This window comes from Pseudomonas indica NBRC 103045 (assembly GCF_002091635.1).
Classification (GTDB): domain Bacteria; phylum Pseudomonadota; class Gammaproteobacteria; order Pseudomonadales; family Pseudomonadaceae; genus Pseudomonas_M; species Pseudomonas_M indica.
In genome coordinates, this window is record NZ_BDAC01000013.1 from 1 (window position 1) to 108,902 (window position 108,902).

At 64.3% G+C, this 108,902-nt stretch carries 121 protein-coding genes and 5 pseudogenes; 80 read left to right on the forward strand and 46 right to left on the reverse strand.

Going from position 1 to position 108,902, the window contains the following annotated elements; translation table 11 throughout:
• Positions 1-98: 98 nt before the first annotated feature.
• On the reverse strand, positions 99-779 hold the full coding sequence (locus PIN01S_RS15815; RefSeq protein ID WP_084336735.1) for a cyclic di-GMP-binding domain-containing protein, MshE-related: 681 nt from the start codon (positions 777-779) through the stop codon (positions 99-101).
• A gap of 213 nt (positions 780-992) precedes the next feature.
• Here PIN01S_RS15815 and xerD point away from each other — a divergent pair, with 213 nt between their 5' ends.
• From xerD to thrC, 5 genes are all read left to right on the forward strand, one after another.
• Positions 993-1,889 (forward strand): site-specific tyrosine recombinase XerD, encoded by an 897-nt coding sequence (gene xerD / locus PIN01S_RS15820; protein WP_084336737.1) that lies wholly within the window; start codon positions 993-995, stop codon positions 1,887-1,889.
• A 109-nt stretch (positions 1,890-1,998) separates the two neighbouring features.
• Complete coding sequence (locus tag PIN01S_RS15825; protein WP_084336739.1) at positions 1,999-2,724, forward strand: DsbC family protein; 726 nt, start codon at positions 1,999-2,001, stop codon at positions 2,722-2,724.
• Between the two features lie 106 nt (positions 2,725-2,830).
• Positions 2,831-3,319 (forward strand): GFA family protein, encoded by a 489-nt coding sequence (locus PIN01S_RS15830; RefSeq protein ID WP_084336740.1) that lies wholly within the window; start codon positions 2,831-2,833, stop codon positions 3,317-3,319.
• A gap of 114 nt (positions 3,320-3,433) precedes the next feature.
• Positions 3,434-4,738, forward strand: coding sequence for a homoserine dehydrogenase (locus PIN01S_RS15835; RefSeq protein ID WP_084336742.1), 1,305 nt, complete (start codon positions 3,434-3,436; stop codon positions 4,736-4,738).
• A gap of 96 nt (positions 4,739-4,834) precedes the next feature.
• Positions 4,835-6,244, forward strand: coding sequence for a threonine synthase (thrC, locus tag PIN01S_RS15840; protein ID WP_084336744.1), 1,410 nt, complete (start codon positions 4,835-4,837; stop codon positions 6,242-6,244).
• Between the two features lie 53 nt (positions 6,245-6,297).
• On the opposite strand, the gene PIN01S_RS15845 is transcribed toward thrC, so the two are convergent.
• Both PIN01S_RS15845 and PIN01S_RS15850 read right to left on the reverse strand, forming a co-directional pair.
• Complete coding sequence (locus tag PIN01S_RS15845) at positions 6,298-6,561, reverse strand: hypothetical protein (RefSeq protein WP_084336746.1); 264 nt, start codon at positions 6,559-6,561, stop codon at positions 6,298-6,300.
• A 21-nt stretch (positions 6,562-6,582) separates the two neighbouring features.
• Positions 6,583-7,782, reverse strand: a complete 1,200-nt coding sequence (locus tag PIN01S_RS15850) for a CaiB/BaiF CoA transferase family protein (RefSeq protein ID WP_084336748.1) — start codon at positions 7,780-7,782, stop codon at positions 6,583-6,585.
• A 134-nt stretch (positions 7,783-7,916) separates the two neighbouring features.
• Here PIN01S_RS15850 and PIN01S_RS15855 point away from each other — a divergent pair, with 134 nt between their 5' ends.
• Complete coding sequence (locus PIN01S_RS15855) at positions 7,917-8,459, forward strand: YaeQ family protein (RefSeq protein WP_084336750.1); 543 nt, start codon at positions 7,917-7,919, stop codon at positions 8,457-8,459.
• A 21-nt stretch (positions 8,460-8,480) separates the two neighbouring features.
• Here PIN01S_RS15855 and PIN01S_RS15860 read toward each other — a convergent pair whose 3' ends face one another.
• The 4 genes from PIN01S_RS15860 to PIN01S_RS15875 form a co-directional block, all read right to left on the reverse strand.
• A complete protein-coding gene (locus PIN01S_RS15860; protein ID WP_084336752.1) occupies positions 8,481-9,707 on the reverse strand; it encodes an NRAMP family divalent metal transporter in 1,227 nt (408 codons plus the stop codon).
• A gap of 117 nt (positions 9,708-9,824) precedes the next feature.
• The gene (locus PIN01S_RS15865; protein WP_084336754.1) at positions 9,825-10,736 is read right to left on the reverse strand and encodes a 5-oxoprolinase subunit C family protein; all 912 of its coding nucleotides are present in this window, start codon (positions 10,734-10,736) and stop codon (positions 9,825-9,827) included.
• Complete coding sequence (locus PIN01S_RS15870; RefSeq protein WP_084336756.1) at positions 10,733-11,431, reverse strand: 5-oxoprolinase subunit B family protein; 699 nt, start codon at positions 11,429-11,431, stop codon at positions 10,733-10,735. The genes PIN01S_RS15865 and PIN01S_RS15870 overlap by 4 nt, the downstream gene beginning before the upstream one ends.
• The gene (locus PIN01S_RS15875) at positions 11,428-12,177 is read right to left on the reverse strand and encodes a 5-oxoprolinase subunit PxpA (RefSeq protein ID WP_084336758.1); all 750 of its coding nucleotides are present in this window, start codon (positions 12,175-12,177) and stop codon (positions 11,428-11,430) included. Before PIN01S_RS15875 ends, PIN01S_RS15870 begins: the two co-directional genes overlap by 4 nt.
• Positions 12,178-12,393: 216 nt before the next feature.
• On the opposite strand from PIN01S_RS15875, the gene PIN01S_RS15880 reads away from it, so the two are divergent.
• From PIN01S_RS15880 to PIN01S_RS15945, 14 genes are all read left to right on the forward strand, one after another.
• Positions 12,394-12,921, forward strand: a complete 528-nt coding sequence (locus tag PIN01S_RS15880; protein WP_084337047.1) for a winged helix DNA-binding protein — start codon at positions 12,394-12,396, stop codon at positions 12,919-12,921.
• A gap of 57 nt (positions 12,922-12,978) precedes the next feature.
• Complete coding sequence (gene recJ / locus PIN01S_RS15885) at positions 12,979-14,694, forward strand: single-stranded-DNA-specific exonuclease RecJ (RefSeq protein ID WP_084336760.1); 1,716 nt, start codon at positions 12,979-12,981, stop codon at positions 14,692-14,694.
• A gap of 91 nt (positions 14,695-14,785) precedes the next feature.
• Entirely contained in the window at positions 14,786-15,895 is a 1,110-nt protein-coding gene (locus tag PIN01S_RS15890) for an NADH:flavin oxidoreductase/NADH oxidase (protein WP_084336762.1), read from the forward strand.
• Positions 15,896-15,988: 93 nt separating this feature from the next.
• Positions 15,989-16,690 (forward strand): tellurite resistance TerB family protein, encoded by a 702-nt coding sequence (locus PIN01S_RS15895; RefSeq protein WP_084336764.1) that lies wholly within the window; start codon positions 15,989-15,991, stop codon positions 16,688-16,690.
• Between the two features lie 129 nt (positions 16,691-16,819).
• On the forward strand, positions 16,820-18,484 hold the full coding sequence (locus PIN01S_RS15900; RefSeq protein ID WP_084336766.1) for a GMC family oxidoreductase: 1,665 nt from the start codon (positions 16,820-16,822) through the stop codon (positions 18,482-18,484).
• 110 nt (positions 18,485-18,594) lie between these two features.
• A protein-coding gene (prfB, locus tag PIN01S_RS15905; RefSeq protein WP_139198530.1) for a peptide chain release factor 2 occupies positions 18,595-19,690 on the forward strand; the annotation gives its coding sequence in 2 pieces (ribosomal slippage) (positions 18,595-18,666 and positions 18,668-19,690; 1,095 coding nt in all).
• A gap of 118 nt (positions 19,691-19,808) precedes the next feature.
• Positions 19,809-21,311, forward strand: coding sequence for a lysine--tRNA ligase (lysS, locus tag PIN01S_RS15910; RefSeq protein WP_084336770.1), 1,503 nt, complete (start codon positions 19,809-19,811; stop codon positions 21,309-21,311).
• A gap of 113 nt (positions 21,312-21,424) precedes the next feature.
• A complete protein-coding gene (locus PIN01S_RS15915; protein WP_084336772.1) occupies positions 21,425-22,138 on the forward strand; it encodes a TetR/AcrR family transcriptional regulator in 714 nt (237 codons plus the stop codon).
• 98 nt (positions 22,139-22,236) lie between these two features.
• Entirely contained in the window at positions 22,237-22,788 is a 552-nt protein-coding gene (locus PIN01S_RS15920; protein WP_084336774.1) for a hypothetical protein, read from the forward strand.
• A 7-nt stretch (positions 22,789-22,795) separates the two neighbouring features.
• Positions 22,796-24,091, forward strand: a complete 1,296-nt coding sequence (locus PIN01S_RS15925; RefSeq protein ID WP_084336776.1) for a flavohemoglobin expression-modulating QEGLA motif protein — start codon at positions 22,796-22,798, stop codon at positions 24,089-24,091.
• Between the two features lie 91 nt (positions 24,092-24,182).
• Positions 24,183-24,929, forward strand: coding sequence for a TIGR00266 family protein (locus PIN01S_RS15930; RefSeq protein ID WP_084336778.1), 747 nt, complete (start codon positions 24,183-24,185; stop codon positions 24,927-24,929).
• Positions 24,929-25,810 carry an alpha/beta hydrolase gene (locus tag PIN01S_RS15935; RefSeq protein ID WP_084336780.1) on the forward strand — a complete coding sequence of 294 codons (882 nt, stop codon included), beginning with the start codon at positions 24,929-24,931 and terminating at the stop codon, positions 25,808-25,810. The genes PIN01S_RS15930 and PIN01S_RS15935 overlap by 1 nt, the downstream gene beginning before the upstream one ends.
• Positions 25,811-25,818: 8 nt before the next feature.
• Positions 25,819-26,145, forward strand: a complete 327-nt coding sequence (locus PIN01S_RS15940; protein ID WP_084336782.1) for a PA3694 family proteiin — start codon at positions 25,819-25,821, stop codon at positions 26,143-26,145.
• Positions 26,142-26,660 carry an O-acetyl-ADP-ribose deacetylase gene (locus PIN01S_RS15945; protein WP_084336784.1) on the forward strand — a complete coding sequence of 173 codons (519 nt, stop codon included), beginning with the start codon at positions 26,142-26,144 and terminating at the stop codon, positions 26,658-26,660. The genes PIN01S_RS15940 and PIN01S_RS15945 overlap by 4 nt, the downstream gene beginning before the upstream one ends.
• A gap of 23 nt (positions 26,661-26,683) precedes the next feature.
• On the opposite strand, the gene lptF is transcribed toward PIN01S_RS15945, so the two are convergent.
• From lptF to PIN01S_RS15960, 3 genes are all read right to left on the reverse strand, one after another.
• Complete coding sequence (gene lptF, locus PIN01S_RS15950) at positions 26,684-27,469, reverse strand: lipotoxin F family OmpA-related lipoprotein LptF (RefSeq protein WP_084336786.1); 786 nt, start codon at positions 27,467-27,469, stop codon at positions 26,684-26,686.
• A 44-nt stretch (positions 27,470-27,513) separates the two neighbouring features.
• Positions 27,514-27,909, reverse strand: a complete 396-nt coding sequence (locus PIN01S_RS15955; RefSeq protein ID WP_084336788.1) for a DUF4398 domain-containing protein — start codon at positions 27,907-27,909, stop codon at positions 27,514-27,516.
• Positions 27,910-28,148: 239 nt separating this feature from the next.
• On the reverse strand, positions 28,149-28,493 hold the full coding sequence (locus tag PIN01S_RS15960) for a pilin assembly protein (RefSeq protein WP_084336790.1): 345 nt from the start codon (positions 28,491-28,493) through the stop codon (positions 28,149-28,151).
• A gap of 230 nt (positions 28,494-28,723) precedes the next feature.
• On the opposite strand from PIN01S_RS15960, the gene ppc reads away from it, so the two are divergent.
• The 7 genes from ppc to PIN01S_RS15995 all read left to right on the forward strand — a co-directional run bounded on the left by ppc (position 28,724) and on the right by PIN01S_RS15995 (position 35,927).
• Positions 28,724-31,360 carry a phosphoenolpyruvate carboxylase gene (gene ppc, locus PIN01S_RS15965; RefSeq protein ID WP_084336792.1) on the forward strand — a complete coding sequence of 879 codons (2,637 nt, stop codon included), beginning with the start codon at positions 28,724-28,726 and terminating at the stop codon, positions 31,358-31,360.
• Positions 31,361-31,549: 189 nt separating this feature from the next.
• Positions 31,550-32,197, forward strand: coding sequence for an adenylate kinase (gene adk, locus PIN01S_RS15970; RefSeq protein WP_084336794.1), 648 nt, complete (start codon positions 31,550-31,552; stop codon positions 32,195-32,197).
• 123 nt (positions 32,198-32,320) lie between these two features.
• Positions 32,321-32,998, forward strand: a complete 678-nt coding sequence (tsaB, locus tag PIN01S_RS15975; RefSeq protein ID WP_084336796.1) for a tRNA (adenosine(37)-N6)-threonylcarbamoyltransferase complex dimerization subunit type 1 TsaB — start codon at positions 32,321-32,323, stop codon at positions 32,996-32,998.
• Between the two features lie 153 nt (positions 32,999-33,151).
• A complete protein-coding gene (locus tag PIN01S_RS15980) occupies positions 33,152-33,493 on the forward strand; it encodes a hypothetical protein (protein WP_084336798.1) in 342 nt (113 codons plus the stop codon).
• On the forward strand, positions 33,493-34,362 hold the full coding sequence (locus tag PIN01S_RS15985) for a DUF72 domain-containing protein (RefSeq protein ID WP_084336800.1): 870 nt from the start codon (positions 33,493-33,495) through the stop codon (positions 34,360-34,362). Before PIN01S_RS15980 ends, PIN01S_RS15985 begins: the two co-directional genes overlap by 1 nt.
• Before the next feature lie 36 nt (positions 34,363-34,398).
• Positions 34,399-35,091 carry an extensin-like domain-containing protein gene (locus PIN01S_RS15990; RefSeq protein ID WP_084336802.1) on the forward strand — a complete coding sequence of 231 codons (693 nt, stop codon included), beginning with the start codon at positions 34,399-34,401 and terminating at the stop codon, positions 35,089-35,091.
• A gap of 56 nt (positions 35,092-35,147) precedes the next feature.
• Positions 35,148-35,927 (forward strand): class I SAM-dependent methyltransferase, encoded by a 780-nt coding sequence (locus PIN01S_RS15995; protein WP_084336804.1) that lies wholly within the window; start codon positions 35,148-35,150, stop codon positions 35,925-35,927.
• A gap of 6 nt (positions 35,928-35,933) precedes the next feature.
• Here PIN01S_RS15995 and PIN01S_RS16000 read toward each other — a convergent pair whose 3' ends face one another.
• Entirely contained in the window at positions 35,934-36,569 is a 636-nt protein-coding gene (locus tag PIN01S_RS16000) for a TetR/AcrR family transcriptional regulator (RefSeq protein ID WP_084336806.1), read from the reverse strand.
• A gap of 94 nt (positions 36,570-36,663) precedes the next feature.
• Between PIN01S_RS16000 and PIN01S_RS16005 the strand changes: the two genes are divergently transcribed.
• Together PIN01S_RS16005 and PIN01S_RS16010 are read left to right on the forward strand one after the other, a co-directional pair.
• Positions 36,664-37,767 carry an efflux RND transporter periplasmic adaptor subunit gene (locus tag PIN01S_RS16005; protein ID WP_084336808.1) on the forward strand — a complete coding sequence of 368 codons (1,104 nt, stop codon included), beginning with the start codon at positions 36,664-36,666 and terminating at the stop codon, positions 37,765-37,767.
• A 5-nt stretch (positions 37,768-37,772) separates the two neighbouring features.
• Positions 37,773-40,841, forward strand: coding sequence for an efflux RND transporter permease subunit (locus tag PIN01S_RS16010; protein ID WP_084336810.1), 3,069 nt, complete (start codon positions 37,773-37,775; stop codon positions 40,839-40,841).
• A 31-nt stretch (positions 40,842-40,872) separates the two neighbouring features.
• On the opposite strand, the pseudogene PIN01S_RS16015 reads toward PIN01S_RS16010, so the two are convergent.
• The 3 genes and pseudogenes from PIN01S_RS16015 to plsB all read right to left on the reverse strand — a co-directional run bounded on the left by PIN01S_RS16015 (position 40,873) and on the right by plsB (position 44,568).
• Positions 40,873-41,297 (reverse strand): annotated as a pseudogene (locus PIN01S_RS16015) (group II truncated hemoglobin).
• A gap of 16 nt (positions 41,298-41,313) precedes the next feature.
• Positions 41,314-41,991, reverse strand: coding sequence for a DUF4197 domain-containing protein (locus PIN01S_RS16020; RefSeq protein ID WP_084336812.1), 678 nt, complete (start codon positions 41,989-41,991; stop codon positions 41,314-41,316).
• Between the two features lie 90 nt (positions 41,992-42,081).
• On the reverse strand, positions 42,082-44,568 hold the full coding sequence (gene plsB / locus PIN01S_RS16025; protein ID WP_084336814.1) for a glycerol-3-phosphate 1-O-acyltransferase PlsB: 2,487 nt from the start codon (positions 44,566-44,568) through the stop codon (positions 42,082-42,084).
• A gap of 225 nt (positions 44,569-44,793) precedes the next feature.
• Between plsB and PIN01S_RS16030 the strand changes: the two genes are divergently transcribed.
• From PIN01S_RS16030 to PIN01S_RS16050, 5 genes are all read left to right on the forward strand, one after another.
• Positions 44,794-45,717, forward strand: a complete 924-nt coding sequence (locus PIN01S_RS16030; protein ID WP_084336816.1) for an ABC transporter ATP-binding protein — start codon at positions 44,794-44,796, stop codon at positions 45,715-45,717.
• Positions 45,714-46,448, forward strand: a complete 735-nt coding sequence (locus tag PIN01S_RS16035) for an ABC transporter permease subunit (protein WP_084336817.1) — start codon at positions 45,714-45,716, stop codon at positions 46,446-46,448. Before PIN01S_RS16030 ends, PIN01S_RS16035 begins: the two co-directional genes overlap by 4 nt.
• A gap of 2 nt (positions 46,449-46,450) precedes the next feature.
• Entirely contained in the window at positions 46,451-48,286 is a 1,836-nt protein-coding gene (locus PIN01S_RS16040; protein ID WP_084336818.1) for a GldG family protein, read from the forward strand.
• Between the two features lie 10 nt (positions 48,287-48,296).
• Positions 48,297-49,283 (forward strand): DUF4340 domain-containing protein, encoded by a 987-nt coding sequence (locus PIN01S_RS16045; protein WP_084336819.1) that lies wholly within the window; start codon positions 48,297-48,299, stop codon positions 49,281-49,283.
• 233 nt (positions 49,284-49,516) lie between these two features.
• The gene (locus tag PIN01S_RS16050; RefSeq protein WP_084336820.1) at positions 49,517-49,726 is read left to right on the forward strand and encodes a cold-shock protein; all 210 of its coding nucleotides are present in this window, start codon (positions 49,517-49,519) and stop codon (positions 49,724-49,726) included.
• Between the two features lie 162 nt (positions 49,727-49,888).
• Here PIN01S_RS16050 and PIN01S_RS16055 read toward each other — a convergent pair whose 3' ends face one another.
• The 5 genes from PIN01S_RS16055 to PIN01S_RS16075 form a co-directional block, all read right to left on the reverse strand.
• On the reverse strand, positions 49,889-50,257 hold the full coding sequence (locus PIN01S_RS16055; RefSeq protein WP_084336821.1) for a hypothetical protein: 369 nt from the start codon (positions 50,255-50,257) through the stop codon (positions 49,889-49,891).
• A gap of 41 nt (positions 50,258-50,298) precedes the next feature.
• Positions 50,299-51,105 (reverse strand): putative RNA methyltransferase, encoded by an 807-nt coding sequence (locus tag PIN01S_RS16060; protein ID WP_084336822.1) that lies wholly within the window; start codon positions 51,103-51,105, stop codon positions 50,299-50,301.
• A 2-nt stretch (positions 51,106-51,107) separates the two neighbouring features.
• Positions 51,108-52,259, reverse strand: a complete 1,152-nt coding sequence (gene dapE, locus PIN01S_RS16065; RefSeq protein WP_084336823.1) for a succinyl-diaminopimelate desuccinylase — start codon at positions 52,257-52,259, stop codon at positions 51,108-51,110.
• 114 nt (positions 52,260-52,373) lie between these two features.
• A complete protein-coding gene (locus tag PIN01S_RS16070) occupies positions 52,374-54,962 on the reverse strand; it encodes a glycosyltransferase (protein WP_084336825.1) in 2,589 nt (862 codons plus the stop codon).
• Positions 54,963-55,154: 192 nt separating this feature from the next.
• On the reverse strand, positions 55,155-56,306 hold the full coding sequence (locus tag PIN01S_RS16075; RefSeq protein WP_084336827.1) for an iron-containing alcohol dehydrogenase: 1,152 nt from the start codon (positions 56,304-56,306) through the stop codon (positions 55,155-55,157).
• Positions 56,307-56,418: 112 nt separating this feature from the next.
• Between PIN01S_RS16075 and tcdA the strand changes: the two genes are divergently transcribed.
• On the forward strand, positions 56,419-57,225 hold the full coding sequence (gene tcdA / locus PIN01S_RS16080) for a tRNA cyclic N6-threonylcarbamoyladenosine(37) synthase TcdA (RefSeq protein WP_084336829.1): 807 nt from the start codon (positions 56,419-56,421) through the stop codon (positions 57,223-57,225).
• A 46-nt stretch (positions 57,226-57,271) separates the two neighbouring features.
• Here the strand turns inward: tcdA and PIN01S_RS16085 are convergent, their stop codons facing one another.
• The 4 genes and pseudogenes from PIN01S_RS16085 to PIN01S_RS16100 all read right to left on the reverse strand — a co-directional run.
• Positions 57,272-57,685, reverse strand: coding sequence for a SufE family protein (locus PIN01S_RS16085; RefSeq protein ID WP_084336831.1), 414 nt, complete (start codon positions 57,683-57,685; stop codon positions 57,272-57,274).
• Positions 57,682-58,887: an aminotransferase class V-fold PLP-dependent enzyme gene (locus tag PIN01S_RS16090; RefSeq protein WP_084336833.1), complete on the reverse strand. Its 1,206-nt coding sequence runs from the start codon at positions 58,885-58,887 to the stop codon at positions 57,682-57,684. The genes PIN01S_RS16085 and PIN01S_RS16090 overlap by 4 nt, the downstream gene beginning before the upstream one ends.
• A gap of 72 nt (positions 58,888-58,959) precedes the next feature.
• Positions 58,960-59,994: a 2,3,4,5-tetrahydropyridine-2,6-dicarboxylate N-succinyltransferase gene (gene dapD / locus PIN01S_RS16095; protein ID WP_084336835.1), complete on the reverse strand. Its 1,035-nt coding sequence runs from the start codon at positions 59,992-59,994 to the stop codon at positions 58,960-58,962.
• Positions 59,995-60,020: 26 nt separating this feature from the next.
• Positions 60,021-60,290, reverse strand: a pseudogene (locus PIN01S_RS16100) (LysE family translocator); the annotation flags it as partial.
• Positions 60,291-60,346: 56 nt separating this feature from the next.
• On the opposite strand from PIN01S_RS16100, the gene PIN01S_RS16105 reads away from it, so the two are divergent.
• Positions 60,347-61,972, forward strand: a complete 1,626-nt coding sequence (locus tag PIN01S_RS16105; protein WP_084336837.1) for a recombinase family protein — start codon at positions 60,347-60,349, stop codon at positions 61,970-61,972.
• 39 nt (positions 61,973-62,011) lie between these two features.
• On the opposite strand, the gene PIN01S_RS16110 is transcribed toward PIN01S_RS16105, so the two are convergent.
• The 20 genes from PIN01S_RS16110 to PIN01S_RS16200 all read right to left on the reverse strand — a co-directional run bounded on the left by PIN01S_RS16110 (position 62,012) and on the right by PIN01S_RS16200 (position 72,187).
• A complete protein-coding gene (locus PIN01S_RS16110) occupies positions 62,012-62,260 on the reverse strand; it encodes a hypothetical protein (RefSeq protein WP_084336839.1) in 249 nt (82 codons plus the stop codon).
• Between the two features lie 73 nt (positions 62,261-62,333).
• Positions 62,334-62,606: a hypothetical protein gene (locus PIN01S_RS16115; RefSeq protein ID WP_084336841.1), complete on the reverse strand. Its 273-nt coding sequence runs from the start codon at positions 62,604-62,606 to the stop codon at positions 62,334-62,336.
• Positions 62,603-63,457 (reverse strand): DNA adenine methylase, encoded by an 855-nt coding sequence (locus tag PIN01S_RS16120; RefSeq protein WP_084336843.1) that lies wholly within the window; start codon positions 63,455-63,457, stop codon positions 62,603-62,605. The genes PIN01S_RS16115 and PIN01S_RS16120 overlap by 4 nt, the downstream gene beginning before the upstream one ends.
• Positions 63,454-63,918, reverse strand: a complete 465-nt coding sequence (locus tag PIN01S_RS16125) for a hypothetical protein (RefSeq protein ID WP_084336845.1) — start codon at positions 63,916-63,918, stop codon at positions 63,454-63,456. Before PIN01S_RS16125 ends, PIN01S_RS16120 begins: the two co-directional genes overlap by 4 nt.
• Positions 63,915-65,705, reverse strand: a complete 1,791-nt coding sequence (locus tag PIN01S_RS16130) for a DNA cytosine methyltransferase (protein WP_084336847.1) — start codon at positions 65,703-65,705, stop codon at positions 63,915-63,917. Before PIN01S_RS16130 ends, PIN01S_RS16125 begins: the two co-directional genes overlap by 4 nt.
• Entirely contained in the window at positions 65,702-65,923 is a 222-nt protein-coding gene (locus tag PIN01S_RS16135; protein WP_084336849.1) for a hypothetical protein, read from the reverse strand. Before PIN01S_RS16135 ends, PIN01S_RS16130 begins: the two co-directional genes overlap by 4 nt.
• A 322-nt stretch (positions 65,924-66,245) precedes the next feature.
• Positions 66,246-66,434 (reverse strand): hypothetical protein, encoded by a 189-nt coding sequence (locus PIN01S_RS16140; protein ID WP_084336851.1) that lies wholly within the window; start codon positions 66,432-66,434, stop codon positions 66,246-66,248.
• The gene (locus PIN01S_RS16145; protein ID WP_084336853.1) at positions 66,431-67,117 is read right to left on the reverse strand and encodes a hypothetical protein; all 687 of its coding nucleotides are present in this window, start codon (positions 67,115-67,117) and stop codon (positions 66,431-66,433) included. The genes PIN01S_RS16140 and PIN01S_RS16145 overlap by 4 nt, the downstream gene beginning before the upstream one ends.
• Positions 67,114-67,722, reverse strand: coding sequence for a hypothetical protein (locus PIN01S_RS16150; RefSeq protein WP_084336855.1), 609 nt, complete (start codon positions 67,720-67,722; stop codon positions 67,114-67,116). Before PIN01S_RS16150 ends, PIN01S_RS16145 begins: the two co-directional genes overlap by 4 nt.
• The gene (locus PIN01S_RS16155; protein ID WP_084336857.1) at positions 67,719-67,943 is read right to left on the reverse strand and encodes a hypothetical protein; all 225 of its coding nucleotides are present in this window, start codon (positions 67,941-67,943) and stop codon (positions 67,719-67,721) included. Before PIN01S_RS16155 ends, PIN01S_RS16150 begins: the two co-directional genes overlap by 4 nt.
• 8 nt (positions 67,944-67,951) lie before the next feature.
• Positions 67,952-68,716 carry a hypothetical protein gene (locus tag PIN01S_RS16160; RefSeq protein ID WP_084336859.1) on the reverse strand — a complete coding sequence of 255 codons (765 nt, stop codon included), beginning with the start codon at positions 68,714-68,716 and terminating at the stop codon, positions 67,952-67,954.
• Between the two features lie 71 nt (positions 68,717-68,787).
• Positions 68,788-69,561 carry a DNA translocase FtsK gene (locus tag PIN01S_RS27460; protein ID WP_084336861.1) on the reverse strand — a complete coding sequence of 258 codons (774 nt, stop codon included), beginning with the start codon at positions 69,559-69,561 and terminating at the stop codon, positions 68,788-68,790.
• 3 nt (positions 69,562-69,564) lie between these two features.
• Positions 69,565-69,882, reverse strand: coding sequence for a pyocin activator PrtN family protein (locus PIN01S_RS16170; RefSeq protein ID WP_084336863.1), 318 nt, complete (start codon positions 69,880-69,882; stop codon positions 69,565-69,567).
• On the reverse strand, positions 69,879-70,151 hold the full coding sequence (locus tag PIN01S_RS16175; protein ID WP_084336865.1) for a hypothetical protein: 273 nt from the start codon (positions 70,149-70,151) through the stop codon (positions 69,879-69,881). Before PIN01S_RS16175 ends, PIN01S_RS16170 begins: the two co-directional genes overlap by 4 nt.
• Positions 70,148-70,471: a hypothetical protein gene (locus PIN01S_RS16180; protein WP_084336867.1), complete on the reverse strand. Its 324-nt coding sequence runs from the start codon at positions 70,469-70,471 to the stop codon at positions 70,148-70,150. The genes PIN01S_RS16175 and PIN01S_RS16180 overlap by 4 nt, the downstream gene beginning before the upstream one ends.
• Complete coding sequence (locus tag PIN01S_RS16185; RefSeq protein ID WP_084336869.1) at positions 70,464-70,643, reverse strand: hypothetical protein; 180 nt, start codon at positions 70,641-70,643, stop codon at positions 70,464-70,466. Before PIN01S_RS16185 ends, PIN01S_RS16180 begins: the two co-directional genes overlap by 8 nt.
• Positions 70,633-70,923 (reverse strand): phage antirepressor KilAC domain-containing protein, encoded by a 291-nt coding sequence (locus PIN01S_RS16190; RefSeq protein ID WP_084336871.1) that lies wholly within the window; start codon positions 70,921-70,923, stop codon positions 70,633-70,635. Before PIN01S_RS16190 ends, PIN01S_RS16185 begins: the two co-directional genes overlap by 11 nt.
• Before the next feature lie 7 nt (positions 70,924-70,930).
• Positions 70,931-71,236, reverse strand: coding sequence for a hypothetical protein (locus PIN01S_RS16195; protein ID WP_084336873.1), 306 nt, complete (start codon positions 71,234-71,236; stop codon positions 70,931-70,933).
• Entirely contained in the window at positions 71,236-71,409 is a 174-nt protein-coding gene (locus PIN01S_RS26770; RefSeq protein ID WP_169715840.1) for a hypothetical protein, read from the reverse strand. Before PIN01S_RS26770 ends, PIN01S_RS16195 begins: the two co-directional genes overlap by 1 nt.
• Positions 71,410-71,485: 76 nt before the next feature.
• Positions 71,486-72,187 (reverse strand): XRE family transcriptional regulator, encoded by a 702-nt coding sequence (locus PIN01S_RS16200; protein WP_084336875.1) that lies wholly within the window; start codon positions 72,185-72,187, stop codon positions 71,486-71,488.
• 106 nt (positions 72,188-72,293) lie between these two features.
• Between PIN01S_RS16200 and PIN01S_RS16205 the strand changes: the two genes are divergently transcribed.
• From PIN01S_RS16205 to PIN01S_RS16310, 22 genes are all read left to right on the forward strand, one after another.
• Positions 72,294-72,521, forward strand: a complete 228-nt coding sequence (locus PIN01S_RS16205; protein WP_084336877.1) for a helix-turn-helix transcriptional regulator — start codon at positions 72,294-72,296, stop codon at positions 72,519-72,521.
• Between the two features lie 340 nt (positions 72,522-72,861).
• Positions 72,862-73,374, forward strand: coding sequence for a phage regulatory CII family protein (locus PIN01S_RS16210; RefSeq protein WP_084336879.1), 513 nt, complete (start codon positions 72,862-72,864; stop codon positions 73,372-73,374).
• Positions 73,367-73,573, forward strand: coding sequence for a TraR/DksA C4-type zinc finger protein (locus tag PIN01S_RS16215; protein ID WP_084336881.1), 207 nt, complete (start codon positions 73,367-73,369; stop codon positions 73,571-73,573). The genes PIN01S_RS16210 and PIN01S_RS16215 overlap by 8 nt, the downstream gene beginning before the upstream one ends.
• Entirely contained in the window at positions 73,573-74,559 is a 987-nt protein-coding gene (locus PIN01S_RS16220) for a hypothetical protein (RefSeq protein ID WP_084336883.1), read from the forward strand. Before PIN01S_RS16215 ends, PIN01S_RS16220 begins: the two co-directional genes overlap by 1 nt.
• The gene (locus PIN01S_RS16225; protein WP_084336885.1) at positions 74,556-74,894 is read left to right on the forward strand and encodes a hypothetical protein; all 339 of its coding nucleotides are present in this window, start codon (positions 74,556-74,558) and stop codon (positions 74,892-74,894) included. Before PIN01S_RS16220 ends, PIN01S_RS16225 begins: the two co-directional genes overlap by 4 nt.
• Complete coding sequence (locus PIN01S_RS16230; protein WP_084336887.1) at positions 74,891-75,553, forward strand: hypothetical protein; 663 nt, start codon at positions 74,891-74,893, stop codon at positions 75,551-75,553. The genes PIN01S_RS16225 and PIN01S_RS16230 overlap by 4 nt, the downstream gene beginning before the upstream one ends.
• Positions 75,546-77,774, forward strand: coding sequence for a VapE domain-containing protein (locus PIN01S_RS16235; RefSeq protein ID WP_084336889.1), 2,229 nt, complete (start codon positions 75,546-75,548; stop codon positions 77,772-77,774). The genes PIN01S_RS16230 and PIN01S_RS16235 overlap by 8 nt, the downstream gene beginning before the upstream one ends.
• Positions 77,771-78,133 carry a PA0613 family protein gene (locus tag PIN01S_RS16240; protein WP_084336891.1) on the forward strand — a complete coding sequence of 121 codons (363 nt, stop codon included), beginning with the start codon at positions 77,771-77,773 and terminating at the stop codon, positions 78,131-78,133. The genes PIN01S_RS16235 and PIN01S_RS16240 overlap by 4 nt, the downstream gene beginning before the upstream one ends.
• Positions 78,134-78,770: 637 nt before the next feature.
• Positions 78,771-79,124: a putative holin gene (locus tag PIN01S_RS16245; RefSeq protein ID WP_084336893.1), complete on the forward strand. Its 354-nt coding sequence runs from the start codon at positions 78,771-78,773 to the stop codon at positions 79,122-79,124.
• Positions 79,117-79,443: a phage holin family protein gene (locus PIN01S_RS16250; protein WP_084336895.1), complete on the forward strand. Its 327-nt coding sequence runs from the start codon at positions 79,117-79,119 to the stop codon at positions 79,441-79,443. The genes PIN01S_RS16245 and PIN01S_RS16250 overlap by 8 nt, the downstream gene beginning before the upstream one ends.
• Positions 79,440-80,174 (forward strand): hypothetical protein, encoded by a 735-nt coding sequence (locus PIN01S_RS16255; protein ID WP_084336897.1) that lies wholly within the window; start codon positions 79,440-79,442, stop codon positions 80,172-80,174. Before PIN01S_RS16250 ends, PIN01S_RS16255 begins: the two co-directional genes overlap by 4 nt.
• Positions 80,175-80,330: 156 nt before the next feature.
• Positions 80,331-80,903, forward strand: a complete 573-nt coding sequence (locus PIN01S_RS16260) for a terminase small subunit (RefSeq protein ID WP_084336899.1) — start codon at positions 80,331-80,333, stop codon at positions 80,901-80,903.
• Between the two features lie 3 nt (positions 80,904-80,906).
• On the forward strand, positions 80,907-82,892 hold the full coding sequence (locus PIN01S_RS16265) for a phage terminase large subunit family protein (protein WP_084336901.1): 1,986 nt from the start codon (positions 80,907-80,909) through the stop codon (positions 82,890-82,892).
• A 13-nt stretch (positions 82,893-82,905) separates the two neighbouring features.
• A complete protein-coding gene (locus PIN01S_RS16270; RefSeq protein WP_084336903.1) occupies positions 82,906-83,130 on the forward strand; it encodes a hypothetical protein in 225 nt (74 codons plus the stop codon).
• A complete protein-coding gene (locus tag PIN01S_RS16275) occupies positions 83,130-84,581 on the forward strand; it encodes a phage portal protein (protein ID WP_084336905.1) in 1,452 nt (483 codons plus the stop codon). The genes PIN01S_RS16270 and PIN01S_RS16275 overlap by 1 nt, the downstream gene beginning before the upstream one ends.
• A complete protein-coding gene (locus PIN01S_RS16280) occupies positions 84,578-85,753 on the forward strand; it encodes a head maturation protease, ClpP-related (protein WP_084336907.1) in 1,176 nt (391 codons plus the stop codon). Before PIN01S_RS16275 ends, PIN01S_RS16280 begins: the two co-directional genes overlap by 4 nt.
• Positions 85,750-86,385, forward strand: a complete 636-nt coding sequence (locus PIN01S_RS16285) for a head decoration protein (RefSeq protein WP_084336909.1) — start codon at positions 85,750-85,752, stop codon at positions 86,383-86,385. Before PIN01S_RS16280 ends, PIN01S_RS16285 begins: the two co-directional genes overlap by 4 nt.
• A 65-nt stretch (positions 86,386-86,450) precedes the next feature.
• Positions 86,451-87,437 carry a major capsid protein gene (locus PIN01S_RS16290; RefSeq protein WP_084336911.1) on the forward strand — a complete coding sequence of 329 codons (987 nt, stop codon included), beginning with the start codon at positions 86,451-86,453 and terminating at the stop codon, positions 87,435-87,437.
• Positions 87,438-87,439: 2 nt separating this feature from the next.
• A complete protein-coding gene (locus tag PIN01S_RS16295; RefSeq protein ID WP_084336913.1) occupies positions 87,440-87,760 on the forward strand; it encodes a head-tail joining protein in 321 nt (106 codons plus the stop codon).
• Positions 87,757-88,233 carry a hypothetical protein gene (locus PIN01S_RS16300; protein ID WP_084336915.1) on the forward strand — a complete coding sequence of 159 codons (477 nt, stop codon included), beginning with the start codon at positions 87,757-87,759 and terminating at the stop codon, positions 88,231-88,233. The genes PIN01S_RS16295 and PIN01S_RS16300 overlap by 4 nt, the downstream gene beginning before the upstream one ends.
• An 18-nt stretch (positions 88,234-88,251) precedes the next feature.
• On the forward strand, positions 88,252-88,452 hold the full coding sequence (locus PIN01S_RS16305; RefSeq protein ID WP_084336917.1) for a DUF7210 family protein: 201 nt from the start codon (positions 88,252-88,254) through the stop codon (positions 88,450-88,452).
• A 2-nt stretch (positions 88,453-88,454) separates the two neighbouring features.
• Entirely contained in the window at positions 88,455-89,234 is a 780-nt protein-coding gene (locus PIN01S_RS16310; protein ID WP_084336919.1) for a hypothetical protein, read from the forward strand.
• A 263-nt stretch (positions 89,235-89,497) separates the two neighbouring features.
• On the opposite strand, the gene PIN01S_RS16315 is transcribed toward PIN01S_RS16310, so the two are convergent.
• Positions 89,498-89,980, reverse strand: coding sequence for a hypothetical protein (locus tag PIN01S_RS16315; RefSeq protein ID WP_084336921.1), 483 nt, complete (start codon positions 89,978-89,980; stop codon positions 89,498-89,500).
• A 311-nt stretch (positions 89,981-90,291) separates the two neighbouring features.
• On the opposite strand from PIN01S_RS16315, the gene PIN01S_RS16320 reads away from it, so the two are divergent.
• The 22 genes and pseudogenes from PIN01S_RS16320 (at position 90,292) to PIN01S_RS16415 (ending at position 108,047) form a co-directional block, all read left to right on the forward strand.
• Positions 90,292-90,576 carry a DUF3077 domain-containing protein gene (locus tag PIN01S_RS16320; protein ID WP_090257099.1) on the forward strand — a complete coding sequence of 95 codons (285 nt, stop codon included), beginning with the start codon at positions 90,292-90,294 and terminating at the stop codon, positions 90,574-90,576.
• Positions 90,573-91,376 carry a BRO-N domain-containing protein gene (locus PIN01S_RS26945; protein WP_084336925.1) on the forward strand — a complete coding sequence of 268 codons (804 nt, stop codon included), beginning with the start codon at positions 90,573-90,575 and terminating at the stop codon, positions 91,374-91,376. The genes PIN01S_RS16320 and PIN01S_RS26945 overlap by 4 nt, the downstream gene beginning before the upstream one ends.
• A gap of 480 nt (positions 91,377-91,856) precedes the next feature.
• Positions 91,857-92,204: a hypothetical protein gene (locus PIN01S_RS16330; protein WP_084336927.1), complete on the forward strand. Its 348-nt coding sequence runs from the start codon at positions 91,857-91,859 to the stop codon at positions 92,202-92,204.
• Positions 92,205-92,305: 101 nt separating this feature from the next.
• On the forward strand, positions 92,306-95,449 hold the full coding sequence (locus PIN01S_RS16335) for a tape measure protein (RefSeq protein ID WP_084336929.1): 3,144 nt from the start codon (positions 92,306-92,308) through the stop codon (positions 95,447-95,449).
• A 12-nt stretch (positions 95,450-95,461) separates the two neighbouring features.
• A complete protein-coding gene (locus PIN01S_RS16340) occupies positions 95,462-95,971 on the forward strand; it encodes a hypothetical protein (protein WP_084336931.1) in 510 nt (169 codons plus the stop codon).
• Positions 95,972-97,702, forward strand: coding sequence for a hypothetical protein (locus PIN01S_RS16345; protein WP_084336933.1), 1,731 nt, complete (start codon positions 95,972-95,974; stop codon positions 97,700-97,702).
• Between the two features lies 1 nt (position 97,703).
• A complete protein-coding gene (locus PIN01S_RS16350; RefSeq protein ID WP_084336935.1) occupies positions 97,704-98,162 on the forward strand; it encodes a hypothetical protein in 459 nt (152 codons plus the stop codon).
• Positions 98,159-99,760 carry a hypothetical protein gene (locus PIN01S_RS16355; protein ID WP_084336937.1) on the forward strand — a complete coding sequence of 534 codons (1,602 nt, stop codon included), beginning with the start codon at positions 98,159-98,161 and terminating at the stop codon, positions 99,758-99,760. The genes PIN01S_RS16350 and PIN01S_RS16355 overlap by 4 nt, the downstream gene beginning before the upstream one ends.
• Positions 99,761-99,773: 13 nt before the next feature.
• The gene (locus PIN01S_RS16360; RefSeq protein ID WP_084336939.1) at positions 99,774-100,475 is read left to right on the forward strand and encodes a hypothetical protein; all 702 of its coding nucleotides are present in this window, start codon (positions 99,774-99,776) and stop codon (positions 100,473-100,475) included.
• Positions 100,476-100,531: 56 nt separating this feature from the next.
• A complete protein-coding gene (locus PIN01S_RS16365; protein ID WP_084336941.1) occupies positions 100,532-101,080 on the forward strand; it encodes a hypothetical protein in 549 nt (182 codons plus the stop codon).
• A complete protein-coding gene (locus PIN01S_RS16370; protein ID WP_084336943.1) occupies positions 101,077-101,592 on the forward strand; it encodes a hypothetical protein in 516 nt (171 codons plus the stop codon). Before PIN01S_RS16365 ends, PIN01S_RS16370 begins: the two co-directional genes overlap by 4 nt.
• Positions 101,593-101,596: 4 nt before the next feature.
• Complete coding sequence (locus tag PIN01S_RS16375) at positions 101,597-102,115, forward strand: hypothetical protein (RefSeq protein ID WP_084336945.1); 519 nt, start codon at positions 101,597-101,599, stop codon at positions 102,113-102,115.
• Between the two features lie 2 nt (positions 102,116-102,117).
• The gene (locus PIN01S_RS16380) at positions 102,118-103,698 is read left to right on the forward strand and encodes a hypothetical protein (RefSeq protein WP_084336947.1); all 1,581 of its coding nucleotides are present in this window, start codon (positions 102,118-102,120) and stop codon (positions 103,696-103,698) included.
• Positions 103,695-104,141, forward strand: a complete 447-nt coding sequence (locus PIN01S_RS16385) for a hypothetical protein (protein ID WP_084336949.1) — start codon at positions 103,695-103,697, stop codon at positions 104,139-104,141. The genes PIN01S_RS16380 and PIN01S_RS16385 overlap by 4 nt, the downstream gene beginning before the upstream one ends.
• 48 nt (positions 104,142-104,189) lie before the next feature.
• Positions 104,190-104,696, forward strand: a complete 507-nt coding sequence (locus PIN01S_RS16390) for a hypothetical protein (RefSeq protein WP_084336951.1) — start codon at positions 104,190-104,192, stop codon at positions 104,694-104,696.
• Positions 104,693-105,178 (forward strand): PilN family protein, encoded by a 486-nt coding sequence (locus PIN01S_RS27160; protein WP_244505929.1) that lies wholly within the window; start codon positions 104,693-104,695, stop codon positions 105,176-105,178. The genes PIN01S_RS16390 and PIN01S_RS27160 overlap by 4 nt, the downstream gene beginning before the upstream one ends.
• Positions 105,090-105,281 (forward strand): annotated as a pseudogene (gene lysC / locus PIN01S_RS27465) (Rz1-like lysis system protein LysC); the annotation flags it as partial. The gene PIN01S_RS27160 and the pseudogene lysC, both read left to right, overlap by 89 nt.
• Positions 105,282-105,429: 148 nt before the next feature.
• Positions 105,430-106,224: a DNA adenine methylase gene (locus PIN01S_RS16400; RefSeq protein ID WP_084336953.1), complete on the forward strand. Its 795-nt coding sequence runs from the start codon at positions 105,430-105,432 to the stop codon at positions 106,222-106,224.
• Between the two features lie 866 nt (positions 106,225-107,090).
• Positions 107,091-107,201: pseudogene (locus tag PIN01S_RS27165) on the forward strand (DUF4113 domain-containing protein); the annotation flags it as partial.
• Between the two features lie 57 nt (positions 107,202-107,258).
• Entirely contained in the window at positions 107,259-107,465 is a 207-nt protein-coding gene (locus PIN01S_RS26780) for a carbon storage regulator (protein ID WP_169715841.1), read from the forward strand.
• A 61-nt stretch (positions 107,466-107,526) separates the two neighbouring features.
• Positions 107,527-107,787, forward strand: coding sequence for a hypothetical protein (locus PIN01S_RS16410; protein ID WP_084337051.1), 261 nt, complete (start codon positions 107,527-107,529; stop codon positions 107,785-107,787).
• Positions 107,788-107,828: 41 nt separating this feature from the next.
• Positions 107,829-108,047 carry a hypothetical protein gene (locus tag PIN01S_RS16415; RefSeq protein WP_244505930.1) on the forward strand — a complete coding sequence of 73 codons (219 nt, stop codon included), beginning with the start codon at positions 107,829-107,831 and terminating at the stop codon, positions 108,045-108,047.
• Positions 108,048-108,136: 89 nt separating this feature from the next.
• On the opposite strand, the pseudogene PIN01S_RS16420 reads toward PIN01S_RS16415, so the two are convergent.
• Both PIN01S_RS16420 and PIN01S_RS16425 read right to left on the reverse strand, forming a co-directional pair.
• A pseudogene (locus tag PIN01S_RS16420) lies at positions 108,137-108,508 on the reverse strand (LysE family translocator); the annotation flags it as partial.
• 2 nt (positions 108,509-108,510) lie between these two features.
• A complete protein-coding gene (locus PIN01S_RS16425; RefSeq protein WP_280141657.1) occupies positions 108,511-108,852 on the reverse strand; it encodes an ArsC family reductase in 342 nt (113 codons plus the stop codon).
• Positions 108,853-108,902 lie beyond the last annotated feature (50 nt).

Here is a 108,902-nt window from a genome sequence, read left to right on the forward strand (position 1 = left end):
CCTCCGGGCTGCTTTTTTGTTTCTGGGGCACTTTCTGATGGGGCGCTCCTGTCGGCCCTGTTCAGCAACCCCTGCGGTAGTCGCCGTCCTGTTGGGTTTCAGCGGCGCAGGCTGATCTTGAGCGAGGCCTGGGACAGGTCGATATCCTGCAGGTGCAGGCTGCCGAAACTCTGATTGCGAGGCGCGCCGGCGACGCGGATATTGTCGAAGCGCAGCTCGCCGATCGAGCTGGGTAGGCGAACCTCGACGGTACCGTCCGGGCTGATCGTCGAGCTCATATGCTGGGTGTCGTATTTCACGTCCTGGAAGGACGTTTCCGCTTCGAGGCTATCCAGCACTGGCATTACTAGCCTGGATAACTGCTTGATGGTGCTCAGGCCATCGACGTTCTCCGCCTGGAGGAACAACGATTGCAGAACATCGTCCAAGCCCCGGGCGCTGACGCTGCTCAATTCCTTGTCGGTCAGCGGTTTCAGGCCGCGAGGGGCTTCCTGCCGGCTGATGCTGTGCGGTGCCTGCAATCGCTGGATATCCGCGCTGGCCATCTGGAACGGGCTGAGCAGGGCGGCCACCAGTGTGGCGGCGACACGCAAGTTGCTCTGCTTCTTCAGAGCTTTCTTCAGTTGACGTTCGCTGATCAGGCCTTGCGCAATCAGGATTTCGCCCAGGCGCTGCTTCTTGGTCAGCTGAAGCGTGATGGCCTCATCCAGTTGTGAGCGGGTAATGAACCCTTTAGTGAGCAGAATCTGACCGAGGCGGGAGTTCTGTTGATGAGGCATCGGAGGGGTCCGGTTGCTTTGATAGCTATATGAAATCATGTCTTTGGGCGGGTTTCCTGTCACCCACCCAAAAGATAGGCTGACAAGCCGTTCGTCCCTTCTTCCCGCGTCATGGTCGATCGAGTGTTTCCTGCGGGATCATCTCGACCGCCCCCTGGCTGCGAGCGGTCGTGCTGTGAAAGACTAGCCGCTTCCTGAATCACCCCGACAGACATGCCAGCCATCGACCACCCACTGATCGACCGTTTCCTCGAATCCCTCTGGATGGAAAAGGGCTTGTCCGCCCATACCCTGTCTGCCTACCGCAGCGATCTTTCCCTGTTCCATGGTTGGTTGCAGGAGCGCGATATCGAACTGGCGAAGGCGGGGCGCGATGCGATTCTGGATCACTTGGGATGGCGTCTGGACAATGGTTACAAGGCGCGCTCCACGGCGCGTTTCCTTTCTGGCTTGCGCGGGTTCTATCGTTTCCTGCTGCGCGAGAGCGTGATCGAAGTCGACCCTACCTTGCAGGTAGAGCTTCCCCAACTCGGCCGTCCTTTGCCGAAGTCGTTGTCCGAGGCGGATGTGGAGGCGCTGCTGGCGGCGCCGGAGCTGGACGATCCCATCGGCCTGCGCGACCGGGCCATGCTCGAGGTTCTCTATGCCTGCGGTCTGCGGGTCACCGAGCTGGTCAGTCTGACGTTGGAGCAGGTCAATCTGCGCCAGGGGGTACTGCGAGTGTTCGGCAAGGGCAGCAAGGAGCGCCTGGTGCCGATGGGGGAGGAGGCGATCGTCTGGGTCGAGCGTTATCTGCGCGAAGCGCGGCCTTTTCTGCTGGATGGCAAGCCGAGCGATGTGCTGTTCCCCAGCCTGCGGGGCGAGCAGATGACCCGTCAGACCTTTTGGCACCGGATCAAGCACCAGGCGCGCGTTGCCGGGATCATGAAGCCCTTGTCGCCGCACACGTTACGGCACGCGTTCGCCACTCATCTGCTGAACCATGGCGCTGACCTGCGGGTGGTGCAGATGCTGCTTGGCCACAGCGACCTGTCGACTACCCAGATCTATACTCATATAGCCCGCGCCCGTTTGCAGGAGCTGCATGCTCGGCATCACCCGCGCGGTTAGAGTGTGATCCGCTGCAATGTCCGTTCGGGCCTTTGACGTCAGTCCGGCGGGGCTTCTGTGGTAGGCTCTGGACCATTCCGCAACCAGACGTCTCGCGATAGGAGTATCCATGCGCCTGACCCCCTTATTCGCCGCCGTGGCGTTCAGCCTGGCCAGCGGCACGGCCCTCTCCGCCGATCCGGATCAGGCCATTCGCCAGAATCTGACGAAGCTCCAGCCTGACCTGCCGATCGAAGCCATCGCCGAAAGCCCCATGCCTGGCTTGTATCAGATCCAGTTGAAAGGCGGCCGCATGCTGTATGCCAGCGCCGACGGCCAGTTCGTCATGCAGGGCTATCTGTTCCAGCTCAAGGACGACAAGACCATCAACCTCACCGAAGAGGCGGAAAAGGTAGGAGTTGCCAAGGAAATCAACGCCATTCCCGTCAGCGAAATGGTGGTGTTCGCTCCCAAGGAGCCGAAGACTCACATCACCGTCTTCACCGACACCGATTGCGGCTATTGCCAGAAACTGCACAGCGAAGTCCCGGAGCTGAATCGCCGTGGCGTCGAGGTGCGTTATGTCGCTTTCCCGCGCCAGGGTGTCGGCTCCCATGGTTACAACGGGCTGGTCAGCGTCTGGTGTGCCAAGGATCGCCAGGAGGCGATGAACAAGGCCAAGTCCCGCCAGGAGCTGCCCCCGGGCAACTGCGAGAATCCGGTGGCCAAGCAATTCCAGCTCGGGCAGATGGTCGGTGTACAGGGGACGCCTGCCATCGTCCTGGCCAACGGCCAGATGATCCCCGGCTACCAGCCGGCCCCTCAGTTGGCCAAGCTGGCCTTGGAAGCGAAGTGACGGGCAGGCCGCTCATCGCTTTGTCCCGAGTGGCCTGAATCCGTGCGGCTGTCGCCGATCCAAAGGGCGATGGCCGCGTTCGCGGCTTCACACGATGGAGGTCGCGATGAAACTGGAAGGCTCCTGCCACTGTGGCGCCGTCCGCTTCTCCCTGGAGTCGGCGCAACCCTATCCCTTCATGCGTTGCTACTGCTCGATCTGCCGCAAGACGGCGGGGGCGGGCGGCTTCGCCATCAACCTCGGCGGCGACTACCGCACACTGCAGGTGGACGGTCGCGAAAATCTCTCGGTTTACCGCGCCCGGATGAGCGACGAGCCGGGTGAGGCGGGGCTCAGCTCCGCCCGTCGGCATTTCTGCAAGCACTGCGGCAGTGCGCTCTGGCTGTGGGACCCGACCTGGCCGGATCTGGTCCACCCTCATGCTTCGGCGATCGATACTCAACTGCCCGTTCCTCCGGAGCATGTGCATCTGATGCTCGGTTCCAAGGCCACCTGGGTAGAGGTTCAGCGAGGCGCGCACGACAAGCTGTTCGACGAGTACCCGGACGAATCGCTCGCCCAGTGGCACGAACGCCTCGGCCTGACCGCCGACTGAGGCCCCTCGCGGCCTGCCGCCGATTGACTAAACACCTGACCCTTCGTAATGTGCGGCTCTTTTCCTCGGCCGGCGCATCCGGCCGTTCCTGGCGGTAATGATGGGGAGTTCAGCGTGAAACCGGTGAAAGTAGGCATCTGTGGGCTGGGGACCGTCGGTGGCGGCACCTTCAACGTTCTGAAACGCAACGCCGATGAAATCGCGCGCCGCGCCGGCCGTGGCATCGAAGTCGCTCAGATTGCCGCCCGTCGCCCCAACCCGAAGTGCGATACCGGTGCCACCCCCATCACCGCCGATATCTTCGAGGTCGCCAACAATCCGGAAATCGACATCGTCATCGAGCTGATCGGCGGCTACACCCTGGCCCGCGATCTGGTCATGAAGGCCATCGAGAACGGTAAGCACGTGGTCACCGCGAACAAGGCGCTGATCGCCGTGCATGGCAACGAGATTTTTGCCAAGGCCCGCGAGAAGGGCGTGATCGTCGCCTTCGAGGCGGCGGTGGCGGGCGGTATTCCGGTGATCAAGGCGATCCGCGAAGGCTTGGCCGGCAACCAGATCAACTGGCTGGCTGGCATCATCAACGGCACCGGCAACTTCATCCTGACCGAGATGCGCGAGAAGGGCCGTGCCTTCGAAGACGTGCTCAAGGAGGCTCAGGCGCTGGGCTATGCCGAGGCCGACCCGACCTTCGACGTCGAAGGCATCGACGCCGCACACAAGCTGACCATCCTCGCGTCCATCGCCTTCGGCATCCCGCTGCAGTTCGATAAGGCCTACACGGAAGGCATCACCAAACTCACCACGGCCGACGTCAACTACGCCGAAGCCCTGGGTTACCGGATCAAGCATCTCGGCGTGGCGCGCCGCACCGAGGGCGGCATCGAATTGCGTGTGCACCCGACGCTGATTCCGGCCGACCGCCTGATCGCCAACGTCAACGGCGTGATGAATGCGGTGATGGTCAATGGCGATGCCGTTGGCTCTACCCTCTACTATGGTGCCGGCGCCGGTATGGAGCCGACCGCTTCAGCGGTGGTGGCCGACGTGGTCGATGTGGTTCGCGCCCTGACCACCGACCCGGGCAACCGTGTGCCGCACCTGGCCTTCCAGCCCGATTCGCTGTCCGACCATCCGATCCTGCCGATCGAGTCCTGTGTCAGTGCCTATTACCTGCGCATCCAGGCCAAGGATCATCCGGGCGTGTTGGCCCAGGTGGCGACCATCCTTTCCGAGCGCGGCATCAACATCGAGTCGATCATGCAGAAGGAAGCCGAGGAGCATGACGGTCTGGTGCCGATGATCCTGGTCACCCATCGCGTCGAGGAGCGGCGGATCAACGAGGCCATCGCGGCACTGGAAGCGCTCAGCGACGTGGTGGGCAAGGTCGTCCGCATCCGCGTGGAACAGCTCAATTAACAGCAGCCGCGAGCGGCGAGCTGCACGCTGCAAGTCGACTGGATCGCTTGCAGCCCGGGGCTCGGAACTCGAGGCTCAAACCGAAGGTTTGCAGATATGCGTTACATCAGTACCCGCGGCCAGGCGCCTGCGCTGAATTTCGAAGACGTGCTCCTCGCTGGCCTGGCCAGCGACGGCGGTCTCTACGTTCCGGAAAACCTGCCGCGCTTCACCCAGGAAGAAATCGCCTCCTGGGCTGGTCTGCCGTACCACGAGCTGGCCTTCCGCGTGATGCGTCCGTTCGTGACCGGCAGCATTCCGGATGCGGATTTCAAGAAGATTCTGGAAGAGACCTATGGCGTCTTCGCGCACGCCGCGGTAGCGCCGCTGCGTCAGTTGAACGCGAATGAATGGGTGCTCGAACTGTTCCACGGGCCGACCCTGGCGTTCAAGGATTTCGCCCTGCAACTGCTCGGTCGTCTGCTCGACTACGTACTGGAAAAGCGTGGCGAGCGCGTGGTGATCATGGGTGCCACCTCCGGCGACACTGGCTCCGCCGCCATCGAAGGCTGCCGTCGTTGCGAGAACGTGGACATCTTCATCCTGCACCCGCACAACCGGGTATCCGAAGTGCAGCGCCGGCAGATGACCACCATCCTCGGCGAAAACATCCACAACATTGCCATCGAGGGGAACTTCGACGACTGCCAGGAGATGGTCAAGGCCAGCTTCGCCGATCAGGGTTTCCTCAAGGGCACCCGGCTGGTGGCGGTCAACTCGATCAACTGGGCGCGGATCATGGCCCAGATCGTCTACTACTTCCATGCCGCCATCCAGTTGGGTGGACCGGCGCGTTCGGTGGCGTTCTCCGTGCCCACCGGCAACTTTGGTGACATCTTCGCCGGCTATCTGGCGCGCAACATGGGCCTGCCGATCAGCCAGTTGATCGTCGCGACCAACCGCAACGACATTCTGCACCGCTTCATGAGCGGCAACCAGTACGTGAAGGATGCCCTGCATCCGACCCTGTCGCCGTCGATGGACATCATGGTGTCCTCGAACTTCGAGCGCCTGCTGTTCGACCTGCACGGGCGTAACGGCTCCGCCATCGCTGCACTGATGGATACCTTCAAGCAGGGTGGCGGTTTCAGTGTCGAGGAAGACCGCTGGACCGAGGCGCGCAAGCTGTTCGATTCCCTCGCTGTGAACGACGAACAGACCTGCGAAACCATCGCCGAGGTTTACAAGGAGTGCGGTGAGTTGCTCGATCCGCACACAGCGATTGGCGTGCGTGCCGCGCGCGAGTGCCGCCGTAGCCTGGCGATCCCGATGATCACCCTGGGCACTGCACACCCGGTGAAATTCCCCGATGCCGTGCTCAAAGCGGGTGTTGGTCAGGCCCCGGCGTTGCCGGCGCACCTCACCGATCTGTTCGAGCGCGAAGAGCGGTGCACGATCCTGGCCAATGATCTCAAGGCTGTCCAAGCCTTCGTCAGCCAGCACGGCAATCGCGGTAAGCCGCTCTGAGTGGAATGGGCCGTTCGTTCGGTACGAGCGGCCCTCATTCCGGAGCTTCAGTGCTAGCCGGCGATCAAAAGATAAACGCCGGCCATCAGCACGATGAAGATGAACCAGATCAGCCCGTTGCGCCTGTTCTGCGCAACGATCGAGGCGCCGCGCAGGCGTACCGGCGGGTTGTTCTCCAGATAGTCGTCGACCGCTTCGCGAGCACTGTCCTCATCCATGCCGCCCTGCTCGCGGAGCAATTCGATAGCCCCCTGTCGGTCGCCTTGCCGCAGAATCGCAATGACCTCGGGTGGCAGCGGTCTGTCCGGTCGATTCATGGCGACTCCCAGTTCGTTGGCTCAGACCGTACCCTGCTCACGCAAGACGGCGATCTGCTGCGCCGTATAGCCGAGCCCTTCCAGCACTTCGGCGGTGTGCTCGCCCAGTTGCGGCCCCACCCATTCCGTCGAGCCCGGGGTATCGGAGAGCTTGGGCACGATTCCCGGCATCTTGAACGCCTTGCCGTCCGGCAGGCGGGCGGAAAGGAACATTTCCCGCGCCAGGAATTGCGGGTCGGCGAACATGTCGGCGGCGGAATAGATTCGGCTTGCCGGAACCTCCGCCCTGTTCAGGATAGCCTCCACCTCGGCCAATGGCAGTGAGGCGGCCCAGCGGTCGATCACCCCGTAGAGTTCATCCCGACGCAGATCGCGGCCGGCGTTGTCGGTCAGGGTCGGGTCGTTCGCCAGGTCGTCGCGGCCGATGGCAAGCATGAAGCGCTTGAAGATGGCATCGCCGTTGGCGCCGATCTGAATGTGCCGACCGTCGACACAGGTGTGGATGGAGGAGGGCGTGATGCCCGGCATGATGTTGCCGCTGCGCTCGCGGATGAAGCCGAAGACGTCGAACTCCGGCACCAGGCTTTCCATCATGGCGAACACCGCCTCGTACAGCGCCACATCCACCACCTGGCCCTGGCCGTCGTTCATCTCGCGATGCCGCAGAGCCATGAGCGCGCCGATCACCCCCCAGAGCGCGGCGATCGAGTCGCCGATGGAAATGCCGGTGCGCACCGGTGGGCGATCCTCGAATCCGGTGATGTAGCGCAGTCCGCCCATGGATTCGCCCACGGCGCCGAAACCCGGCTGGTCTTTGTAGGGGCCGGTCTGGCCGAAGCCGGAGAGGCGCACCATGACCAGCTTCGGGTTCAGGGCATGGAGGACGTCCCAGCCCAGCCCGAGTTTCTCCAGCACGCCAGGGCGGAAATTCTCGATCAGGATATCCGCCTCGCCGAGCAGCCGCTTCAGGACGGACTGCCCCTCCGGGTGCTTGAGGTTCAGCGTCAGCGACTTCTTGTTGCGCGCCTGTACGAACCACCAGAGCGACGTGCCTTCATAGAGCTTGCGCCATTTGCGCAGCGGGTCGCCGCCGTCGGGTGATTCGATCTTGATCACATCCGCGCCGAACTCGGCGCAGATGCGCGAGGCGAACGGGCCGGCGATCAGGGTGCCGAGTTCGATGACTTTCAGACCGGCGAGGGGTTTGGCGGAGAGGCTCATGCAGGCTCCAGGACGAAAGGATGCCTAAGCCTATGCGATTGCGCGGCATGAGGGGAGGGTGGCGATAGGGTTAGGGATCGACCATGGGCAACTGGTAGACTTGCCGCCCCCCTGATCGACAGAGAAGCCCGCCCATGGCCCTGCAAGCCACGCCCTATAAAGTCGAACTGAACCTTACCGATCTGGATCGCGGGGTGTACGAGAACCTGCGTTTCACTGTGGCCCGCCATCCTTCGGAGACCGAGGAGCGGTTGGCGGTTCGGTTGATCGCTTATGCGCTGTGGTACAGCGAGTCGCTGGCGTTCGGGCGCGGGCTGTCGGATGTCGACGAGCCGGCGTTGTGGGAGAAGAGCCTGGATGATCGTGTCCTGCACTGGATCGAAGTCGGCCAGCCGGACGCCGAGCGCATCACTTGGTGCTCGCGTCGCACCGAGCGCTTCAGCCTGGTGGCCTACGGCAGCCTGCGCGTCTGGCAGGGCAAGGTACTGGATTCGGTTCGCGGGCTGAAGAACCTCAACGTGGTGGCGGTGGGGCAGGAGGCGCTGGAAGCGCTGGCAGCCGACCTGCCGCGTTCGCTGAGCTGGAGCGTGATGATCAGCGAGGGTTCGCTGTTCATTACCGATGAGCGCGGCCAGCACGAAATCCCTCTGGAGTGGCTGGCCGGCGAACGCGGCTGATGCCGTCGCCGGCCGCTTCCGTCACGACAGCCAGAACTGCAGCAGCGATTTGAACGACAGCACCACGCCGACCGCCGTGGCGATGACTGCCAGGATGCCGAACACCAACATCCAGCGCGGGTGACGGTATTCGGTGCCGACGATCTCCACCTTCCGCGAGGCCCAGAGGATGCAGCCCAGGGCCAGCGGCAGGACCAACGCATTGAGCGCGCCGGCCACCACCAGCACCTTTACCGGCTGCCCGACCAGGCTGTAGATCAGCGTCGAGCAGACGATGAAGGCGATCACCACCCGTTCGTTGTAGCGACGGATGCTGTCATGCAGCGAGTACATGAAGCTGACGCTGGTGTAGGCGGCGCCGATCACCGAGGACACCGATGCGGCCAGCAGGACGATGCCGAACATCTTGTAGCCGACGGTGCCCATGGCATGGGAGAACACCGAGGCCGCCGGATTGCCCGGGTCCAGGGCAAGTCCTTTGCTGACCACGCCGAGGGTGGCGAGGAACAGGCAGACGCGCACCACGCCGGTGGTCAGGATGCCGGTGACCGCCGCGCGGGTGACGTGGCCGACATTGTGGATGCCGACGATCCCGGCTTCGACCAGGCGATGCCCACCGGAGAACGAGATATAGCCGCCCACCGTGCCGCCGACCAGGGTGACGATGGGGAGCAGGAGAATCAGCGGATCGTCCGGGTCGATGCTGTGCGACAGCGCCTCCAGGAGCGGCGGGTTGGACTGCAGCATGGCGTAGCCGATCATGCACAACATGATCACGCCGAGCAGTTGCATCACCATGTCCATGATCCGCTTGGCGTTGCGCATCACGAAGATGGCGATCACGCCCACGGCGGCAATCAGCGAGCCGAGCACGGGTGGCACGCCGAAGATCACGTTCATCGCCAATCCGGCCCCACCGATATTGCCGATGTTGAAGGCGATCCCACCGAGCACGATGAAGGCCGAGATCAGGTGGCCGACTCCGGGCAGTACCCGGTTGGCGACATCCTGGCCGCGCAGGTTGGAGACGCTGATGATGCGCCAGATATTCAGCTGCGCGCCGATGTCGATCAGCAGCGAGATGAGGATCGCGAAGGCGAAGCTGGCCAGGTATTTCTCGGTGAACAGCGATGTCTGGGTCAGGAAGGCCGGGCCGATCGATGAGGTCGCCATGATGAAAATGGCGCCGCGCAGGACGCTGCGCTGGGATGCCGGGGGAGCGCTGTAGGGAGCGGAGATGGGTTGCATGTTGCACCTTCTATTTTTCTTGGCGTTAGGGGCAGGTATGTGTTTTGCCGGGCAGGCCCGGCGGGAATGCAACAGCTGAACGCGTGAGCGTTTCTTTCTTGTTGTTCGATTCGTTGGTCAGGTCGCTCCGAGCCAGCGGCGGTGCTGGCGTTGAGCGATATCCAGCCCGACCGGTGTCAGCCGTAGCCGGGTGCCGGGCAGGCACTGGGCCAGGCGTGCCACCGAGAGAGGCGTCAGCGCGCCGAGGCGCGGGTAGCCGCCGATGGTCTGCCGGTCGTTGAGCAGCACGATGGGCTGGCCGTCGGCCGGCACCTGGAGGGCGCCCAGCGGGACGCCTTCCGAGATCATCGACCGCCGCGTGCAGCGTAGCTCCGGCCCGAGCAGGCGGACGCCCATCCGGTCTGCCCGGGCGTCCACTTCCCAGTCGCTGTTGAAGGCGTCGAACAGGCTCTGTCCGGTGAAGTCGCCGATCTGCGCGCCCAGCACCACGGACAGCGGCGCTGGCGAACCGAAGTCGGGAATCTGCGCGGCGGGCAACTCGCGGGGCGAGGGTGAAACGCCGGGCCAGTTCAGGCGATCGCCTTCGGCCAACGGTCGGCCGTCGCCGCGCAGGCCGCCCAGCCCTTCGCGCAGGACGCTGGAACAACTGCCCAGCATAGTCGGCGCTTCGAAGCCGCCGGGTGCGGCCAGGTAGGCGCGCACACCCTGACGCGGTTGGGCGAAGCGCAGGCGCTGCCCCTTGTGCAGGCGAAAGCTGCGCCAAGGGCGCAGCGGCTCGCCGTCGATAGTGGCGTCCAGATCGGCACCGCACAGGGCGAGGCAGACATCGCTTTCCGCTACCAACGTGAGTCCACCGAAGGTGATTTCGATGGCCGCAGCCTGGCGAGGATTGCCGAGCAGCGCGTTGGCCAGTCCGTGGGAGATCCAATCCGCCGCGCCGCCCTGGGTCACGCCCAGATGACGCACGCCATGACGGCCACCGTCCTGGAGCGTGGCGAGCGTGCCGCCGTGTTCGATCAGCAGGCTCATCGCGTCACCTCGAAAGGCGTGTCATCGCCGCCGAGGCGGATGAATTCCGCGCGGTCCACCGGCATGAAGCGTACGCGGTCGCCGGGTTGGAGCAGGCTGCCGTCGGCGGGGTCGAACAGGCGCAGCGGAGAGCGGCCGATCAGGTTCCAGCCGCCGGGGGACGCTTGTGGATAAATCGCTGTCTGGCGATCGGCGATGCCCAGGCTGCCGGCCGGTACGCGTTTGCGCGGAGTGCTCAGGCGCGGCGTGGCGAGGATAGGTTCGACCAACCCCATGAAGGCGAAGCCGGGGGCGAATCCGAGGGCGAACACCTGGTAGCTCTGCCGGCAGTGGGTTTCGATCACCCCTGCGACGCTAAGACCGCTGCGTTCGGCGAGCGTCTCCAGTTCCGGGCTGACGCGGCGGTCGTACCACACCGGCACGTCATGGCAGCGGCCTGCGTCGCCCGCTTCCGGCGTCAACCCTTCCAGGGCTTCGTCGATCAGCGTACGGGCACGGCGGTCGTCCAGTTGCAGGAGGTCGTATTGCACCAGCAGCGTGGTGTAGGACGGCACCAGATCCGTCAGTGCCGCGCCGAAGGCCTGGCGCAGACGCTTCGCCGCTGCCAGCATCCAGGGCATGTGCGCCTCGTCGATGCTGTCGAACAGCCGCAGTATCAGGCTATCGATGCCCACCACTTCGATGCGCGGCGTCATGCCGGCAGGCCCTGCAGCGCTTCGCGAATGCGCTGGACCGCGGCGACCGAGCCGGCGTTGTCGCCGTGTACGCACAGGGTGTCGGCTCGCAACGGCAGCGTGCTGCCGTCGCTGGCGACCAGCGGTTCGCCACGGGCCAGGGCGAGGGCCTGGGCGGCGATGGTCTCGGCGTCGTGATGGACCGCGCCGGGTTGCGTACGCGAGACCAGTCGGCCCGCGCTGTCGTAGGCGCGGTCGGCGAACACCTCGAACCAGGGGGTGATCCCGATCTCCCTGGCCAGCGACTCGGCGACGGTGTTGTCGCGGGTGGACATCAGCATCAGCGGGAGCTGCCGGTCGTAGGCGGCGATGGCGCGCATCACGGCACGCAGCAGGTCCGGGTTGCGCATCATGTCGTTGTAGAGCGCGCCGTGGGGCTTCAGGTAGCTCACCCGGCTGCCCTCGACACGGCAGATGCCGTCCAGCGCGCCGATCTGGTAGAGCAGCATGTTTTCCACTTCTTCCGGAGAGCAGGCCATGGAACGGCGGCCGAAGCCGACCAGGTCGGGGTAGGCAGGGTGGGCGCCGATGCGTACGCCATGGGCCACCGCCAGGGCGACGGTGCGGCGCATGGTGACCGGGTCCGACGCGTGGAAGCCGCAGGCGATGTTGGCGCAATCGATGAAGGGCATTACCTCGGCATCAAGGCCCATGCGCCAGGCGCCGAAGCTTTCGCCGATGTCGCAGTTCAGGAGCAGGCGGCTCATCGCGGATCCTCTCGTTGTTATCGGTACCCCAGGAGAGGGGCGGAATCTCTATGACAAAACGATGATAAAGTATCGATAAAATATCAATATGTTTTTATCGATTCTTCCGTCCGCTCGTCGTCCGTCGTTTTCCGCTTTCCTGTATGCTTGCCGACCAAACCCATGCCGCCCGGTTCCGACGAGCCGGCATCGCCGCATACAGTCATGGATCGCAAGATGGTTGACGCCAAATCCTCCCGTCCGTTGCGCTCGCCCATCGTGGCGTCGGCGCACCTCGCCGCGCAGTCCCAGGAACTCTCCGAACTCGAATTCGGCATCATCATCGCCAGCCATGCCTTCCTGCGCTGGATGGAGCGCTGCATGAAGGCCGCCGGCGAGGTGGAAATGAACGCGCTGGACGTGATGGTGCTGCACAGCCTGACCAGCCGGGACCGCGCCAAGCGTCAGGCGGATATCTGCCTGCTGCTCAATATCGAAGACACCCACACGGTGACCTACGCGCTGAAGAAACTGGCCAAGCTCGGCTTGGTGGAAGGCGAGAAGCAGGGCAAGGAAATGTTCTACCGCACCACCGACAAAGGTCGGCAGCTTTGTCAGGAGTACGCCGACATCCGCCGCGAATGCCTGATCGCATCGTTCGAGAACCTGAATGTCGACCCGGAGGAAATCCACCGTCTGGCCGGCATGCTGCGGGCCATGTCCGGGCTGTACGACCAGGCGGCGCGTGCCGCGACGTCGCTCTGAGGCGGTCGTCCGCCGCCGCCTTTTCCGCTTTCCCGAATCCGACCGAGTTTTTTCGCGATGCGTATCGAACCCCGCCCGCTGCCCGACACCTTGCCCGACCTGGGCGATCTGCCGCCGCTGCTGACCCGCCTGTACGCAGCGCGTGGCGTGCAAACCGCCGCCGAACTGGACAAGAGCCTGGCGCGCCTGATCCCGTACCAGCAGCTCAAGGGCATCGATGCAGCGGTCGCCCTGCTGGCGCGCGCCCTGGAGGACCGTCAGCGCATCCTCTTCGTCGGCGACTTCGATGCCGACGGCGCCACCGCCAGTTGCGTCGGTGTGCTCGGCTTGCGTCAGCTCGGTGCCGCCCACGTCGATTACCTGGTGCCGAACCGTTTCGAATATGGCTACGGCCTGACGCCGGAAATCGTCGCCGTCGCCCTGGAGCGCCAGCCGAACCTGCTGGTGACCGTGGACAATGGCATCTCCAGTGTCGAGGGGGTGGCCGCGGCCAAGGCTGCCGGGCTCGCCGTGCTGGTCACCGATCACCATTTGCCGGGGCCGGAGCTGCCGGCCGCGGATGCCATCGTCAACCCGAACCAGCCGGAGTGCCAGTTCCCCAGCAAGTGCATCGCCGGGGTCGGGGTGATCTTCTACGTGCTGCTGGCGCTGCGGGCTCACTTGCGCGAGCGGGGCTGGTTCGAGCGACGAGGGATCAAGGAACCGAACCTGGGTGAACTGCTCGATCTGGTCGCCCTCGGCAGCGTGGCCGACGTGGTGCCGTTGGACGCCAACAACCGCATCCTGGTCCACCAGGGCTTGGCGCGCATCCGCGCCGGGCGGGCGCGGCCGGGGCTGCGGGCAATCCTCGAAGTGGCCGGGCGAGACCACCGGCGAATCACCTCCACCGATCTCGGCTTCATCCTCGGCCCGCGCCTCAACGCCGCGGGGCGCCTGGACGACATGTCCCTCGGCATCGAGTGCCTGCTCTGCGAGGACGAGGCCCAGGCCCGCGACATGGCGGTGCAGCTCGATCAGCTCAACCAGGACCGCAAGGCCATCGAGCAGGGCATGCAGCGCGAGGCCCTGGCCCAGCTCAAGGACCTGCCGCTGGAAGACCTGCCGTTCGGCCTGTGCCTGTTCGACCCGGATTGGCACCAGGGGGTGATCGGCATCCTCGCCTCGCGCCTGAAGGAGCGCTACCACCGGCCGACCATCGCCTTCGCCGATGCCGGCGACGGCCTGCTCAAGGGCTCCGCCCGCTCGGTGCCGGGGCTGCACATCCGCGATGCGCTGGACGCGGTGGCGGCGAAGCATCCCGGCTTGATCAGCAAGTTCGGCGGGCACGCCATGGCCGCCGGCCTGTCGTTGCCGCAGGAAAACTTCGGCGCTTTCGCCGCGGCCTTCGATGCCGAGGTGCGTCGCCAGCTCTGCGAGGACGACCTCACCGGGCGGCTGCTCTCGGATGGGCAACTGAGCGTCGAAGAATTCCACCTGGAGCTGGCCCGCGCACTGCGCAACGCCGGGCCTTGGGGACAGCATTTCCCCGAGCCGCTGTTCCATGGGGTGTTCCAACTGGTCCAGCAGCGGTTGGTCGGTGAGCGCCACTTGAAGATGGTGCTGCGCAGCGAGTGCGGCTCCACCCAGTTGGATGGCATCGCTTTCAACATCGACCGTGAGCAATGGCCCAACCCGACCGTGCGCTGGGTCGAGCTGGCCTACAAGCTGGACGTCAATGAATACCGCGGCCAGGAAAGCGTGCAGTTGCTGATCGCGCACATCGCGCCACGCTGAGCCCTGGGCTGGGGCGGCTATCCTTCGGCATGAACCGACCCGTGCCAGGCGGGTCCAGATCACATCCGTCCCGTGTTCTGCCGAGGTGACCATGACCAAGCTGTTCGAACCCTACACCCTGCGCGGGCTGACCCTGCCCAACCGCATCGCTGTCTCGCCCATGTGCCAGTACTCGGCCAAGCTCGGCATGGCCAACGACTGGCACTTGGTGCACCTGGGCAGCCGCGCGGTGGGTGGTGCCGGTCTGGTGATCGTCGAAGCCACGGCCGTGACGGCCGAGGGTCGGATCACCGCCGAGGACTTGGGTATCTGGTCCGACGAGCATGTCGAGCCGCTGCGGCGGATCACCCGCTTCATCGAGGCCCAGGGCGCGGTCGCCGGCGTCCAGTTGGCCCATGCCGGGCGCAAGGCCAGCACTTGGCAACCCTGGCTCGGCCGGCATGGCAGTGTCCCCATCGGCGCCGGCGGTTGGACCCCGGTGGGGCCATCGACCATCGCCTTCGACCCGGAGCATGCCGTGCCCACGGCCTTGGATGAGGCGGGCATCGCCCGGGTGATCCAGGCCTTTGTCGAGGCCGCCGAGCGATCCCTGGCCGCCGGCTTCAAGGTGGCCGAGGTGCACGCCGCCCACGGTTATCTGTTGCACCAGTTCCTCTCGCCCCTGTCGAACCAGCGGCGCGATGCCTATGGCGGTTCCTTCGACAACCGCATTCGCCTGTTGCTGCAGGTGACCGAGGCGGTGCGCGGTGTTTGGCCGGACGACCTGCCGTTGTTCGTGCGCCTCTCCGCCACCGACTGGGTGGAGGATGGCTGGAACCCGGACGAAACCGTCGAACTGGCGCGGCGCCTGAAAGCCTTGGGCGTCGATTTGATCGACGTGTCGTCGGGCGGGACCGCGGTCAACGCGGAGATTCCCACCGGCCCCGGTTACCAGACCCAGTTCGCCGAACGGGTACGCCGCGAGGCCGGCATCGCCAGCGGGACGGTGGGCATGATCACCGAGCCGGTGCAGGCCGAGCACATCCTGCGTACGGGCCAGGCCGACCTGATCCTGCTGGCCCGCGAACTGCTGCGCGATCCCTATTGGCCTTTGCATGCCGCCGACGAGCTGGGCGACCGCTCGGTACCCTGGCCGGCGCAGTACGCGCGGGCGGCGCACCGCGACACGCCGATCCGCAAGGTGCTAATCAGCTACGACTGAGCGTGACGCAACATCTGGAAGCACTCCCGAGAACCGCCGTATCGTCTCCGGCCTTACGCTGATGCGCTCAACCGAAAACCCTGGGAGGTGTCCATGAATACCAGCGGTCTGCTCGACCAACTGCTCAAGTCGGGCCAGGAAATGCTTCAGAAGAAAGGAAACGGCGGCGCACTCGGCAAGTCGGGTGGATTCAATACCGATGCCCTCGGCGGGCTGCTGTCCGGTGCCGGCGGCGGTGCCCTGGCGGCCGGTGCGCTGGGCTTGCTGATGGGTAACAAGCGGGCGCGCAAGATGGGCGGCAAGGTCATCACCTACGGCGGTCTGGCGGCGCTCGGTGTGCTGGCCTACAAGGCCTACAGCAACTGGCAGTCGCAGCAGGCGGCGGCACCCCAGGCTACGCCGCAGACTATCGACCGCCTGCCGGCGCCGCAGGTCGAGGCACACAGCGAGGCCATTCTCAAGGCGCTGGTGGCGGCGGCCAAATCCGACGGCCACGTGGATACCCGCGAACGCGAGCTGATCGAAGGCGAACTGGCCAAGCTGACCCAGGACCAGCAACTGCAGCAGTGGCTGGATGTGGAGCTGAACAAGCCGCTCGATCCGGCCGAAGTGGCCCGCGCCGCCCGCACCCCGGAGATGGCGGCGGAGATGTACTTGGCCAGCGTGCTGATCGTGGACGAGGAGCATTTCATGGAACGCGCCTACCTTGACGAGCTGGCCCGCCAACTGAAGCTCGACCCGGCGCTGAAGGCCGAGCTGGAAGCCCAGGTGAAGCAGGCCCAGGCTGGCGTCTGACGGCCTCGTCCGAACCCGGCGCCGGCCTTTGCCGCGTCGGGTGCCGTTCGCGGACCAAACGCAGGCCATTCCCTATTCGTTCGTCAACGGCTAGGTTTTCCCGACAAGAACAAGACAAGGGAGAGTGCGATGCCGGACATAGCCCAGGATTACGACTACGTCATCATCGGCGCCGGGCCGGCGGGCTGCCTGCTGGCCAACCGCCTGTCCGCCGATCCGTCCGTGCGGGTACTGCTGCTGGAGGCCGGCGGGCGTGACAATTACCCCTGGATTCACATTCCCGTCGGTTACCTGTATTGCATCGGCAACCCGCGTACCGACTGGTGTTTCAGCACCGAGGCCGAGCCCGGCCTGAACGGGCGGGCGTTGAAATACCCGCGCGGCAAGGTGCTTGGCGGCTGCTCCTCGATCAACGGGATGATCTATATGCGCGGGCAGGCCCGGGACTACGACGGCTGGGCCGCCGAGGGCAATCCAGGCTGGGCCTGGAAGGACGTGCTGCCGCTGTTCGTGCGGACGGAAAACCACTTTGCCGGCGCCAGCGACCTGCACGGCGGCGACGGTGAATGGCGGGTCGAGCTCCAGCGCCTGTCCTGGTCGATCCTCGATGCCTTCCGCCAAGCGGCCGCGCAGACGGGGATCGCCAGCATCGATGACTTCAACGGCGGCGACAACGAAGGCTGCAGCTACTTCCAAGTCAACCAGCGCAGCGGGGTACGTTGGAATGCCTCCAAGGCGTTCCTCCGTGGTATCCGCCAGCGCGCCAATCTCACGGTGCTGACGGGCGCAGAGGCGGAGCGGCTGCTGTTCGACGAGGGTAGGGTGGCGGGCGTGCTGGTGCGTTGGCAGGGCCAGGAGCGGTCATTCAGGGCCTCTCACGAAACCCTCCTGTGCGCGGGTTCCATCGGCTCTCCCGCCTTGTTGCAGCGTTCGGGCATAGGCCCGCGCCCGTTGCTGGAGCGTCTGGGCATCGGCATTCGTCATGAATTGCCGGGTGTCGGCGCGAATCTGCAGGATCACCTGCAGTTGCGGCTGATCTACCGGATCAGTGGCGCGACGACCCTCAACCAACTGGCCGGCAGCCTGTGGGGTAAATGCGGGATGGGTCTGCGCTATCTGCTCAGCCGCAGCGGCCCGCTGGCCATGGCGCCGAGCCAACTGGGCGCCTTCGCCCGTTCCGATCCGGGGCAGGCGTCCGCCAACCTGCAATACCACGTGCAACCGCTGTCACTGGACAAGTTCGGCGATCCGCTGCACGACTTCCCGGCTTTCACCGCCTCGGTCTGCAACCTGCGTCCGGAAAGCCGGGGACGAGTGGAGATCCGCTCCGCCGATCCGCAGACGGCGCCCCTTATCCAGCCGAACTACCTGAGCGACCCACGCGACCTGGCGGTGGCGGCCGACGCCATCCGCCTGACCCGGCGCATCGTCGCTGCGCCGGCCCTGGCGGGATATCGACCGGAGGAGTACCTGCCGGGCCCGGCCTACCAGACCGAGGAAGACTTGCGGCAGGCCGCCGGCTTGATCGGCACCACGATCTTCCATCCCTCCGGGACCTGCCGGATGGGCATCGGGCCCGATGCGGTGGTCGACGCGCGCCTGCGCGTGCATGGCATGGCCGGGCTGCGCATCGCCGACGCGTCGATCATGCCGCGCATCGTCTCCGGCAATACCTGCTCGCCGGTGCTGATGATCGCCGAGAAGGCCGCCGAGCTGATCCGCGAGGACCGGCAACGGGCGACCGCGGCGACCGAGATTCCGGCCCAGGTGCGAGAACCGGCCGGCGTGGCGTGAGCCAATGGTCAGGATTCGCTGGCGGGGGCGGGACGAGCGGGCTGCCAGGGCCGGCGGAGTGGGGTATACTCGCCGGCTTTTCAAAGTTTCGCCTGCGAGTGCTCCCAGCCATGGAAATCAATCCGATCCTGAACAGCATCAAGGACCTCTCCGAGCGCACCCAGACGATTCGGGGGTATCTTTGACTACGATCACAAGCGTGATCGCCTGACCGAAGTCGAGCGCGAGCTCGAAGACCCGAACGTCTGGAACAACCCGGAATATGCGCAGAACCTGGGCCGCGAACGCGCCCAGCTGGCGCTGATCGTCGAGACCCTCGACGAGCTTCACGGCGGCCTCGCCGATTCCCGCGACCTGCTCGACATGGCCGCCGAAGAGAACGACGAAGGTGCGGTGAACGATGTCGCCGTTGAAGTCGAGCGCCTGCGCGGCATCCTCGAGAAGCTGGAATTCCGCCGCATGTTCAGCGGCGAGATGGACGCCAACAACGCCTATCTGGACATCCAGGCCGGTTCCGGCGGCACCGAGGCCCAGGACTGGGCCAACATGCTGCTGCGCATGTACCTGCGCTGGGCCGACAAGCGTGGCTTCGACACCGAGATCGTCGAACTCTCCGAGGGCGAAGTCGCCGGCATCAAGAGCGCCACCGTCCACGTCAAGGGCGAGTACGCCTTCGGCTGGCTGCGTACCGAGATCGGCGTGCACCGCCTGGTGCGCAAGAGCCCGTTCGACTCCGGCAACCGCCGGCATACCTCGTTCTCCGCGGTATTCGCCTCGCCGGAAGTGGACGACAACGTCGAGATCGAGATCAACCCGGCCGATCTGCGCATCGACACCTACCGCTCCTCCGGGGCCGGTGGTCAGCACGTGAACACCACTGACTCCGCGGTGCGTATCACCCACCTGCCGACCAACACCGTGGTGTCCTGCCAGAACGAACGCTCCCAGCACGCCAACAAGGACCGCGCCATGAAGATGCTGCGCGCCAAGTTGTACGAACTGGAAATGATGAAGCGCAACGCCGCTGCCCAGGCCCTGGAAGATACCAAGTCGGACATCGGCTGGGGTCACCAGATCCGCTCCTACGTGCTCGACCAGTCGCGGATCAAGGACCTGCGCACCGGCATCGAGAACAGCAACTGCGACGCGGTGCTGGACGGCGATCTGGACGACTTCATCGAAGCGAGCCTCAAACAGGGGCTGTGACAGACCATTTGCAGGAGCGCTCCCGCCCGCGAACGCCGCGAGCGGGGCGCCCGGTTCGCGAGCCCGCTCGCACCTGCATTTCACTCATTACGTAACAAGCGCCAGGCAAAAGACCACCATGAGCGAACAACCGCTGAACGAGCATGCGATCCACGAGGAAGAGAACAAGCTGATTGCCCAGCGCAAGGAAAAACTTGCCGCGGAACGCGCCAAGGGCAACGCCTTCCCCAACGACTTCCGCCGCGACAGCCTGTGCGGCGACCTGCAGCAAGCCTGTGCCGATAAGAGCAAGGAAGAGCTCGAGGCCGCCGGCATCAAGGTCAAGGTCGCCGGACGCATCATGCTCAACCGCGGCGCCTTCATGGTGATTCAAGACATGAGCGGGCGCATCCAGGTCTACGTCGACCGCAAGACGCTACCGGCCGAGACCCTCGAAGCGCTCAAGCACTGGGACCTGGGCGACATCATCGCCGCCGAGGGCACCCTGGCCCGCTCCGGCAAGGGCGACCTCTACGTCTACATGGATAACGTGCGCCTGCTGACCAAGTCGCTGCGCCCGCTGCCGGACAAGTTCCATGGTCTGACCGACACCGAGCAGCGCTATCGCCAGCGCTACGTCGACCTGATCATGAACGAGGAGGTGCGCCACACCTTCCGCGTGCGTTCCAAGGTGATCGCCCACATCCGCAAGTTCCTTGCCGACCGCAATTTCCTCGAAGTGGAAACGCCGATGCTGCAGACCATCCCGGGTGGCGCGGCGGCCAAGCCGTTCGAGACGCACCACAATGCGCTGGACATGGCCATGTTCCTGCGCATTGCCCCGGAGCTGTACCTCAAGCGTCTGGTGGTGGGCGGATTCGAGAAGGTCTTCGAGATCAACCGCAACTTCCGTAACGAAGGCGTTTCGACCCGGCACAACCCCGAGTTCACCATGCTCGAGTTCTACCAGGCCTACGCCGACTACGAAGACAACATGGACCTCACCGAGGAACTGTTCCGCGAGCTGGCCCTGTCCGTTCTCGGCACCACCGACGTGCCTTACCAGGGCAAGGTGTTCCATTTCGGCGAGCCGTTCGCCCGCCTGTCCGTGTTCGATTCGATTCTCAAGTTCAACCCGGACATCAGCGAAGCCGACCTCAAGGACATCGACAAGGCCCGTGCCATCGCCAAGAAGGCCGGTGCCGATGTGAAGGGCTTCGAGGGCCTGGGCAAGCTGCAAACGATGATTTTCGAGGAGCTGGTCGAGCACAAGCTGGAGCAGCCTACCTTCATCACCCGCTACCCGTTCGAAGTCTCGCCGCTGGCCCGTCGCAGCGATGACGACCCGAGCGTTACCGACCGCTTCGAGCTGTTCATCGGCGGTCGCGAGATCGCCAACGCCTATTCCGAGCTGAACGATGCGGAAGACCAGGCCGAGCGCTTCCTCGCCCAGGTTCGCGACAAGGACGCCGGCGACGACGAAGCCATGCACTTCGACGCCGACTTCGTCCGTGCCCTGGAATACGGTATGCCGCCCACCGCTGGCGAAGGTATTGGCATCGACCGTCTGGTGATGCTGCTCACCGACTCGCCGTCGATCCGCGACGTGATCCTCTTCCCGCACATGCGTCCGGAAGTCTGAACGTCATGAAAAGAGCCGCCTTCGGGCGGCTTTTTTGTGCTCCGGCCGGGCCATCCCGGCGTCCCAAAGTTTGATTCTGCGTTCGTTCCACCGAGTTCGAGGAAATCGCCGCCGTGACCCGCCCCTCCGCTCCCGACAGTGCCTCCCGCATCGCCAACGCCGTCGCCGACAGTGTCCAGTACCAGGGCCGCAAGGCCAGCCGGCAAGGTAGCGAGCAGCGCCGCCAGGCCATCCTCGATGCCGCCATGCGCATCATTGTCCGCGAAGGCGTGCGCGCCGTGCGTCATCGCGCCGTGGCGGCCGAGGCCGAGGTGCCGCTGTCGGCCACCACCTATTACTTCAAGGACATCGACGACCTCATCACCGATACCTTCGCCCAGTTCGTCGAACGCAGCGCCGCTTACATGGCGCATTTCTGGGAAAGCACCCAGGGGCTGCTGCTGGAGGAAGTCGGCAAGCTGGACGGCACCGCCGAATCGCGCCGCAACCTGGCCGACGAGATCGCCCGGCTGGCTGTCGAGTACGTGCGTCACCAATTGCTCACCCGCCGCGATCACCTGATGGCGGAACATGCCTTCCACCAGGAGGCGCTGCTCAACCCACGCCTGCACGAACTGGTACGCTCGCACCGGCTGATCCTGCTGCAAGGCACCACGCATTTCTTCCAGGTGCTCGGCTCGCAACAGCCGAGACAGGATGCCGAGGTGCTGGCGGGCATCATCGAACGCATGGAGTACCAGGGCCTGCTCGATGGGGTGGAGAACTTGAACGTCGAAGAAATGCTGGCCATCCTCAGGCGGTATATGTATCTGGTGCTCGGGCTCTGAGTTGGCTGGAAAATTGTGCCGGTTTTGCTGGCGAGTGGGCGACGCGGCGGCCGGCTCCGTCGCATAATCCGGCGCAGACGTCTCACAAGGAGAGCGAAATGAAAGCCTGGCGTGCCCTGATCGCCGTGTCCTTCCTGCTGTTGAGCGGTTGCCTGGTTACCTTCAAGGACCCCATCCCGGCCAACGAGGCAGCGCCGATTCCGCTGCTCGGCGAGTGGACGCGCAAGAACGAGTGGGGCGAGCAGCAGTACCTGGACATCAGCCGCTCCGGCGCCAACGTCTACAAGGCGAAATCCTACGTCGAGAGTCCCGACAACCAGGAAGGCCAGGAAGAGTACAGCTTCACCGTCGCGCACCATGGCCTGCGCTGGTACGTCTCCGCCGGTCTGCCGAAGAGCCTCGGCGCCAATTTCGCTATCGCCGGCTTCGAGATCACCACCAGCAACGAGCTGGTGATCTATACCTTGGATGTCGAACGCATCCAGCAGACCCTGGACCAGGGCGAGCTGGAGGGACAGCGGGTGGAAACCGAGCGGGGCGACGGTGTGTTGATCAGCAGCGCCCTGGACAAGGTGTTCGCCTTCCTGAACGACCCGGCCAATTCCGATGTCTTCGTCGAAGTGGCCCGCTACCAGCGTTCCGGTGAATGAGGAGACGATGAACAGCCGAATGGATCTGGACGACTACCAACTGATCATCCGCGCGCTTTCCGACCGTATCGTCGAGGCGCAGACGCCGATCCGCGTGCTGGATGCGGTCAAGTGGGACGATGGCGTCCGCAAGGGCTTCTTCAAGGCCAAGGGCAAGGAGCTGCCGGCCATCGACCGCGCCTACTACGAGAGCCGCCCGCTGACCTTCGATTCGGCGGCGAAGAAGCAGGAGTTCCAGAACATTGAGCGGGACATCACCCGCCAGCTCGGCCAGTTCAACCCGGTCGGGCAGATCATGCGGCGCATGTGCAAGGAATACCGCATGGTCATCCGCATGCTCGAGGCGCGCGGCACGGCGGATTTCGGCCTGATCTCCCAGGACCTCTACGGCGCCGCGTCGGACGCCTTCCATGCCGGCGACCCGACCCTGGCCGATCTCGGCCTGATGCTGTCGGACTACCTGAACAACATCGCCGATCGCGGCGACCTCAAGGACGAGCCCAAGACGCTTTCCGCCAAGGAAGCCGTCGAGCTGCTGCAAGGCCGCTTGAACAAGGTGTTCGGCGAGAAGGACAGTACCATCCGCGTCATCGAGTCCGACGGCATCGTCGCCGACGCGGCGGCCGGTGCCGACTACATCAAGATTCGCACCGATGCGATGTTCAACGAGCGCGACGTGCGGGCGCTGGAAGTCCACGAAGGGCTGGTGCATGTCGGCACCACGCTGAACGGACTCAACCAGCCGGTCTGCACCTTCCTCTCCAAGGGCCCGCCATCCTCCACCGTGACCCAGGAAGGACTGGCGATCCTCATGGAAGTGATCGCCTTCGCCTCCTACCCGACCCGCCTGCGCAAGCTGACCAACCGCACCCGGGCCATCCACATGGCCGAGGAGGGTGCGAATTTCCTCGACATCTTCGAGTTCTTCCGCAGCGAGGGGTATGCCGAGGACGAGTGCTACGGCAACGCCAGCCGGGTATTCCGCGGCTCGACGCCGGATGGCCTGCCGTTCACCAAGGACCTGTCCTACCTCAAGGGTTTCATCCTCATCTACAACTACATCCAGCTCGCGGTGCGCAAAGGCAAGCTGGAGCAGATTCCGCTGCTGTTCTGCGGCAAGACCACCCTGGAAGACATGCGGACCCTGCGCCAACTGGTGGACGAAGGGCTGGTGGTACCGCCGAAGTACCTGCCGCCGCAGTTCAGCGACCTGAACGCGCTGTCGGCCTGGATGTGTTTCTCCAACTTCCTGAACCACCTGAGCCTGGACCGGATCGAAGCCGACTACGCCAATATCCTCTAATAAGCGGCAAGCTACGGGCCTCAAGCTGCAAGTGGTTTGCCTCTGAAAGCGCGTGCAGCTCGTTACTTGCCGCTAACCGAAGGTTACTTCCATGCCTAGCCATCAGCTTGACTACGAAATCCTCGGCGCTTCGGCGCAAAGCGTCGAAATCATCCTTGACCCCGGCGAGACGGTGATCGCCGAAGCCGGGGCGATGAACTACATGACCGACGGCGTGCGCTTCGAGACGCGTATGGGCGACGGCAGCGCCAGCGGCGTGCTGGGCAAGCTGTGGGGCATGGGCAAGCGCATGCTCACCGGCGAATCGCTGTTCATGACGCACTTTACCAACGCCGGCAAAAGCCAGGCGCGGGTCGCCTTTGCCGCGCCCTATCCGGGCACGGTGGTGCCCATCGACCTGAGCCGGATCGGCGGCAGCCTGATCTGCCAGAAGGATGCCTTCCTCTGCGCCGCTCACGGCACATCCATCGGCATCAGCTTCAACAAGCGGCTGGGTGCGGGTTTCTTCGGCGGCGAAGGCTTCATCCTGCAGAAGCTGGAAGGCGACGGCCTGGCCTTCGTGCATGCCGGCGGTACGGTGATCCGCAAGGAATTGAACAACGAGACGCTGCGCCTGGATACCGGCTGCCTGGTCGGCTTCAGCCGCGGCATCGACTATGACATCCAGCTCGCCGGCGGTCTCAAGAGCATGCTGTTCGGTGGCGAGGGGATTCTCCTGGCCACGCTCAAGGGCACCGGAACCGTGTGGATCCAGAGCCTGCCGTTCTCGCGCCTGGCCGAGCGCATCTACGAAGCGACCTTCAAGGCGCGGGAGGAAGTGCGCGCCGGAGGGCAGTGATGCCACGGCTGTTGCTGGCCGGCGTACTGTTGCTCCTGGCGGGCTGCAGCTCGCTGTTGTTCTACCCGCAGAAAGGGTTGCCGATCACCCCGGAGCGGGCCGGGCTGGCCTATCGCGATGTGTTCCTTGACGCTGCCGACGGCACCCGCCTGCACGCCTGGTGGCTACCGGCCAAGGCTGGCGTCGAAGTGAAGGGCACGGTGCTGCACCTGCACGGCAACGGCGGCAACCTGGCTTGGCATCTCGGCGGCAGCTACTGGCTGCCGGAGCAGGGCTACCAGGTCCTGCTGCTGGATTACCGGGGCTACGGCCGCTCCGAAGGCGAGCCCTCGCTCCCGGCGGTCTATCAGGACATCGACGCCGCCTTTGCCTGGCTCGATCAGGCAGAGGAGGTGCAGGGCAAGCCGCTGGTCGTGCTCGGCCAGAGCCTTGGCGGCGCTTTGGCACTGCATTACCTGGCGGAGCATCCCGAGCGCCGCGAACGGCTGCACGCGCTGGTGCTGGATGGCGTGCCGGCGAGCTATCGCGAAGTGGCGCAATACACCCTGGGCACGGCCTGGCTGACCTGGCCGCTGCAGGTGCCGCTGTCCTGGCTGGTCCCCGATGGCGACAGCGCGGTACGGGCCATCGCCCGGCTCGAAGGCGTGCCGATGCTGATCTACCACAGCCTCGACGATTCGCTGGTGCCCCTTTCCAACGGCGTGCGTCTGTATCAAGCTGCGCCGCCGCCGCGGGTGTTCCAGCCGACCCGCGGCGAGCACGTGCACACTTTTGCCCAGCCGGTCTGGCGCGAGGTGATGGTGCGCTACCTGGACGACCCGCAGGGCTTCGTCGGGTTGCGCCGGCTGGCCGAAATTCCCGATCCCGATACTCCGCAATGAAGGGCACCATGACCGAAGAACGCAGTCCCATTCCCCTGATCCTGACCGCCGTCGCCAGCGTCATCGGCACCGTCCTGGCGCTCTGGTACTACGGCTACCTGCACTTCGCCAAGGAGGAGGACGCCTTGCTGCTGGCCGACTTCACCATGCTCAAGACCGTGCCGGGCGAGGACTACAAGGTATCGCTCAAGCCCGCCCGTCAGGTCGCCCAGTGCATCGACGGTGTGCTGGTACTCTTCGATACCGAACAGAAGGGCCTCACTGGTGTGCTGGTGGACGACCGCAAGCAGGCGGTGCGCTGCATGGGCCAGGAGACGCCGCAGGAAACCCCGTGAACATCGAAATCTGGCAGGGCGACATCACCCGTCTAGCCGTCGACGCCATCGTCAACGCGGCTAATTCGTCGCTGCTCGGCGGCGGTGGGGTGGATGGCGCCATCCACCGGGCGGCCGGTCCCGAGCTGGTGGCGCATTGCCGGACCCTGGGTGGATGCCCGACCGGCGAGGCCCGGTTGACTCCTGGCTTCCGCCTGCCGGCGCGCCATGTCATCCATACCGTCGGCCCCGTCTGGCGGGGCGGTAATCATGGCGAACCCGATCTCCTGGCGGCCTGTTACCGCAACAGCCTGGCCCTGGCCGAAGCCCACGGACTGGCCAGCATTGCCTTTCCGGCGATCAGTTGCGGCATCTACGGTTATCCGCTGGAACAGGCCGCGGTCATCGCCATCGGCGAACTGCGCCGGCTGCGGCAATCCGGCAGCAGCCTGGAAAAGGCCGTGCTGGTGGCGTTCTCTCGGGACATGGCCGTGCTGTACGAACGACTGTTGAGCGGGGAGAGCCCGGCTTCCTGATGCCGGGCTCCTCCGGTAAGCCCTTAGCGAGCCATCGCCGCACGCGGGGCAACCGCCTTATCGTCATTGGAAATGGTCACTTCGACCCGGCGATTCATGGCGCGACCGGCCGACGTATCGTTGCCGGCGACCGGATACTCCTCACCATAACCTTGCGCGACGATGCGCTCCGGCGTGACCCCCATCTTGACCAGCGCCATGCGCACCGCGTTGGCGCGACGCTCCGACAGGCCCAGGTTGTAGGTATCCGAGCCGGTGCTGTCGGTATAACCCTCGACGATCACCTTGCGCTCCGGATTCTGCTGGAGGAACTCCGCCAGGGTCTGCACGTTGCGCATCCCGCCGGGCTTGAGTTCGGCGCGGTCGAGATCGAACAGCACGTCGCCGAAGGTCACCAGCGTACCGCGCTCGGTCTGCTTGGCCTGGAGCTGCTCCTGCAGCTTGCGGATCTGCTCGTCGCGGGCCTGCAGGCGCGCTTCGGCACGCTTGGCCGAGGCGTCCTGCAGTTCGCTTTCGGCGCTGCGCAGTTCGACGGTCTGCTTGGCCACGTCGACGCTGCGGTTGGCCAGGTAGGCCAACTGATCGACGTATTCCTCGTCCTGGTCGTCCATGTAGGCCTTGTCGGCCTGGTCGAGCATTTCCTTGGCTTTCTTGGTCTCCAGCGCGGCCAGTTGGTTGGCGCGGGGATCGGTCTGCAGCGTGGCATAGTTGCTGCGGGCCTGCTCCAGGGTCTGGTTGGGTTGGCTGGCGCAGGCGGCGAGGCCCACGCACAGCGCCAGGAGAGTCGGGAATCTCAGGTTGCTAGGCATGGCAATTATCCTTTTCGTTGGCGAAGTCGGAAGGGACGGCGCGCTCACTGGGCGTTCCGCAGACTTTCCTCACGCAGCTCCTGTACACCTTGCTGCGCATCCTCAACGGCCTTGCGGGCCTTGGCGGCCAGAGCCTTTCGCTCGGCTACCCGGGCGTCCCATTCGGCCTGCTCGGCGAGCTTTTTGGCCTTCTCGTAGTCCTTGTCGTGCAGGGCGAATTCGGCCTGCTTGAGCTTGTCCTGGGCGGACTTCATCTCCACGGCGGCGTATTGGGTGCCGCCGGCACTCTCGGCGTCCCGGACCACGGATTCGGTCACGGCGAATTGCTCGGTCGGTGGGTTCCCGGCACAGCCGGCCAGCAGAAGGCTGCCACCCAGCAACAGGCTGGCGAGCTTCAGGTTCCGGCACGCGGCGGGCGAAAAAGAAGCGCTGGATTTCATGGATTCACCTCCAGTGAGTCAGTTCGTTGGAACTTCATCTCTCCATCGAAAGGCTGTTTTCTCGATGCGATCGGCGAAGCAGCAGGACCGGTCGCCTATTTTTGTGACCGGTGAAAAAAACAGATCGTTCAGTCAGAAAATTTAGCGAGCCGCTCTGGAACGCGGGCTGCCGCTTCGCTGGCGGGCAGGTGGCGAGCCCCGTCCGGCACGGGCGGACGGGGCGGAAGGCAGGGAGGCGGTCAGTGATTGGCGCTGTCGTGCTGCTGGCTCAGCTCGTGCAGGTACTTGCGGGACAACGCCAGGAAACGGGGCGTCGGGCCGATGTCTTCGTAGAGCGGGTCGCCCTGCTCGTCGACGGCCACCACCTGGGTGCCCTTGACGTAGGGAAGGCTGGTTTCCAGCTCTTCCAGGGCCGCGCATACCAGCTCGCCGAGCAGTTCTTCGACGTTGCGCTTGGGGTACATCTCGGCCAGGGCCGCCAGGCGGGCGGCCGCCTCGAGGTCGAGGTGGATCTGATAGCGGCTGCGCGTCAGACGGCCCTTGGCGTTCTGCTCCCAATGGCGGACAAGCTCGCGAATCTTCATTGCACACCTTCCTTTTTCCCGCCGGGGCGGGTTGCCGATCAGTGTTCAGGCGTCTGGCTGGCCCGCGGGCCGGATCAGGGCCTACTGTTAAGCCTAGCGCGCTCTATCCCGCGCATTGGCTCATGAGTCGCGCTCTTGTAAGCCTGTGGCGCTCTGGGCACTCTTGAGTCTGACTCTGCGTTTCTGCGCTTGTTCGCAAGCGCCCAACGGTTCAACCGAAGGAGAACGGCATGGCGGAAATCGACGCGCGTCTGCGCGAGGACGTGCACCAGCTCGGCGAATTGCTCGGTAGCTGTATCCGCGACCAGCGTGGCGCGGCATTCCTGGACAAGATCGAACGTATCCGCAAGGGCGCCAAGGCGGCCCGCCGGGGGTCGGCGGAGGGCGCCCGGCAGCTCACCGCGACCCTGGACGGGCTCGGCGAAGACGAACTGCTACCGGTGGCGCGGGCCTTCAACCAGTTCCTCAACCTGGCCAACATCGCTGAGCAGTACCACCGCATCCGCCGGCGGCGGCCGGACGAGCCGGTGCTGTTCGAGGCGCGTGTCCTTCCCGAACTGCTGGCGCGCCTGAAGGCCGATGGGCACGGTGCCGACAGCCTGGCCCGGCAGATCGGCCGCCTGGATATCGAACTGGTGCTGACGGCCCACCCGACCGAGGTGGCGCGGCGCACCCTGATCCAGAAATACGACGCCATCGCCGACCAACTCGCCGCCCAGGATCACAACGACCTGCTCCCCGGCGAACGCGAACGGGTCCGCGAGCGCCTGCAACGCCTGATCGCCGAGGCCTGGCACACCGAGGAAATCCGCCGGGTGCGGCCAACCCCGGTCGACGAAGCCAAATGGGGCTTCGCCGTGATCGAGCATTCGCTGTGGTGCGCCGTGCCCAACTTCCTGCGGGGCGTCGACAGTGCCCTGCATGCCGCCACCGGCCTGCATCTCCCGCTCGACGCCGCGCCGGTGCGCTTCGCCTCCTGGATGGGCGGCGACCGCGACGGCAACCCCAACGTCACCGCTGCGGTCACCCGCGAAGTGCTGCTGCTGGCGCGCTGGATGGCGGCCGATCTCTATCTTCGCGACGTCGACCAATTGGCCGCCGAGCTGTCCATGCAGGAAGCCAGCCCGGCGCTGCGTGCCCAGGCGGGAGACAGCCCGGAACCCTACCGGACCGTGCTCAAGCGTCTCCGCGAGCGATTGCGCGCAACCCGCGCCTGGGCCGAAGCGGCCCTGCATGGAGAACTGGCGCCGCCGTCCGCGGTGTTGCAGGACAACCGCGAACTGCGCGAACCGCTGGAGCTGTGCTTCCAGTCGCTGCACGACTGCGGCATGGGGGTGATTGCCAACGGTCCGCTGCTCGACTGCCTGCGCCGGGTCGCCACCTTCGGGCTGTTCCTGGTACGCCTGGATATCCGCCAGGACGCCGCTCGCCACGCCGCGGCGCTCAGCGAGATCACCGACTACCTCGGTCTCGGCCGTTATGCCGACTGGTCGGAAGACGACCGCATCGCTTTCCTTCTGCGCGAACTGGATAATCGCCGACCGCTGTTGCCGGCGGATTTCCGGGCCTCGGCAGAAACCGCCGAAGTGCTGGCGACTTGCCGCGAAGTGGCCGCCGCCCCGGCCGCTTCCCTGGGGTCCTACGTGATTTCCATGGCCGGGTCGCCCTCCGATGTGCTGGCGGTGCAATTGCTGCTCAAGGAAGCGGGACTGCGCCGGCCGATGCGGGTGGTGCCGCTGTTCGAAACCCTGGCGGACCTGGACAACGCCGGCCCGGCCATCGACCGGCTGCTCGGCCTGCCCGGCTACCGGGCGCGTCTGCATGGCCCGCAGGAGGTGATGATCGGCTATTCCGACTCCGCCAAGGATGCCGGTACCACGGCGGCGGCCTGGGCCCAGTATCGTGCCCAGGAGACGCTGGTGGACATCTGCCGCCGGCACGACGTCGAATTGCTGCTGTTCCACGGTCGCGGCGGCACCGTGGGACGCGGCGGCGGCCCCGCTCATGCGGCGATCCTGTCGCAGCCGCCGGGTTCGGTGGCTGGGCGTTTCCGCACCACCGAGCAGGGCGAGATGATCCGCTTCAAGTTCGGCCTGCCGGACATCGCCGAACAGAACCTCAACCTCTACCTGGCCGCCGTGCTGGAAGCCACCCTGCTGCCGCCGCCGGCTCCCGAGCCGGCCTGGCGCGACCTGATGGACCGGCTCGCCGCCGAAGGCGTGGCGGCGTACCGGGCGGTGGTCCGCGAGCATCCGCAGTTCGTTCCGTACTTCCGCCAGGCCACGCCGGAGCAGGAACTCGGCCGCTTGCCGCTGGGCAGCCGGCCGGCCAAGCGCCGCGAAGGGGGCGTGGAGAGCCTGCGGGCGATTCCCTGGATTTTCGCCTGGACCCAGACCCGCCTGATGCTGCCGGCCTGGCTGGGCTGGGAAACCGCGCTGAACAACGCCATCGAGCGCGGGGAGGGCGAGCGCCTGGAGCAGATGCGCGAGCAGTGGCCGTTCTTTCGCACCCGCATCGACATGCTGGAAATGGTCCTGGCCAAGGCCGACGGAGCCATCGCCCGGCTCTACGACGAGCGACTGGTAGATGCCGGACTGCGACCGCTGGGGGATCACCTGCGCGACCTATTGTCGCAGGCGATACGCGCCGTGCTGAAACTGACCTGCCAGTCCCGGCTGCTCAGCCACAGCCCCGAGACCCTCGAGTCGATCACCGTCCGGGACACTTACCTGGACCCGCTGCACCTGCTCCAGGCCGAGCTTCTGGCCCGTTCCAGACAGCGCGAGAACGAGGCCGGCGGCGCCCTGGAACAGGCGCTGCTGGTGAGTGTGGCGGGCATCGCGGCGGGCTTGCGCAATACGGGATAAGTCCCGTTTTTCTCCGACTTTCGGTGGCTTGTGCCGCCCCGGTGCGCTGTGTATCTTGGACACCCTTTGGTCGGGCCAGGGTGTCAGCAGCGCGCAGGTCGCGCCGTACACAGGCCGCCGAAACCGAATACTGAGATTGGCCCCACGAGGCGAATCCGAGAATTTCTTTCATTCTTGAGGAGCACAACGATGCGCGTGATTCTGCTGGGGGCGCCCGGTGCCGGCAAAGGTACCCAGGCTCGCTTCATCACCGAGAAGTTCGGTATTCCGCAAATCTCCACCGGCGACATGCTGCGCGCAGCGGTCAAGGCCGGCACGCCGCTGGGCGTCCAGGTCAAAGGCGTGATGGAGAGCGGCGGCCTGGTGTCCGACGACATCATCATCGCCCTGATCAAGGAGCGCATCACCGAGGCCGACTGTGCCAACGGTTTCCTCTTCGACGGTTTCCCGCGCACCATCCCGCAGGCCGAAGCCCTGCGCCAGGCCGGCGTGACCCTCGATCACGTGATTGAGATCGCCGTGGACGACGAAGAGATCGTCGGCCGCCTGTCCGGACGCCGCGTGCACCCGGCGTCCGGTCGCGTCTACCACACCGAACACAACCCGCCGAAGGTCGCCGGCAAGGACGACCTGACCGGCGAGGATCTGATCCAGCGCGAAGACGACAAGGAAGAAACCGTGCGTCACCGCCTGTCCGTCTACCATTCCCAGACCAAGCCGCTGGTGGACTTCTACCAGAAGCTCTCCGCCGCCGAAGGCAAGCCGACGTACAGCCGTGTCGAAGGCGTCGGTTCGGTCGAGGACATCACCGCCAAGGTGCTGGCTGCGCTGAGCTGATCGCTCCCGTGTTGCACCGAACGGCCCGCTTGCGGGCCGTTCGTCTTTCCGGAGGTCGCCGAGCGATGCTCCGGCGAGGGTATAATGCCCGCCCTTTTTTTTCACCCGTCCCGGATTGTTTCGATGACCACTCTGCTGGCCCTGGATACCTCCACCGAAGCCTGCTCCGTCGCCCTCCTGCAGGGCGGGCGGGCGCTCAGTCATTACGAGGTGATCCCGCGCCTGCATGCCCAGCGCCTGCTGCCGATGGTGCAGGCGCTGCTGGCGGAGGCGGGCGTTGCGCTTTCGGCGGTCGATGCCATCGCCTTCGGTCGCGGTCCCGGCGCCTTCACCGGCGTGCGCATCGCCATCGGCGTGGTCCAGGGGCTGGCGTTCGCCCTCGAACGTCCGGTCCTGCCGGTATCCGACCTGGCGATCCTGGCCCAGCGCGCCCACCGCGAGCACGGCGTCGCGCAGGTGGCTGCCGCCATCGACGCGCGAATGGACGAGGTCTACTGGGGTTGCTACCGGTTGCAGGACGGCGAGATGCGCCTGGCCGGCGTCGAGGCGGTGCTGCCGCCCGAGCAGGTCGCACTGCCGCGCGATGCCTCCGGCGAATGGTTCGGCGCCGGCACCGGCTGGGGCTATGGGCCGCGCCTGCCGGTCGTGCCCACGGCGCAGGATGCCGGACTGCTGCCCCATGCCGAAGACCTGCTGACCCTGGCCCGCTTCGCCTGGTCTCGGGGCGAAGGCGTGCCAGCCGAACAGGCACAGCCGGTCTACCTGCGCGATAAGGTCGCCACCCCTAAGGGTGCATCCTGAACTTTCATGGCTCGCTCGAACCCTTGCCTGGGCGCCCGGTCAAGTATTGGGAGCCTGCCATTCATCCTGTCGAGCTGGGGGAGCCCGATCATGCGATTGCCAAGCCGCGTAGCTACCGCTAAATTTGCCTGCACTCACGCCGGGCAGTACTAGATGCGTATCGACGGTTTCACTTCCTCCTATCCGCTGGACCGCAGCCCCCGACCGGGCAGCGCGGTAACGCCTTATCGCGAAAGCCAGCGCGAGATCGAGGAGCGCCGCGAGCAACCGACGCCCACCTCCGCCAGCCAGGGTTTCGAACAGACGCCCCAACTGCGCCGCGTGCAGCCCGGCTCCGCCAGCGGGGAGAGCCTGCCGGTCCCGGTCAATGAGCCGACCGACCGCAGTGCGATGACCAGCCGTGCCGCCCAGGCCCTGGCCAGCTACAGCACCACTGCCAGTTTCGCCAGCGACGTGGACGCGCCGGAAGTCCTCGGCCTCGATCTGTACGCCTAGTGAGTTCGGCGCGACTTCCCTATTTCCTCGGTTGTCCCTCCTGGAGCGAGCCGGCCTGGCGCGGTGGTCTCTATCCCGCCGATGCCCGCACCGGCGATTTCCTGTCCCTGTATTCCCAGGTCTTCAATGCCGTCGAGGGCAACACCACCTTTTATGCCCAGCCTTCCGTGGAGACCGTACGTCGCTGGGTCGAGCTGATGCCGGCGGACTTCCGCTTCTGCGCCAAGCTGCCGCGTGACGTCAGCCATGCCGACGACCTGCGCGATCAACTGGCCATGGCCGTCGACTTTCGCGCCTTGCTCCGTCCGCTGGGGGAACGGGTGACTCCGTTCTGGCTGCAATTGCCGGCAGTCTTCGGCCCGTCCCGTTTGTTCGAACTGCACGCGTTCATCGAGGCCTTCGATGCGCCGCTCGCGGTCGAGGTACGCCATCTGGCGTTCTTCGCCAAAGGCGAGGAGGAGCGGGCCCTCAACCGTCTGCTGCGCGACCGGGGCGTCGAGCGACTCTGTCTCGATTCGCGGGCGCTGTTCAGTTGCGCATCGGAAGAACTGGCGGTGCTCCATGCCAAGGCGAAGAAGCCGCGTGTGCCGCCACGCCCGGCGGCCTTCACGACGTTTCCCCAGTTGCGTTTCATCGGCCATCCGGAGTTGGAGGCCAATGACCCGTTCATGGCGCCCTGGCTGGACAAGGTGGCCGGTTGGATCGAGGACGGGCTGACGCCCTACGTGTTCCTGCACACGCCGGATAACCATTGCGCGCCGGAGTTGGCTCGTCGTTTCCATGCCCGCCTGAGGGAACGCCTGCCCGGCCTGCCGGCGTTGTCCGAGGCGAAGCGGGAAGACGAAGTGGAGCAGCTCGGGCTGCTGTAACCGAACCCCCGCCGCCGGGGCGTTGCCCAAGCAGGCATGAACGCCGGACGTTTCCTTCTTCTTGTCGTGCTCCTGCTCGGAGCGGCCGCTGTGGCCGTCTGGCGCGGCTGGGTCGACCTGCCGCCGCGCTGGAACCCTTGGGCGCCGCTGGATGTGCGCGAGTCGCCCAATCCGCTGACGCCGTTCAAGCTCTGGCGCTTGCGCGATAACCGTGAACTCTGCGAGCAGGCGCTCGCCACTTCCGGGCTGCGTTATGCGGCGGTGCCGGACAGCCTGCCGGCACCGGACTGCCCGATCGAGAACAGCGTCCGCATCCAGCGTGGCGCCGTCGCGTTCAACGGCAGCTTCATCGCCACCTGCCCGCTGGCGGTCGCCTATGCACTGTTCGAGCGTCATGGCTTGCAGTCGGCCGCCCAGGAGATCTATGGACAGCCGGTGGTGCGGATTGAGCACTACGGCAGCTTCGCCTGCCGCAACATCGGACAGAGCAACCGGCGTAGCCAGCACGCCCGGGCCAATGCGCTGGATATCGCCGGTTTTCGCCTGCGCGACGGACGGCGCATTACCGTGGCGCGGGACTGGAAGGGGAGCGACCGCGACGCCCGCTTCCTGCGCCTGGTGCGCGACGCCGCCTGCCGCTCGTTCAACACCACGTTGGGGCCGGAGTACAACCGCGCCCACCACGATCATTTCCACCTAGACATGGGCTTGTACCGGATGTGCCGTTAGCCGGTGCCTCTGGCAGAATGCCGCCCTCGTCCAATGTCCGCACCGGATCATCCAGCATGAGTGAAGCGTCGCAGCCAACCCGCATTCGTATCGAACCGCTGGAGCCTGCCCTGGCCGAGCGGGCGCAGGACTGGGCCCGGCGCCTCGGTTTGCCACTCGAAGGCGAGGCGGATTTCGCGCTCCAGTTGGGAGAGCAGGGATTGCAACTGGTCGACCTGGGGCCGCAGGCGCCAGGGCCGGTGCGGGTGGATTTTGTCGAAGGAGCGGCGGCCCACCGGCGTCTCTATGGCGGCGGTAGCGGGCAGATGATCGCCAAGGCCGTGGGGGTTCAGTCAGGCGTGCGTCCAGTGGTACTCGATGCGACGGCCGGGCTGGGGCGCGATGCCTTCGTGCTGGCGACACTGGGCTGCGAGATGACGCTGATCGAGCGCCAGCCGCTGATCGCCGCGCTGCTGGAGGATGGCCTCGCCCGGGCGCGGAGCGATCTGGAGGTCGGTCTCATCGCGGCGCGGATGCGTCTGCTCGTTGGCGATGCCATCGCACTGATGAACGCCTGGGGCGGCGAGCCGCCCCAGGTGATCTACCTGGACCCGATGTTTCCGCACCGCGACAAGAGCGCCCTGGTGAAAAAGGAAATGCGCCTGTTCCGCCCGCTGGTTGGCAACGACCTGGACGCGCCGGCCCTGCTGGAAGCCGCCCTGGTCCTGGCCAGCCACCGGGTGGTGGTCAAGCGGCCGCGCAAGGCGCCGATCATCGACGGGCCGAAGCCCGGTTATGCCCTGGAAGGGAAGTCCAGTCGTTACGACATCTACCCGCTGAAGAAGCTGTCTGTCTGAGCGCGCTCAGGGCTTGTAGGCGCGCATGAACATCGCCACCACGTCCTGAACGTGACGCTCGGCTTCTTCGCCCTCCTGCGGGCCGCAACAACCGATCAGTAGCCGGAAGTTGGCGCTGCCCTTGATCAGGCTGAAGAAGTGGTCGGCGGCGCGGTGCGGCTCCTCCACGCGCAACTTGCCGGCGGCGTCGGCGCGTCGCAGCAGATTTTCCATTCCATCCAGCACCTGCTGCGGGCCGGCGGCGAAGAACATTTGCGACAGCTTGGGGTTCAACGTGGCCTGGTTGACCATGACCCGGTGCAGCTCGACGGACTCGCAACTGTTGATCAGTGCGTGGAAACCGCGACCGATGTTCAGCAGCACCGTCTCGATCGGTATGTCGTCCGGCAGCTCGAACAGCAGTTCGGGCAATTGCTCCACGCACTTGGCCTTCACCGCTGCGGAGAACAGCGTCTCCTTGTCGGTGAAGTGGCTGTACACCGTCAGCTTCGACACGCCTGCCTCGGCGGCGATGGCGTCCATGCTGCTGCCGTCGTAGCCGTAACGAAGGAAAAGAGTCTTTGCCGCCTCGAGGATGGCCTTGCGCTTGGCCGGGTCCTTGGGGCGGCCCGGGCCGCTGGGTGGTAACAGATTGTTAGACATTCCGCTCTTTTAATACTGGACTGGTGAGTTTGCTATTTTTACTATACCCGGCAGTATAAATATTCCAACCGCTCTGTGCGAAAGGTCATCTCCCATGTTTCGCCACGTCCTGTCTCTCGCTGCATCTCTCAGCCTCGCCAGTCTCCTCGTCGCCTGCGGTAACGGCGAGCCCGTCAAGCAGCCGGTCCGGCCGGCCATGGTCGTCAAGCCGAAGCCGGCGGCCGAAGCGATGGAAGCCTACCCCGGCGAGGTGCGGGCGCGCTACGAACCCGAGCTGGCCTTCCGTATCGGCGGCAAGGTGGCCAAGCGCCTGGTGGATGTCGGGGCGCGAGTGAAGAAGGATCAGCCGCTGGCCGAACTGGACCCCGAGGACGTGCGCCTGCAACTGGAGGCCACCCGTGCCCAGGTGGCGGCGGCGGAAGCCAACCTGCAACTGGCCCGCGCCGAGCGCGACCGCTACAAGACCCTGCTGGAGCGCCAGTTGGTCAGTCGCTCGCAGTACGACAATGCGGAGAACGTCTACCGCTCGAACGAGGCCCGGCTGAAGCAGATCCGCGCCGAATATAACGTCGCCAGCAACCAGGCCGCCTACACCGTGCTGCGCGCGCCGCAGGACGGCGTGATCGCCAGCCGCCAGGTGGAAGTGGGGCAGGTGGTCGCCGCTGGGCAGACGGTTTTCACCCTGGCCGCCGATGGCGAGCGCGAAGTGCTGTTCAGCGTGCCGGAGCAGGTGTTCGAGCGCTTCCGCATCGGCCAGGACGTTTCGGTGGAACTCTGGTCGCAGCCCGATCAACGCTTCCCCGGCCGCATCCGTGAGCTGGCCCCTGCTGCCGACCCGCAGTCGCGCACCTTCGCCGCGCGGGTGGCGTTCAGCGAGGGCAAGGTGCCCGCCGAGCTGGGCCAGAGTGCGCGGGTATTCGTCAAGGTGAACGGTGACGTGCCGCTATCGGTGCCGCTGTCGGCGCTGAGCGCGGAAGGCGGCAGGCCGTTCGTCTGGGTGGTCGATCCCAAGGATTCCACGCTGCAGCGGCGTGCGGTGCGAACCGGGGCGTTCGGCGAGAAACGGGTGCCGATCCTGGAAGGATTGTCGGTGGACGACTGGGTGGTGGCAGCGGGTGTCCAGTTGCTGCGGGAGGGGCAGGCGGTACGGCCGGTGGACCGGGATAACCGGGTGGTCGAACTGGCGGCGAAGGAGTGACCGCGATGGGCTTCAACCTGTCTGCCTGGGCGCTGCGCAATCGTCAGATCGTTCTTTACATCATGCTGCTGATGGGCGCGGTCGGTGCGCTGTCCTACTCCAAACTGGGGCAGAGCGAGGACCCACCGTTCACCTTCAAGGCCATGGTCATCCGCACCCTCTGGCCGGGTGCCAGCGCCGAAGAGGTCTCCCGGCAGGTCACCGAGCGCATCGAAAAGAAGCTGATGGAGACCGGCGACTACGAGCGGATCGTTTCGTTCTCTCGCCCTGGTGAATCGCAGGTGACCTTCATGGCCCGCGATTCCATGCATTCCGCTGACATCCCCGAGCTCTGGTACCAGATACGCAAGAAGGTCGGCGATATCCGCTACACCCTGCCGCCGGACATCCAGGGGCCGTTCTTCAACGATGAGTTCGGCACCACCTTCGGCAACATCTACGCGCTGACCGGCGAAGGCTTCGATTACGCCGTTCTCAAGGACTACGCCGACCGCCTGCAGATCCAGTTGCAGCGGGTCAAGGACGTGGGCAAGGTCGAGCTGGTCGGCCTGCAGGACGAAAAAATCTGGATCGAGCTTTCCAACGTCAAGCTGGCCACCCTCGGCGTGCCGCTCCAGGCGGTGCAGCAAGCGCTTGAAGAGCAGAACGCCATGGCGGCCACCGGCTTCTTCGAAACCGCCAGCGACCGGGTACAGCTACGGGTATCCGGTCGTTTTGCGTCGGTGGAGGAGATCCGCAATTTCCCCATCCGCGTCGGCGACCGTACCTTCCGCCTCGGCGACGTGGCCGATGTGCGGCGTGGCTTCAACGACCCGCCGGCGCCCCGCATGCGCTTCATGGGCGAGGACGCCATCGGTCTGGCAGTTTCGATGAAGGCGGGTGGCGACATCCTGGCCCTGGGCGAATCCCTCGAACATGAGTTCGCCCTATTGCAGGAAAACCTGCCGGTCGGCATGCAGCTGCGCAAGGTGTCTGACCAGCCGGCGGCGGTGAAGACCGGCGTGGGCGAGTTCGTCCGGGTACTGGCCGAGGCGCTGGTCATCGTCCTGCTGGTGAGCTTCTTCTCCCTCGGGCTGCGCACCGGTCTGGTGGTGGCGTTGTCGATCCCGCTGGTTCTGGCGATGACCTTCGCCATCATGAACTACTTCAATATCGGGCTGCACAAGATCTCCCTCGGCGCGCTGGTGCTCGCCCTCGGGCTGCTGGTGGACGACGCGATCATTGCGGTGGAGATGATGGCGATCAAGATGGAGCAGGGCTTCGACCGTCTCAAGGCGGCCAGCTACGCCTGGACCAGCACCGCCTTTCCCATGCTCACCGGGACCCTGATCACCGCTGCCGGCTTCCTGCCGATCGCCACGGCAGAGTCCAGTACCGGCGAATACACCCGTTCGATCTTCCAGGTAGTGGCTATCTCGCTGCTGGCCTCCTGGGTTGCCGCGGTGGTGTTCGTGCCCTATCTCGGCGAGCGCCTGCTGCCGGACCTGGCCAAACGTCATGCCGAGAAGCATGGCGGTAGCGATAAGGGCCACGACCCCTACTCCACGCCGTTCTACCAGCGTTTTCGGCGAGTAGTGGAATGGTGCGTCCGGCGGCGCAAGACGGTGCTGTTGCTCACCGTCGGCGCTTTCGTTGCGGCGGTGGTGCTGTTCCGTTTCGTGCCGCAGCAGTTCTTCCCGGCCTCCGGGCGGCTGGAGCTGATGGTCGACCTGAAACTGGCCGAGGGCGCGTCTCTGGTGGCCACCGAGGCCGAGGTCAAGCGCCTGGAGAAGCTGATCGCCGGACATGAGGGCGTCGACAACTACGTAGCTTATGTCGGTACCGGATCGCCGCGCTTCTATCTCCCGCTCGACCAGCAACTGCCAGCGGCCAGCTTCGCCCAGTTCGTCGTGCTGGCGAAGACCGTCGAGGATCGCGAGCGCATCCGTGGCTGGCTGATCAAGACCATGGACGAGGATTTCCCCACCTTGCGCAGTCGCGTTTCGCGCCTCGAGAACGGTCCGCCGGTGGGCTATCCGATCCAGTTCCGCGTGACCGGCGAGCACATCGAGGAGGTCCGTGCCCTGGCCCGCGAAGTGGAGGCCAAGGTACGCGAGAATCCCTACGTGGTGAACGTGCACCTGGACTGGGAAGAGCCGAGCAAGGTGGTGCGCCTGAATATCGATCAGGAGCGGGCCCGTGCATTGGGTGTCAGCACTGCGGATGTGTCGCGTTTCCTGCAGAGCTCCCTGACCGGATCGAGCGTCAGCCAGTACCGCGAAGACAACGAGCTGATCGAAATCCTTCTGCGCGGCACGCCGCGCGAGCGCAACGACCTCACGCTGCTGCAGAGCCTGGCGGTGCCCACCAGCAATGGCCGCAGTGTCGCGCTGTCGCAGATCGCCACCTTCGACTACAGCTTCGAGGAAGGCATCATCTGGCACCGCAACCGTCTGCCCAACGTCACCGTGCGCGCCGATATCTACGGGCCCGAGCAGCCGGCCACGCTGGTCAGCCAGATCCTGCCGACCCTGGAGCCGATTCGCGCCAAACTACCGTCCGGTTACCTGCTGGAGGTGGGCGGTACCCTGGAGGACTCGGCGCGCGGGCAGAAATCGGTAAACGCCGGCCTGCCATTGTTCGTGGTGGTGGTGTTGACGCTGCTGATGGCACAACTGAAGAGCTTCTCGCGCTCGGCGATGGTGTTCCTCACCGCGCCCCTGGGGCTGATCGGCGTGACCCTGTTCCTCCTGGTGTTCCGCCAGCCGTTCGGCTTCGTTGCGATGCTCGGCACCATCGCCCTGGCCGGCATGATCATGCGCAACTCGGTGATCCTGGTGGACCAGATCGAACAGGACATCGAGGCCGGCCTGGACCGTTGGCACGCCATCATCGAGGCGACGGTGCGCCGCTTCCGGCCCATCGTGCTGACGGCGCTGGCCTCGGTACTGGCGATGATCCCGCTGTCGCGCAGCATCTTCTTCGGCCCCATGGCCGTGGCTATCATGGGCGGCCTGGTGGTTGCCACCGCGCTGACCCTGCTGTTCCTGCCGGCGCTGTATGCCGCCTGGTTCAGGGTGAAGAAGGAAAGCTGACGAGGTCGTTCAGGGCGGGTTTCCCGCCCTGTCATGTCAGGCCATGCCGATTGCGGCTGGCCTGGACGATGCGTTGCGCCGGCACCCGCAGTTGAGCCAGCAGGTAGTCGGCGAAGTCCGGCGCATAGCCCTGCTTGCCGATGGCGCGCGCCATGCAGCCCAGCCAGGCTTCGCTTAAGGCTTCGTCGACCGGCCATTGCGCATGGAAAGAAGGAATGGCGATGGGGCCGTACTTCTCGCTGAACAGCTTCGGCCCACCGAGCCAGCCACTGAGAAAGCTGGCCAGCTTGTCGCGGCTCGGTGCCAGGTCTTCGGGATGCAGGCGCCGCAAGGCGGCGGCCTCGGGCCATTCGTCCATCTGCCGATAGAACTCGTCGACCAACCGGCGAAGTCCCTCGATACCTCCGGAGCCCGGTAGGAGGCATCGCCGACACCGTAGACGGGCTTTTCGCTCATCGCATCCAGGCTCCGGTTAGAGCAGGCCGAAGACTTTCTTCGCCAGGCTGGTGGCGGCACCAGCCGGGTTCTGGCGAATGCTCGCCTCTTGCTTGGCGATCACCTCGAAGAGCGCGTTCAGCGCCTGCTCGGTGACGTAGCCCTCGACGCTGGCGCTTTTCGCGTCGATGACACCGAAGGTGGCCGCCTGGCTGGCGAAGGCGTTGTACTGCTGGGCCAGGCCGACCTGATCGGTGGCCTTCTTCACGATTGGCAGGAAGCGCGCGCGGATCTGCTCGCGGCTGGTGCGGTTCAGGTACTGGGTGGCAGCGTCGTTGGGGCCGGACAGGATGCCCTTGGCGTCGGTCACGGTCATCTTTTTCACTGCGTCCAGCAGCAAGGCCTGGGCTTCCGGCACCGCCGCTTCGGCGGCCTTGTTCATGCTGGTTTCGAGCTGTTCGACCTGCGCCCCCATGCCCATCATCTTCATGGTGCGGGCCGCCTTGCCGAGCTTGCCCGGCAGTTCGATGCGCACCTCGGGATCGTTGCTGAACCCGCCGGGTTTGCCGAGTTGCTGCACGGCCACCTTGGCGCCCTGAGCGAGAGCATCCTTAAGACCGCCGCTGGCTTCGGACTGGCTGAGATCGGCGAGCGACAGGGCGAATGCGCTGGCGGAGAGGGTAAGGGTGGCGAGCAGGGTGGTCAGGCGAAGCATGTGGGGTTCCTCGAAAAGGCGTCGGGGCGAGCATAGCGGACGCTGGCGCCGGTGCGAACCGGCGCCAGTCTCAAGAACAGCGACAATGCCTTAGACCACGGCCTCGGCACTGTCCTCGCTACGCTCCATGGTTACCTGGCGGATCGACAGGCGGATTTCCGCCGGCAGCACGCGCTTGGCCGCGCCTTCGGCCAGTTCGCCGAGCTGCGGGTGGTAGCTGAGCTTGCCTGCTTCGTCCTGGCGCAGCACACCCTGGTCGAGCAGGCTCTGGATGAAGTGGCGGAACAGGCTCTTGTCGAAGAATTCCGGGGCGTTCAAGCCATGGAGGATCGACAGGCGCTGGGCCATCACGGTGCAGAGATTCTCCAGCTCCTCGGCAGACAGTGTGTTCTGCCCGCCGTTGATCAGCAGGGCGATGGCCATGTAGAAGCGTTGCAGGGTCTGCACGATGGCGCGGGCCAGCAGGGTCAGCAGGACGAACTGCCGCGAGCTGGGCGCCGGGCGCACGAACACGTCGTTCTCGAACTTCAGCAGGCCCTGGTCGACGAACGCAGCCAGCCAGTCGTCGATCACCGCATCCAGCTCTTCCACTTCGTAGCGAATGAACAGTTCCGACTGCAGGTAGGGGTAGAGCGCGCGGGTGTAGCGCAGGATCTGCTCGCGGCTCATCCGCGCGCTGCTCTGGAAAAAGCTGGCGAGCAACGCCGGCAGAGCGAAGACGTGGAGGATGTTGTTGCGGTAGTAAGTCATCAGGACGGCGTTCTGTTCGTCCAGATAGAGAATGCGGCCGAGGGCGTCCTTTTGTTCGGCGAGCAGGTCCATGCTGCGGACGTATTCGATCAGCGCCTGGCCATCGCCGTCCGGCAGTGTGGAGTGGACCGAGTAGGGCACCCGGCGCAGCAGCGCCAGGTAGAGGTCCAGCACCCGCGCCAGAGCCTTCTCGTCGAGCGCCAGCTTGCTGGTGGACAGCAGCGCCAGGGCGACCAGGTTGACCGGGTTGACCGCCGCCGCTTCGTTCAGGTGCTGGGCGACGCGGTCGGCGAGACGGTTGGTGGTCTCGTTGAGCCAGGCCGGGCGATATTGCGGGCCGAGTTCCTGATCACGCCAACCAGGCTGTTCGCGGTCGAGGAAGTCGGCCAGCTTGATCGGCTCGCCGAAGTTGACCCAGACCTGGCCGAAGCGCTGCTTGAGGGCGCCGATGACCTTGAAGAGGTCGAAGATCGATTCCTTCTTCTTCGCTGCGCCGCGCAGTTCGCCAAGGTAGGTACGGCCCTCCAGCACCCGCTCGTAGCCGATATAGACCGGCACGAAGACGATGGGCAGGCGCGAGGAGCGCAGGAAGCTGCGCAGGGTGATGGCGAGCATGCCGGTCTTCGGTTGCAGCATGCGGCCGGTACGCGAACGGCCGCCTTCGACGAAGTACTCCACCGGGAAGCCGCGGCTGAACAAGGTATAGAGGTATTCGTTGAACACCGCGGTATAGAGCGGGTTGCCCTTGAAGGTGCGGCGCATGAAGAAGGCGCCGCCCCGGCGCAGCAGGCCGCCGATCACCGGCATGTTCAGGTTGATCCCGGCGGCGATGTGCGGCGGGGTCAGGCCGTTGCGGAACAACAGGTAGGACAGCAGCAGGTAATCGATGTGGCTGCGGTGGCAGGGCACGTAGATCACCTCGTGGCCGTGCACCACGCTTTGCACCTGCTCGATGTGGTTGATCCGGATGCCCTCGTAGAGCTTGTTCCAGAACCACGACAGCACCACTTCGAGGAAGCGGATCGCGGTGTAGGCGAAGTCCGAAGCGATCTCGTTGCCGTAGCGCAGGGCCTGGGCTTCGGCCTTCTCCACGGAAATCTTCTCGCGCTCGGCCTCGTCGAGGATGGCCTGGCGAACCAGGGGCGCGTGTACCAGCCCTTTCACCAGATTGCGCCGGTGCGACAGGTCCGGGCCGATCACGGCGGTCTTCTGGTTGCGGAAATGCACGCGCAGGATGCGATGGACCATGCGAAGGGTGCGCTCCTCGCCCTTGTCCTGCTCGACCAGCTCGCGCAGGTGGATGGGTGTGGAGAACTGCACTCGGGTCTTGCGGCCGAGGATGAGGATGCTCACCAGCCGGCGCAGGCGCCCAGTGACCGCCCAGGTGTCGGCGAACAGCAGTTTCCAGGGGCTGGTCTCGCGATCCGGCGACTGGCCCCAGAACACGCTGACCGGGACGATCTGCACATCCTCGACGTTGTGCTGGCCGAGGGCATTGACCAGCCGCACCAGCGTCGGCGAGGCACCGCGCTTGCCCTGGCGGCCGAGCCAGCCGGGCGCCGGGGTCAAATAGAAGAAGGCCGCGGGCTCGACATGGCCACCCACCGCCACCGGCAGCACCGGACGCGGCAGGCCGGCCTTGGTGCATTCCGTATCGACCACCGCGAGGTCGCTGACCGAGGGCTGCTGCAGCACGTAGAACACCGGTTTGCTGCGGTCGAGCTGGAGGGAAAAGGCCGACTGGTTGATGGTTTCCGAGCGCACCCAGAGATACAGCAGGCGGCGCAGGGTACCGAAGGCGAGGCGGCGAAACGGGGAGCGGGTCATACGATCGGGTGACGGTGTCGAGCGAAGCTCGGGGCGGCTAGTGTGCCGTATCCGCCAGTGGGCCGCAAAAAACCTGTAAATCACTGAAAACATTCTGCAACCCGCTTCACGCCGGGCGTCTTGCAATGGCCGCGGGCGCCCCCATATAGTCCGGCGTCGTTGCAGAGGGCCCGTCCGGTGCCGTCCTGGCGAACGGAAGGGTCTTGACCGGAATGGTGAGAGGCCATGATCGAGATCAGTCATCTAAGTAAGCGTTTCGCGCAGCACACCGCGGTGGACAACCTGTCCTTCCGAGTCCAGCAGGGAGAAGTGCTGGGATTCCTCGGCCCGAACGGCGCCGGTAAATCCACCACCATGAAGATGCTCACCGGCTTCCTCGCGCCGACCTCGGGCACCGCCAGCATCCTCGGTTTCGATATCCAGACCCAGACCCTCCAGGCCCAGCGGCAGATCGGCTACCTGCCGGAAGGCGCGCCCTGCTACGGCGACATGACGGTGCGCGGCTTCCTCGCGTTCATCGCCGAGGTGCGTGGATTCCGGGGTGCCGAGAAGAAAGAACGGGTCAGCAAGGCCGTCGCCCTGGTGGAATTGGAAAACGTCCTCGAACAATCCATCGAGACGCTGTCCAAGGGCTTCAAGCGTCGCGTCGGGCTGGCCCAGGCGATCCTCCACGATCCCAAGGTGCTGATCCTCGACGAACCTACCGATGGCCTCGATCCCAACCAGAAACATCAGGTCCGCCAGCTCATCCAGAGCCTGGCGAAGGACAAGATCGTCATCATCTCCACCCATATCCTCGAGGAAGTGACCGCCGTCTGTACCCGCGCGGTGGTGATCGCCGGCGGCCGGCTGGTGGCCGACAGCACGCCCTTCGAACTGGAGAGCCGTTCGCGCTATCACCAGGCGGTGACCCTGGTGGCCGAGGATGCGCTGGACGTCGCGGCGCTGGCGGAATTGCCGGGCGTGGCGGGTATCGAGGAAAACGGCATCGCCAACAGCCTGACGGTGCTGGCCAAGCCGGGCGAGGTGATCTTCCCGCAGGTCAACGATCTGATCCGCGAGCGCGGCTGGAAAATCAAGGAATTGGACGTGGAGCGTGGGCGCCTCGATGAGGTGTTCCGCACCCTGACCCGGGGAGAAGCGGCATGAAACAGCTACTCGTCGTCTTCAAGCGCGAGCTGGCGAGCTACTTCGCGACCCCGCTGGCCTATGTGTTCATCGTCATCTTCCTGGTGCTGTCCGGGGTATTCACCTTCTACCTGGGCGGCTTCTACGAGCGCGGCCAGGCCGACCTGTCGCCGTTCTTCAATTTCCACCCTTGGCTCTACCTGTTCCTGGTGCCGGCCATCGCCATGCGCCTCTGGGCGGAGGAGCGCAAGTCCGGCTCCATCGAGTTGCTGATGACGCTGCCGATCACCCGCTTCGAGGCGGTCACCGGCAAGTTCCTCGCCGCCTGGGCGTTCGCCGGCATCGCGCTGATGCTCACCTTCCCCATGGTGATCACGGTCAACTACCTGGGCGAGCCGGACAACGGCGCCATCCTCACCGCCTACATCGGCAGTTGGCTGCTGGCCGGCTCGTACCTGGCGATCGGCTCCTGCATGTCGGCGCTGGCGAAGAACCAGGTGATCGCCTTCATCCTGGCGGTGAGCGTGTGCTTCCTGTTCATCGTCAGCGGGTTCCCGCTGGTGCTGGACGCGTTCAACGCCTGGGCGCCGCAGTGGCTGCTCGATGCGGTGTCGTCGCTGAGCTTCCTGATTCGCTTCGACGCCATCAGCAAGGGCGTGATCGACCTGCGCGACCTGCTCTATTTCGTCACCCTGATCGCCGCCTGGCTGGCTGCCACGGCGGTGGTGGTCGATCTGAAGAAGGCTGACTGAACATGAAGAGACTCCTGTATTCCGGCGCCGGGCTGTTGCTGATCGCCCTGGCCTTCCTCGCCTTCAACATGGTGTCCAGCCTGGCGTTCACCGACGCGCGGCTGGACCTGACCGAGCAGAAGCTCTATACCATTTCCGACGGCACCCGGCGCATCCTCGATGAGCTGGACGAGCCGATCAACCTGTACTTCTTCTACTCCGACAAGACCGCCAAGGACCTAGTGACCCTGCGCAACTACGCCAAGCGCGTGGAAGAGATGCTCAAGGCCTACGAGCGTGCCGCCGACGGCAAGATCAAACTGCATATCGTCGATCCCGAGCCGTTCTCGGAAGACGAAGACAAGGCGGCGGAGTTCGGTCTGCAGGCGGTACCGCTGAACCAGGGCGGCGAGCAGGTCTACTTCGGCCTGGCCGGGACCAACAGCCTGGACGGCGTGCAGATCATTCCGTTCTTCCCGATGGACCAGGAAGAGTTCCTCGAATACGAGATCAGCCGCCTGGTGCAGAGCCTGGCCAAGCCCGACCGGCCGGTGGTGGGCGTGTTGTCTGGCCTGCAGATGAACGGTGGCTTCGACATGATGAGCCGTCAGCCGACACCGCCGTGGATGCTGATGGAAGAAGTGCGCCAGTTGTTCAAGATCGAGAGCCTGAAAAACGACATCGACCAGATCCCGGAAGACGTTTCCGTGCTGTGGCTGGTGCATCCTAAGCAACTGCCGCAGCAGACCCTCTATGCCATCGACCAGTTCGTCCTGCGTGGCGGCAAGTTGCTGGTGTTCGTCGACCCGTACAGCGAAGCGGATAACGGCATGGAAATGCCGGGCGAGATGGCCGGCGACAAATCCTCCGATCTGGAGCCGCTGTTCAAGGCCTGGGGGCTGCGCCTGATGCCCGGCAAGGTGCTCGGCGACGGCTCCTATGCCATGGCCGTGAGCATGGGGCAGGGCCAGCGTCCGGTGCGCCATGCGGCTTGGCTGAGCCTGCCGCAGAAGGCCCTCGACCAGAATGACGTCAGCACCTCGGGCCTGGAAACTGTCACGGTGGCCACGGCCGGCATTCTCGAGCCGGTGGAGGGGGCCCAGACCCACTTCACGCCGCTGATCCAGAGTTCCGAATACGCCATGCCGTTCGACGCCCAGCGCTTCGCCATGCTGAGTAACCCCGAAGAGCTGATCCGCGAGCTGGAGCCCACCGGCGAGCGCTATGCCATCGCGGCGCGTATCAGCGGTCCGGCGAAGAGCGCCTTCCCGGACGGCATCGAAGGCCGCAAGGACGGACTCAAGGAAGCGGCCAACATCAACGTGATCGCGGTGGCCGACACCGACCTGCTGACCGATCGCATGTGGGTGCAGGTGCAGGACTTCTTCGGCCAGCGTATCCCGCAGCCCTGGGCGGACAACGCCGGTTTCGCCATCAACGCGCTGGATAATCTGGCCGGCTCGGACGCATTGATCAGCGTGCGTTCCCGTGGCCGTTTCACCCGGCCCTTCACCGTGGTGGAAGCCTTGCAGCGCGACGCCGAGGTCAAGTTCCGCGAGAAGGAACAGGTCCTACAACAGCGTCTCGCCGACACCGAACAGAAGCTGGCCGCCCTGCAACGCAGCGACGATCCGGCCAAGGTCCTGGAGCTGACGCCGGAACAGCAGGCCACGTTGCAGCAGTTCCTCCAGGAAAAGGTTCGTATCCGGAAGGAATTGCGCGAGGTGCGCTATCAGCTGAACGCGGATATCGAAAAGCTGGGCCGCACCCTGAAGTTCGTCAATATCGCACTGGTGCCCCTCGTGCTGACGCTTGCCGTGTTGGCCCTCTGGGTGTGGCGCCGCCGCCGTCAGGCTTGAGGAGGAATCCATGGGTCGTAGAAGTCTGTCGTTCCTGGCCTTGCTGGCCGCCGCGCTGCTGATCGCCTTCTTCTGGCTGCAGCGCGAGCCGCAGCCGGTGGCTACCGCCCAGGAACCGTTGTTGCCGATGCTGCAGGGCAAGTTCAACGAAGTCAGCGCCATCGAGATACAGCGTCCCGGCCAGCCGCTGGTGCGTCTGGCACGCAAGGACGGCGTCTGGGTGGTGCCGGCCAAGTCGGACTACCCGGCCGCCGGGCAACCGCTGGCCGAGCTGCTGCGTGCCTTGAGCGAGGCTCGCAAGGTCGAGGCGAAGACCCGCAACCCCGAGTTCCACGGTCGCCTCGGTCTGGCTGAGCAGGGCAAGGAGGGCGAGCAGGCCACTCGACTGACGTTGGAGCGCGGTACCGGTGAGCCGGTGCGCCTGCTGATCGGCAAGGCGGCTCCCCAGGGACGTGGCCAGATGGTGCGTCTGGCCGGGGACCCGCAGGTGTGGCTGGTCAACCAGAGCATCGAGATGCCGGCCAACGAGCTGGCCTGGCTCGACCGGCGGGTAACGGTGATCCCCTTTGGCGACATTCGCGAATTCGACCTGCGCCATGCCGGCGAGCAACTGACGCTGTTCCGCGAGAGCAAGGACGAGCCCAACCTCAAGGTCCGGCAGATGCCGCAGGGCCAGCGGTTGGCCTACGAGGCGGTCGCCAACGGCATGGTCATGCCGCTCTCGCGCCTGGACTTCGCCGAGGCGGCGCCCCTGGCCCAGGTGCAGTTCAAGGGCAAGCCGGAACTGGAGTTCACGCTCGCCACCTTTGCCAGCGGACGGCTCAAGGGGGCCGTTTATGCACAGGGCGGAGAGCACTGGCTGACACTGCCGGAACGCGAAGGCCTGTCCGAGGCCGAGGTACCCGCGAAGGCGGATTGGACCTACCGTCTGGAGCCTTATCAGTACCAGGCGATGGCGAAGAAGTTGAAGGATTTGTTACCCGAAAAGACCCCTTGAAATGCGTGGAAGCCCCGTGCCACGGGGCTTCCGGCTGTCCGGAAAAAATTGCTTTTCACTCGCAGGTCTTGCTTTATACTTCGGTGGCGGTCGATTTAAGAACGCGATTCGAATACCCGCTCCATGCTCTCTTCGGCCGGGGTTGGATATAACAAGAAGAACGTTTTTGCCGAACCGTCGAGGTCCTCAACTCTGGGGGCAATCAAAAAAATTGCGAGTTGGAGAATGTGGTAATGGCTGATCGTGAGGTCGGAACCGTCAAGTGGTTCAATGATGCCAAAGGCTATGGATTCATTCAGCGCGAAAGCGGCCCGGACGTGTTCGTTCACTACCGCGCCATCCGTGGCGAAGGTCACCGCTCCCTGGTCGAAGGCCAGAAGGTCGAGTTCTCGGTGATCCAAGGTCAGAAAGGCCTGCAGGCGGAAGACGTCGCCAGAATGTGAGACCTCAACAAAAGGCCCATCCTACGATGGGCCTTTTGTTTTTACAGGCATTGCCCGGTGCTTCGTTATGCGAAGCATATCGTCCAGCTCGTGCCTGTTTCCCGTGACGCCGGACCGTTCGGTACCGGTCGCAGGGTTCGTGAAGGCTTTTCAGCGTACCGTTCAGGTGCGCCAGATGATCTCTTTCTCGCCGTCGGCATTGACGCTTAGCCAGCGGTCGGCCTGCTCTTCGCCTTCTTCTTCGTTCCAGCCGCCCGGTGCGCAGCGGATTTCCACGCCCAGCGTGGCGAAGGCCGCTTTCGCGCAGGCCAGGTCATCCGCCCAGGGCGTGGCGTCGCTTTCCAAATAGAGGCTGTGCCACTTGCCCACGGCGTTGGGCAGCCAGGTCACCGGAATGCCATCGGCCTCGCATTTGAACGTCTGCCCCTTGCGCTGCCACGGCGTGCAGGGGCCGAGCGCTTCGCTCAGCCAGCGAGTGACGTCTTCTTGATCGGCATCCTTCAGGTAGATCTCGATATCCGGTTGACGCATGCGGGTTTCCTGGTGGGCTGTGGGTTCTGGCAGGCGTGGGCTCAGGCCAGTCGTTCGATCCAATCGTAGCGTATGGACACCCGTACCTCGAACGGCTCGGCGATCACCGCGGCGCGACGCTCGGCGCTGGCGCGCCAACCGTGGGGCGTCATGGCCAGGAGGTCGGCACGTACGTCCGGGGTGTCGAGCGCCAGCACAAAGTCGAGTGTCTCGCTGTGGGCCAGCCGCATGCCGTCGGGAATCTGCGACAGGTGTTTGGTGTCGTCGTAGTCGCGGACCTCGTCGTACAGGCGGGCGCGCAGCTCGAGCAGATGCTCGCCGGTCGGGCCCATGCGCAGCAGGCCGCCGCCCGGTGCCAGCAGGCGCCGGGCCTCCTGCCAGTCCAGCGGGCTGAACACGCTGGCGATCAGGTCGCAACTGGCGTCGGCCAGCGGAACGCGGGCCATGCTCGCCACCAGCCAGGAAAGTTGCGGTACCCGGCGACAGGCGCGTTTCACCGCCTCGCGGGAGATATCCAACGCGTAGCCTTCGGCCTCCGGCAGCGCCTGGGCGATTTGCGCGGTGTAGTAGCCTTCGCCGCAGCCGATATCCAGCCAGCGCCGCGGTGCGCGCTCGGCGGCCAGTTCGGTGAGGCGCGCCGCCAGCGGCGCGTAGTGCCCGCCGTCGAGGAAACGGCGCCGGGCTTCGACCATGGTGCTGTTGTCGCCCGGATCACGGCTTTTCTTGTGCTGCACCGGCAGCAGATTCAGATAACCCTGGCGGGCACGGTCGAAACGGTGGCCGGCCGGGCAGGCCACGCCGTTTTCGACCGGGCTCAGCGGCGCTTGGCAGAGAGGGCAGATGAGCATGTTCACGCCAGCAGCTTGACCAGGGTCTGGTAGTAGATTTCGGTCAGCAGGTCGAGGTCGCTGGCCAGGACGCGTTCGTTGATCTGGTGGATGGTGGCATTGACCGGGCCGAGTTCGACCACCTGGGTGCCCATGGTGGCGATGAAACGTCCGTCCGAGGTGCCGCCACTGGTGGAAGGGGTGGTGTCGCGGCCGGTGACGTCCTTGATGCTGGCGGCCACCGCATCGAGCAGCGCACCCGGCTCGGTGAGGAAGGGCAGGCCGGACAGCGCCCATTCCACGTGCCAGTCCAGGCCGTGCTTGTCGAGAATGGCGGCAACGCGATGTTGCAGGCCCTCTACCGTGGATTCGGTGGAAAAGCGGAAGTTGAACATCGCGTGGAGTTCGCCGGGAATCACGTTGCTGGCACCGGTTCCGGACTGGATATTGGAAATCTGGAAGCTGGTCGGCGGGAAGAAGGCGTTGCCGTCGTCCCAGTGCTCGGCAGCGAGCTCGGCCAGCGCCGGCGCCGCGAGATGGATCGGGTTCTTCGCCAGGTGCGGATAGGCCACGTGACCCTGGACGCCGCGAATGGTCAGCTTGGCGCCCAGCGAGCCGCGCCGGCCGTTCTTCACCACATCGCCGACCAGGGAGGTACTGGAGGGTTCGCCGACGATGCACCAGTCCAGGCGCTCGCCGCGTGCGGCCAGACGCTCGACCACGGCCTTGGTGCCGTGTTGGGCCGGGCCTTCCTCGTCGCTGGTGATGAGGAAGGCGATGGCGCCGTTGTGCTGCGGGTGATCGGCGACGAAGCGCTCCACCGCCACGATCATTGCCGCCAGGCTGCCTTTCATGTCCGCCGCGCCGCGTCCGCAGAGCATGCCCTGCTCATCGATCAGGGCTTCGAATGGCTGGTGCTGCCAGGCCTGCAGGGGGCCGGTCGGTACCACGTCGGTGTGGCCGGCGAAGCACAGCACCGGGCCGTCGCCTCCGCGCTTGGCCCAGAAGTTCTCCACCTCTTCGATGCGCATCCGTTCGGTCGTGAAACCGACGGCGGCCAGCCGGCGCATCATCAGGTCCTGGCAGCCTTCGTCCACCGGTGTGACCGATGGGCGGCGAATCAGCTCGCAGGCCAGTTCCAGGGTAGGCGACAGGGCGGGGGAGGGGGCGGTCATGGCGCGACTCCAGCAAGGCGAGGGGCGTGGAAAAGGCGCACATCTTAAAGCAAAACGATTACCGGGCGGTGGCGAGCGCCGCTGCTTTTCGGCAGCGGCGCCCGGCCGGTTCGGTCAGGCGATGGCGGGCTCGACGGCTTCCTGCGGCTTCGGCACCGAAGACAGCAGGGCCATGATCAGCGCGGCCAGGTAAGGCAGGGACTGCATCAGCAGCACGGCGACCCAGAAAATCACGTCCGGGCTGGGGAAGCCCTGGACGACGGCGATGCCGGCGGCGGCGCCCCACAGCAGCAGCATGACGAAGACCTCTTCGCGGGCTTCGCCCAGCGCGATCAGCAGGCCGCTGTTGGTTTTCATCTTCGGCGTACGGAAGAACGGGATGCTGCTGGTGAAGAAACCGTACAGGACCGCCTTGGCGATAGTATGCGACAGCGCCAGGCCGGCCACCGCAGCGTAGAAGGCGTCCCTCAGGTTGACGCCGACTTGGCGCTGGTAGAGGAACAGGATCTTGCCCAGTTTGAAGAAGAACAGCGCCAGCGGCGGAATGGCGAAGATCAGCAATGGCGGGTCGACCCGCTGCGGCACGATGATCATCGCGGCCGACCAGAGCAGCGCACCGATGGTGAAGAAGATGTTCAGACCGTCGGCGATCCACGGCAGCCAGCCGGCGACGAAGTGGTAGCGCTGGCCGCGGGTCAGGGCGGTGTCCTTGCCGAACAGCAAGCTGCGGGCGTGCCGCTTCATGATCTGAATGGCGCCGTAGGCCCAGCGGAAGCGCTGCTTCTTGAAGTCGATGAAGGTGTCGGGCATCAGTCCTTTGCCGTAGCTGTCCTCGAAATAGGCAGCGGACAGGCCCTTCTGGAACACCCGCAGGCCCAGTTCGGCGTCTTCGGTGATGCACCAGCCGGCCCATTTCAGCTCGTCGAGAACCGATTTGCGGGTCATGGTCATGGTGCCGTGCTGGATGATCGCATCGCGGTCGTTGCGGGTCACCATGCCGATGTGGAAGAAGCCCTTGTACTCGGCGTAGCAGAGCTTCTTGAACAGCGAGTCCTTGTCGTCGCGGTAGTCCTGCGGCGACTGCACCACGGCGATCTTCGGGTCGGCGAAGTGCGGCACCATGTGCTTCAGCCAATTCGGGCTGACGCAATAGTCGGAGTCGATCACCGCGACCACTTCGGCATCCGGAGCGGTGCGCTCCAGGGCGTAGTTCAGGGCGCCGCCCTTGAACCCGGCGAGCGGTGCGACATGGAAGAAGCGGAAGCGCGGGCCGAGGGTCTCGCAGTAGGCCTGCACCGGCTCCCAGACGGCCGGGTCCTTGGTGTTGTTGTCGATCACCAGGACTTCGTAGTCCGGGTAATCGAGGCGGGCCAGGGCGTCGAGGGTTTCTTTCACCATTTCCGGCGGTTCGTTGTAGCACGGCACGTGGACCGAGACCTTGGGCCGGTAGGCGTTCTCGGCGGTGACCGGTGGGAAGGGCCGGCGGCGCTTGCTGGTCCAGACGGCCTCGGCCAGTTCGTGGGCCTCGGTGAGGAGGACGATGACCACGCCCAGCGCGCCCATGGCCAGCAGGCAGCCGACGGTGAGGCTGAACCAGGTGCTGTACTGCTGGCTGTAGTCATAGCCGATCCAGACCAGGATCGAGCCCGCCGCGAAGGACACGAAGGTGAGGAAGGTCCGGCCGCGCTGGCGCAGCGAGCTGCCGTCGATCAGCAGCAGGGCCAGGGCCAGCAGGGCGAGCACCACCGAGGCGATCACCAGGATTCGCCACTGCGGGATTTCCACCACCGGGCCTTCGAAATTGAACTTGGGCTGGCGTTCGGCGTTGTACACGCCCCAGTAGGCGCCCACCGAGCCTTCGTCGCTGACTTTCCACGGCTGGTCGAAGGCTTCGACGACGAAATAGTTGTAGCCCTTGCTGTTCAACGTGTTGAGCAGGGTACGCAGGTAGATCGCCTGGTCCGCCTGGGAGGCCTCGGCGCCGCCGCGCATGCGCCCGTTGCTCGGCCAGCCGACTTCGGAGAGCAGCAGCGGCTTCTTCGGGAAGGTCTGCTTGAGGTCGCGGGCGCGGTCCAGGACGAACTGGGTGGAGTCCTCCATCGGGATGAATTCCCAGTACGGGAGGATGTGCGCGGCGATCAGATCGACGTGCTGGGCCAGTTCGGGGTACTGCTGCCAGATGTGCCACTGCTCGGAGGTGGTGACCGGCACCTTGACTGCGGCGCGGACACGGTCGAGGTATTCGATGAGCTTCTTGCGGCTGATCTCGCGGCGGAACAGCGCTTCGTTGCCCACCACCACCCGGACCACGCTGCGCGAGGCATTGGCCAGTTCGATGGCCTTGGCGATCTCGCGCTCGTTGCGTTCCTCGTCGGGGCTGATCCACACGCCGAGGGTCACGCGCAGGCCGAACTCCTCGGCGAGGCGCGGGATGTCGGCGAGGGAGTTTTCCACCGAATAGGTGCGGATGTTGTCGGTCTGCTTGCTCAGCAGCTCGAGGTCCGCACGGATCTGTTCGTCGTTGGGGTAACGGTTGTCCTGGGGATTCTGATCCAGGTGGAACGGCGAGAAGGAGTAGCCGGAAATCTGCTCCGGCCAATCCGGGGCGTTGACCGGACGATTGTACAAGGCCCAGAAGCCGGTGAACAACGCGGCGACCGCCACGACTATCACCAAGTTGATTCCAAATTTGCGCGATGACATAGAGGTTTTTCGTGTTCCAAAGGGCGGAACGAAGGAGGGGGGGAAGCAGGCGAACGCTGCTGGCGCGCATCCTACTACCGCGCCCAGTACCTGTATAGGTGCCTTCGTTTCGGCCGTCGCGATGTGCCGACGACCTCCCAGGTTGGTCCACCGAAGCGCGGGGAAGTTCGCTGGAAGTCCCCGAAATGCGAACTACAGCGCCCGCAGGAGAATCCGCTCGCTGGTCGCCAGATCGATATCGTGACGTTCGCCCAAGGCGACCATCCGATGTCGCTCCAGTTGCGCCAGCACCTGCGGGATCACCTCGGCATCGAGACCGTGCTCGGACAGCCGGGTCGGTATCCCCATGCGCTGGAAGAATTCGCGGGTGGCGTCGATTGCCGCCTCGATGCGAGCGTCTTCGTCGCTGCTGTGGATATGCCAGACCCGCTCGGCGTACTGCAGCAGCTTGGCGTGCTTGGCCTCGCGCCGCTCGGTGAGCAGCGCCGGCAGGACGACGGCCAGGGTCTGGGCGTGGTCCAGGTGATAGAGCGCGGTCAATTCGTGGCCGATCATGTGGGTCGCCCAGTCCTGCGGTACGCCGCAACCGAGCAGGCCATTCAGCGCCTGGGTGGCGCACCACATGAGATTGGCGCGGACCTTGTAGTCCTGCGGGTTCGCCAAGGCCTTGGGGCCTTCCTCGATCAGCGTCTGCAGCAGCCCTTCGGCATAGCGGTCCTGCAGCGGGGCGTCGGCCGGATAGGTCAGGTACTGCTCGACGGTGTGGACGAAGGCATCCACCACGCCATTGCCGATCTGCCGGGGCGGCAGGCTGAAGGTGGTGCGTGGGTCGAGGATGGCGAAGCGCGGGTAGAGCAGCGAACTGGAGATCGACAGCTTCTCCTGCCGCGCCACATGGGTGATCACCCCGTGCGGGTTGCTTTCCGAGCCGGTGGCCGCGAGGGTCAGGACGCAGCCCAGCGGCATGGCTGCCTGGACCCGGGTGCCGGTGAGCAGGTCGAGCGGGTCGCCGTCATAGCGGAGCGCGGCGGCGACGAACTTGCTGCCGTCGATCACCGAGCCGCCACCGACCGCCAGGATGAAGTCGCAGCCTTCCTCCCGGCCTTGTTCGATGGCACGCACCAGCGTGTCGAACTGCGGGTTGGGCTCGATGCCGCCGAAGCGCGACAGGCTGTAGCCGGGCAGGGCCGCTTCCACCTGCTCCCAGACGCCGTTGTGGAAGATGCTGCCGCCGCCGTGGATGACCAGCACCCGGCTGCCGGCGGGAATTTCCCTGGCCAGCTTGGCGATCTGGCCTTCGCCGAAATGAATGCGGGTCGGGTTATAGAAAGTGAAGTTGCGCATGACCGGCTCCCTGTATCGTCATCGCCTGACTATAGTCCTGCTCGACCCCGGGCGGACGCATGGCCGGATATTCAGCACGGCTTATAATGCCTGCCTGTTCGCGAGGTACGGCATGACTACAGACGATAGGTTCGGCGGCATCGCCCGTCTTTATGGGCGCGAGGGGTTGGAGCGGCTTGCGGCCGCGCACGTGGCGGTGGTCGGGATTGGCGGGGTCGGGTCCTGGGCCGCCGAGGCGCTGGCCCGTTCCGGTGTCGGGGAAATCTCTCTGTTCGATCTGGACGACGTCTGTGTGACCAACACTAATCGGCAGATTCATGCCCTGGAAGGCGCGGTCGGCAAGCCCAAGGTCGAGGTCATGGCCGAGCGCATCCGCGCCATCAACCCGGCCTGCGCGGTGCATGCGGTGGCCGATTTCGTCACCCGCGAGACCATGGCCGAATACATCACCGAGCAGCTCGATTGCGTGATCGACTGCATCGACAGTGTTCCGGCCAAGGCGGCGCTGATCGCCTGGTGCAAGCGGCGCAAGATCCAGATCATCACCACCGGCGGGGCGGGTGGGCAGATCGACCCGACGCAGATCCAGGTCGCCGACCTGAACAAGACCTTCAATGACCCACTGGCCGCCCGGGTGCGCTCGACGCTGCGGCGCGACTACGGTTTTTCCCGCACGCCGGGGCGCCATTACAGCGTGCCCTGCGTGTTTTCCTCTGAGCAATTGCGTTATCCCAAGCCGGACGGCGGGGTGTGCCAGCAGAAGAGTTTCGTCGGCGAAGGCGTCAAGCTGGACTGCGCCGGTGGCTTCGGCGCGGCGATGATGGTCACCGCCAGTTTCGGCCTGGTCGCCGCCGCACGGGCGGTGGACAAACTGGTGGCGGGCACACGGCGGCCGGCGGAGCGTCGCAGCGGCGCCTGATCGGTCGTAAGTGACCCGACTGGTGCACTGGTCGGGCGAGCGGCAGTTAGCCGGTCGGTCGTGCCAACTCGCGCATGCGCTGCAGCACGGCGTTCATCCCGTTGCTGCGCGAAGGCGACAAATGGCGGGCGAGGCCCAGTTGGGCGAACCAGTCGGCCAGGTCCAGCTTGACCAGTTCGTCGCCCGCGAGGCCGTTGACCCGGACCAGCAGCACGGCGAGCAAGCCACGGATCAGACGGGCATCGCTGGTTGCGCGGAACCGCCAGCCATCGGCGCCGGGTTCGCCAACCAGCCAGACCTGGCTTTCGCACCCGTGCACGCGGTTGGCTTCCTGCTTTTCCTCGTCGCTCAATGGCTCCAGCCGATCGCCCCACTGCATCAGCAGGCGTGCCCGCTGTTCCCAGCCGCCGCTCTGGCCGAAGGCGGCGAGGGCCTCGTTGGCGCTGTCCGGCAGGGTCATCGCAGCAACTCCAGGGCCCGGTCGAGGGCGGTGAAAAAGTGGTCCAGATCCGCGGTGTCGTTGTACAGGCCGAGGGAGACACGAATGGCGCCGGTCAGACCGAGCCGTTTGTACAGCGGCATGGCGCAATGCTGCCCGGCACGCACGGCGATGCCCTGCTCACCGAGCAGGTGGGCGAGGTCCGCCGTGTGTACGCCGTCCACTACGAAGCTGGCCAAGGCCGCTTGGGGTGTGCCGAGCACGCGCACACCGTCGCGCACCTTGAGGCCCGCCAGCAGCTTGCCGTGCAACACGGCTTCGTGGGCGAAGAGGGCACCGGTGTCCAGGCTGCCGAGGTAATCCAGCGCGGCACCGAGGGCAATGACGCCACCGATGGGCGGCGTACCGGCCTCGAAGCCCATGGGCGCACCGTGGAAGTCCGCCGAGTGATAGTCCGCCAAGTGCACCATCTCGCCACCGAACTGCCAATGGCGCAGACGCTGCAAGGCTTCGCTGCGGCCATAGAGCACGCCGACGCCCTCCGGTCCGTAGAGCTTGTGGCTGGAGAACACATAGAAGTCGCAGCCCAGCACCTGGACATCGTGGCGGCCATGGACCACCCCTTGGGCACCGTCGACCACCGTCAGCGCGTCGTGCACCTTGGCCAGGGCGATCAGCTCCGTCAGCGGCTGCCAGCAGCCGAGGACGTTGGATAGCTGGCTGATGGCGAGCAGGCGGGTCTGCGGACCGATCAATTCGCGAGCGGCGTCCATATCCACCACACCCTCCGCGGTCAGCGGCAGGACCAGCAGGCGCAGGCCGCGCCGCAGGGCGAGTTGTTGCCAGGGCAGCAGATTGGCGTGGTGTTCGAGGGCGCTGATGACGATCTCGTCGCCCGCCTCGAATTCCGCCTCCAGGCCGTAGGCCAGCAGATTGAACGCCTCGGTGGCGCCGCGGGTGAAGACGATTTCGGCCGGGCTATGGGCGTTCAGCCAGTGCGTTGCCTTGGTCCGGGTCGCTTCGAAAGCGCGGGTGGCGCGCTCGCCCGGCAGATGCTGGGCGCGGTGCACGTTGGCCGCGCCGCTGGTGTAGTAACCGAGCAGCGCGTCGAGCACCGCTTGCGGCTTCTGTGCCGTGGCGGCGCTGTCGAGGTAGACCTGGCCCTCGGCCTCGAACGCGGCGAGGGCAGGGAAATCGGAGCGCCAGGGAGAATCAAGAGCCATAGGTTCCAAGCCGTAAGCTGCAAGCCAAAGCAGCTTTCCTTGCTTATGGCTTGCAGCTTTCCGCTGCTCCTCTTAGTTGTGCGCGTGCAGCGCTTCGTTCAGCTCGATGGCGGACTTGTGCGTCTTGCACTCCACCGCGCCGGTCTGCGAATTGCGGCGGAACAGCAGGTCCGGCTGGCCGGCCAGTTCGCGAGCCTTGACCACCTTCACCAACTGGTTCTTGTCGTCGAGCAGTGCGACCTTGGTGCCGGCGGTGACGTAGAGGCCGGATTCCACGGTATTGCGGTCGCCCAGCGGGATGCCGATCCCGGCATTGGCGCCGATCAGGCAGCCTTCGCCGACGGAAATGACGATGTTGCCGCCGCCGGACAGGGTACCCATGGTCGAGCAGCCGCCGCCCAGATCGGAGCCCTTGCCGACGAACACGCCGGCCGAGACGCGGCCTTCGATCATGCCGGGGCCTTCGGTACCGGCATTGAAGTTGATGAAGCCCTCGTGCATGACGGTGGTGCCTTCACCTACGTAGGCGCCCAGGCGGACCCGCGCGCTGTCGGCGATACGCACGCCGGCCGGCACCACGTAGTCGGTCATTTTCGGGAACTTGTCCACCGAGAAGACTTCCAGCAGCTCGCCTTTCAGACGGGCTTCCAGTTGACGCTCGGCCAGCTCGGCAAGGTCCACCGCACCCTGGCTGGTCCAGGCGACGTTCGGCAACAGCGGGAAAATGCCGGTCAGGTTCTGCTGGTGCGGCTTGACCAGACGGTGGGAGAGCAGGTGCAGCTTGAGGTAGGCCTCGGGAGTGGAGGTCAGGGCGGCATCCTCGGCCAGCAGGCAGGCGACCAGCGGCTTCTGGCTTTCGGCCAGGCGGGTCAGCAGTTTCGCCTGGGTGGCGTCGATGCCTTTGATGGCTTCGGCCAGCTCGGCAGCCTGGGTGGTGGTAAAGGCGATGGCCTGGTTGCCGCCGCTGTAGCCCACCACCGGGGCGACTGCTGCGACCAGCTCGGCCGAAGGGGCGAGCAGCGGCTGCGCGTAGAAGACTTCCAGCCAGTTGCCCTGGCGATTCTGGGTGCCGACGCCGAAGGCCAGGCTGTAGAGGGATTGGGACATATCGATTCCTATGACGATGGCGAAGGTCAGGCCGGACGCCGGCTGAGCAGCAGGCCCAGACCGGCGCTGCCCAATAGGGCGGCGCAACCACGGTTGAACAGGCGACGGGCGCGCGGGCCGGCAAGGAGCCGGCCGAGGTGCACGCCCGCCAGGGCGTAGAGGGCGATGGCCAGCCATTCCAGAACCAGGAAGGCTGCGCCCAGTTGGGCGAACTGGGCACCCAGCGGCTGCTGCGGATCGATGAACTGCGGCAGGAAAGCGGTGAAGATCAGGATGGCTTTGGGATTCCCCAACGCCTGCGAATATATACTGTGAAGATTACACATCATCTGCGGGATGCTTGATTTTGTATATGCGATCTCAGGGCGGAAAAGTATACAGCTATTTGCGGTTCTCCGATCCCAAGCAGGCCGGAGGGCATAGTGCTGATCGGCAGATGCAGTACGCCAGGGCCTGGGCTGCTGAGCGGGGGTTGCAGCTGGATGAATCCCTTTCGTTGAGGGATGAGGGGTTGTCCGCTTTTCACCAGCGGCACGTCACCCAGGGGGCGCTTGGAGTCTTTCTGAAGGCGGTAGATGACGGGCGGATCGCGCCTGGCTCTGTGTTGGTGGTCGAGGGGCTTGACCGGCTGAGTCGGGCGGAACCGATTCAGGCCCAGGCGCAGCTGGCTCAAATCATCAACGCGGGCATCACTGTGGTGACCGCCAGCGATGGGCGTGAGTACAACCGGGAGCGCCTCAAGGCCCAGCCGATGGACCTGGTGTATAGCCTTTTGGTGATGATTCGCGCTCACGAGGAAAGCGATACCAAAAGCAAGCGCGTCAAGGCCGCGATTCGCCGGCAGTGTGAGGGCTGGCAGGCCGGCACATTCCGAGGGGTGATTCGCAATGGCGCAGACCCCTTCTGGGTGCGGTGGGATGGCAACGCCTGGGAGTTGATTCCGGAGCGGGTGGAGGCCGTTTTGTTCGCGCTCGCCCGTTACAGGGAGGGAATGGGGGCCAAACGGCTTCATGAGCTGATGGTGCACCGTGGTTTCGATTTGGAAGGGTGGGGCTTCCGTGCTGCGCAGCTCTACAGGGTTGTTCGGTTGGTTGGCCTGAAGGGGGCAAAGCGGATCTCGGTAGATGGCGTCGAATATCTGCTTGAGGGGTACTACCCGGCGCTGATGAGCGCGGATGAGTTCGATGAGCTACAGGATCTGAGCGGGCAGCGTCACCGTCGGCGCGGCAAGGGCTCGATTCCTGGGATCATTACCGGTATTGGCCTGGCGTGGTGTGGATATTGCGGCTTGAGTGTCTGCGCCATGAATCAAAAAGGAAAAGTGGATGAGGCCGGCCGGTTGCGGGATACGTACCGGCGGATGCTCTGTTCCTCGGCCCAAGTCGGCAACCCGTGTGCTGCGAATTCTACGAGCGTGGCGCCCTTGGAGCGGGCGGTCATGGCCTACTGTTCCGATCAGATGAATCTACAGCGTCTACATGAGCCGGCCGTTCAAGGCCAGGACCTGCGGCAGCGGGTGATTGGCATTCGGCGGCGAGTCGAGGACCTGGAGCGGCAGTTGGCTCGAGTCACGGATGCCTTGCTCGCCGGCGAGAGTGAGGGGGCGGCGCCGCTGGCATTCGTCAGGAAGGCGAGGGAGTTGGAGGCGCAGATTCAGGAGGGCCAGGTCGAACTCCAGCAGGCCGAGCGCGAATTAGCGGGGGCTGCGACAAGGCAGACGCCTGCAGACGCCCAGCGGTGGGCGGCTTTGGCGAGTGCGGTAGAGGCTCAGGATGTCGATGCTCGTGACCGGGTTCGGCAACTCATGATGGACACCTTCGAACGCATCGTCATTTACATGAAGGGCTTGATTCCCGCCGAGGGGCGCGCCAAGCATCTCGATGTGCTGCTGATATCCAAGGCCGGGCAGCGGCGTTGGATGAGAATAGATCGAAAGACCGGGGTGTGGACGGCTGGGACGGATAGGCTGCAAAACTGATGAATGAAAGACGCCCAGGTTTTGGCCTGGGCGTGCGGATTAGGCAGGTTTTACAGTGATGATGTTGTCCAAGTGGGCGTTTAAATCATCCCTTTTTATGGGCGCTTTGCCAGGGTAGCTCTTCATGTGTTTGATGATGATGTTGCGGTTTGCGTCGGTCAGGGCGCCGCCCCTTCTCGTAAGGTAAGTGTCGACGAACTGTTTCACCTCCCATTCTTCCGTTAGGGAAACGAACATCTGGTCGATCTTGCCGCGCTCTTGCTTGTTATCTTCCGTATTCCACGACATGCGTGAGTCTCCTTTGTGCGTGCTGGCGATGTGCTGCCAACCGCATCCTCTCATAATGAACTGCTCTTGCAAGTCAGGCTGCTTTCTTTGCTGACTTTGTTTCCCCGGGTGGACTGCTATGTACAACCAAGTGGCCCTGCCCCTGCCAGAAGTTCTCCTGCACCTCCACACACACACACCACGCGGCCCACGCAACGTCAGGCCCTGCCACAACGATGTTGCCGTCATCATCGACGATTGCCATGCGCGCCGGCTTCCCGTCCTTCGTGGCAACTTGAAATCCCGTGCTGACGTTCGCGCTGATGGTGGCGGCGTCAAGGGGTGGATTCGGGATCGCTGACTTCATGCCACTCCCTCCAGCGGCAGGCCGCGCTGCTGCAATGCAGCCATCGCTGCGGGGTTAATCCATAGGCATTCCTGGCGGGTACTGCCGCCTCGGCCGGCTGAGATGCGGGCCGAGGTGCTGTTCGTCGACCAGCCTTCAAGTGCATTGGTGTAGAGCGCGCTCGGGTAGCCGCTGAGTACGACCATGCCCTGCAGTGTGTTGAGGGTGGTCAGCAGCTCAGCGTGTTGGTTGTCGTCCAGCTCGTGGCGGTAGTAGCGACCCTTCTGGGCGCCGCGTACCCGAGTACCGTGCATGTAGGGTGGGTCTACATAGTGCAGGGCAACGGGGGAGTCGTGCGCGAGCATGGTCTCGATCGCTGGGCGGTTCTCGATCAATACGCCGGCGAGGCGGCGGCCGATGTCGGCGATCTGTTCCGGGTATCGGGCCCATATCTGTTGGGCGGTGCCATAGGCCCGGTAGCAATCGGTGCGGAAACCCGTGGTGCCCTTGCTTGCCCCGGCCGAGCCGAAGCCCATTTGGGCGCGGATGATGGTTCGCCGGGCCCTTTCTACCGGATCGTCCGTGAAGATCCAGGCCTGCTCGAACTCGGCCCTGGCGTAGGGCGTCAGGACCAGGCGCTCAGTCAATTGCTCGCGGGTCTCTGCGTCCTGCAGAACCCTGAACAGGTTGACTACATCGCCGTCCAGGTCGTTGTAGACCTCACCATGACTACGCGGTTTCTGCATAAGCACGCCGGCGGCCCCCCCGAATGGTTCAACGTACACCTGATGGGGTGGGAAGTGCTCGATGACCCATGGAGCCAGCCGAAACTTGCCGCCGTGGTAGCGGATGACGGGCGAGGTGATAGTCATGCTGCCACCTCGGCCGGTGTTTCGAAGTTGAACATCTGTTGTTGCAGCTCGGGAAGGTAGGCGCGCGGGGTATCGGGCATTTGCTCTGGCAGCTGCTCCCTGGGAGGCGCTCCGCGTACTGCGATGAAGGATGAGCTGGCGAGCAAGTTGTGAGCGTGCATGGGCTCTTCTACCCATCGCCCACGGCGATAGACCTGAACGAGGTAGCCTTCGTCATCAGGTCGGTAGAAATCACCGCTTTCTTTGCCGATATGGGTGGCACCGTCAGGTGCGGGGCCGGTGTGGATAGGCGTTGGGTGTCGCCGCTCTAGTTCGGCCCTAGCGCAATCAGCGGCCTCCAGGTAACCGCTGGTATGCCTGTGCGGGCAACGCCAGAGGATCTTGAAGCTGGGGTCGCGCAGGCAGCCTTGCCAGTGTCCTGGGGTGCCCTGGTCGGTCGAAACGATCAGAGTCTGATTCATGCTGCCACCTCGCTCCGCTGAATGTCCACCAAGTTGGCGCGCACCAGGGCGGCGGCGACTGGCGGGCAGACGCTGTTGCCGCACATGCGCACTTGGCTGGACTTGGAGAGCCTCGGGTTTGTCAGGGTGCGGTCGTGGATGTAGTCGGCCAGGAAGCCTTGGGCGGCGTAGAGTTCGTGCGGCTCCAGCATGCGCATGCCGATATCGACGATCTGGTAGGGCTCGCCCTTGACCATCACCAGCCCCATGCGGTGCTTGGTGGTGATGGTGTGTAGGGGGGCGTCCAGCGTTTGGCCGACGGCGGTTTCGTAATACTTGAGCAGGAAGGCGCGCACCTCGCCGAGGTGGTTGCCTGAAGCCGTAATGGTGTGCAGAGGCTCGCTCACTGGTTGGCCGTCGCGGCTGGTCCCGCGCAGCTTGACCAGGCTACTGGCTACCAGTGCAGACTTGCCGCCGCCGCCCGCGGTTACGGTGCCCAGTGGTTCGCCGGCAGAGTGCCCCACGCTTGCACCGAAGTCGCGCTGGATGTGCGCAAGCACCAGGGCGTTATGGTCCACCGTGGTAACCGTGGGAGCCGGAGCGTCCAGCGGCGCGCCCGGGCCGGTGTAGTTTCCGCCGTAGTGCTTGGCGAGGAAGGCGGCGACCAAGCCGATCGGTGCTGCGCCGCCTGGACGCTTGATGAAGCTGTTGGCCGTCACGGTGGGCAGGGGCTCCTCAACCGAGGTGCCACTGTCGTTGGTGCGGAATTTGGTGATCACGGGGGCGATCAGGGCGAAATGCCCTCCCTTCACCTCGGCACAGATGGTGCGCAGCGGTTCGTTGGCCGGCATGTTCCGCTGGATACTGCCGTTGGCATGCTCGGTGATGAACGGCGCCAGTTTGGGCACCACTAACCCGGTACCGAGCTTGCTGGTGATGGTTTGCAGCGGTTCGTCCAGGGGCTGGCCCCGGAAATAGTCATAGCCATGGTTGACCTTGACCAGGAAGGGATCGGCAGCGTCGATGACATAGCGCTGAATGCCCCGGGCAATGCGGCGCAGAGTGGCCTCGGCCAGTGGTCGCTTGCGGGTGAAGATGGATGGGCAGGGAAGCGACCAGTCGATAATGTCCGCCGCCAGTCGTTGGGGCTTGGCCTGTTTGGCTTTGACCTCAGGGCTGCCGGCCGGCAGGTGGCTGGCTTCCGGCCAGACGATCGGCAATCCATCGCAGCGGGCGATCAGGAACAGGCGCTTGCGGATGGTGGCGGCGCCGTACTGGTTGGCGCGCAGCTCGCGCCATTCCACTTGGTAGCCGTGGCGGCGCAAGGCGTTGATGAAGCTGTTGAAGGTGCGGCCCTTGTTCTTCGGGCAGGGGCGGCCATCGGCCAGCGGTCCCCAGGTGACGAACTCCTCGACGTTCTCCAGCATGATCACGCGCGGGCGCACGGTGGCGGCGTAGCGGATGGCGACCCAGGCCAGGCCGCGAATCGCCTTCTTTACCGGCTTGCCGCCCTTGGCTTTGCTGAAGTGCTTGCAGTCCGGGCTGAACCAGGCGAGGTCAACGGGGCGTCCGCCAGTGATTTCGCGTGGGTCCACCTCCCACACGCTTTCGCAATAGTGCTTGGTGTGCGGGTGGTTGATCTCGTGCATGGCGATGGCTTCGGGATCGTGGTTGATGGCGATATCCACCGGCCTGCCGAGTGCCATTTCAATGCCGGTGGACGCGCCGCCGCCGCCGGCGAAGTTGTCTATGACCAGCCCGGCAAAGTTGAAGCTGGGTTGGGGGTGGATGCGGTAGAGGTTGGTCATGGCGTTTCCTTACGGCGAAGCGCTTCGAGTTCGGCGTGGAGGCGGGCGATTTGGACGCGCAGCTCGGCAATGAGGGTTTGGGCGGTGGCGAGGCCTACGCTCAGGCCCTGGCGGTAACCTGCTGCACGCCAGTGCTCCCGGCGCATCACTGCGAGGTGTGCGGTGGCGGCGAGGGCAGCGGCGAAGCCCACGGTCATGGCGATGTAGGTGGTGCTCATGAGCGGTCTCCCTGGTGCCCATACCCCACGACAAGCTGCGCGGGCGGGCACACGTGTAAGCGAAGCTGGGCAGCAACGGTGGGCGCCCGGCGCACGCCTGCGGTTGGGGTATGCGCCCCTGCGGGGGCGGTGGGTTGGGTTTGAAATAGGCCTGCTGCTACGCAGCAGAGGCTGTTTATCTCGCCACCGGCGAGCCTCTGCGGGCGGCCTGCGGGGCTTTGTGCAGGTGCCAGCGCCTGGGCCAGGCCGCCGCCGCGCTTTCGCGCGGCCGGAGCTTGGGTGTGGGCGGTGGCGAGGGTGGTGTGGGCGCGGCTCATGGTGCTCACCGTCCCTGCCGGAGATCGGCGAGTTTGCGCGTCAGGTCCATCGAGGCGCGGCGCGCAAGGCCTGATTCACGCGGGAGCGACCCGAAGTCATAACCGGTTGCACGGCGAGCCGTGCGGAGCTGCTTGGCGGCCTGGATGAAGCGGGCCGCCTCGATGATGGCCTGGTCGAGGGTTTGGTCTTTCATGCGAAGGCCCTCCGGCGGTGGGAGGTGCCGAGCAGCTCCAGCAGTTGGTCATGGAAGGCTTGCCGCGCTTCGGGTGGTGTCATGCGCGGGATGCTGCAGGGCAGTGCCTGGTAGCCGGCAAGGCACTCCCATTTGCTGGGGTGATCCGGCATCAGCTCGCGCCTTTCGGTGGCCAGGGCCACCATGTCTGCCTCTTTCACACTTGAAGGCAGGTCCGGCTCGATATCGAAGCGTTCGCAGATGGCAAACCAGATGCGCTGCTCAATCTGCCGATAGGTGTCCAATAGGATGCTCAGCCCCTGGCCCTGTGAGTCGGGGAGTATCTGGATGAGCGCCGCCTTAATACCGGCGACATCGCGCGGCATTCCAGCGTCGACGCATATATCCAGCCACGCTTCCGTGTGCTGCCGCGCCACTTCCATGAGCAACTGCTTGAAGGGGCGGGTGAGGTCGGCGATGTAGGCCTCGGTGGCGTCATGCAGGAGGGCCGGGAGCCTGTCTTGCTCGGGCACGATGCCGGCGACCAGCACGCTGTGTTGGGCGACGGAGTAGTGCCAGTAGCCATGTCCATTGAAGCGAGGCATCTGCGACAGGGCGTGGGCGATATCGACGGTGCTGACCAGTTCCGCCTTGGGGTGGAGCAGGTCGAAGCACTTACCGGTGTGGGTGAGAATCCAGCTCATGCGCGGGCCTCCTCTTGCAGTGCCCACTGGTTGCTCTCGGCCACCAGTGAGCCCGATCCCAGGACGTCCAGCACGACGGCCCAGAGGCGGAGGGCTGGCCATTGGAAGCGGTCGAAGTCCACGTCGGGTTGCACGCCGTATGTGCAGGTCGAGCGCGCGCCGTATGGCACCTCGCTGGTTTTCTTCATCAGGGTCGCAACCCTGCCGTCTCCCAGCGGTTGGGTCTGGTGATAGCGGTACGGCTTCATGACATAGGAGTCGCCGGCTGGGATGTCCTCGATGGAATCCTCGATTAGGTTGATGCGGCCATCGGCCTTCCATGGTCGGCCGCCGCGAGGGGTTCGAGGCCCTTCATGGAGATAGGTCATATGTGTGCCGTCCGCGCGGTGTTCCGCTCGGTACTCGATGTTGCGTTGGGTGCCGATCAGCACGCGGGAGACGAAGCCGAATCTGTGGTCGTGAATGGCCGAGTGCTCAAAACAGGCGCGCCGAGGGAGGATCGGGTGCCATACGTGCAGCCTCAGGTCGCCCTGCAGCTGCACCTGGATGAAGCCCAGGCCGTGCAGGCTGATGGTTGCGCGCATAGGGTCGATGACGGTGCTCATACCTTGGCTTCCTTCTTCAGGGCGTCCAGCAGAACGGCGTTGCGGGTCGCGGTTTGGAGTTGCCAGAGCGCGGAGGCGCCGATCAGGGCGCGGACCTGGCGGACGAATTCGGCATGTTCCAGCTCCAGGGCGTGCAGTTTCTGGATGGCGCGCTGGTGGTCGTGCTGGAGTTGGCCGGCGGCCTCGGGGCTGAGGCGCAGCAGGGGGAAGGTGCGACGCATGGGGCACCTCACGGGTACATGGGGGCTTCGAGGTTGCCCTGGCGGGCAAACTCGGCGTCGACCCGTTCCCAGGTCGACAGGTCGCGCGCTTCCTGTTCCATCTGCGCACGGTGGATGATTTCCCGGAGTGACTCTGTGCCGGGCGGTGACTTGAGCGAGAAGCGCAATTCGGCGCAGGAGAAACCGTCGTCGTAGGCGTACTCGGCATGCTGGCTGAGCCACTGGATCAGCGTGGTATCAGGGTGCTCCGGGCTCGTCGGCAGGGGCTTGCTGGCAGCCTGAAGGGCCAGGCCGAGGCGCGCGGCCATGTTGAGTGCGTGTTGCGCCAGGGTGCGGGCGAAGCGGGCATGGTCCGCGCAGTTGATGCCGGCGAAGGTGTTGGCGGCCAGCTCCAGTTTCATGGCGATGGCGTCGAGCTGGTGGCCGTCGTCCGCAGTGAAGGGGTTGGCGCGGTGGGCAAACAGGGCCACGCGGTTGTCGGCGTCCCGCTGGACGGCCTCGAGTTCGGCCTTGTGTTTCAGCTGGGCGGCCTCTGCGGCCGAGAGGCGGGCGCGCAGCGTGGCGTTGGCCTCGCTGGTGGCCCGGTAGCGTTGCTCCAGGTCGGAGAAGCGCGGCTCCAGGTCGGTGAGGGCTTTGGCGCGGCCTTCTTCTTCGCCGTCCTCCGAGCCGTCGATGCGGCCGGATCGGTAGCCGACCCAGAACATGATGACGCCGATCGCGATGCAGGCGATCAGGATGATCCAGGGCGACAGGGTGGGGTACGTCAGTGTCATGGTGGTGTGCTCCTTGGTGGTGTTGTCGCCCTGGCTGGTGGTGGCAGCCGGGGCGGTAGGGGTTACGGCGTCTACAGCGTGGCCAGCACGTGGCGGGTGCCGTCCGGGCCCGGCGCGGTGATGACTCCTTCGGTTTCCAGCGTTTCGATCAGGCGAGCGGCGCGGTTGTAGCCGATGCGCAGAAAGCGCTGAATGGCGCTGATGCTGGCTCGGTCGCTGCGGATGACGAAGCCGCGGGCACTGGCCAGCAGCTCGTCCTGGTCTTCGCCGACTGGGCCGACCGGGAGGGTGGCGGCCATGGCCTGGAGCATGCTCAGTTGCTCTTCGGTGGCGCGGTCGAACACTTCGGGGCGAAGCCTGGGGATGGCGTGGTCCGCATCGGCTTCACGCTGGGCCAGCAGGTCACCCTGTTGGCTGAGCAGCTCGATCTCGATGTCCTGGGCGAGGAAGTCCGCCAGGATCGGCAGGGCGTTGCCGGGCGGCTGGCTGACGGCACAGGAGAACTGCAAGTTGGCGCGCTTGCCGTCGAGGGCCTCGAAGCTGAATCCGCCCAGGCGGCAGCCCGGCAGGTGCATGCCGAGGGTGTTCAGTTCGACCTCGTTGATGCGGCGGCTGAAGCTCAGGCTGGAGAGCTGCGGGAAGCGGGGCTTGCCGTCTTTGTCGTCCTTCCAGAAGCACTCCAGCGCCTGGCCTTCGTTGTCGACGCAGAGCAGGTCGTCGATGACATCGGCTTCGACGTTGCAGACCAGCTTCAGGTCGAAGGCCAGGGCGGGCGCGTCCTTCGGCCCTTCCTGCCTCAGGTTGATGTGCTTGAGGGTGGCCACGGTGACCAGGTTGAGTTCCATCGGTTACTCCTGTTCCGGTTGCTGCTCGCGGGCCAGCAGCTCGTCCGCCTGGTAGGCGCGGGCTTCGACGTAGGCAGCGAGGTGGTGGATCTCGACGAACTCTTCCCCTTTGCGGGACGGGTCCAGCTGGGTGACGGGCAGGGCGATGCGTTCGCCCAGCGCCTTGCGGAAGGTGTCGATATTGAGGTTGCGGAAGTACCGCGCGCGCAGCGTTTCCAGGGGGATGAGCACGTCGCCGAAGGTCCGGTGCAGCAGCTCGACGGTATCCGGCCGGGGGGCTGGCAGCAGGCGCAGCGGCGTCTGGTTGGCGGGCTGGCTCATGCTGGCACCTCGCTGGCCTGGCGGCGTTGCTCCGGCTCCTCGTCGCCGCGCAGCGGCATCAGGAAGCGCTCTGCGATGATGGCCGGCTCGCCGCCTTGGCCGCGTACGCCCCAGACCGGACGGGTGACGCGGTAGCGGGTACCGGCGTAGGTGAACTCCTCACCGGGTTCGGCGCGGTCGATCAGGGTGACAACGGAACCGGCCGGCAGGATGTTGCCGAACGGGCGAAGGGTGAGCGCCTGATCGCCTGGTTGAAAGGACCGGTTCATGCCGCGGCCCTCTGTTGCAGCCAACATTCCTTGGCGCGGTCGGCGCCGGTGTAGGGCGGCTGGTCGTAGTTCAGCTCGATTGCGCGTTGATAGTTGGCATCGATTACCAGTTGGGTCAGGTTGTGGTACTCACAGCCTTCAATCAGGCCGATCCTTAACGCCAGGAGAAGGGCGGAGTAGGCTTGATCAGCCGCTGTGTTGCGGGCTATATCAGAGACTGCCTCACGTGTCCTTTTGCAAAGCGGTCGAATGAGCAGCAGTAGGGTTTGGCGGCCCTGCTTGATGCTGATGGTGGTTTTCTTACGGGGCTTGTTATCCATTTGCCTTCCCTCCTCGGGGGTGGTTCCAGGCGATTTCCACGTGTTTTTTCACCAGCTCCCGCCATTCGGCCGGCACGTTCTCAAGGGCGGCCCTGCGCTCCTCCAGGGTGCGCAGGGCGAGCACCTGGCGGGCGTACTCGCGGGGGCGGGTGCCGCTGGCGTCAGGCGACATCGCGGCGGTCCGGTGTGGGTGGCGGCATCGGCAGGTCGATGCCGAGTTGTTCGGCGAGCCAGCGCACGCCGGCCTCGGTGACCTTGCAGGACCGGCTGTATTGCATGCCGCACTGCGGGTGGAACCACTGGCCTTCCCTGATGCGGAGGTAGGCGCGGTCCCGTACCGGGTGGGCGGGCAGGTTATTGCTGTCCAGCAGGCCCTTGGCCTGCATGCGCTCGATCAGCTTGGGGCGGGTCAGCCCCAGGCGTTTTGCGGCTTTTTGGAGGTCCAGGTGCATGGGCACCTCACGCGGCGTTGCGGCGAGCCGGCGCCGTGACGGCGCGGTCTACGCGACCGTTGGCGATGTCGCCGATGAACTCGGCGAGCGTGAGATGTCGGGCACGGTCGGTGCTGGACAGGCGAATGCTGTGGCGTTCGGCGCCCATCTCGACGGTGGCCAGGGTCAGTTCTGGGCCGCGGTCGGTAGTGAGGCGGATCGAAACCTGATGCTGCCCATTGGCCGAGCGTGCGATGTGGTTGAACGTGCCGGACAGGTTGACCTGGGCAGCAAGGCGCTGGATGGCGTTTTCCGAGAGGGTGAAAAGGCTCATCAGGCAGCCCTCCCGCCGTCATTCGGGTCGAAGGGAGCCGGCTGGGGCTTGCTGCTGATCAGGCGGGGTTTGCGGGGGATGTAGCGGACACCGGCCATTTCAGCGGCGCGGCGAAGCTTGAAGATGCGGTCAATGTCGCACGCCGGATGGGCGTGCAAAGTGGCGGTGTGCATGTGTTACCTCGACTCAGTGGTGGTGAGACGAGGCAAATATCACGCAACGTGTTTATGTTGTCAACACATATTGTGATTAATCGTCGAGTGTGAAGTACACGAACCGTGATGACTTAAGGATGCCGCCGACCAGATGGATTTTCTCGACGTCGGGTTCAGGGATGTGGATCGACCCATGTTCGGCATTGACGCTATCCAGCCGGTACATACCGTCGCGAAGGTAGATGAACTCCTTGATCATCGACCGGCCGTCTCGGGTCTTGACCATGACTTCGTCGCCGCTGAAGAAGGGCTTGTTCGGCTCGACCAGCACGAACTCTCCGTTCTTGATTCGGGGATGCATGCTGTCGCCGACCACGCGCAAGCCATAGGCGTTAGGGTCGTCGCTATGGATTTGGAGGAAACCATCGCCATGGCCGGGTGGGAAATCCATGGCTTCGAAGTAGCCGTTGTCGCCGAGTTGGGCTTTGCCCACGACTGGGACAGTCCCTTCTTTCACTGCTCCGGTTGCATCCGGGGTAAGACCATAACGGCCGGTGGGTTCAGCGATGCCGGGCGTTCCTGAACCGGGTACGGCATAGGACCCGAGCAGTTCGGCGACGCTCAACTCCAGCGCGCGGGCGATCTTCTGTAGATCGTCCAGGTTGGGTTGCCGGAGGTTCTTTTCATAGTTCCCGATGCGGGATTGGGATGCCCAGCCGCACGCCTGAGCCAGCTTGGCCTGGCTCATGCGCTTTTCATTGCGGAAGCGGGCGATGCGGTCGCCGAGTGTGTTCATGTGTGATTTTTTATCACGAACTGAAATCTCTCTCTTTCACTTATCGTGTTGAAATAATCACGAATCGTGGTTAGGATGCGCTCGTAACTCTTGGAGTGACCCTATCGTGAATCGAATTAAAGAGATCCGTGGCCAAGCCGGCATCCGCCAGAGAGAGCTGTTCGCCGCGTTGGGTTGGACTCAGACCCGGCTCAGCAATTACGAAGCGGGGCGCCGTGTGCCTGGCCTCGCCGAGTGCCGGGAAATTGTCAGAGCGCTCAACCGCTTAGGGGCGACCTGTTCGCTGGATGACGTATTTCCGCCCGACCTCCCGATGGAGGCTGCGGCCGCATAAAAAACCGGGCGGCCTCACCAGCCGCCCGGTCCTCCCGGCGCCTCCCCACCACGGGGGCTAACCGGGGGATGCGTTGGCCGCACGCGAGCACACCAGTACACCACGCTCGGCCATCGCACCCACCGAGGCACGGATGCCTCGGGTTGCCAGCCTCTCCACCACGAGCTGCTGGCTGTGACGGCGGGGTGGCAGCGGAGCTGCTGCCTCGCCATCGGGTGGCGGTTCGGGTCTTCTTTGCGGGATTCCCCGGCCGCCTGTGACCACCTTGCGAGTGACCACGGGTGCGACTGTAGCAATTTGCTCACCCCGTGGCACTGGCAACCTGTTGGGGAGTAATGCCATGGGACGCACTGTTTTCGGTTGCGTTGAGCGGGCGCGGCGGGAAATCCTCCCGCTCGAACTCGCGCTGTATCACGCGGTGAGGGAGTACCCGGGCGGCGCCGCCGCCGTCGCCGCGACGGTGGGGCGCAACGCCACCACGCTGCAACACAAGCTCAGCCCTACCCATCCCACCCATACGCTGAATGTCGCGGAGCTGGAGGAGATCCTGCCGCTGACCCGCGACCCGCGGGTGATGGATTCGCTGTGCATGGCGTTCGGGGATGCGATCTGGCTGGACGTGCGCGACCTGCAGCCGGGAAGTTCTCCTGCGTCGCTGGTGTCCGGCATCGGCGAGATGCTGCGTCGGGAGTCTGACCTCGCCGGCCAGGTAGCGGCGAGCCTGGAGGATAACCGCATCGACCTGGATGAGCTGGCCGAGCTGGAGTTGCTGACAGTGCGGATGGCTCAGGCGGTGTTCGGCCTGTTGTTCCGCGCCCGGCAGCAGCATGCGGAGGGCCAGGACAATGGCTGACCGTGCCGATATTGCCAGCGAGCTGGAACAGGAACGCCTGTCCGCCATCTTCGCCGCCCGCCAGCCCTCGGCCGGCGGTGTTTCCGCTTTGAGCTGCGATAGCTGTGGCGGTGACATTCCGGAGGCCCGCCGTGTGGCGGCGCCGGGGTGTCGCTTTTGCGTGGAGTGCCAGGATTGGATCGAGCGGGGGGCGTGGTGATGCGGAAGACTCGTGAACAATGGGCCGGGGTTTCGGCCAAGCACATCGCCGAATATGCGCAGATGCACCAGGTGATGCTGCTGGTCGAGGATGCTCAGGCGGATATAGAGGAGCTGTGTAGGCAGTTGGAGCAGGCTAAGCAGAAGCCTATCTGCATGCCGCTTCGCGCCAATGTCCTGCAAGGCGACTCGTTCGCCACTCAGCTTGCGGAGTCATACAACGACGCCTTGGACGAAGTGGCGCGCCTGAACGCCGCGCCTATTGCGAAGGCGTCCGGTGAGCAACTCATTCCATGCGACGTGATGCTGCCACCAGCAACGACGATCAGGTGCGGATGCTCGCTGAATACTCTGCTTGCGGCCATGAAGCTGCGCGATGGCTTCCCGGAAGCGCAGCGGGTATTCGACAGCCCTGCGCAGACCGAGCAGCACATTCTAAGTGCCGGCCAGCGACTCTATGACGAGCTGCGCCAGTGGCTAGCAACTGAGCACGACCCCGATAGTCAGGAGGCATTGCAAGCGTGGCGCGAAGCCATCGCGCAGACGGCCCCGCAGCACCCTGACGATGCAGCCGTGGACCGCTTCGCCGCAGCGATGAAGATCAAGCTGGCAGCGGCTCGTGCCAAGGGCCGCAGCGGCTGGGATAAGCCGCTCAGGTGCCGAGTTGAGACATTGGCCGGCATGTTGGTCAGGCACCTGCGCAAGGGCAACGAAGGCACGTTCGAGGATGTGGCTAATTTCTGCATGATGCTGCATCAGCGTGGTGTGGACCCACAGGTATTGGCCGGTGCTGCCCGCCCGGCGGAGACCGAGCAGCAGGCATGCAAGTGGGTGCGTGATGCAGATACCGGCGCCTACGAAACTGCCTGTGGCGTAACTTGGCACCTGGCCGATGGCGGGGAGCCCGAAGAGCACGGCCAGTATTACTGCCACCACTGCGGCAAGCGGATCGACGCCGAGGGTGCAGAGGGGGATGGTTCTGTATGAGCATTCCCGAAAACATGCTGGAAATCATCAATGGCCGGATGCACGAAGGCGCTTGCCCTACCTCCGGCAGCTTGGGTGAGTGCTGCATCATTAGCGAGGCCGCCGATGGCCTTTTCGAGTCCGTCCTGTACATCTGGGACAGCGCCTTCAACGACTCGGCCGCTGTGGCCGGTTGGTTCAAGGGGGCTGGAGCCAGTGACGTCTCGGTTAAGCATACGCTGTACAGCGACTGGAACGACGACCGGGATGGCAAGACCATCGATGGTATGCGGGAGTGGAGTGTGGTCTTCACGCTGGCCGAACAGACCGAGATTGGGCGGGAGGGCGCGGTATGAAGGAGCGCCCCATTCTGTTCACTGGCCCGATGGTGCGGGCCATTCTCGAAGGGCGGAAGACTGTCACGCGGCGGGCGATCAAGCCGCCGCCAGATTTCCTTGGCTCGATGGCCGACCCGACAACCCCGTTCAAAACCCTGGGCGCGGGCCTCCACGGGCAGATTGTTTGCCCATACGGTCAGCTAGGCGACCGGCTATGGGTTCGTGAGAGTTGGGCAGCTGACGCCCAGGTTGATGCGGTTGCGCCGCGAGACCTGAGCCAAGGCGAGCCAATCCTATACCTAGCGGATGGAGGTGCCCGCCAGACTGGATGCTCCATGATCACGCCGGGTAAAGCGCGCCCATCCATTCACATGCCCCGCTGGGTTAGCCGCATCCTGCTGGAGATCGTTTCGGTGCGTGTCGAGCGCCTGCAGGATGGCGACGGCGAGACGGCCTTCGAAAGTCGTTATATCGCCGAGGGTATCAATCGCATCCATCACGGCGATGGTGAGTACTACTACCACGCCTTTGAGAGCGAGCCTGGCCCCGGTAATTGGATCGATCCCTTCGACGCCTGGCGCGAGCTTTGGGTGTCGGTCAACGGAGTCGATTCCTGGGCGACCAACCCCTGGGTCTGGGTTGTAGAGTTCAAGCGCCTGGAGGTTGCTCATGGCTGACAACCCCTTGGACTACGTGCTCGATCAGCTCCAGGCGTACGGCCTGGAGCCGATCAGCCCCCGGCAGAGTTGGGTGTTCGGCAAGCTGACCCGTTGCCCGGCGAGTGGCGACAAGGCCGGCGAGAAGAACGGTTGGTACGTACTGCATGAGTACATGACCGAGAAGGGCGAGACGCTGTACTTCGGCGCCTATGGCGACTGGCGGCAGCAGGAGTCGCAGAAGCTGAAGGTGAAGGGTACGAAGCTGACCCCCGAAGAGCGGGACTTGATGCGTGCCCGGCAGGAGGAGGCGAAGCGCAAGGCAGCGGAGACCAAACGACACGCTGCGCGGCGAGCTGCCAAACGTGCGGCGGGGATGTGGGAGAAGTTGCCCGACAAGGGGCGGTCGGCGTACCTGGACCGGAAGCAAATCATCGGCTTCGGGGTGCGTTACGGGCGCAACGGGACGTGTATGGTGCCCATGCGGACCTTCGTTGGTGGCGTGGTCGGCCTGCAGGTGATCCACGCGGAGCGCCAGGCGGATACGGGGCGCGACAAGCAGTATTGGCCCGCGGGCATGGAGAAGGAGGGCGCGCACCATCTGATCGGCCCTCGGCCGGAACCGGGTGAGCCGATCCTGGTGTGCGAGGGGTTCGCGACCGGCGCCAGCCTGCATATGGCGACGTCGCTGTGCGTGGCGGTGTCGTTCGATGCCGGCAACCTGCTGCCGGTCGGGAAGGCGCTGCGGGAAGAGTTCCCCGGGCGGCCCTTGATCTTCTGCGCGGATGACGACTGGAAGACCACTCGGCCGGACAAGACCACGCCCTGGAACCCGGGTGTGGAGAAGGCGGAGAACGCCGCGGTGATCCTGGGCGGCCAGTTCGTGGTGCCGGTGTTTGCCGGCGAGCGCGAGGAGAAGTGGACCGACTGGAATGACCTGCACGTCGCGGAGGGGTTGGATGCGGTTCGCCGCCAGGTGATGGCGGTTGTCCGGCCGCGTGCGGATGGCGGCTGGTATGACTTGCTGTTGCGCACGAGCAATGGCGCGCTGTGTGCCCACATGATCAACGTGAGCCTGATCCTGGGCAACGATGAGCGCTGGAAGGGCGTGCTGGGCTACAACACGTTTTCCTCGAAGACGATGGCGTTGCGCACGCCGCCCTTCGGTGGCCAGCCCGGCGAGTGGACGGACCTGCACGACATGCTGACGGTGGAGTGGCTCGCGCAGCAGTACGGCCTGCTGGTGAAGTCCGCCTCGGTGTTGGAGGCGGTGAGCGTGGTGGCGAGCAAGAACAGCTTCCACCCCGTCCGGGACTACCTGGAGGGGCTGACGTGGGACGGGACGGCCCGACTTGAGTCGTGGCTGTACCTGGTGTGCGGCGTGCCGTTGACGTCGTACAGCATGAAGGTGGCCAAGCGCTGGATGATCGGCGCGGTGGCGCGGATCATGCGGCCCGGTTCGAAGGTGGACAACGTGCTGATCCTCGAGGGCGGGCAGGGCGAGGGGAAATCGACCTTGCTGGCGATTTTGGGCGGCGAGTGGTTCATGGATACGCCGTTCACGCTCGGTGACAAGGAAGCCTTCCAGATGATCCGCGGCAAGTGGATCGTGGAGCTGGGGGAGCTGGATGCGTTCAACAAGGCCGACTCGACCAAGGCCAAGCAGTTTTTCTCCGCGTCTACCGATACCTTCCGGGAGAGCTATGGCCGCAGGACGGCGGATGTGCCACGCCAGTGTGTGTTCGCCGGCACCACAAACCAGGAAGAGTATCTGAAGGACACGACCGGCAACCGGCGCTATTGGCCGGTGCTGTGCGAGAAGGTGGAGCACGAGGCATTGCGGGAGATTCGCGACCAGCTCTGGGCCGAGGCGATGTTCTGCTACCAGGCCGGGGACATCTGGTGGGTGGAGAAGCACGAGAAGGCCGTGTTCGAGGAGGAGCAGGACGCGCGGTATACGGTCGATGCCTGGGAGCACAAGATCCTGCCGTGGCTGGAGGATTACGTGGGGGAGACGGTGACCAGTGACAAGGTGCTGGGGGAGGCCTTGAACCTGGACTTCGGCCACTGGGGCAAGCCTGAGCAGATGCGAGTGGGGCACATCATGCATCGCCTGGGTTGGCGTCGGGAGCGGTTGCCGTCGTCCGGGAAGTCGAAGAACAGGCCGTGGGGCTATCGGCGGCCGAAGGATTGGCGGCGGGCGGCCGAGCTGCCGCCGCAGGCGAAGGAGATGCCGTTTTGATCCGGGCGATGGATGAGCTGTTGCAGCGGTGGGCGGATGAGCTGCACTCCGGCGGCACTGTGCCGCTGCCGGGTGGGGGCGGCAATATCATCGCCCTGTTGATTGCCACGCGTGGGGAGCTTGTGCGGGGTGGGGGAGGGCCTCGCGACCCTTGGGACAGGACGGCGGATGTGGAGTTGATCTACAACAAGCACCTGCCGGATGCGTTGCGGGTGGTGGTGCATGAGCACTATCTGAACCGGGACAGTCTGGATTCGCAGAAGCTGGCGTATTGCGGTCTCAGCCGGGCGGCGTATTATCGCCGGCTGCATGAGGCCCATGAATTCATCCAGTCGATGCTGCTGGAGCGCGCAGCGTGAGTTCGCGGCGCTCTGGCCCACTGTCCGGCCTTGGCCCACTGCATTTTGTTGCAGTGGGTCGGGCTCTGTCCCGCGCCGTCCTTGGGTTTGTCCCACCGTCCCACCTTATCCCCGTTGTGCGTCATGTGCGCGCACACGCGCACGCGCGTTTTGCGCGCGTTCTTCTTATCTCTCTTCTTACGTACGTGAGAAAAGAAGCGGGACAAGTGGGACAGTGGGACGACGCCAGTAACGACGCGGGGGTTTTTGGCCCACTGCACGATTCAGAGGTGGGCGCGGTGAGACGGTCAGTGCGCTCTAGAATGCCGTTCACAGGGTATTCACTGGACGTTGCTGGCATCTAACCCACTTATTCGCGCATGGCGTTAGTTTTCCCTTGCTGCCATGAGAATCGAGGGGTACAACGTAGGCACGGTGGCAGAGGTGCGGAAGCACGGAGCCACGACGAAACAACCGAACCCGGCCACTGCGCCGGGTTTTTTTATGCCTGTTCTCCCCCGGTGCTGAGGGGCGCCCGCAAGCCCTGGTCACCAGCACCCGCCGGCGCAAGCCGGCACCTATTCGAGTTGGCCGCGTGCCGGCATTCCCCGCCTGGTGCGGGCTTCTTCTGGCCATTGGCCCCTTGGGAGGTTGCGTGATGAGTGAGCCGAGCGGCGTTGTGGTGGCCGGTGCGGTCGGTGTTGGGATGGCCGGGGTGCTGTCGGGGGTCAACGGGGAGGCGGCGGTCGGTGCGCTGTTCGGCGCGCTGATCTACTTCACGACCACGGCGGAGTTGCCGCTGTTGCGCCGTGTGTTTTTCTTCGTGGCGTCGTTCGTCATGGGGTACATGTTCGCCCCGGCCATCGGCGAGATCGAGGTGATGGGCGCTCGGCCCTTCGCGTTCCCCGGCCCTGCCGCGTTCGGCGCGTCCCTGCTGGTGGTGACGATATCGCTCGCGGCGATCAATCGCCGTGGCCTGGCCGATGGCAAGGGGGGTGGCAACGATGGTTAGCCTGATTCTGACGCAGCTGGTGTTCTGGCTCTGCGCGGTCCTGTTCGTCCGGCTGTTCACGTATCGCCGGGACGGGGCGCGCTTCCGGCGCGGTATGTCGGTTGCCGCTGTCGTGGTGATGGGGTGCGCGGGCTCGGCGATGATCGAGATCCTGCAGGGCCGGTTGCATATCCCCGCGCCAGCCTGGCCGCTGGTGGTGCTGCTCGCGGTGTTCGCCTGGTCGGTGTGGCGGGCCAGCGGGAATCTCGCCGGGGTTCTGCGGCCGGAGCCGCAGCCGTGGGATGGGGTGGATCGGCGGCGCCAGGGCATCGGGCGATGATCCGCATCGAGGCGACGGGGCTTCGGGAGCGGCTTGACGATCTGAAGGACCTGGAGCGCCAGTTGCCATTCGTGACGGCGCTCGCGCTGACCGAGACGGCGAAGCTGGTGAAGACGCGCCTTGAGGATGAGATGCGGTCGGTGTTCGACCGGCCGACCCGCTGGACTTTGGATAGCCTCCGCCTCTTCCCCGCGACCAAGCAGAAGCTGGTCGCCCGGGTCTGGATGAAGAACGAGGCGGACAAGGCGTCGCCCGCGACCCGCTGGCTCACACCGCAGGTGTACGGCGGCCCGCGTCAGGACAAGCGCAGCGAGGCGCTGTTGCGGGCCAAGGGCATCCTGCCGGCCAATAAGTACCTGGTGCCAGGCCGCGATGCGAAGCTGGATGCGTACGGAAACATTGGTCGAGGCCAGATTCAGAAGGTGCTGTCGGGCCTTGGGGCGCAGTTCGATAAGTACGCCAACAGCACCGACAGCAAGCGCAGCATCGGCAACCGTCAGCGGTTCTTCGTGATGTACGAGGGGCGGGGCAGCGCCAAGCAGGCCATCGGCATTGGTGAGCGAACAGGGCGAGGCAAGGACAAGGTGAAGCTGATCATGGCCTTCGTCGGTCGTCCGGGCTACGCCCGCGAGCTGGACTTCTTCGGCATCGCCGATCAGGTGGTGGACGACCAGCTGGCGATCCAGTTCGAGCTGGCGTTGGCTCGCGCCGTCGCGACTCGACGTCGGTGACGCCCTGCTCTGGTGCGGGGCCAGGGGCCCCTGGGTAGAGGCCTCCGTAAGGGTAATTCGAGCCCCGCTCTCGCGCTAGTGGAAGGCTCCGAGAGTTAGTTAACAGGGGTTAATCGGGTTAACCATGGGCGGTTAAGTGGTTAACAGGGTGATCCGATGACGATTCTGAGTAAATCCGAATACGCCGATAGCAAAGGCTGGTCCCGCGCCTACGTCTCCAAGCTCGCCAAGCAAGAGCGCCTGGTGCTGACGCCCGACGGCAAGGTCGACGTCGAAGCAACAGAAGCGCTGCTCACGGCTACGGCTGACCCCAGTAAGTCGGGCGTTGCGGATCGCCACCAGCGCGAGCGTGCCCAGAAGGGGGTTCATGACCTGATCGCTCCGGCTGCGACAGCCTCGCCGCCCGCTGCCAACGGTGACGGGTATCAGAAAGCGCGTGCTCATCGGGAGTACTACCTGGCCCGGCTTGCTGAAGATGAGTTCCTCAAGGGGCGCGGTGCTCTTGTGGAGCGCGAGGCCGTTGACCGGGCGGCCTTCGCCATTGCTCGCACGCTGCGCGATCTGTTGCTCGGTCTGCCTGCTCAGGTCTCCGGCGAGCTGGTGGCGATCACTGACACCTGGGCGATGGAGCGACGCCTCACCGAGGTGCTTCGCCGAGTTCTCGAAGATGCCGAAGGGCTTGTTCAACTTGATGCCGAATTGGGAGAGGCGGCTGCTGAGCCGAACTGAACCATGGAACATGCGTATGCCGACGGTGCCGCAACGTACCGTGCGGCATACTTGAGGGGTCTGAAGCCTGACCCGGAGTTGTGGATCGACCAGTGGGCTGACGAGTTCCAGCGCATTCCGAAGGACACGGGCGCGGCCGAGCCGGGGAAGTACCACACTGACCGCACGCCATTCGCTCGCGAGCCGATGCGATGCCTGTCGCCGTTGGACCCGCATAAGCGGGTGGTGACCATGGTCGCCTCGCAGATGATGAAGACGCAGATTGCGTTGAACTGGATCGGCGGCTGCATCCACATGGCGCCGGCCAACATCCTAGCGCTCCTGCCCAGCGAGAAGTTGGCCCGACGGGTATCCAGCCGGATCGACAAAACGATCAAGGTTGTTCCCGAGCTGTACGAGCGTGTGGCCAAACCGAGGTCGCGCGACTCGCGCAACACCCTGGATACCAAGGAGTTCGAAGGCGGGACGCTGTATTGCACGACCGCTGGTTCTGCGGCCAACCTGGCCGAGTTGTCTGCCCGATACGTCTACGGCGACGAGATCGACCGCTGGGATGTAAACGTCGACAGCGAAGGCGATCCGATCGAGCTGGCTGAAACACGGGGTACAACCTTCGGCCGCAAGGCCAAGTTTTACTTCTCCAGTTCGCCAACGATCAAGGGCGCTTCGCGGATCGCCGATCTCTATGAGATCAGCGACCAGCGCCGGTACTTCGTGCCCTGTCCTCACTGCGGCGAAAAGCAGGTGCTGGAGTTGGAGAACCTCCAGTGGAACGAGGATTTCAGCCGCGTCGATTATCTCTGCGCGAATCCTGAATGCGGTGCGCTGATCGAAGAGCACCACAAGACGGACATGCTGGCAGCCGGGGAATGGCGGGCGACCGCCGCTGGCGATGGGGAAACCGCCGGGTTCCATCTCAACGCCCTCTATTCGCCTTTGGGTTGGCTAAGTTGGGCGAGTCTCGCGAAGCAATACACCCAGGCCAAGCGCGCGCTGGATCGCGGCGATGCCGAACCCATGCAGGTGTTCTACAACACCCGCCTGGCGTTGGTCTGGGATTCGGCGCAAGAGCAGACCAAGGCCTCAGAGCTGAAGGCCCGCGCCGAAGACTATCGTCTCGGCGAGGTCCCGGCCGGAGCGTTGATTCTGACGGCCGCGGTGGACGTCCAGCACAACCGCCTGGAAATGTTGGTGCTCGGTTGGGGTGAGGGGTTGGAACGTTGGGTCGTGGACTTCCAGGTCATTCCCGGAGACCCCGCCGACGAGCGTACCTGGAACCTGCTGGACGAGAGGCTGAAACGGTCGTACCGGCACGCATCAGGCGTTTCCCTCGCCATCTGTGCGACGGCAATCGACTCCGGTGGCCACCACACCGATGAGGTGTATCAGTTCACCCGATTGCGGCGCTGGCGCGGGGTCATTGCGGTGAAAGGGGCCAGTAAGCCCGGCCGGCCTGTGCTGGCTCAGCGTCCTTCCAAGGTCGACGTCACGCGGCTCGGCAAGACCGAGAAGCAGGGTGCAGAGCTTTGGATGGTGGGTACGGACACCTCAAAGGACTGGATCTACAACCGCTACCCGTACCGCGAAGGACCTGGCGCCCTGCACTTTTCGGCTGACCTGCCGGATGACTTCTACGAGCAGGCGGTGGTTGAGCGGAAGTTGACCGTGTATGTGAAAGGTCACAAGCGAGTCGTGTGGGTGAAGGGCAAGGCCGAGCGTAACGAGGCGTTGGACCTGCTGGTGTACAACCTGGCCGCCGCCCATTTCCTGGGGTTGGATCGTTATCGCGCAGGGGAGTGGGGCAAGCTGCGGTCTACCGTCAGCCAGGGCAGCCTCTTCGCGGAACGCGTCAGCGAAGAGCGCAGCCCGGCCACCGAACCTGTGCGCCCGGCCGAGCAAACGCCCGCGTTGCAATCGATTGCAACGCCGTCACCACAACCGCAGGTCGCTCGCCGCGTAACGCGTAGCGGGTATCTGAGTCGTCGATAGTCACGAGGAAATCATGAGCACAGCACAGCAGCGCCTGGAAGAAGTCCAGGCGGCGATCAACGACATCCTGCAGAACGGCCAGTCCGTTCGCCGCGGTGATCGCCAGGTCGATAGGGCTCAGCTGGCCAGCTTGCGCATGCTCGAAGCTGAGTATGCGAAGGCCGCTGCCGCTGAAGCCTCGGCGGCAGCCCGGCGCCCGATGGTTACTCGGCTCTACAGCAAAGGGAAGGGCATTTGATGACACGTCATCGAGTCATGCCAAAGCGGTTTCGGAACAACTACGAAGGTGCCGGAACCGGCCGTCGCGCTGCTGAGTGGAATGCCCCGGAAGGGGCACTGAACACCATCGCCCTGCCGGCTCTCCCGGCGCTGCGCAAACGATCCAAGGCGGCGGTGCGCAACAACCCCTATGGGTTCTCTGCCATCGACAAACGGGTCAGCAGCATCATCGGAACCGGCATCACGCCGCGAGCGATGATCAAAGACGACCGTGCGCGCAGCACGCTCCGGCAACTCTGGGAGGACTGGGTAGACGAGGCGGACGCCGACAATCTGACTGACTTCTATGGCCAGCAGGCGCTGGTTGCCAGGATGGTCGAGGAGGTTGGCGAGTGCTTCGTACGGTTCCGTTACCGGCGGCCTGAAGACGGCCTGGCAGTTCCATTTCAGCTACAGCTGCTGGCGGCCGAGTACGTGCCCATCGACAAGAATTTCCGAACGCGCAGCGGCAACCTGGTGCGAGCCGGGATTGAGTTCAACGCCATCGGCCAGCGTGTCGCTTATTGGATGTACTCCTCCCATCCGGGGGATACGGTGACCAACAGCTACACCTACAACACCCTGCACCGCATACCAGCCTCCGAGGTGTTGCACATCTACGAGCCGACCGAAGCCGGTCAGTTGCGTGGAGTCCCCAGGCTGGCTCCGATCCTGCTGCGGCTCAAGTCGCTGGACAGCTACGACGACGCGGTGCTGTTCCGGCAGGAGGTGGCGAACCTGTTCGCTGGGTTCATCAAGAAACCCGCGCGTGAGGGCCCTGCGCAGATTGATCCCATTACAGGACAGCCCATCACAGCGGCATCCGATGGAACGCCGATGGTGGGGCTGGAGCCCGGCAGCATGCAGGAACTGCTGGAAGGGGAGGAAGTCGAGTTCTCGGACCCGCCCGACGCGGGCAACACCTACGTCGACTTCATGCGACAGCAGCTCCAAGCCGCCGCGGTTGGCGTCGGCCTGCCATACGAAATGCTCACCGGTGACATGGGCGACATCAGCGACCGGGTGCTCCGGGTGCTGTTGAACGACTTCCGCCGCCGCATCGAACAGCTTCAGTTCAGCGTTTACGTGTTCCAGCTCTGTCGGCCGGTCAGGGCTGCCTGGATGGACGCAGCGTTCTTGTCCGGTGCGCTTGCGTTGCCGGATTACCCCATGCGCCGCCGCGACTACCAACGCACGCGCTGGGTGCCGCAGGGGTGGCCCTACATCCATCCGGTTCAGGACGTCGACGGCAAGCTGAAGGAAATCGCCGGCGGCCTGAACAGTAGAAGCGAGCACGTCCTGCGCACGGGCTACGACGCCGAGCAAATCGACGAAGAGAACGCCCAGGACAACGCCCGGGCGAAGAAGTACGGGCTCACCTACACCACCGCCACGCAGAAAGAGGCGGTAGAGAAAGAGGACGAACGATGAATGTCTTAAGCAAGTATTGGCTTGGCGTCTGCCTTTCCCTGCTCCTGCAGGGCGGTCGCTGCCTCGCCTTCCCGCGTATCCAGAACCTGGGCCCGCAACAGGAGCAGCAGGAACACTGGTACGCCATCCGTGCCGCGGGCGAAGGCGATAATCGCGTCATCGACGTGATGATCTACGGCGAGATCGGCTACTGGGGGATCACTGCCGCCCAGTTCGTCAGCGATCTCAAGGCCCTGGACGACGGTGTTTCCCGGATTCGGGTGAGCATCGCGACGATAGGCGGGGACCTGATGGACGGCATCGCCATCCATAACGCCCTGCGAGACCTCGGCGAACGCTGTGAAGGCCGTATCGTAGGGGCCTGTTACAGCGCCGGAACGCTGGCCATCAGCGGTGCGCACCGCGTCACGATGGCGGAAAACGGGTTGTACATGATCCACAACCCGAACATCGGCTGGCTCCAGGACGTCGAGAGCGCGGACCTGCGTGCGTATGCCGACCTGCTCGACAAGACGCTGGAGCTGATGGTCAGTTGCTACAAGCATCGGCCGCTGGCCCTCTCGGACGAAGAGCTGCTCGCCAAGATCAAAGCCACCACCTGGATGACAGCCAGCGAGGCCAAGGATTTCGGCTTCGTCGATGAAGTGCTGGTCGGTGTCGAGGTCAAGGCCGCGTTGGGCAACGTCAAAATCCTGAACCGCTACCAGGACGTGCCGGAACAGGCACGGGCGCTTATCGCCAATGACCTGCCGACGGAGGAGCAGGAAGACCTCGCTCCGCCCGAGGAACCCGATCCGGTCGCCTTGGCAGCGCAAATGGCGGCCGAGTGCGCTGCGGCAGGCCTGAGCAATGTCACCGGTGTCCTGATCAAGGCGACGGGCCTGAAGAGCCTGGCGGCGGTCAAGGAAGCCGTGGTGAAGGCCAAGGCAGTCAAGGATGTCTGCCTCTTGGCGAAGCTGCCCGGCGAGGCCGAGGCATTCATCGAGGCTGGCCTGGATGCCGATGCCGTGCGAGTGAAACTGTTCGACAAGATCGTGGCTGCCAACAGCAGGGTCGAGTTGGACAACAAACCCCCGCTGGAAGACCACCTCCCGGCACCCACCAAAACGATCGACCCTGGCGACATCTACGCCAGGCGTAGAGCTATTGCCTCGAAAGGAGAGCGCGCATGACCATCAAAACCGAAGGCATTCACTCCGGCGAGTTCCTCCTCTCGGAGGCCAACGGCACCCGCAGCCGTGAGGAAGTTACGATCACCGCCGGAGCCGGCAAGCTGGCTGCCGGAACCCTGATCGCGAAGATCACCGCCGCCAACGCTGCGGTGGCGACCGCCGCCGCAGGCAATGTGGGTAACGGCACCATGGGCTCCATTACCGTGGATAGCCTGGCGGTGACGGGTGAGTACACCCTGGTCATCACTGCGGCCAGCGCCGACGGGGGGACCTTTACGCTGACCGACCCCCTGGGCTCCGAGGTTGGCATGGGCACCGTAGGTGTCGCGTTCACGGGTGGAGGCCTGGCCTTCACCCTGGCGGATGGCGCCACGGGTTTCGCCGTCGACGACGCGTTCACCATCGACGTGGTGGCGGCGCTCGGCGAATGGGTGGCCTACGACGACGATGGCACCGACGACGGCCGTCGCGCCGCGAGCGGCATTCTCTACGCCCCCGTGGATGCGACCCTGAACGACATCCGCACGGTTGCCGTCGTGCGGGATGCCGAAGTGATCGAGCGGCTCCTCACCGGCCTGGATGATGCCGGCCGCGCGGACCTGCTGGCACTCGGGATCGTCATCCGCCCCTGAACCTCACTGAGCCTGAATAACCCCTGCACCTCGCTTCGGCGGGGTTTTCTTTTTTGGAGGCCGCTATGGCTGAGATGTCGATTTTCGAGGATGAAGCGTTCAGCGTTGATTCGCTTCTGGTTGTCATCAACGAGGAACACGAGGTTCCTGGGCAGATTGCTGCGTCTGGGCTGTTCACCGAGGAGGGGAGCACCACGGTCACCCAGCAGGTGGAGAAGGACGGGGACGTCCTGGAACTGGTCGCTGCCGTCCCGCGCGGCGCGCCTGGCCAAGTGGTGATCGGGCCCAAGCGTCAGCAGATTCCGTTCAACTGCGTGCACCTGCCCGAGACGTTCTCCATCCTGGCGGACGAGATTCAAGGCATCCGTGCCACGGGTAGCCGCACCGAGCTGCAGGGGGTACAGGACGTCGTCAATGCGCGGCTTCGCAAAACCCGCCTGCAGCTCGACATTACCCATGAGTACCAGCGCATCGGGTCCATCAAGGGCAAGATCCTGAACAAGGATGGTGCGGTACTGGTCGATCTGTTCCAGACCTTCGGCATCAAGCAACAGAGACTGCCGATGGAGTTCGGCAGCGTGGATGTCAGTGTCCGTGCCGCCGTGGCGCTGGACATGCAAGAGGACGCACTGGGCAACGTCACCTCGACCGGCGCTATTGCCTGGTGCGGGAAGAACTTCTGGTCGAAGTTGATCTCGGACGCCTCGGTCAAGGAGCCTTATCTGGCCTGGGAGGCTGCCAGCGCACTGCGGGGCGATCGCCGGATGGCATTTGAGTTCGGTGGCGTGCTGTGGACGCGGTACCGCGGCAAACTGAATGGCGTGCCGTTCGTTGGCGATGATGAGGCGTACCTGACCGCGGTCGGTGTGCCGGATCTCTACAAGACGGTCTTCGCCCCGGCCAACTACATGGAAACGGTGAACACCCTCGGTGTCCCGTACTACAGCAAGCTGGAGCGTATGCAGTTCGATAAGGGTGTAGCCGGTGAGGCGCAATCCAACCCGCTCCACCTATGTACTCGCCCGCGGGTCAACATCCTGCTGCAAGGCTGACCATGGCCAGCTTCTCGGAAATGACCGAAGCCATGGACCGCATGGTCCTGGACACGCTGGCGGATGACCTCGGCAGCTACCGCAACCCACAAGGCAAGCTGGTGGCGGACAAGGTCCAGGTCATCATCGACCGCAACCTCCAACGTGTTGGCCCCGATGGGGCCTTCCAGGGGGCTGCGGTGGGCATTACCTGGCGCAAGGCGCAGCTCGCCACCGTTGATCGCGGCGGCCAGTTCTGCGTGGGCCGGCGCCGGTACGTCGTCGACGAACTGATCGAAGACGACTGCCACATGCTCACTGCCGCCTGTACGGAGCAACGATGAAACCCAACATCCTGACCGAGTGCCGCAAGGCGCTCCTTGCCCGGCTGGGCACGATCCAGCCGGCGAACGGGTATCGCACCAACCTCGGCGGAAACGTCCGTAGCGGTTGGTTCAATGAGGTGATCAAGCAGGAGGGTGTCGGCTATCCCCTGGTGGTGGTCCAGAAGGGCCGGGCCAGGGAGCCGCAACCAGGCCCTGGTGCGATCAAGGTCTCGCCGGGGTTCATGTTGGTGGCGGCCGTCGAGGTCGGTCTGGACGACTACGAGGATGCGCTCGACGACCTCGAGCACGACCTCCTCCAGTGCCTGATTCCGTTGGCCGGCGTGTTCCATGACTGGATGCCGCGCGGCGTGCTGTCGGTGAGCGTTGGCGCATCGCAGTCCTTCCCGCCAGGCGATGGGCTGATGGTCGCCACCGTTGCCATTCCGGTCCACATTCAAACCGTTATCCAGGCCAGGCACCCCAACGCCTAGGCCGATCAGAGGTAATCCATGACGACGAAGAAGAACTCCGAACAGCCGTCGCGGGAGGCTGTTGTCGAAAAGCCGTCGCGAGAGGCTGTCGTGCTCCTGAAAGAACACGAGCATGCCGGCAAGCTGCGCGCCGCCGGTGAAACCATCAACGTCTGGCCCCACCAGAAAGCCTGGCTGATCCAGCTTGGCAAGGTGGCGGGCACTGTTAAGGAGGCTTGATCATGGCTTGGGTAAAAGAAACCGCCATCATCGCCGGTCAGGTCAAATGTCGCCTCGCCGGCACCGGCCGCCCGTTCGTGCCGATGGGCCTGGGCTCCACCATGGAGCAGGCCCATGAGGTCAACAAAATCGTGCTGCCCAATACCATGACCGTGGCTGGCGGCAACTACGACAAGTTCAGCCGCGTCACGGCCATGACGTTGTCGTTCAACTTCCGAGAGTTCTTCAGCGCGAACTATGCCCGCTTCCTGTGGGCGAACGTCACCGAACTGCCGTCGGCTCCAGTTACCGGTGAGCAAGTGATCGCCGAAGTGGGCAATACCAGCATGCTGGCGAAGATGCCGCTGAGCATTACCAAGGTCACCGACGCGGCGACCGGCCTGGTCGAGTTCGAAGAGGACATCGACTGGCGCCTGACCGGTTCCGGCCCCGAGCCGCTGCCCGGCAGTGCCCTCGCCACCGCCATCGAGGCCGCATCCGGTGACTACCTCATCGAGGTGGACTACACCAGCGCCCTCGTCGACGAGATCCAGCCGCTGGCCAATACCGGTATCGAGCTGGAGCTGCTGTTCGAGGGCGTGAACGCCGTCGGCACGCAGAAGCGCACGAACAACCTGTACTACCGTTGCTCGTTCGACCTGGTGGAGAGCCTGAGCTGGATCAACGTCGAGGACTTCATGGGCTTCAACGTGAGCTGTGAAGTGCTGGCCGATCCGGCCCGCCAAGGCCCTGGCCTGTCGCCGTACATGAAGATCCTGAAGGAGAAGCCGGTCGCGGCGTAAGGGCGTTTCGACAAAGGACGCGCACACTGTGCGCGCCCTTTCACTGCTGTCCAGAGGGGGCGCAATGACAACGATCAGCCAGTCAGCACTGCGTATGGTCTTTTTGTCCGGTCGCGCTGCACCGGATGCAACCGAGGCCTTCCTCTACATCGCCGGCCGCACGGAGCAGACCTTGTGCCTGTCCCTGGCGAGCCGAAAGGGCGGCGGCCCGCTTGGTTACGCCGTGCTGGAGCGTGCCGGGGAAGAAGAAGGGCCGGGCGGTGTCACGTTAGGACTGTACGAATTAACTCGACTGCTCGGGGCAGATTGTCCATGCCCAGGTCCAGTAGTCGCGTTGTCAGGTGTTTTATGGAGTCGGCGGGAAGTTCTCGCACAGATTGAAGCAGGCGATGCTTCTCTTCCGTGGGAAGCTGCGCCTCGCTTAAGCGAAGCTCGATCATCTGCTTCAGCGACTCTTCGTGGAACTTGACGGTGACGGTGCCGAGAATGGCGCTGACGCCGCCATCGTCGGCGAGGAAGTCCAGGCCTGCTGCTGTGATCTTTTGGCTATTGCCGGGAGTTAAGTCTCGTCCGTTAGTAGTGGAAAGCCTGGCGGAGACCAGCCTGTGCTCAACGAGGTAGGCGAGGTTGGCGAGGCCGATGTTGTGTCGGATACCTTTCTCTTTCAAGACATCACGAGTGGTTCCAGGATACACCTCAGCGAGCGCTTTCAGAATGGTGAGTTGGACTTCCCGGTCTAGCTTCATGGCTTCTCCTTGCGTGACGGAAGTGTCGAGGGCACTAGGTACAGTATCACTATACCGTTGACGCGCAGCCGGTTCGGGGTTTAACTTGCCCGTGCCGCTGCCAATTCAGCGGCCGGGTTTGGTCACCCGAAGAGTTCAGAGGCGCACGGCGCCGAAAGGCGTTTTTTTGTGCCCGCGTTATGGCGGGCCGTGCGTGGGCGGGCTTCGGCCCGGCCGGGTACCTCTGACCCCGGTTGACCAACCCGCGCACGGTTCGCCTCCATTGTTTGGTCACGATGGCGGCGAACTCCAACAGTCAGAGGAGTTCCATCATGCTCAAGCCCGTTCCGCTTCACCCGAAGATCGTTACTCCCAGCGCCCCTGCCAAGGCCGCGAGCGTGCCGGGGTTCTCCACTCTGTTCTCCGTGCAGCCCGGTGTGCCGGTGCTGGATGCCCTGGAGCACGCCTCCGCCCTGCTGGGCGTTGCGCTGGAAGGTGCCCGCGACCTGGCCATCCAGGGCGATGAGCAGCAGCCCTGGGCGGTGGTGTATCTGCTGGAAAGCACCCTGGCGCTGGTCAACGCCTCGGTGAGCGGCATGATGGAGGCCCGGTCATGAGCCTGCCGTTGGAGTTCTCGTTCGATGGCGCCGCCGTGCGGGTAGTGCTGGTGGAGGGTGAGCCGTGGTGGGTTGCGGCGGATGTAGCCCTGTCCCTTGAATACCGAATGGCGAGCGATATGACGCGCTCGCTTGATGAAGACGAGAGGGGTACGCAGATTGTGCGTACCCCCTCTGGTGATCAGGAAATGCTGATCATCAACGAATCCGGTCTGTATTCGGCCATCCTGCGCAGCCGCAAGGCCTCGGCCAAGCGCTTCAAGAAATGGGTCACCGCCGAGGTGTTGCCGTCCATCCGCAAGCACGGTGCCTACGTGATGCCGCCGGTCGAGGCTGAGCCGGCCTCGGCGCCGATGTCGGCGCACGTGGAGGCGGACCAGATTGTCAGTGCCGGCCGGGTGTTCCGCGCCCTGTTCGGTACCGCGCGCAGCATGGGCATGGCCCGTCGCCTGGCGGCCACCCGCGCCAACCAGGCCGCGCAGCGTGCCACCGGCATCGACCTTGCGGCCGAGCTGGGGGCCAGCGAGTGGCTGGACGGCCCGGACCTGCCCACCGCCAAGCGGGTGCAATACGAACTGCAGCAGCGCATTCGCAGTCACCTGGTGGCCAACGACTGGCCCCAGGGCTTCGGCTCGCAGCAGGTGATAGAGGCGTTGGGCCTGGTCAACGACCGGGGCACGCAATCGGCGGTCGGCCAGTGCCTGCAACTGCTCGGCTATAAGCGCGTGCGCTTGCCGGCCAAGGGTGGCGGGTCGCGGCCCTGGGGCTATGTGCTGGCGGATGTCGCCCGTTTGGCGTGAAGCCTGCCGTCACGACTGAACCCGGCTATGCCGGGCCGGGTTTCGGCGCTAGCGTTTGGCTGCTACAGTCCCTCTTTATTCAACAGGGAGGGAGGCCTGATGCTTCGCGTTGTGCTTGTTATGTTCTGGTTGGTGCTTCTTGGGGGCTGTGGAAAGCCTGAATTCACTTGCAGTGAATCCCGGGCATATGGTGCAGCTCAGCGGATCATTGAGAGGAATTTGAAAGCACCTAGTACTGCAAAATTCCCTGTATCAAGCACATCATCAGTCCGGATCAGTGCGATAGATAAATGCAAGTTCCGAGTACAGAGCTATGTAGATTCGCAAAACACCTTCGGTGCTATGGTACGCACACCATTTTCAATAACCGTCGAAGGTTTCCCGGCCAAAGATGAGTGGGTTGGGTCTGATCTTTCGATGTAATTCTTAGTTGTACAAGACAACCCGCTTCGGCGGGTTTTTTATTGTCTGGAGAAATACATGAGCGATGCATCTGGTAAAGCGGTTGTAACGGTCGGCAAAGGTGATTCTGCCTGGGATGTGGTGGTTTCGGAGCTGACAGTGGCGCAGATGCGGCAGGTGATGCTTAACAACCCATGGCCTGGTGAAGAAGCCTCCGAAGAAGATTTGGTGCATTACCAATTGGATAATTTCCTGTTCGAGGACTGCCGCCTCTGTGACTTATCCGTAATTGCCGGCCTGGATAAGGCGAAGTTAAGTACGCTGACCGGTAGCGATCTGCGCAAGATCCTGGCCAAGGCCAAGGAGCTGAACCCTGATTTTTTCGGCGCACTGGGGCGGATTCAGGGAGCTCGGAAGAGTTTCTAAGCAATCTGGAGGCTTGTATTTCGGCCCTCGGCCGTATCGGTCACCCCAATTCGATCAATTATCCGTGGCGTTTGTTCAAGCGCTGCCTGAAGGAATAATCCATGGCTGAGTTCGAGGTGAAGCTGTCGGCGGACACTGCCGAAGCTACCAGCGCCGTTGGCGGCTTCCGCAAGGAATATCAGGACTTGGTCAAGGCTATCCAGAAGCCTCTGCGCCAGATAGATGCCTTGCAGAAAACCACGGAGAATGCCAAAGCCGCCACGAGTGCCTACTTCGAAGCCAGGCGCCGGGTAGATGATTTGAAGCGTGCTATTGAGCAGGCCGGGCAGCCGGTACGAGAGCTTGATCGCGCTTATGCCAAGGCTCAGCGCACACTGGCGAGTGCTACTAGTGAATTCGACCGTCAGAAGGCCAAGGTCCGCGAACAGCGTGCAGAACTGAAGGCTGCCGGTGTTGATGTCCGCAACCTGGCTGCCGAGCAGCAGCGCTTGCAGTCGTCGTTAGTGGGCGCCATGGGGCAGGGTCAGGCGGATGCGGCGATAACCCGCGCCCTCGATACCTTTGGTGTCAGCCGCCTGCGCGCCTTGCGTGAGCAACTGGTGACTCTGCGCACCGACTATCAACGCCTGGCCCGGTCCGGCCAAATGTCAGCCACCGAGCGTATCGCCGCCGAGAACCGCTACCAGGCGGCGCTTCTTCGGACCCAGCAGCAGATCAAGGAGCTGACTGCTGGAGAGGATGCTGGTAGCGGCGGGGTAGCGGCTATCACTGCGCGAATCGCTGCTATTACCGCTGCGGCCTACACGTTGCAGCGGATCGCCGGTTTCTATTTCAGCGCTGCTGATGCTGTTGGTGAGCTGGAAGATCGCATGCGCAATGCGCTGCCGGTTCAAGAGCAGTACACGCTGGCGCAGTCCAGGCTTGAGGATATCTCCAGGCGTGTACGAATTCCGATCGAACAAACGAGCGAACTGTTTCTGCGTGCTGTTGGTCCGCTTCAGGAGATGGGCTTCTCGGCAGCCCAGACTACCGATCTGGTTGGCGCTCTATCCGCAGGCCTTGTTGCCAACAGTGTGAAAGGCGAGCGGGCCGCGGCTGTGATAAACCAGTTCACGAAGGGTTTGCAGACCGGCGTCATCCGCGGCGACGCTTTCAACGCAATACTTGAGAATTCTACTGCGCTCACTGATGCGCTACAGAAGGGGCTTGGGGTAAGTCGCTCCGAGCTGATCCGCCTTGCTAATGCTGGCGAACTGACCACGGAACGCGTGGTAACTGCGTTCGCTTCCCAGTCAGAGTCACTGCTTGGTCTTGCCGACGCCATGCGAGTTACCGGAGCGGATGCTGCTGGAACGTTCTCGCAATCTGTTGACAAGCTGATTGGAGCAATTGACAAGATCACGGGCGCCTCGGCAGCAGCCACTGAGCAGCTGGACAAGGTTTCTGATGCGATTAGTGATGTTGCCGATGGCAAGAATAGCCGGGCCCTAGAATTACTTGGTAATGCGCTTCTCGCCGGTGGCAAAGGCCTTGGAACGCTGCTTCCTGGTGCAGGAGCATTTGCCTCCGCTGCTGATGCGTATTGGAAATTCAGTAATGATGCCACTGATGCCCTGGAGAATCTGACAGATGCCGAAGGATTGGCGCGCACGGAATCCGAGATAATCGAAGAGCGGCGCTTGGCTGCTTTCCGCACCTATGCCGCAGAATTCGGTAAAGAACAGGAGTCCCTGACAAACGCATTCAAGACCGCTGTTAACGATCAGGTGGCGGCGCAGAATCGAGCGAACGCCAAATTGAAGAAGGCGCAGGACGCGCAGCTGGAAACCACCAAGCGCTATCGTGACGCGCTGCAGAAGTTGGGGGCTGGAGCAATAGGTCCTGACAGCTTCGGAAATGCCTCTGCTCTGCGAGTTGCTGCCGCCCAGGCCTTGAGCGCCGGTGACGCCGAGCGGGCTAAGAAGTTGGCTCAGCAGTCACTTGAAATGCTGATGAAACTGGCTGAAGCCGGCGAGAATACCTATGGCTTTGAGGGCTTCATCAAGGGCCTGCAGGGGATTGAGGAGGCGGCGGATAAAGCCATACTGGCCAGTGCCGAGGCGGCAAGGAAAGCCGAGATCGACAAGGTGCGCGAGCTGAAGAAAGAGTTTGAAGACCTGAAGAACTTCAAGCTTAGCCCGACCATCGACGATGCCGCGCTTGCCGAGGAAACGGAGAAGATGAAGCGTTGGGCTGCGATGATTGGCGAGTCGTTCGTCATCCGGCCTCGCACGTCGCCTGTATCTGAAACCTCTTCGACCGAATGGCATGCGCCAATGTTGCCGCCAGGTTCAACGCCTCCCAGTACTACCGCGCCGGTCTCTGCTCCCGTAAAACCCAGCGGCATAGTACAGGATGCTGCAACCGAGGCTGCATTGCCGCCTGTGAAGGCGCCGGTGGCCCCGGTAACGATCCGCCAGGACGGCCCCAATAGTTGGACGAACTTGCCTGCGGCCGAAGTGGAAATTACTCCGAAAGGCGTGCGCGAAGCCGGCCCGAATAGTTTCACCAACTTGCCCGCTGTGGAGGTTGATGTGTTGCCCAAGGGTATCCGTCAGGATGGACAGAGCAGCTTCACCAATTTGCCTGTTGACGCGGATATCGTCGTCAAAAGTGTGGCGGCACAGGATAGCGAAATTCCTGTGGTGCCGGCCCTCTTGCGGCCACTCGGGCCATCGCCAGATGCACCACCAGTGTCTGTTGAAAGCAAGCTCGACGAAGTATCTAAATCCGACGTTCTGCAAGAGTTCGGCGCGTTTATTGAGCAGCTCAAGAAGATGTCGGTGGTGCCGCTGACGCTCTCTATGGTTACTGCGATCGGCGGCGCTGGCGAGGTGCCGGGTTACTACGGAGGCGGCTATACCGGCCCCGGTGGCCTCTACGAGCCTGCCGGTGTAGTGCACAGGGGCGAGGTGGTCTGGTCGCAGTTTGATATCGCCCGCGCTGGCGGTGTGGCGGTGGTCGAGGCCATGCGGCGCGGTCTACGTGGTTACAGCACAGGTGGCATTGTGGCGCCGCGTACCTTGCCCAGCATCCCGGTGCTTGCACCTGCCCTCCAGCAACAACTGGACGGTCCGAGCTTTCCCGACTTCGGCACCGTCCAGCTCGGCGTCGGTAACGACACGCTGGAAGTCCTGATGCGCCGTGATTCGTTCGAAAAAACAGTGCGCCGAGCCGCCACCAAATTCGGCCGCACGCAACGTTGATGGAGACCCCTCATGTCGTTTCCCATGCCGATGCTCGGCGGTGTGCCGATTCATCCGCACGCCGGCCTGCCTGACGAAAGCGCTCAGCCAATCGGCGGCTCCACCGTGCTGCGTTTGAGTGATGGCGCTGGCGTGAAGATGACGCACTGGCGCAAGGAATCCGGCAGCATTTCCGGCTCCGGCTGGATGCCGCCTGGGCTCGCAGGGCTGGACTACAACCAGCCCCTCGAACTGCGCAGCACCCAGACGGAGAGCATCGTCGGTACGGCCACCAGCTACACCCTCACCAGCACCCCCCGCCCGGACGTCACGCCCTGGGCCGAGGCGCTGGTTGGCAAGGACTGGGTGTTGGCTGCGGCCAGCACGGTCGATGGCGTCATGTCGATCACGCCGGTGGCCGGCGCCTCGCTGTATCGGGCGTGCTGGCTGCCTGTGTATTCGGTGTTCGCAGAGCCCGCACAGCGCTCGCTGAGCGTCAGCAACAACGCGCACGGTTGGTCCATTACCTGGGAAGAGGCGTAGATGCTCAACGGTTTTCCTCTGAATGCCTTGCCGCTGAATAGCCTTGGTGGTGGCCAGGAAGAGCCGGTCTATGTGGTTCGTGGTTTCGCATTCACCTGGCGGTTGCGGCTGCTGATTGACGGTCAGGACGTGACTGAACGATTGGCAGGTACGGTAGATGTCGACAGGGAAGAGGGCGCTGCCGCAGTAAGCGGTTTCGATCTGTTCATGCCGCCGGGAACGACCGTTGTGCCCAGTGACTGGGCTGGTAAAGCAGTGGTTCTTGAGTACATCAGCGTGTCGGCTGGTATTACGGCGGTGGGGAGACGTTTCAGTGGCCGTCTTACGGAGCCGGTATGGAACCCCGTGACCAGGCTGCTCAGCTGTGAATGCAGCGATCGCCTGCAGCAACGGACGGAGGCCCTGAGCGTCGCGGAGATCGATGCGTTGGTCGGTGGGCATTGGTCGGCCGACGTGTTCGAGCCCGTGCAGGGGCGGAGTCATTGGGACTATGCCCAGGAACGCCTGAGTACCCGAACAGCCAGTCTCGATTGCTCACCATACGGCGACATGAGAGTGACCAGCTGGTACGCGGCGCAGCCGCATTTCGTGTTCGGTGCTGGCACGACGTTGTATCAGAGCCTGGCGTTGGATTTGCCGAGCCTAGACACGGTGACCAACCGCGTCGAGCTGGAAATCAACTACCGGTATCCGCGGTTGTGGCAGTTCAACCAGAGCTTCGGTTGGGTCCATCCGGGGATGGGTGGATTCAGCGGCATTCAGGGATTCTGCCATTGGCGACCCTGGTCGACGGAGCTGCCGACCACCGACATGATCGAGTCGGCGGTGACTGGGGCTGGCATGGTCATCATCGGATCGGTTGGAGGCTTCAAGCTGCCGCTCTCCATGTCCGACCCCTGCGGCGACGGTAACCCATGGATCAACACGTTCGACGATCTCTGGCTGGCCGTCGGGGTGATAGGTGGTCGCCGCTGGACGCAATCGGTGACCGAGACCTACAACCTCGCGCTGGCCACTCCGGCGGGCGAGGTGGAGGGAACTCGAACCGTAGCGCGTGAAAGCGTCAGCCTCGATATCGAGGACGACCGCGCCGAGGAGTGGGATGGATCGCTGGAAGAGGACCCGTCAGGTGATAGCAGTGTCGAAGACCTGAGTGATGAGGCGCGTCGTCAGGCCGCGTTGATCTGTGTGCTCCGTCGGGCCGAGGCCAAGATCATATCGGCGCATCGAGGCAGCCTAGTGAGCTGGTCGGTGCCGACCAGCATGGCGCTAGGAGTCGATCTGGTGCACACGTTGCAGTTGGACGACCAGGGTGCCAAGGCACTCGGTAAGTGTGTTCGCATCCGGGACAGCTTCGACCTGGAAAGCGGCGAGGCGGTTAGCACGCTGACGATCGCCGTAATGCGGGGCGGTGGTGTCAGCGACCCTCTGACTGTGCCCTCTGCGCCGGATACCAGCCTGCCGCCACTGGAAGGGCCGGGTGCCGGATTGCCTACCCAGCTGGGTGGGCGCGTGTTCGACCCGGACGGCAACCCGATTCCGCCGTATGACGACGAGAGGGACGGATTCTCCGGTAACTACTCCTTGGCCGATGATGCAACGGCCGTGTCGTTCCCGCGGCGCATTGATGTCGATGCGCGAGATATTCCCGCCGAATACCGCGACGAGCGAACCGCCACCCGCAACGTGCTCTACCGGGTCGGCGTCCCCAACGATCAACTGGAGCTATGACATGGCACTTGGAGATGAGCGCCGCGCCAATGGTGCGGCGAACGAGGCTGCACGCCGCGCGCTTGGCCGGACCAATGAGACAGCACGTCGAGCGTTGGGGCCGGCGATGGAAGCCAACCGCACGGGACGTAAGACCGTCGAGGACATCAACAGCATCGTGGACCCGCCTCGGCCGCGTAAATCGTTGCCTACCCTGACGCCGCGCGGTGGGGTGGATGTCCAGCGAGGGCGAGGGGTGTACCAGGCACCGTCCGGCGGAACTGCCGGAATCGCCAGCCCGCTGACCGAGGGGGCAACCGGCCCTGGCGCTGTGATTGCCCGCGAGTACTACGCCACGTCCACGCTCACCAGCAGCGATGGCATCCTGACGCTCGACGTGCAGGCGCTGAAAAAACTCACGATGCGGGACGCCAATGGCTCGCCTGTAGTGATCGAATTCGCGGAGCCACCAGCGGAATGACCGACGCGTTATCTCTGAATCTGAGCCGTCCCGTTGGCCCGTACGGCACGGCCTGGCACGGCCTGGTCAAGGGCGGCGTCCTGACGCTACCCAATGCCGCCACCATGCCGTATCCGCAACCGGCGCCTGCCGGCGACCCCTGGCTGCGCGGCAGTACTGCGCTGCTCGCCCACCCCGATGCGCCGGGTGTCACGCGTACGCCGGAGGAGGCGGCAGCAGACGAGGCTGCAGGGCGCGAGTGGTGGACCCAGGCCATCCTGGCGGGCGGCAACCTGTACGGCCAGCCGCTGGGCGGGTGGATCTACATCGATCCGGCCGGCGAGCGCTGGCTGGTCCGCATCAACCTCCACGAGATACCGACCATCGGCGGCACTGCCACGGTGACGCTGAGTCGGTACGGGGCGTTCGGGCGTCCGGCGCTCGTGCATACCTACTCGGTGGACGTGCCTAACATGGGGCAATCCACCCCAGCAATCAGCGGCACGTCCGGGACGTTCGTCACCCTGTACCACTCACACCCCACCGGGGCTGCGGCGGTGTATGAGGTGAGCGTGCAGTTCAACCAGGTGCACCGCCAGTTCTGGCGGCGGCGCCCGGTTGGCTGGCTGGAGGTGACGCTGGCCGGGCTTGGCGCGGAATGCGAGATCGCCGTGACGGTGCTCAAAACCCGCGAACAGACGTTGGGAACGCCGGTGCGGAGCTGGTTCGACCTGGCAGAGGACAACTACTACCGGGCCTCAAACCCCGATGGCACGTCCAGCATCACGCAAACGCAGCCGGTGGGCATCGATTGGACTCTGCTGGTCCGGCACAACATCGTGTCGGGTACCGAGGAGTATGGGTTCACCGGCTATGTGGTCGGCATGTTTTACGATGCCACGGGCGTGCGGCATGAGGTCACGCTGGACGAGTTGGCCGTCACGGAATACAGCCTCTCGGCGCCGGTGGTGCATACGGGGCCAACGGAGTTTGGCGCCGGCGTGCCGGTCACCGGTACCTGGGATTGCGAGGAGGCCTGGAGCAGCACCTGGACGCTGACCGTCAACGTGGACGCGGTTCCTGTGGCCAGCTACGCGATCTCCATCAGCGAGACGTCGAGCGAGCAGTACGCGATCAACGGCAACGACCCGACCACGCTGACCTACGCCTATCGGTCCGACTACACGCCGGGGTCCTACATCGAGGACTCCGGTGTAGTGACCGACCCCGGATCCAACGTGCTGGGCAGCCAGCATGCAGTCAGCCTGTTTGCTGCGGATACCCAGGCCGGCGTGGCGACCAACCTGGGCGCGTCCGGCGCGCTGTACCCCTGGGCGTACACGCCCAACACGTTGCGCCTACTGCAGGTCTGCCCGTATCGCTATGCCAACCAGCTGTTCGGCCTGTGCCGCTGGGAGCGCCCGCAGGCGGTCGGCGATACGTTGCAGCGCTACGTGTACCACCCGGATGTCGCCACGCCCACCGGCGCGGTCACCCTGGACGAACTGGTCCGGGAGATATCCAGCACCTCCGGAACATTCACCGAATTTGCCTATGCCAGCCGTTGCCCGGTAACGGCGCAGCTCGCCCGCGAGCTGGAGCCCGTCTGCTGGGTTTGATCTGAGGACAACCATGAACTTTGTGAACAACTGGAGCCAGGCCATCGCCCTGGCGGCCGGGGCGACCTCGGCTGATCTGGATTTGCCGGATGGCACCTACCGGCTGACCCTCGCTGACTGGCCAGCCTCTGCAACGCGCTGGGAAATCGTCACTGCGGTGGTCACTGGCGGCGTTGCCGAGCTGGCCCGTGGCCAGGAACTGACCGATGACCAGGAATGGCCGGAGGGCAGCGTCATCTACTGCTCGCTCACGGCGGGGGTGCTGACCAGCCTGCTGCTGCGTATCGAGACTCTGGAGACCGCAGTGGCAGACCTGACCGAGCGAGTGGTCGCTCTGGAGGGCATTGTCATCACGTCTCCAGGTAGCGGCCCGGTCTGGGGGTTCTCGCCCAGCTTCGGGGTCGGATCGATTTCTCCGGCCGGGGCGACGGTCTATCCGGACGGTACCCTGGGAGGTAACGGCCAGATTCTGGCGCTGGCGTGGGGGGATGACTATCCCTACTACGGAAACCTGGAACTCCGTGTCAGTGGGAACTATGAGGTTTGGCCTGACGTGGCTTCGTTGCCCTTCGATACGCTGACGATCGGCACGACCACGTTTAACAAGGCCGATCTGGAAATCATCGGCTATGGCGATGATATCTCCGCATTTGGCTGGTTCTCGGTATCGCCCAATCCATTTGCTGCCGGGCGCAACAAGATCACGTTCAGCTAATTCATTCTCGAATTCGAAGCCCGCCGCGTGCGGGCTTTTTTATGCCCGGAGCATCCATGAAACCAGCGGCGATCGATCTAGAGATCATTCCCGGAACAACCTACCGCGACACCGTGCGGCTGATGCAGCCGGCCTATGCCTACCGACCGATCACTGCCGCGGCTGGCGCGCCACTGCGTCTGACCGTGCCCGGCCATGGGTTGGACACGGCCTGGGCCGTCTGGGCGCGCGGCGTCGTCGGCATGCCTGACCTCAACAGAGAGCCGAGGCGGCAGGCCCCGCACCGCGCCACCGTGATCGACCCCGATACCCTGGAAATCAACGACCTGTCCGCCACCGGGCTGGCACCGTCTGGTGGCGAGCTGGTCTACCTGCTGCCGGTCGATCTCACCGGTGCCGGCGTGGTGATGACGTTTGCGCGGGGCAGTGTGGTGGTGCTGACGCTCACGCTCGGCGATGGGCTGACGGAGGTGGGGCCAGGCTCGATTGAGCGCGCTCTGACCCCGGCGCAGTCCGCCCTGCTGCGTACCGGTGACACCTACGTCATGGACGTGCAGTTCGTGAATGGCGACGTCATCCGTTACTACCAGGGCCGCGCCCTATGACAGTCCAGACCGATCAGAACTACCTGGCGGTGCTGGAGGTGCGTGACGTCGAGACCGCCGAGATAACACGCGAGTACTGCGTGGCGCTTGAGCAGCCGGTGGTCGAGCTGCTAACCCTCGGCGAACAGGGCCCGCCAGGGCCTGCCGGTGAGCCCGGCCCGGAGGGCGGCACCTCGTTGCAGCGGCTCGCGGGCGAGGTGCTCAGCGCCCTGCGCGTGGTGTACGAGCTGGACGGCGTGGTGCGCATCCTCGACTACCGGGATGCGGCGCATATCGACCTGTTGCTCGGCATCACCCTGACGGCTGCCGACCCGGGTATCCCCGTCAACGTCCAGCGCACTGGCGTCATCGAGGACAACAGCTGGACCTGGACGCCCGGGCCCGTGTGGCTCGGGACCAATGGCGACCTGACCCAAATTCCACCGGCTGACGGCTATGACGTGCTGCTCGGCGCAGCGATGTCGGCCACCCGCATCACTCTGGACCTACAACCCCCTATCCAACTGGAGTAGCACCATGGCTCAAGGTTTTTTGGCTCGCATCGCGGGCCGCACCCAGCAGATTCTGGCCACCGTCATCAGTGCCGGCGCCGCCAATGCCGGCGAGATCGTCGCCCTGGGCCCGGACGGTCGGCTGGATGACAGCGTGCTGCCGACAGGGGTCGGCGCCAACACCAACCAGGCCACCGCCAGCGAGCTGCTCGGTGCTGGCAAATACGTCCAGTTCCATGACGACGGCGGTGCGTTCTCTGTGCGGCTGGCCGACAACAGCAACGGTCGGGCCGCCGATGGGTTTGTCCTGGAGGAGGTCGCTCTGGGCCAGCCTGCCACCGTCTACCCGCTCGATGCGGTCAACGCCGCCCTCACCGGGCTGACCGTTGGCGGGCGCTACTGGCTCGGCACGGCCGGCGGGGTGATCGCTGTCCCGCTCGATGAGGCTGACGAGGCGAACGTGAACAAGATCAGCCAGTACCTGGGCGTGGCGAAATCTGCCACCGAACTGATCACCGAAGACGACGGCTACGTGGTGCTCTAAAAATGGCGCAACGCAAACCCGTGGTGTGGATCGGCGGCCGTCGCCGGCAGCTCCCAGCCGGCGACACACTCGCCGGCGCGGAGCCGCCTGTAGCGTCCGGCGACACCCAGCAGTATTACCGGGGTGACAAAACCTGGGCGAGCCTGGCCAGCGCTGTGCGCTCCGTGGTGCTGACGGGGCTCTCGACGGCGACCAACGCGGCGATCACGGCGACGGATACGATCCTCCAGGCGCTGGGGAAGATCCAGGCGCAGCTCGACAACCGACAGCCGCTGGACGCCACGCTGACCGCCCTGGCTGCCCTCAACTCGTCCGCCAACCAGACGATCTACTCGACTGGCTCTGATGCCTACGCGCTCACCAGCCTGACCGTGTACGGTCGGCAATTGATTGGTACCGCTGATGCGCCGGAGGCGCGAGCGGCGCTTGGGCTAGCCACCTCCGTCACCCGCGATGCCACCACGTCCGCGACCGACACGACCAGTGAGCGACTGTGGAGGACGAACGATCTGGTCAAACAGACGGGCCCCATGGATGAGACAGTTGGGAGCGTGCTGTTGCGTGGTGCGTTTGGGTGCGGCGCTCGCATTCCGACGACCTACAACAGCAGCAACCCGCTGTATATCACCGACTTCGCTGCCTATCGTCCGACCGGGGTATATCTTGCAACGGGCGATGGTGTGTCGCCGGCCAGCGCCAATGCACCGCCGGGGTCCGGCAATAACCAGCTCTTGGTTTCCGCTTGGTCCAGCGTTTCCGCCACCCAGTATTTCGTCATTGCGAATTCCGCCAGCGCCGCGAACAAGCGCGCGTGGATTGGTAACTACTATGGCACCGGAAACTATGCCTGGGCGGAGTTGTGGCACAACGGGAACCTGGTGGTTGGGACAAGCGGAAACGCCGTAGGCAAGTTGAATACGGCGAACACTTGGAGTGCGGCACAGACATTCACCACCATCACAGCCAGTGCTGGTTCTGTAATCGGAAACAACCAGATCGGCGCCAATGCGCTTGAGCTGGGTATCAACGCCAGTGGCGATAGAGCGTCGTTCGTCGATTTACATGCCGATGATACCAACACCGACTACTCCGGCAGATTGCTACGCAACGCTGGCGTGAACGGTACGCTGGACCTGTTGAACGTAGGAACTGGTGCGACCAGGTTGAATAGTGCAGGCGGCCCAGTACAGCTCCTGCACCAGGGGAATACCCGGCTCGCTACTACCGCCGCTGGTGTGGACATAACCGGCATCGTCAATTCCTACGGACTGTCGCCGCTGGTTACGGTCAGCGCCACCAGCAAAACGTTTGCGCTGGCTGACGCCGGCACGTATCAGCGATTCACCGCTGGGTCGAATGCCACCTGCACGGTTCCGACCAACGCCAGCGTGGCGTATCCGATTGGCTCGGAAATCCACATCCGACGGGCAGCCAATGCGAACCTGACCATCGTTGCCGCATCCGGGGTGACGATCAACGCGCCATCTGGCGGAACCCTGGTGCTGACCAACAACATGACATGCACGTTAAAAAAGATCGGCACTGATACATGGGACCTGATCGGTCAAACGGTGCCGGCATGATTCCAGGCATCGTTGCGGGGTATCCCTCGCGCCAGGGCGGAGTAATCACGATCGCCAGCACGCCGCCGAGCTACGGGGCATGGGGCTACAACATCGAGATCGACTACGGCGCGACTGGTACGCTCAACCCGGTGGGGATGACGGTATACCCTGGCGGCGCTCCAAATCCTGGTGGGCTCGGCGAGATGATGGCGCTGGCCTACACGCAGCCGGGTAACTCCGCACCGGACTCGTTCTATCTCGTGGTACGCGGTAGCACAACCAACTGGCCTACGGTCAACTCGCTGCCGTTCGCGTCCCTGAAAATCAACGGCCTGACTATCCCTAAATCGCAATTGAGGCATGGTGGTACGTACGGGGCCAACGTCGGCCAGGTGTACTACTGCGAGCCTGCCATCGCCAACCCATTCGTGGTTGGTAGCAATACCGTCCTGTTCCAGTAGTTCTCGCTCACCACCCGCTTCGGCGGGTTTTTCGTTTCTGGAGACCCTATGACCCTCACTGAAATCCGTGAGCGGGCGATTGCGCCTGCTCTCGCGCTGTTGCCTGCTCGCATGTCCGGCCCGCTGGCCGATCTGATGTTGCTGGCGATCACTCGGCAGGAAGACCCCGACCAGCGCCGCCGGCAATGGCCCACTGGCCCCGCGCGTGGCCTGTGGCAGTTCGAGCGTGGCGGTGGCGTGGCCGGCGTGCTGATTCACACTGCCAGCCGTCAGCATGCGTTGGCTGTCTGCGCCGCTCGCGGCGTCCAGCCCGATGCAGGGGCGGTCCATACGGCGATGGAGCACGACGACATCCTGGCCGCCGCGTTCGCCCGGCTGCTGCTCTGGACCGATCCGGGTCCGCTGCCACCGGCCGGCGAGGTGAGTCGTGCCTGGGAGCTGTACCTCCGCACGTGGCGCCCCGGTGCCTATTCAAACGGTGCGCCTGAGCAGCGTTCGGCGCTGCGGCGGAAATGGTCCATCAACTACGCCATGGCCATGGAGGCAATCAAATGACCTGGCTCGCCCTGGCGCCCTCGTCGGCGCGTCTGGTGGCATTGCTGATCGGCGGAGCCCTCCTGATGGGTATCGGAGCTGGTCTGGTGTGGTGGGGGCTCTCACCCCGTATCGATCGGCAGGCCGATCGCGCGGCTAATGCCGAGCAGCAGCTGTCGGCCGCCCAACAGATGATCGACCTGCAGGGCAACGTCCTGGCCGAGCAGCAACGCCAGCTCGGCGCCATTACGGAGATCGAGCGCGATATGCGCCGCCTTGGCCAAACCATCACCCGCACCGCGGCCGAGCAGTCCGCAGCCATCGAGGAGTTGAGAGCGAATGACCAGATTGTTGCTGAGTGGCTGCGTGGCGCTGTGCCTCCTGCTCTCGGGCGGCTGTACGCGCGCCCCGAAACCACCGACCCAGCCGCCTACCACGGCCCGAGCGGAATGCGCCCTGACCCCGTGCCGCCTGCCGGGTCGCCCGGTACCGATCAGCAATGACGACTTCCGCCGCGCGCTCGATGCCGCCGACTCGGCACTGCTGATGTGTGCAACCCAGGTTCTGGACTGCATTCGCCGGCAGGAGGTGCAGAGAGTCCAGTAAGAAGGAGCGACCGGCTCAAGTGTTCCAGCACCCAAGCCGGCCGCCGAACCCGCAGACCGTCCCTGCAAGTCCAGCCAAGGCTCCCGCCTCGTGCACGAAGCGCGGCGGAGCCTAGCACCTGTTTATCTATACAGTAAAGGCTTGCAACATGACCAACCCCATCATCCCTTGGATGGGCGGCAAGCGCCGCCTGGCCGACCGCCTTATTCCCCTGTTCCCTCCCCATGAGTGCTACGTCGAGGTTTTTGCCGGTGGCGCTGCACTCTTCTTCCTTCGTCCGGTACCTGCTCCTGTCGAGGTGCTGAACGACATCAATGGCGATCTGGTATGTCTCTACCGAGTGGTGAAAAACCACTTGGAGGAGTTCGTTCGTCAGTTCAAATGGGCGCTTTCCAGCCGGCAGATATTTGAGTGGCAGAAGATGACTAGGCCGGAAACGCTGACGGACATCCAGCGCGCCGCCAGGTTCTTCTACCTGCAACACCATGCGTTTGGTGGCAAGGTGTCTGGGCAGACATTCGGGACTGCTACCACTGGCCCGGCCATCAACCTGTTACGCATCGAGGAAAACCTTTCCGCCGCGTGGCAGCGCCTGGCTGGCACATACGTCGAGAATCTGGAGTGGCTTGAGTGCGCCGAGCGGTACGACCGGCCGCACACCTTTCACTATATGGACCCGCCCTATTGGAACACCGAAGGCTACGGCGTGGCCTTTCCCTTCGACGAGTATGTCCGGATGGCTGACTTCATGCGCAGGTGCAAAGGGAAGGTCATGGTCAGCATCAATGACCACCCTGACATTCGGGAGGTATTCACCGGTTTCCAGACGGAACGGTTGGATATCCGGTACAGCAATACCAACCAGCGGCAGGGCAGTGCCGAGGTGACGGGCGAGTTGGTGATCATGAACTGGGAAATGGAGGCATTGGGCGGGCTGTTTTGACTCCTGCCGTTCCAAGCCTCCGGGTGGATGAGAGGCTGCAGGCCGGCAGCCATCATTCGTCAGGATTACATCCTGCTTATCATTTGCAGCAGCCTGACGATCTCTATGCAGAGAGTCAGGAAAAGCTCAAATAGCTTCATTTCCTATCCTCCAGGCGGGCTTCGCCTGTGTGATTGGGTTGCCAGAAAGGTCGGCCCATCCACAAGAGGTGTGCTACAGTCGCATTGAAGCCTGCGGTAGTTGCACTACTCCGTGAAGTCAGTGATGGCGTCTGGTTTCGTCACATGCACCGCTAGCATCAGGGCAGAGAGGCGCACCCTCTCTGCCCTTTTTGTTGCGGCGGCCTTTCTTCCCCCGCCTCCTGTTCAATGATAGTTCGTTCTAGAGAAGCGCAAGGGTAATCAGAGCCGTTCTGGTGTGGGCTAATCTTAGGCAAAGAAAACCCCTGAACACTAATAGTGTTCTCTTTAGCGTGGCTGTTTCATGGGATGGTAAGTGTCCTATTTAGTTAGCGTCAAGTATTAGTTTCTGGTGGGGCGTGGTGTCTCAGAAAAACCACTGAGACGTCACTGGGAGACCACTGGATGCGATGCTTGTGGGTGTTTTGGCCTTTTGTGCTTACGTACTTTTGTACTTTTTTAGTTCGCAGATTTTTTCGTTAAAAATCTTTGTTTGTTTTCCTTTCTGTTGTCTGCTTGTTTTCTTTTTGTTGTTCGTTTGTTTTCTTTTCTGTTGTCGGTTTGTTGTCTGCTGTTTTTCGGTTGTTTTTTCTTCGATTTTTTTCGTTGTTATCTGTATTGTTTTTTTGGCTATATTTTTACGCGCTTTTTTTCATTCGTTTTGCGTCTTCAAATAAACGCGCGCGTGGGAGAGGCATGCAACGCCCGGCGCTGGTGTCGATCGCCCTGGAATGGGGTATGCGTCGCGAGCTGATGAGCAGGTCGTTCACAACTCGGATAGATCACCTCCAGGAGGTGAGTAGACTCGGCCGAGGGGTTGCTAGACTGCGCCTGGGCCACTCAGGGAGGAACCTCATGCCCCTCATCCTCGAGCGCCGGGACGGAACCGGCCTAACTCTCAAATTAGATCCCAAAGCCGACCCGGACGAAGCTCTCCGGCAACTCGCCCGGGGTGGTATCCACGTCAGGGTCTACTCCAAATACGGCGAGCGAATGCGTGTCGTCGTTGATGCGCCACAGGCCATTTCCATTCTGAGAGACGAGCTGGTCGACCGCGAGTAGCGGAAGCCACGTATTTCGCGCGTACAATCGCCCCCGATCATCTGATATGGGGGTAGTTGTCGTGTTGATCATTCGTCTGAAGGCGCGTTGGAGCCTCCACCTGGAGCGAAAGCTGGGCGAGGCCGGCAAGGCCGGCATCTGGGAGTTCCATCGTTCGGAAAGCTCCTACACCACCGATGGCCGCACCACGTTTCGGAATGCTGCGCTTCGGCCAGCCGAGCCGAAAGAGGGGCAGACGGTCGAGGTGTTCATCTGCTCCGACTCGCGAGAGCCGGAGGAACAGTGGCGGGCTGTGGGTGAGGGTGTAGCGCGTTACGAATGATAAGCCCCGCGATGCGGGGCTTTCGGTCACTGCCCTGGGCAGTGTTTGCGGTAGACGCCTCCCGCCACAACCCGGACCCGCGCTACCTGCGCGGGTTGTTGGACGCAGCCGGCGTCACGCAGCGCCAGGCTGCACAGATGCTCGGGATCGGCGAGCGGGTGATGCGTTATTACTTGGCCGATGAGTCGAGCGAGGGCTACCGCGCCGCCCCGTACCCTGTGCAGTTCGCCCTTGAATGCCTGGCGGACTCCACACGCTAATCCGATAGCCAAAAAAGCCCGATGCCTTTGAATTATGGGGCCTCGGGCTTTTTTTATTGCCGCAGAAAAAGTTTATATTAGCCGTCATTAGGGTTGCCCGCCGCGACCCAGAACTCCTGGCGCGCCAATCGCCGTAGCGACAGGCGCGGCTCGCTGCCAGTGGTATCCGTCTCTCCGACAGGGGAGCGCCAGAGTTGAAGGGCCAGCCAGAGCAGATAGGCGCCGCCGGCCAGCTTGATGATCAGGAACAGCGTGGCCGAGGCCTGCAGGACCAGTGCCAGACCGGAGGCGGCGAGGGCGATCATGCCGGCGAATGCCAGCAGGCGGCCGGTTGCGGCCAGGCAGGCTGTGCGCAGGCCCTGGCGGGCGGCGTTGTGCATCGACAGCAGGTTGTTCGGGCCCGGCGCCATGTTGAGGGCGAAACAGGCCGGGATGAACAGCAGCCAGGTGCCGAGTCCCATGGTTACTCCAGTGCGGCGGCGTAGGCGTCCGGCTTGAAGCCGACCAGGGTGCGCTCACCCAGATCCAGAACCGGTCGCTTGATCATCGAGGGTTGGGCCAGCATCAGTTCGATGGCCTTGGCCTGGTCGAGATCGGCCTTCTGCGTGTCGTCCAGCTTGCGGAAGGTGGTTCCGGCACGGTTCAGGATCACTTCCCAGCCATGCTCGACACACCATTTCGCGAGGCTCTCGCGGTCGATACCGACACTCTTGTAGTCGTGGAAGTCGTAGGCGACGCCTTTCTCGTCCAGCCAGCTGCGGGCTTTCTTCATGGTGTCGCACGCTTTGATGCCGTAGAGGCGGATCGCGCTCACGTGATGCTCCGGTTCATCGGTTGGTTGTCGGACAGACCGGC

Coding starts and splice junctions, on each gene's coding strand:
- PIN01S_RS15850 (WP_084336748.1), bottom strand. CDS start 7,782: ATGAGCCTCTCCGCCAAACCCCTCGCCGGTCTGAAAGTCATCGAACTC.
- PIN01S_RS27460 (WP_084336861.1), bottom strand. CDS start 69,561: ATGGAACTCAACCTGGTCACCGTGGCCACCCTCAAGCACATCAACCTG.
- PIN01S_RS15890 (WP_084336762.1), top strand. CDS start 14,786: ATGACCAAGCTGTTCGAACCCTACACCCTGCGCGGGCTGACCCTGCCC.
- PIN01S_RS16400 (WP_084336953.1), top strand. CDS start 105,430: ATGACCAACCCCATCATCCCTTGGATGGGCGGCAAGCGCCGCCTGGCC.
- PIN01S_RS16035 (WP_084336817.1), top strand. CDS start 45,714: ATGAAACAGCTACTCGTCGTCTTCAAGCGCGAGCTGGCGAGCTACTTC.
- PIN01S_RS15995 (WP_084336804.1), top strand. CDS start 35,148: ATGAGTGAAGCGTCGCAGCCAACCCGCATTCGTATCGAACCGCTGGAG.
- PIN01S_RS16360 (WP_084336939.1), top strand. CDS start 99,774: ATGAACTTTGTGAACAACTGGAGCCAGGCCATCGCCCTGGCGGCCGGG.
- PIN01S_RS16070 (WP_084336825.1), bottom strand. CDS start 54,962: ATGTCATCGCGCAAATTTGGAATCAACTTGGTGATAGTCGTGGCGGTC.
- adk (WP_084336794.1), top strand. CDS start 31,550: ATGCGCGTGATTCTGCTGGGGGCGCCCGGTGCCGGCAAAGGTACCCAG.
- PIN01S_RS16245 (WP_084336893.1), top strand. CDS start 78,771: ATGAGTGAGCCGAGCGGCGTTGTGGTGGCCGGTGCGGTCGGTGTTGGG.
- PIN01S_RS16285 (WP_084336909.1), top strand. CDS start 85,750: ATGACCATCAAAACCGAAGGCATTCACTCCGGCGAGTTCCTCCTCTCG.
- PIN01S_RS16265 (WP_084336901.1), top strand. CDS start 80,907: ATGGAACATGCGTATGCCGACGGTGCCGCAACGTACCGTGCGGCATAC.
- PIN01S_RS16090 (WP_084336833.1), bottom strand. CDS start 58,887: ATGGCTCTTGATTCTCCCTGGCGCTCCGATTTCCCTGCCCTCGCCGCG.
- PIN01S_RS27160 (WP_244505929.1), top strand. CDS start 104,693: ATGACCTGGCTCGCCCTGGCGCCCTCGTCGGCGCGTCTGGTGGCATTG.
- PIN01S_RS16085 (WP_084336831.1), bottom strand. CDS start 57,685: ATGACCCTGCCGGACAGCGCCAACGAGGCCCTCGCCGCCTTCGGCCAG.
- PIN01S_RS16030 (WP_084336816.1), top strand. CDS start 44,794: ATGATCGAGATCAGTCATCTAAGTAAGCGTTTCGCGCAGCACACCGCG.
- PIN01S_RS16215 (WP_084336881.1), top strand. CDS start 73,367: ATGGCTGACCGTGCCGATATTGCCAGCGAGCTGGAACAGGAACGCCTG.
- PIN01S_RS16175 (WP_084336865.1), bottom strand. CDS start 70,151: ATGAACCGGTCCTTTCAACCAGGCGATCAGGCGCTCACCCTTCGCCCG.
- PIN01S_RS16185 (WP_084336869.1), bottom strand. CDS start 70,643: ATGTCGCCTGACGCCAGCGGCACCCGCCCCCGCGAGTACGCCCGCCAG.
- PIN01S_RS16140 (WP_084336851.1), bottom strand. CDS start 66,434: ATGAAAGACCAAACCCTCGACCAGGCCATCATCGAGGCGGCCCGCTTC.
- PIN01S_RS16005 (WP_084336808.1), top strand. CDS start 36,664: ATGTTTCGCCACGTCCTGTCTCTCGCTGCATCTCTCAGCCTCGCCAGT.
- PIN01S_RS16225 (WP_084336885.1), top strand. CDS start 74,556: ATGAGCATTCCCGAAAACATGCTGGAAATCATCAATGGCCGGATGCAC.
- PIN01S_RS16125 (WP_084336845.1), bottom strand. CDS start 63,918: ATGAATCAGACTCTGATCGTTTCGACCGACCAGGGCACCCCAGGACAC.
- PIN01S_RS16120 (WP_084336843.1), bottom strand. CDS start 63,457: ATGACTATCACCTCGCCCGTCATCCGCTACCACGGCGGCAAGTTTCGG.
- lysS (WP_084336770.1), top strand. CDS start 19,809: ATGAGCGAACAACCGCTGAACGAGCATGCGATCCACGAGGAAGAGAAC.
- PIN01S_RS16295 (WP_084336913.1), top strand. CDS start 87,440: ATGGCCAGCTTCTCGGAAATGACCGAAGCCATGGACCGCATGGTCCTG.
- PIN01S_RS15870 (WP_084336756.1), bottom strand. CDS start 11,431: ATGACGCCGCGCATCGAAGTGGTGGGCATCGATAGCCTGATACTGCGG.
- PIN01S_RS16320 (WP_090257099.1), top strand. CDS start 90,292: ATGCTCAAGCCCGTTCCGCTTCACCCGAAGATCGTTACTCCCAGCGCC.
- PIN01S_RS16060 (WP_084336822.1), bottom strand. CDS start 51,105: ATGCTCATCTGCCCTCTCTGCCAAGCGCCGCTGAGCCCGGTCGAAAAC.
- PIN01S_RS16305 (WP_084336917.1), top strand. CDS start 88,252: ATGACGACGAAGAAGAACTCCGAACAGCCGTCGCGGGAGGCTGTTGTC.
- PIN01S_RS15880 (WP_084337047.1), top strand. CDS start 12,394: ATGGTTGACGCCAAATCCTCCCGTCCGTTGCGCTCGCCCATCGTGGCG.
- thrC (WP_084336744.1), top strand. CDS start 4,835: ATGCGTTACATCAGTACCCGCGGCCAGGCGCCTGCGCTGAATTTCGAA.
- tsaB (WP_084336796.1), top strand. CDS start 32,321: ATGACCACTCTGCTGGCCCTGGATACCTCCACCGAAGCCTGCTCCGTC.
- PIN01S_RS26780 (WP_169715841.1), top strand. CDS start 107,259: ATGCCCCTCATCCTCGAGCGCCGGGACGGAACCGGCCTAACTCTCAAA.
- PIN01S_RS16310 (WP_084336919.1), top strand. CDS start 88,455: ATGGCTTGGGTAAAAGAAACCGCCATCATCGCCGGTCAGGTCAAATGT.
- PIN01S_RS16340 (WP_084336931.1), top strand. CDS start 95,462: ATGTCGTTTCCCATGCCGATGCTCGGCGGTGTGCCGATTCATCCGCAC.
- PIN01S_RS16345 (WP_084336933.1), top strand. CDS start 95,972: ATGCTCAACGGTTTTCCTCTGAATGCCTTGCCGCTGAATAGCCTTGGT.
- PIN01S_RS15980 (WP_084336798.1), top strand. CDS start 33,152: ATGCGTATCGACGGTTTCACTTCCTCCTATCCGCTGGACCGCAGCCCC.
- PIN01S_RS16370 (WP_084336943.1), top strand. CDS start 101,077: ATGACAGTCCAGACCGATCAGAACTACCTGGCGGTGCTGGAGGTGCGT.
- PIN01S_RS16330 (WP_084336927.1), top strand. CDS start 91,857: ATGAGCGATGCATCTGGTAAAGCGGTTGTAACGGTCGGCAAAGGTGAT.
- PIN01S_RS15825 (WP_084336739.1), top strand. CDS start 1,999: ATGCGCCTGACCCCCTTATTCGCCGCCGTGGCGTTCAGCCTGGCCAGC.
- PIN01S_RS15940 (WP_084336782.1), top strand. CDS start 25,819: ATGACCGAAGAACGCAGTCCCATTCCCCTGATCCTGACCGCCGTCGCC.
- PIN01S_RS16250 (WP_084336895.1), top strand. CDS start 79,117: ATGGTTAGCCTGATTCTGACGCAGCTGGTGTTCTGGCTCTGCGCGGTC.
- PIN01S_RS15930 (WP_084336778.1), top strand. CDS start 24,183: ATGCCTAGCCATCAGCTTGACTACGAAATCCTCGGCGCTTCGGCGCAA.
- PIN01S_RS15960 (WP_084336790.1), bottom strand. CDS start 28,493: ATGAAGATTCGCGAGCTTGTCCGCCATTGGGAGCAGAACGCCAAGGGC.
- ppc (WP_084336792.1), top strand. CDS start 28,724: ATGGCGGAAATCGACGCGCGTCTGCGCGAGGACGTGCACCAGCTCGGC.
- PIN01S_RS16230 (WP_084336887.1), top strand. CDS start 74,891: ATGAAGGAGCGCCCCATTCTGTTCACTGGCCCGATGGTGCGGGCCATT.
- PIN01S_RS15895 (WP_084336764.1), top strand. CDS start 15,989: ATGAATACCAGCGGTCTGCTCGACCAACTGCTCAAGTCGGGCCAGGAA.
- PIN01S_RS15830 (WP_084336740.1), top strand. CDS start 2,831: ATGAAACTGGAAGGCTCCTGCCACTGTGGCGCCGTCCGCTTCTCCCTG.
- PIN01S_RS16145 (WP_084336853.1), bottom strand. CDS start 67,117: ATGAGCTGGATTCTCACCCACACCGGTAAGTGCTTCGACCTGCTCCAC.
- PIN01S_RS16115 (WP_084336841.1), bottom strand. CDS start 62,606: ATGAAGTCAGCGATCCCGAATCCACCCCTTGACGCCGCCACCATCAGC.
- dapD (WP_084336835.1), bottom strand. CDS start 59,994: ATGTCCCAATCCCTCTACAGCCTGGCCTTCGGCGTCGGCACCCAGAAT.
- PIN01S_RS15955 (WP_084336788.1), bottom strand. CDS start 27,909: ATGAAATCCAGCGCTTCTTTTTCGCCCGCCGCGTGCCGGAACCTGAAG.
- PIN01S_RS16075 (WP_084336827.1), bottom strand. CDS start 56,306: ATGCGCAACTTCACTTTCTATAACCCGACCCGCATTCATTTCGGCGAA.
- plsB (WP_084336814.1), bottom strand. CDS start 44,568: ATGACCCGCTCCCCGTTTCGCCGCCTCGCCTTCGGTACCCTGCGCCGC.
- PIN01S_RS16130 (WP_084336847.1), bottom strand. CDS start 65,705: ATGACCAACCTCTACCGCATCCACCCCCAACCCAGCTTCAACTTTGCC.
- PIN01S_RS16050 (WP_084336820.1), top strand. CDS start 49,517: ATGGCTGATCGTGAGGTCGGAACCGTCAAGTGGTTCAATGATGCCAAA.
- PIN01S_RS16155 (WP_084336857.1), bottom strand. CDS start 67,943: ATGCGTCGCACCTTCCCCCTGCTGCGCCTCAGCCCCGAGGCCGCCGGC.
- PIN01S_RS16180 (WP_084336867.1), bottom strand. CDS start 70,471: ATGGATAACAAGCCCCGTAAGAAAACCACCATCAGCATCAAGCAGGGC.
- PIN01S_RS16300 (WP_084336915.1), top strand. CDS start 87,757: ATGAAACCCAACATCCTGACCGAGTGCCGCAAGGCGCTCCTTGCCCGG.
- PIN01S_RS16020 (WP_084336812.1), bottom strand. CDS start 41,991: ATGCTTCGCCTGACCACCCTGCTCGCCACCCTTACCCTCTCCGCCAGC.
- PIN01S_RS16235 (WP_084336889.1), top strand. CDS start 75,546: ATGGCTGACAACCCCTTGGACTACGTGCTCGATCAGCTCCAGGCGTAC.
- PIN01S_RS16045 (WP_084336819.1), top strand. CDS start 48,297: ATGGGTCGTAGAAGTCTGTCGTTCCTGGCCTTGCTGGCCGCCGCGCTG.
- PIN01S_RS16280 (WP_084336907.1), top strand. CDS start 84,578: ATGAATGTCTTAAGCAAGTATTGGCTTGGCGTCTGCCTTTCCCTGCTC.
- PIN01S_RS15845 (WP_084336746.1), bottom strand. CDS start 6,561: ATGAATCGACCGGACAGACCGCTGCCACCCGAGGTCATTGCGATTCTG.
- PIN01S_RS16255 (WP_084336897.1), top strand. CDS start 79,440: ATGATCCGCATCGAGGCGACGGGGCTTCGGGAGCGGCTTGACGATCTG.
- PIN01S_RS16335 (WP_084336929.1), top strand. CDS start 92,306: ATGGCTGAGTTCGAGGTGAAGCTGTCGGCGGACACTGCCGAAGCTACC.
- PIN01S_RS15900 (WP_084336766.1), top strand. CDS start 16,820: ATGCCGGACATAGCCCAGGATTACGACTACGTCATCATCGGCGCCGGG.
- PIN01S_RS16220 (WP_084336883.1), top strand. CDS start 73,573: ATGCGGAAGACTCGTGAACAATGGGCCGGGGTTTCGGCCAAGCACATC.
- PIN01S_RS15860 (WP_084336752.1), bottom strand. CDS start 9,707: ATGCAACCCATCTCCGCTCCCTACAGCGCTCCCCCGGCATCCCAGCGC.
- PIN01S_RS16200 (WP_084336875.1), bottom strand. CDS start 72,187: ATGAACACACTCGGCGACCGCATCGCCCGCTTCCGCAATGAAAAGCGC.
- PIN01S_RS16315 (WP_084336921.1), bottom strand. CDS start 89,980: ATGAAGCTAGACCGGGAAGTCCAACTCACCATTCTGAAAGCGCTCGCT.
- PIN01S_RS16350 (WP_084336935.1), top strand. CDS start 97,704: ATGGCACTTGGAGATGAGCGCCGCGCCAATGGTGCGGCGAACGAGGCT.
- PIN01S_RS16270 (WP_084336903.1), top strand. CDS start 82,906: ATGAGCACAGCACAGCAGCGCCTGGAAGAAGTCCAGGCGGCGATCAAC.
- PIN01S_RS16170 (WP_084336863.1), bottom strand. CDS start 69,882: ATGAGCCAGCCCGCCAACCAGACGCCGCTGCGCCTGCTGCCAGCCCCC.
- lptF (WP_084336786.1), bottom strand. CDS start 27,469: ATGCCTAGCAACCTGAGATTCCCGACTCTCCTGGCGCTGTGCGTGGGC.
- PIN01S_RS16000 (WP_084336806.1), bottom strand. CDS start 36,569: ATGTCTAACAATCTGTTACCACCCAGCGGCCCGGGCCGCCCCAAGGAC.
- PIN01S_RS16150 (WP_084336855.1), bottom strand. CDS start 67,722: ATGAGCACCGTCATCGACCCTATGCGCGCAACCATCAGCCTGCACGGC.
- PIN01S_RS16055 (WP_084336821.1), bottom strand. CDS start 50,257: ATGCGTCAACCGGATATCGAGATCTACCTGAAGGATGCCGATCAAGAA.
- PIN01S_RS15920 (WP_084336774.1), top strand. CDS start 22,237: ATGAAAGCCTGGCGTGCCCTGATCGCCGTGTCCTTCCTGCTGTTGAGC.
- PIN01S_RS16275 (WP_084336905.1), top strand. CDS start 83,130: ATGACACGTCATCGAGTCATGCCAAAGCGGTTTCGGAACAACTACGAA.
- PIN01S_RS16385 (WP_084336949.1), top strand. CDS start 103,695: ATGATTCCAGGCATCGTTGCGGGGTATCCCTCGCGCCAGGGCGGAGTA.
- PIN01S_RS16135 (WP_084336849.1), bottom strand. CDS start 65,923: ATGAGCACCACCTACATCGCCATGACCGTGGGCTTCGCCGCTGCCCTC.
- PIN01S_RS26945 (WP_084336925.1), top strand. CDS start 90,573: ATGAGCCTGCCGTTGGAGTTCTCGTTCGATGGCGCCGCCGTGCGGGTA.
- xerD (WP_084336737.1), top strand. CDS start 993: ATGCCAGCCATCGACCACCCACTGATCGACCGTTTCCTCGAATCCCTC.
- PIN01S_RS15925 (WP_084336776.1), top strand. CDS start 22,796: ATGAACAGCCGAATGGATCTGGACGACTACCAACTGATCATCCGCGCG.
- PIN01S_RS15875 (WP_084336758.1), bottom strand. CDS start 12,177: ATGAGCCGCCTGCTCCTGAACTGCGACATCGGCGAAAGCTTCGGCGCC.
- PIN01S_RS16375 (WP_084336945.1), top strand. CDS start 101,597: ATGGCTCAAGGTTTTTTGGCTCGCATCGCGGGCCGCACCCAGCAGATT.
- PIN01S_RS26770 (WP_169715840.1), bottom strand. CDS start 71,409: ATGCACACCGCCACTTTGCACGCCCATCCGGCGTGCGACATTGACCGC.
- PIN01S_RS16210 (WP_084336879.1), top strand. CDS start 72,862: ATGGGACGCACTGTTTTCGGTTGCGTTGAGCGGGCGCGGCGGGAAATC.
- PIN01S_RS16105 (WP_084336837.1), top strand. CDS start 60,347: ATGCGATCTCAGGGCGGAAAAGTATACAGCTATTTGCGGTTCTCCGAT.
- PIN01S_RS16380 (WP_084336947.1), top strand. CDS start 102,118: ATGGCGCAACGCAAACCCGTGGTGTGGATCGGCGGCCGTCGCCGGCAG.
- PIN01S_RS16260 (WP_084336899.1), top strand. CDS start 80,331: ATGACGATTCTGAGTAAATCCGAATACGCCGATAGCAAAGGCTGGTCC.
- PIN01S_RS16190 (WP_084336871.1), bottom strand. CDS start 70,923: ATGCACCTGGACCTCCAAAAAGCCGCAAAACGCCTGGGGCTGACCCGC.
- PIN01S_RS15935 (WP_084336780.1), top strand. CDS start 24,929: ATGCCACGGCTGTTGCTGGCCGGCGTACTGTTGCTCCTGGCGGGCTGC.
- PIN01S_RS16290 (WP_084336911.1), top strand. CDS start 86,451: ATGGCTGAGATGTCGATTTTCGAGGATGAAGCGTTCAGCGTTGATTCG.
- PIN01S_RS16010 (WP_084336810.1), top strand. CDS start 37,773: ATGGGCTTCAACCTGTCTGCCTGGGCGCTGCGCAATCGTCAGATCGTT.
- PIN01S_RS15990 (WP_084336802.1), top strand. CDS start 34,399: ATGAACGCCGGACGTTTCCTTCTTCTTGTCGTGCTCCTGCTCGGAGCG.
- PIN01S_RS15855 (WP_084336750.1), top strand. CDS start 7,917: ATGGCCCTGCAAGCCACGCCCTATAAAGTCGAACTGAACCTTACCGAT.
- PIN01S_RS16390 (WP_084336951.1), top strand. CDS start 104,190: ATGACCCTCACTGAAATCCGTGAGCGGGCGATTGCGCCTGCTCTCGCG.
- PIN01S_RS16355 (WP_084336937.1), top strand. CDS start 98,159: ATGACCGACGCGTTATCTCTGAATCTGAGCCGTCCCGTTGGCCCGTAC.
- PIN01S_RS16040 (WP_084336818.1), top strand. CDS start 46,451: ATGAAGAGACTCCTGTATTCCGGCGCCGGGCTGTTGCTGATCGCCCTG.
- PIN01S_RS16365 (WP_084336941.1), top strand. CDS start 100,532: ATGAAACCAGCGGCGATCGATCTAGAGATCATTCCCGGAACAACCTAC.
- PIN01S_RS15865 (WP_084336754.1), bottom strand. CDS start 10,736: ATGAGCCTGCTGATCGAACACGGCGGCACGCTCGCCACGCTCCAGGAC.
- tcdA (WP_084336829.1), top strand. CDS start 56,419: ATGACTACAGACGATAGGTTCGGCGGCATCGCCCGTCTTTATGGGCGC.
- PIN01S_RS16160 (WP_084336859.1), bottom strand. CDS start 68,716: ATGACACTGACGTACCCCACCCTGTCGCCCTGGATCATCCTGATCGCC.
- PIN01S_RS16195 (WP_084336873.1), bottom strand. CDS start 71,236: ATGAGCCTTTTCACCCTCTCGGAAAACGCCATCCAGCGCCTTGCTGCC.
- PIN01S_RS15815 (WP_084336735.1), bottom strand. CDS start 779: ATGCCTCATCAACAGAACTCCCGCCTCGGTCAGATTCTGCTCACTAAA.
- PIN01S_RS16110 (WP_084336839.1), bottom strand. CDS start 62,260: ATGTCGTGGAATACGGAAGATAACAAGCAAGAGCGCGGCAAGATCGAC.
- recJ (WP_084336760.1), top strand. CDS start 12,979: ATGCGTATCGAACCCCGCCCGCTGCCCGACACCTTGCCCGACCTGGGC.
- dapE (WP_084336823.1), bottom strand. CDS start 52,259: ATGACCGCCCCCTCCCCCGCCCTGTCGCCTACCCTGGAACTGGCCTGC.